Source organism: Microbacterium sp. TS-1 (genome assembly GCF_000509385.1).
In the GTDB taxonomy this organism is placed as follows: domain Bacteria; phylum Actinomycetota; class Actinomycetes; order Actinomycetales; family Microbacteriaceae; genus Microbacterium; species Microbacterium arborescens.
In genome coordinates, this window is record NZ_BASQ01000001.1 from 1 (window position 1) to 115,343 (window position 115,343).

Annotated in this window: 91 protein-coding genes, 1 tRNA gene and 1 pseudogene; 54 read left to right on the forward strand and 39 right to left on the reverse strand. The window is 70.9% G+C overall.

Features of this window, described 5'->3' with window-relative positions; all coding sequences use genetic code 11:
- Positions 1 to 90 precede the first annotated feature (90 nt).
- Positions 91 to 747: a GntR family transcriptional regulator gene (locus MTS1_RS00005; RefSeq protein ID WP_023950219.1), complete on the forward strand. Its 657-nt coding sequence runs from the start codon at positions 91 to 93 to the stop codon at positions 745 to 747.
- A 25-nt stretch (positions 748 to 772) separates the two neighbouring features.
- Positions 773 to 1,795: a 1-aminocyclopropane-1-carboxylate deaminase gene (locus tag MTS1_RS00010; RefSeq protein WP_023950221.1), complete on the forward strand. Its 1,023-nt coding sequence runs from the start codon at positions 773 to 775 to the stop codon at positions 1,793 to 1,795.
- Positions 1,796 to 1,801: 6 nt separating this feature from the next.
- On the opposite strand, the gene MTS1_RS00015 is transcribed toward MTS1_RS00010, so the two are convergent.
- Positions 1,802 to 2,926, reverse strand: a complete 1,125-nt coding sequence (locus MTS1_RS00015; protein WP_023950223.1) for a class I SAM-dependent methyltransferase — start codon at positions 2,924 to 2,926, stop codon at positions 1,802 to 1,804.
- A 68-nt stretch (positions 2,927 to 2,994) separates the two neighbouring features.
- Here MTS1_RS00015 and MTS1_RS00020 point away from each other — a divergent pair, with 68 nt between their 5' ends.
- The gene (locus tag MTS1_RS00020) at positions 2,995 to 3,390 is read left to right on the forward strand and encodes a membrane protein (RefSeq protein ID WP_036304552.1); all 396 of its coding nucleotides are present in this window, start codon (positions 2,995 to 2,997) and stop codon (positions 3,388 to 3,390) included.
- On the opposite strand, the gene MTS1_RS00025 is transcribed toward MTS1_RS00020, so the two are convergent.
- The gene (locus tag MTS1_RS00025; protein WP_023950227.1) at positions 3,369 to 4,022 is read right to left on the reverse strand and encodes a response regulator; all 654 of its coding nucleotides are present in this window, start codon (positions 4,020 to 4,022) and stop codon (positions 3,369 to 3,371) included. The genes MTS1_RS00020 and MTS1_RS00025 overlap by 22 nt on opposite strands.
- Entirely contained in the window at positions 4,019 to 5,677 is a 1,659-nt protein-coding gene (locus tag MTS1_RS00030; RefSeq protein WP_023950229.1) for a sensor histidine kinase, read from the reverse strand. Before MTS1_RS00030 ends, MTS1_RS00025 begins: the two co-directional genes overlap by 4 nt.
- Positions 5,678 to 5,830: 153 nt before the next feature.
- Between MTS1_RS00030 and MTS1_RS00035 the strand changes: the two genes are divergently transcribed.
- On the forward strand, positions 5,831 to 7,360 hold the full coding sequence (locus MTS1_RS00035) for a CitMHS family transporter (RefSeq protein ID WP_023950231.1): 1,530 nt from the start codon (positions 5,831 to 5,833) through the stop codon (positions 7,358 to 7,360).
- A 6-nt stretch (positions 7,361 to 7,366) separates the two neighbouring features.
- Here MTS1_RS00035 and MTS1_RS00040 read toward each other — a convergent pair whose 3' ends face one another.
- Positions 7,367 to 8,380, reverse strand: a complete 1,014-nt coding sequence (locus MTS1_RS00040; protein WP_052007532.1) for a Gfo/Idh/MocA family protein — start codon at positions 8,378 to 8,380, stop codon at positions 7,367 to 7,369.
- Positions 8,381 to 8,431: 51 nt separating this feature from the next.
- On the opposite strand from MTS1_RS00040, the gene MTS1_RS00045 reads away from it, so the two are divergent.
- Complete coding sequence (locus tag MTS1_RS00045) at positions 8,432 to 9,763, forward strand: M20/M25/M40 family metallo-hydrolase (RefSeq protein ID WP_023950234.1); 1,332 nt, start codon at positions 8,432 to 8,434, stop codon at positions 9,761 to 9,763.
- Here MTS1_RS00045 and MTS1_RS00050 read toward each other — a convergent pair.
- Positions 9,756 to 10,265, reverse strand: a complete 510-nt coding sequence (locus tag MTS1_RS00050; RefSeq protein ID WP_023950237.1) for a hypothetical protein — start codon at positions 10,263 to 10,265, stop codon at positions 9,756 to 9,758. The genes MTS1_RS00045 and MTS1_RS00050 overlap by 8 nt on opposite strands.
- A gap of 187 nt (positions 10,266 to 10,452) precedes the next feature.
- Here MTS1_RS00050 and MTS1_RS00055 point away from each other — a divergent pair, with 187 nt between their 5' ends.
- The 5 genes from MTS1_RS00055 (at position 10,453) to mmsB (ending at position 16,407) form a co-directional block, all read left to right on the forward strand.
- Complete coding sequence (locus MTS1_RS00055; protein WP_023950239.1) at positions 10,453 to 11,460, forward strand: LacI family DNA-binding transcriptional regulator; 1,008 nt, start codon at positions 10,453 to 10,455, stop codon at positions 11,458 to 11,460.
- 156 nt (positions 11,461 to 11,616) lie between these two features.
- Positions 11,617 to 12,333, forward strand: coding sequence for an L-ribulose-5-phosphate 4-epimerase (locus tag MTS1_RS00060; protein ID WP_036304802.1), 717 nt, complete (start codon positions 11,617 to 11,619; stop codon positions 12,331 to 12,333).
- Between the two features lie 63 nt (positions 12,334 to 12,396).
- Positions 12,397 to 13,524 (forward strand): multiple monosaccharide ABC transporter substrate-binding protein, encoded by a 1,128-nt coding sequence (gene chvE, locus MTS1_RS00065; protein WP_023950243.1) that lies wholly within the window; start codon positions 12,397 to 12,399, stop codon positions 13,522 to 13,524.
- 97 nt (positions 13,525 to 13,621) lie between these two features.
- Positions 13,622 to 15,151 (forward strand): multiple monosaccharide ABC transporter ATP-binding protein, encoded by a 1,530-nt coding sequence (mmsA, locus tag MTS1_RS00070; RefSeq protein ID WP_023950245.1) that lies wholly within the window; start codon positions 13,622 to 13,624, stop codon positions 15,149 to 15,151.
- 23 nt (positions 15,152 to 15,174) lie between these two features.
- A complete protein-coding gene (gene mmsB / locus MTS1_RS00075; protein WP_023950246.1) occupies positions 15,175 to 16,407 on the forward strand; it encodes a multiple monosaccharide ABC transporter permease in 1,233 nt (410 codons plus the stop codon).
- A gap of 106 nt (positions 16,408 to 16,513) precedes the next feature.
- Here mmsB and MTS1_RS00080 read toward each other — a convergent pair whose 3' ends face one another.
- The 13 genes from MTS1_RS00080 to MTS1_RS00140 all read right to left on the reverse strand — a co-directional run bounded on the left by MTS1_RS00080 (position 16,514) and on the right by MTS1_RS00140 (position 40,594).
- On the reverse strand, positions 16,514 to 17,455 hold the full coding sequence (locus MTS1_RS00080; protein ID WP_023950248.1) for an NADP-dependent oxidoreductase: 942 nt from the start codon (positions 17,453 to 17,455) through the stop codon (positions 16,514 to 16,516).
- 20 nt (positions 17,456 to 17,475) lie between these two features.
- On the reverse strand, positions 17,476 to 21,447 hold the full coding sequence (hrpA, locus tag MTS1_RS00085; RefSeq protein ID WP_023950250.1) for an ATP-dependent RNA helicase HrpA: 3,972 nt from the start codon (positions 21,445 to 21,447) through the stop codon (positions 17,476 to 17,478).
- 31 nt (positions 21,448 to 21,478) lie between these two features.
- The gene (locus MTS1_RS00090; RefSeq protein ID WP_036304804.1) at positions 21,479 to 22,195 is read right to left on the reverse strand and encodes a hypothetical protein; all 717 of its coding nucleotides are present in this window, start codon (positions 22,193 to 22,195) and stop codon (positions 21,479 to 21,481) included.
- 62 nt (positions 22,196 to 22,257) lie between these two features.
- Positions 22,258 to 23,709: a protein kinase gene (locus tag MTS1_RS00095; protein ID WP_023950254.1), complete on the reverse strand. Its 1,452-nt coding sequence runs from the start codon at positions 23,707 to 23,709 to the stop codon at positions 22,258 to 22,260.
- Positions 23,702 to 24,556 carry a PP2C family serine/threonine-protein phosphatase gene (locus tag MTS1_RS00100; protein WP_023950256.1) on the reverse strand — a complete coding sequence of 285 codons (855 nt, stop codon included), beginning with the start codon at positions 24,554 to 24,556 and terminating at the stop codon, positions 23,702 to 23,704. The genes MTS1_RS00095 and MTS1_RS00100 overlap by 8 nt, the downstream gene beginning before the upstream one ends.
- On the reverse strand, positions 24,556 to 25,830 hold the full coding sequence (locus MTS1_RS15925) for a DUF5684 domain-containing protein (RefSeq protein WP_023950258.1): 1,275 nt from the start codon (positions 25,828 to 25,830) through the stop codon (positions 24,556 to 24,558). The genes MTS1_RS00100 and MTS1_RS15925 overlap by 1 nt, the downstream gene beginning before the upstream one ends.
- A 51-nt stretch (positions 25,831 to 25,881) precedes the next feature.
- Positions 25,882 to 28,386 carry a transglutaminase domain-containing protein gene (locus tag MTS1_RS00110; RefSeq protein ID WP_023950260.1) on the reverse strand — a complete coding sequence of 835 codons (2,505 nt, stop codon included), beginning with the start codon at positions 28,384 to 28,386 and terminating at the stop codon, positions 25,882 to 25,884.
- Positions 28,383 to 29,738, reverse strand: coding sequence for a DUF58 domain-containing protein (locus tag MTS1_RS00115; RefSeq protein WP_023950262.1), 1,356 nt, complete (start codon positions 29,736 to 29,738; stop codon positions 28,383 to 28,385). The genes MTS1_RS00110 and MTS1_RS00115 overlap by 4 nt, the downstream gene beginning before the upstream one ends.
- Positions 29,735 to 30,700 (reverse strand): MoxR family ATPase, encoded by a 966-nt coding sequence (locus tag MTS1_RS00120; protein WP_023950264.1) that lies wholly within the window; start codon positions 30,698 to 30,700, stop codon positions 29,735 to 29,737. Before MTS1_RS00120 ends, MTS1_RS00115 begins: the two co-directional genes overlap by 4 nt.
- Before the next feature lie 31 nt (positions 30,701 to 30,731).
- On the reverse strand, positions 30,732 to 36,671 hold the full coding sequence (locus MTS1_RS00125) for an Ig-like domain-containing protein (protein WP_023950266.1): 5,940 nt from the start codon (positions 36,669 to 36,671) through the stop codon (positions 30,732 to 30,734).
- Position 36,672: 1 nt separating this feature from the next.
- A complete protein-coding gene (locus MTS1_RS00130) occupies positions 36,673 to 37,818 on the reverse strand; it encodes a serine/threonine-protein kinase (protein WP_023950268.1) in 1,146 nt (381 codons plus the stop codon).
- A gap of 110 nt (positions 37,819 to 37,928) precedes the next feature.
- On the reverse strand, positions 37,929 to 38,966 hold the full coding sequence (locus MTS1_RS00135; RefSeq protein WP_023950269.1) for an FHA domain-containing protein: 1,038 nt from the start codon (positions 38,964 to 38,966) through the stop codon (positions 37,929 to 37,931).
- Between the two features lie 32 nt (positions 38,967 to 38,998).
- Positions 38,999 to 40,594 carry a dolichyl-phosphate-mannose--protein mannosyltransferase gene (locus MTS1_RS00140; protein ID WP_023950270.1) on the reverse strand — a complete coding sequence of 532 codons (1,596 nt, stop codon included), beginning with the start codon at positions 40,592 to 40,594 and terminating at the stop codon, positions 38,999 to 39,001.
- A 22-nt stretch (positions 40,595 to 40,616) separates the two neighbouring features.
- On the opposite strand from MTS1_RS00140, the gene rsmI reads away from it, so the two are divergent.
- Positions 40,617 to 41,441 (forward strand): 16S rRNA (cytidine(1402)-2'-O)-methyltransferase, encoded by an 825-nt coding sequence (rsmI, locus tag MTS1_RS00145; protein WP_023950271.1) that lies wholly within the window; start codon positions 40,617 to 40,619, stop codon positions 41,439 to 41,441.
- A 90-nt stretch (positions 41,442 to 41,531) separates the two neighbouring features.
- Here the strand turns inward: rsmI and MTS1_RS00150 are convergent, their stop codons facing one another.
- The 5 genes from MTS1_RS00150 to MTS1_RS00170 all read right to left on the reverse strand — a co-directional run bounded on the left by MTS1_RS00150 (position 41,532) and on the right by MTS1_RS00170 (position 49,967).
- Entirely contained in the window at positions 41,532 to 43,877 is a 2,346-nt protein-coding gene (locus MTS1_RS00150; protein WP_023950272.1) for a glycosyl hydrolase 53 family protein, read from the reverse strand.
- Positions 43,878 to 43,982: 105 nt separating this feature from the next.
- Positions 43,983 to 44,876 (reverse strand): sugar ABC transporter permease, encoded by an 894-nt coding sequence (locus MTS1_RS00155; RefSeq protein ID WP_023950273.1) that lies wholly within the window; start codon positions 44,874 to 44,876, stop codon positions 43,983 to 43,985.
- Entirely contained in the window at positions 44,876 to 46,504 is a 1,629-nt protein-coding gene (locus tag MTS1_RS00160; protein WP_023950274.1) for an ABC transporter permease subunit, read from the reverse strand. Before MTS1_RS00160 ends, MTS1_RS00155 begins: the two co-directional genes overlap by 1 nt.
- A 61-nt stretch (positions 46,505 to 46,565) precedes the next feature.
- Positions 46,566 to 47,798, reverse strand: coding sequence for an extracellular solute-binding protein (locus MTS1_RS00165; protein WP_023950275.1), 1,233 nt, complete (start codon positions 47,796 to 47,798; stop codon positions 46,566 to 46,568).
- 147 nt (positions 47,799 to 47,945) lie between these two features.
- The gene (locus tag MTS1_RS00170; RefSeq protein ID WP_023950276.1) at positions 47,946 to 49,967 is read right to left on the reverse strand and encodes a beta-galactosidase; all 2,022 of its coding nucleotides are present in this window, start codon (positions 49,965 to 49,967) and stop codon (positions 47,946 to 47,948) included.
- A 198-nt stretch (positions 49,968 to 50,165) separates the two neighbouring features.
- Between MTS1_RS00170 and MTS1_RS00175 the strand changes: the two genes are divergently transcribed.
- From MTS1_RS00175 to MTS1_RS00185, 3 genes are read left to right on the forward strand one after another with little or no spacing between them, the layout of a single operon-like run.
- Positions 50,166 to 51,182: a LacI family DNA-binding transcriptional regulator gene (locus MTS1_RS00175; RefSeq protein ID WP_036304553.1), complete on the forward strand. Its 1,017-nt coding sequence runs from the start codon at positions 50,166 to 50,168 to the stop codon at positions 51,180 to 51,182.
- Between the two features lie 59 nt (positions 51,183 to 51,241).
- The gene (metG, locus tag MTS1_RS00180) at positions 51,242 to 52,810 is read left to right on the forward strand and encodes a methionine--tRNA ligase (RefSeq protein ID WP_023950279.1); all 1,569 of its coding nucleotides are present in this window, start codon (positions 51,242 to 51,244) and stop codon (positions 52,808 to 52,810) included.
- Positions 52,811 to 52,812: 2 nt separating this feature from the next.
- Positions 52,813 to 53,751 (forward strand): TatD family hydrolase, encoded by a 939-nt coding sequence (locus tag MTS1_RS00185; RefSeq protein WP_023950281.1) that lies wholly within the window; start codon positions 52,813 to 52,815, stop codon positions 53,749 to 53,751.
- Between the two features lie 4 nt (positions 53,752 to 53,755).
- Here MTS1_RS00185 and MTS1_RS00190 read toward each other — a convergent pair whose 3' ends face one another.
- Both MTS1_RS00190 and MTS1_RS00195 read right to left on the reverse strand, forming a co-directional pair.
- A complete protein-coding gene (locus MTS1_RS00190; RefSeq protein ID WP_023950283.1) occupies positions 53,756 to 54,733 on the reverse strand; it encodes a LacI family DNA-binding transcriptional regulator in 978 nt (325 codons plus the stop codon).
- Positions 54,730 to 56,046: a glutamyl-tRNA reductase gene (locus MTS1_RS00195; protein WP_023950285.1), complete on the reverse strand. Its 1,317-nt coding sequence runs from the start codon at positions 56,044 to 56,046 to the stop codon at positions 54,730 to 54,732. The genes MTS1_RS00190 and MTS1_RS00195 overlap by 4 nt, the downstream gene beginning before the upstream one ends.
- Positions 56,047 to 56,162: 116 nt before the next feature.
- On the opposite strand from MTS1_RS00195, the gene hemE reads away from it, so the two are divergent.
- The 10 genes from hemE (at position 56,163) to MTS1_RS00245 (ending at position 66,512) form a co-directional block, all read left to right on the forward strand.
- Positions 56,163 to 57,233 carry a uroporphyrinogen decarboxylase gene (gene hemE / locus MTS1_RS00200; protein ID WP_267879193.1) on the forward strand — a complete coding sequence of 357 codons (1,071 nt, stop codon included), beginning with the start codon at positions 56,163 to 56,165 and terminating at the stop codon, positions 57,231 to 57,233.
- Positions 57,230 to 58,633 (forward strand): NAD(P)/FAD-dependent oxidoreductase, encoded by a 1,404-nt coding sequence (locus MTS1_RS00205; RefSeq protein ID WP_023950289.1) that lies wholly within the window; start codon positions 57,230 to 57,232, stop codon positions 58,631 to 58,633. The genes hemE and MTS1_RS00205 overlap by 4 nt, the downstream gene beginning before the upstream one ends.
- On the forward strand, positions 58,633 to 59,322 hold the full coding sequence (gene hemQ / locus MTS1_RS00210; RefSeq protein WP_023950291.1) for a hydrogen peroxide-dependent heme synthase: 690 nt from the start codon (positions 58,633 to 58,635) through the stop codon (positions 59,320 to 59,322). The genes MTS1_RS00205 and hemQ overlap by 1 nt, the downstream gene beginning before the upstream one ends.
- Complete coding sequence (locus MTS1_RS00215) at positions 59,322 to 60,536, forward strand: ferrochelatase (RefSeq protein WP_023950294.1); 1,215 nt, start codon at positions 59,322 to 59,324, stop codon at positions 60,534 to 60,536. The genes hemQ and MTS1_RS00215 overlap by 1 nt, the downstream gene beginning before the upstream one ends.
- Positions 60,533 to 61,513 carry a hydroxymethylbilane synthase gene (gene hemC / locus MTS1_RS00220; protein ID WP_023950296.1) on the forward strand — a complete coding sequence of 327 codons (981 nt, stop codon included), beginning with the start codon at positions 60,533 to 60,535 and terminating at the stop codon, positions 61,511 to 61,513. Before MTS1_RS00215 ends, hemC begins: the two co-directional genes overlap by 4 nt.
- Entirely contained in the window at positions 61,510 to 62,280 is a 771-nt protein-coding gene (locus MTS1_RS00225; protein WP_023950298.1) for a uroporphyrinogen-III synthase, read from the forward strand. The genes hemC and MTS1_RS00225 overlap by 4 nt, the downstream gene beginning before the upstream one ends.
- Positions 62,277 to 63,272 (forward strand): porphobilinogen synthase, encoded by a 996-nt coding sequence (gene hemB / locus MTS1_RS00230; protein ID WP_023950300.1) that lies wholly within the window; start codon positions 62,277 to 62,279, stop codon positions 63,270 to 63,272. The genes MTS1_RS00225 and hemB overlap by 4 nt, the downstream gene beginning before the upstream one ends.
- Positions 63,269 to 64,588: a glutamate-1-semialdehyde 2,1-aminomutase gene (gene hemL / locus MTS1_RS00235; protein WP_023950302.1), complete on the forward strand. Its 1,320-nt coding sequence runs from the start codon at positions 63,269 to 63,271 to the stop codon at positions 64,586 to 64,588. Before hemB ends, hemL begins: the two co-directional genes overlap by 4 nt.
- A gap of 57 nt (positions 64,589 to 64,645) precedes the next feature.
- The gene (gene rsmA, locus MTS1_RS00240) at positions 64,646 to 65,491 is read left to right on the forward strand and encodes a 16S rRNA (adenine(1518)-N(6)/adenine(1519)-N(6))-dimethyltransferase RsmA (RefSeq protein WP_023950304.1); all 846 of its coding nucleotides are present in this window, start codon (positions 64,646 to 64,648) and stop codon (positions 65,489 to 65,491) included.
- Positions 65,492 to 65,591: 100 nt separating this feature from the next.
- A complete protein-coding gene (locus MTS1_RS00245; RefSeq protein WP_023950306.1) occupies positions 65,592 to 66,512 on the forward strand; it encodes a phosphodiesterase in 921 nt (306 codons plus the stop codon).
- Here MTS1_RS00245 and MTS1_RS00250 read toward each other — a convergent pair.
- The gene (locus MTS1_RS00250; RefSeq protein WP_023950308.1) at positions 66,457 to 68,091 is read right to left on the reverse strand and encodes a stealth conserved region 3 domain-containing protein; all 1,635 of its coding nucleotides are present in this window, start codon (positions 68,089 to 68,091) and stop codon (positions 66,457 to 66,459) included. The genes MTS1_RS00245 and MTS1_RS00250 overlap by 56 nt on opposite strands.
- 86 nt (positions 68,092 to 68,177) lie before the next feature.
- Here MTS1_RS00250 and MTS1_RS00255 point away from each other — a divergent pair, with 86 nt between their 5' ends.
- The 9 genes from MTS1_RS00255 (at position 68,178) to MTS1_RS00290 (ending at position 75,092) form a co-directional block, all read left to right on the forward strand.
- The gene (locus tag MTS1_RS00255) at positions 68,178 to 69,248 is read left to right on the forward strand and encodes an aldo/keto reductase (protein WP_023950310.1); all 1,071 of its coding nucleotides are present in this window, start codon (positions 68,178 to 68,180) and stop codon (positions 69,246 to 69,248) included.
- Positions 69,245 to 70,189 carry a 4-(cytidine 5'-diphospho)-2-C-methyl-D-erythritol kinase gene (locus MTS1_RS00260; protein ID WP_023950313.1) on the forward strand — a complete coding sequence of 315 codons (945 nt, stop codon included), beginning with the start codon at positions 69,245 to 69,247 and terminating at the stop codon, positions 70,187 to 70,189. The genes MTS1_RS00255 and MTS1_RS00260 overlap by 4 nt, the downstream gene beginning before the upstream one ends.
- Complete coding sequence (locus MTS1_RS15930) at positions 70,186 to 70,788, forward strand: GNAT family N-acetyltransferase (protein ID WP_023950314.1); 603 nt, start codon at positions 70,186 to 70,188, stop codon at positions 70,786 to 70,788. Before MTS1_RS00260 ends, MTS1_RS15930 begins: the two co-directional genes overlap by 4 nt.
- Positions 70,789 to 70,821: 33 nt before the next feature.
- Positions 70,822 to 71,499: a sterol carrier protein domain-containing protein gene (locus tag MTS1_RS15935; protein ID WP_267879194.1), complete on the forward strand. Its 678-nt coding sequence runs from the start codon at positions 70,822 to 70,824 to the stop codon at positions 71,497 to 71,499.
- Between the two features lie 109 nt (positions 71,500 to 71,608).
- Entirely contained in the window at positions 71,609 to 71,899 is a 291-nt protein-coding gene (locus MTS1_RS00270; RefSeq protein ID WP_023950318.1) for a DUF427 domain-containing protein, read from the forward strand.
- A 4-nt stretch (positions 71,900 to 71,903) separates the two neighbouring features.
- Positions 71,904 to 72,725: an ABC transporter ATP-binding protein gene (locus MTS1_RS00275; RefSeq protein ID WP_023950321.1), complete on the forward strand. Its 822-nt coding sequence runs from the start codon at positions 71,904 to 71,906 to the stop codon at positions 72,723 to 72,725.
- A gap of 1 nt (position 72,726) precedes the next feature.
- Positions 72,727 to 73,410, forward strand: a complete 684-nt coding sequence (locus tag MTS1_RS00280; protein WP_023950323.1) for an ABC transporter permease — start codon at positions 72,727 to 72,729, stop codon at positions 73,408 to 73,410.
- On the forward strand, positions 73,407 to 74,120 hold the full coding sequence (locus tag MTS1_RS00285; protein ID WP_023950325.1) for an ABC transporter permease: 714 nt from the start codon (positions 73,407 to 73,409) through the stop codon (positions 74,118 to 74,120). Before MTS1_RS00280 ends, MTS1_RS00285 begins: the two co-directional genes overlap by 4 nt.
- A 54-nt stretch (positions 74,121 to 74,174) precedes the next feature.
- Positions 74,175 to 75,092, forward strand: a complete 918-nt coding sequence (locus MTS1_RS00290; RefSeq protein WP_023950327.1) for an ABC transporter substrate-binding protein — start codon at positions 74,175 to 74,177, stop codon at positions 75,090 to 75,092.
- 57 nt (positions 75,093 to 75,149) lie between these two features.
- Here the strand turns inward: MTS1_RS00290 and MTS1_RS00295 are convergent, their stop codons facing one another.
- Both MTS1_RS00295 and MTS1_RS00300 read right to left on the reverse strand, forming a co-directional pair.
- A complete protein-coding gene (locus MTS1_RS00295; RefSeq protein WP_023950329.1) occupies positions 75,150 to 76,973 on the reverse strand; it encodes an ABC-F family ATP-binding cassette domain-containing protein in 1,824 nt (607 codons plus the stop codon).
- Positions 76,974 to 77,032: 59 nt separating this feature from the next.
- Positions 77,033 to 77,551 carry a MarR family winged helix-turn-helix transcriptional regulator gene (locus tag MTS1_RS00300; RefSeq protein ID WP_023950331.1) on the reverse strand — a complete coding sequence of 173 codons (519 nt, stop codon included), beginning with the start codon at positions 77,549 to 77,551 and terminating at the stop codon, positions 77,033 to 77,035.
- A 98-nt stretch (positions 77,552 to 77,649) separates the two neighbouring features.
- Between MTS1_RS00300 and MTS1_RS00305 the strand changes: the two genes are divergently transcribed.
- The 7 genes from MTS1_RS00305 (at position 77,650) to MTS1_RS00335 (ending at position 86,033) form a co-directional block, all read left to right on the forward strand.
- Positions 77,650 to 77,721 (forward strand) — tRNA-Gln (locus MTS1_RS00305).
- 1 nt (position 77,722) lies between these two features.
- Complete coding sequence (gene glmU, locus MTS1_RS00310) at positions 77,723 to 79,195, forward strand: bifunctional UDP-N-acetylglucosamine diphosphorylase/glucosamine-1-phosphate N-acetyltransferase GlmU (protein WP_023950333.1); 1,473 nt, start codon at positions 77,723 to 77,725, stop codon at positions 79,193 to 79,195.
- Positions 79,170 to 80,204 (forward strand): ribose-phosphate diphosphokinase, encoded by a 1,035-nt coding sequence (locus tag MTS1_RS00315; protein WP_023950335.1) that lies wholly within the window; start codon positions 79,170 to 79,172, stop codon positions 80,202 to 80,204. Before glmU ends, MTS1_RS00315 begins: the two co-directional genes overlap by 26 nt.
- 127 nt (positions 80,205 to 80,331) lie before the next feature.
- Complete coding sequence (locus MTS1_RS00320; protein WP_023950337.1) at positions 80,332 to 83,037, forward strand: HAD-IC family P-type ATPase; 2,706 nt, start codon at positions 80,332 to 80,334, stop codon at positions 83,035 to 83,037.
- A gap of 88 nt (positions 83,038 to 83,125) precedes the next feature.
- Positions 83,126 to 83,620 (forward strand): FMN-binding protein, encoded by a 495-nt coding sequence (locus tag MTS1_RS00325; protein WP_023950339.1) that lies wholly within the window; start codon positions 83,126 to 83,128, stop codon positions 83,618 to 83,620.
- Positions 83,617 to 84,489: an FAD:protein FMN transferase gene (locus MTS1_RS00330; protein ID WP_023950341.1), complete on the forward strand. Its 873-nt coding sequence runs from the start codon at positions 83,617 to 83,619 to the stop codon at positions 84,487 to 84,489. The genes MTS1_RS00325 and MTS1_RS00330 overlap by 4 nt, the downstream gene beginning before the upstream one ends.
- Complete coding sequence (locus MTS1_RS00335) at positions 84,486 to 86,033, forward strand: FAD-dependent oxidoreductase (RefSeq protein ID WP_023950343.1); 1,548 nt, start codon at positions 84,486 to 84,488, stop codon at positions 86,031 to 86,033. The genes MTS1_RS00330 and MTS1_RS00335 overlap by 4 nt, the downstream gene beginning before the upstream one ends.
- Before the next feature lie 107 nt (positions 86,034 to 86,140).
- Here MTS1_RS00335 and MTS1_RS00340 read toward each other — a convergent pair whose 3' ends face one another.
- From MTS1_RS00340 to MTS1_RS00355, 4 genes are all read right to left on the reverse strand, one after another.
- A complete protein-coding gene (locus MTS1_RS00340; RefSeq protein ID WP_023950345.1) occupies positions 86,141 to 87,529 on the reverse strand; it encodes an HNH endonuclease signature motif containing protein in 1,389 nt (462 codons plus the stop codon).
- Between the two features lie 96 nt (positions 87,530 to 87,625).
- A complete protein-coding gene (locus tag MTS1_RS00345; protein WP_023950347.1) occupies positions 87,626 to 88,045 on the reverse strand; it encodes a hypothetical protein in 420 nt (139 codons plus the stop codon).
- Complete coding sequence (locus tag MTS1_RS00350) at positions 88,042 to 89,604, reverse strand: cell wall metabolism sensor histidine kinase WalK (protein ID WP_081731797.1); 1,563 nt, start codon at positions 89,602 to 89,604, stop codon at positions 88,042 to 88,044. The genes MTS1_RS00345 and MTS1_RS00350 overlap by 4 nt, the downstream gene beginning before the upstream one ends.
- 80 nt (positions 89,605 to 89,684) lie before the next feature.
- The gene (locus MTS1_RS00355) at positions 89,685 to 90,416 is read right to left on the reverse strand and encodes a response regulator transcription factor (RefSeq protein ID WP_023950351.1); all 732 of its coding nucleotides are present in this window, start codon (positions 90,414 to 90,416) and stop codon (positions 89,685 to 89,687) included.
- 88 nt (positions 90,417 to 90,504) lie between these two features.
- Here MTS1_RS00355 and MTS1_RS00360 point away from each other — a divergent pair, with 88 nt between their 5' ends.
- On the forward strand, positions 90,505 to 91,518 hold the full coding sequence (locus tag MTS1_RS00360) for a magnesium and cobalt transport protein CorA (protein ID WP_036304822.1): 1,014 nt from the start codon (positions 90,505 to 90,507) through the stop codon (positions 91,516 to 91,518).
- 78 nt (positions 91,519 to 91,596) lie between these two features.
- On the opposite strand, the gene gndA is transcribed toward MTS1_RS00360, so the two are convergent.
- Positions 91,597 to 93,189 (reverse strand): NADP-dependent phosphogluconate dehydrogenase, encoded by a 1,593-nt coding sequence (gene gndA, locus MTS1_RS00365; protein WP_023950356.1) that lies wholly within the window; start codon positions 93,187 to 93,189, stop codon positions 91,597 to 91,599.
- 68 nt (positions 93,190 to 93,257) lie between these two features.
- Positions 93,258 to 93,920: a bifunctional 4-hydroxy-2-oxoglutarate aldolase/2-dehydro-3-deoxy-phosphogluconate aldolase gene (gene eda / locus MTS1_RS00370; RefSeq protein ID WP_023950358.1), complete on the reverse strand. Its 663-nt coding sequence runs from the start codon at positions 93,918 to 93,920 to the stop codon at positions 93,258 to 93,260.
- Between the two features lie 96 nt (positions 93,921 to 94,016).
- Between eda and MTS1_RS00375 the strand changes: the two genes are divergently transcribed.
- On the forward strand, positions 94,017 to 95,459 hold the full coding sequence (locus MTS1_RS00375) for a gluconokinase (RefSeq protein ID WP_023950360.1): 1,443 nt from the start codon (positions 94,017 to 94,019) through the stop codon (positions 95,457 to 95,459).
- Entirely contained in the window at positions 95,456 to 96,424 is a 969-nt protein-coding gene (locus MTS1_RS00380) for a phosphoglycerate dehydrogenase (protein ID WP_023950362.1), read from the forward strand. The genes MTS1_RS00375 and MTS1_RS00380 overlap by 4 nt, the downstream gene beginning before the upstream one ends.
- Here MTS1_RS00380 and MTS1_RS00385 read toward each other — a convergent pair.
- A complete protein-coding gene (locus tag MTS1_RS00385) occupies positions 96,399 to 97,094 on the reverse strand; it encodes a FadR/GntR family transcriptional regulator (RefSeq protein WP_023950364.1) in 696 nt (231 codons plus the stop codon). The genes MTS1_RS00380 and MTS1_RS00385 overlap by 26 nt on opposite strands.
- A 163-nt stretch (positions 97,095 to 97,257) precedes the next feature.
- Here MTS1_RS00385 and MTS1_RS00390 point away from each other — a divergent pair, with 163 nt between their 5' ends.
- Genes MTS1_RS00390 through MTS1_RS00400 form a run of 3 tightly spaced genes read left to right on the forward strand, consistent with a single transcriptional unit; the run spans position 97,258 to position 100,471 of the window.
- A complete protein-coding gene (locus MTS1_RS00390; protein ID WP_023950365.1) occupies positions 97,258 to 98,646 on the forward strand; it encodes a GntP family permease in 1,389 nt (462 codons plus the stop codon).
- 28 nt (positions 98,647 to 98,674) lie between these two features.
- Entirely contained in the window at positions 98,675 to 99,442 is a 768-nt protein-coding gene (locus MTS1_RS00395; RefSeq protein ID WP_023950366.1) for a glucose 1-dehydrogenase, read from the forward strand.
- Positions 99,443 to 99,457: 15 nt separating this feature from the next.
- Positions 99,458 to 100,471, forward strand: coding sequence for a zinc-binding dehydrogenase (locus tag MTS1_RS00400; protein WP_023950367.1), 1,014 nt, complete (start codon positions 99,458 to 99,460; stop codon positions 100,469 to 100,471).
- A 92-nt stretch (positions 100,472 to 100,563) separates the two neighbouring features.
- Here MTS1_RS00400 and MTS1_RS16860 read toward each other — a convergent pair whose 3' ends face one another.
- Positions 100,564 to 100,686: a hypothetical protein gene (locus MTS1_RS16860; protein WP_023950368.1), complete on the reverse strand. Its 123-nt coding sequence runs from the start codon at positions 100,684 to 100,686 to the stop codon at positions 100,564 to 100,566.
- 213 nt (positions 100,687 to 100,899) lie between these two features.
- Between MTS1_RS16860 and MTS1_RS00405 the strand changes: the two genes are divergently transcribed.
- The 3 genes from MTS1_RS00405 to mfd all read left to right on the forward strand — a co-directional run bounded on the left by MTS1_RS00405 (position 100,900) and on the right by mfd (position 105,840).
- Entirely contained in the window at positions 100,900 to 101,538 is a 639-nt protein-coding gene (locus tag MTS1_RS00405) for a 50S ribosomal protein L25/general stress protein Ctc (protein WP_023950369.1), read from the forward strand.
- Positions 101,539 to 101,603: 65 nt separating this feature from the next.
- Positions 101,604 to 102,185, forward strand: a complete 582-nt coding sequence (gene pth, locus MTS1_RS00410; RefSeq protein ID WP_023950370.1) for an aminoacyl-tRNA hydrolase — start codon at positions 101,604 to 101,606, stop codon at positions 102,183 to 102,185.
- A gap of 58 nt (positions 102,186 to 102,243) precedes the next feature.
- Positions 102,244 to 105,840, forward strand: a complete 3,597-nt coding sequence (gene mfd, locus MTS1_RS00415; protein ID WP_181405509.1) for a transcription-repair coupling factor — start codon at positions 102,244 to 102,246, stop codon at positions 105,838 to 105,840.
- 15 nt (positions 105,841 to 105,855) lie between these two features.
- Here mfd and MTS1_RS00420 read toward each other — a convergent pair whose 3' ends face one another.
- The 3 genes from MTS1_RS00420 to MTS1_RS00430 form a co-directional block, all read right to left on the reverse strand.
- Positions 105,856 to 107,247, reverse strand: coding sequence for a basic amino acid/polyamine antiporter (locus tag MTS1_RS00420; protein WP_036304826.1), 1,392 nt, complete (start codon positions 107,245 to 107,247; stop codon positions 105,856 to 105,858).
- Between the two features lie 121 nt (positions 107,248 to 107,368).
- Entirely contained in the window at positions 107,369 to 108,724 is a 1,356-nt protein-coding gene (gene gdhA, locus MTS1_RS00425; RefSeq protein ID WP_023950373.1) for an NADP-specific glutamate dehydrogenase, read from the reverse strand.
- A gap of 128 nt (positions 108,725 to 108,852) precedes the next feature.
- Entirely contained in the window at positions 108,853 to 111,525 is a 2,673-nt protein-coding gene (locus tag MTS1_RS00430; protein WP_023950374.1) for a phosphoenolpyruvate carboxylase, read from the reverse strand.
- Positions 111,526 to 111,641: 116 nt separating this feature from the next.
- Between MTS1_RS00430 and MTS1_RS00435 the strand changes: the two genes are divergently transcribed.
- The 5 genes and pseudogenes from MTS1_RS00435 to MTS1_RS16755 form a co-directional block, all read left to right on the forward strand.
- Entirely contained in the window at positions 111,642 to 112,301 is a 660-nt protein-coding gene (locus MTS1_RS00435; RefSeq protein ID WP_023950375.1) for a MazG family protein, read from the forward strand.
- Between the two features lie 31 nt (positions 112,302 to 112,332).
- Positions 112,333 to 113,589 carry a histidine--tRNA ligase gene (gene hisS / locus MTS1_RS00440; protein ID WP_036304829.1) on the forward strand — a complete coding sequence of 419 codons (1,257 nt, stop codon included), beginning with the start codon at positions 112,333 to 112,335 and terminating at the stop codon, positions 113,587 to 113,589.
- 62 nt (positions 113,590 to 113,651) lie between these two features.
- Positions 113,652 to 113,903, forward strand: a complete 252-nt coding sequence (locus MTS1_RS00445; RefSeq protein WP_023950378.1) for a hypothetical protein — start codon at positions 113,652 to 113,654, stop codon at positions 113,901 to 113,903.
- A complete protein-coding gene (locus tag MTS1_RS00450; RefSeq protein WP_023950380.1) occupies positions 113,900 to 114,487 on the forward strand; it encodes a hypothetical protein in 588 nt (195 codons plus the stop codon). Before MTS1_RS00445 ends, MTS1_RS00450 begins: the two co-directional genes overlap by 4 nt.
- Positions 114,488 to 114,766: 279 nt before the next feature.
- Positions 114,767 to 115,306: pseudogene (locus MTS1_RS16755) on the forward strand (SGNH/GDSL hydrolase family protein); the annotation flags it as partial.
- Positions 115,307 to 115,343 lie beyond the last annotated feature (37 nt).

The following is a 115,343-nucleotide window of genomic DNA, read 5'->3' on the forward strand; positions in this document are numbered from 1 at the left end:
AAGAGGGCCACCCAATGTTGGGTGGCCCTTTTTCGTGCCCGTGTGACCGCAGAGTTGACTCTCGCGGCTGTGTGGTGTGCAATATATTGCATGTCGCTGGCCCCCGTCTCCCGTCCGGCGTCGCTGCGCGACCACGCGTACACGGCGTTGCGCGACGCGATCGTGAGCGGACGGCTCGAGCCCGGGGCGCGTCTGCGGGACAGCGAGTTGGAGGAGTGGCTCGGCGTGAGCCGCACGCCCATCCGCGAGGCGATCGCCCGCCTTGAACTGGCGGGCCTGGTACGCACACGTCGCGCGAAGGCGACGGAAGTCGCGCCTCTCGACGAGCGCGAGGCTCTGGCTGCGCAACGCATCGCGGCGTCGCTGCACGAGCTGGCCATCCGAGAGGCCGTGCCTCAGCTGACGGCGTCGGGGATCGATGCGATGCGCGCCGCCAACGATCGCTTCGCGCTCGCGCTGCGGGACGCCGACGTCGACTCGGCGGTGGCGGCGGACGACGACTTCCACGGCGTCGCCGTGACGGCGAGTGCGAACCCTCTGCTCGGCACGTTGCTCGAGCAGGTGACCCCGCTCCTGCGACGCCTCGAACGTGCGCGATTCTCGAGCCTCGCGGGGCGAGACTCCGTGTCGGCTCACGAGCGCATCATCGAGCTCGCTGCCGACGGCGACGTCGACGGAGCGGCAGCCGCGACGCGCGAGAACTGGCTGACCCTCGAGCGCCTTCTGACCCATCCCGATCCCGCCTGAGCTCCACCCGACTCCAGGAGAACCCATGACCCTCGCCGACTTCCCGCGCCACCCGTTGACCTTCGGGCCGAGCCCCGTTCATCCTCTCGATCGTCTGTCGGCGCATCTCGGGGGTGCGCGGATCTGGGCCAAGCGGGAGGACGTCTCGAGCGGACTCGCCTACGGCGGCAACAAGACCCGCAAGCTCGAGTACATCGTTCCCGACGCGCTCGCGCAGGGTGCGGATACGCTCGTGTCGATCGGCGGCATCCAGTCGAACCACACGCGTCAGGTCGCTGCGGTCGCCGCCCACCTCGGACTCCGCGCTGTCGTCGTTCAGGAGAACTGGGTCGACTGGCCGGATGCCGTCAACGACCGTGTCGGCAACATCCTCCTGTCCCGCCTGATGGGCGCCGACGTGCGTCTCTCGCCCGCAGGGTTCGACATCGGCTTCCGGGACTCGTGGAAGGAAGCCATTGCGGATGTCGAGGCCGCAGGCGGCAAGCCCTACGCGATTCCCGCGGGGGCGAGCGATCACCGCCTCGGTGGCCTCGGGTTCGCCAACTGGGCGCACGAGGTGCGGCAGCAGGAGGAGCAGCTCGGGGTGTTCTTCGACACCATCGTGGTCTGCACGGTGACGGGGTCGACCCACGCGGGAATGGTGGCCGGATTCGCCGACCTCGCGGCCAACTTCGGCGACCGGCCGCGACGCGTCCTCGGGATCGATGCATCGGCGACGATCGAGAAGACCCGCGCCCAGGTCGAGCGCATCGCGCGCCGCACGGCCGAGTTGATCGGCGTCGGCCGCGAGCTTCGTGATGACGAGATTCAGGTGCTGGAGGGCTGGGCGGGAGACAAATACGGCATTCCTGTCGCTTCCACGGACGAGGCGATCCATCTCACGGGGCGGCTCGAGGGGGTCATCCTCGACCCTGTCTACGAGGGAAAGTCCATGGCGGGTCTGATCGACCTGGTCTCCACCCGCGACATCCCCGCCGATTCGAACGTGCTCTACGCGCACCTGGGCGGCCAGCCGGCGATCAACGCCTACAGCGGCCGCTACCACTGAGCGGCGTCAGCGGCGCGTCGAGGCCGTCACGGTGAACTTGGGGTCACGAGCGATCTGACGCGTCGGTCCGATGATCCGCTCGAGCTCGGGGCGGTACCGCAGGGCGGAGTTCCACACGCACCAGAGCTCGCCGCCGGGGCGCAGCACCCGAGCGGCGTCTCGGAACAGGCGCGGTGCGACGCGGTCGCTCACGGCGGCCCCGGAGTGGAACGGCGGGTTCAGCGCGATCAGAGACGCGCTCGCGTCCGGTCGGCGAGACAGCAGGTCGTCGCGAGCGACCTCGACGCGGTCGGAGACTCCGTTGGCGCGCATGGTGGCGTTCGCAGAGGCGACAGCCACGGCCGACTGGTCGGAGGCGTAGACCCGAGCGCCGGGATGGCGGCGCGCCCACGTCGCCGCGACGACGCCCGTACCGCACGCGAAATCGATCCACGGGTCCTCTGCGGTGCCGCCCGCGGGGGAGGACGGAAGGTTGGCGAGCAGCAGTCGCGTGCCGATATCGATGCGAGCGCCGGCGAAGGCGCCTCCGAAGGCGCGGATCTCCAGTCCATCGATCCGGGCCGCCCGCGCCTCGGGAGGCGGGACCGCACCAGGTGTCCGCGCGATGAGCACCCGGGACTTCGCTCGCGCGTGCGTCACATCGACCCGCTCGAAGGCGCCACGGAGGACGTCGTTCATCGCGGTGGTCATGTGCTTGACACGGCCGCCGGCGTAGACGACGACATCGGGGGATGCCGCTGCCGCGACGGTCGCCGCGATGTCGGCGAGGGCCTCGAGCGAGCGGGGCAGGCGGAGGAGCACGACGCGGGCGCCGGAGACGAGCGCCGCGTCGAGCGGAAGTGAGGCGAAGGTCGCCTGCGGCATGAGACGCCTCGCGTTGGCAGCGAGAGCGGCTTCGCCGCTCAGGGGATCCTGGTGGACCCGGATGCCTTCGGCTCCCGCGGCCGCGGCGCCCAGGGTGAGCGCTCCGTAGCCGTCTCCGATGACCGTCAGCTCGCCCGGCCCGAGCGCGGCACGGGCCCCGCCGGATTCGTCGAGGATCAGGCGGTCGGCGGCATCCGCGGCGACCAGGCCGGGTGCCTCGACATCGGGCCAACGGCGGAGATGCGAGAGATCGAGCGCGCCGGACACCCGGGTAAGCCTAGTGCGAGCGAATGCAAGGGTTAGCCGGGCGGCGGCGGAGCGCGCAGACTGAACGCATGAGAACCATGCTTCGCTGGCTGCTCGCCGGCGCCATGATCTTCGCCGGTCTGAGCCACCTGTTCTGGGCGCGACGTGATTTCCAGGCGCAGGTGCCCGATGCGATCGTCGACAGACTTCCGATCGACCGTGACGGCGTGGTCGTCGCCTCGGGCGCCGTCGAGGCTCTGTTCGGGGTGGCGCTTCTCGCCCTGCCGCGCGAGCGCTCACGCATCGGCGCTCTGCTCGCGGCGTTCTTCATCGCGGTCTTCCCCGGCAACGTCGACCAATGGCGGAAGGGACGCAGCGCGTTCGGGCTCGACACCGACCGGCGTCGCTTCGTCCGGCTCTTCTTCCAGCCGGTGCTCGTCGTGTGGGCGTGGTGGTCGACCCGTCAGCCGCGCGACACCGCATAACGGTGTTCCGGCCGGCCGGTCGACCCGTAACGCAGCCGCACCTCGACGACACCTCGACCGGCCATCGTGGCGAGATGACGCTGCGCCGTCGCGCGTGAGATGCCGCACTCGGCCGCGATCTCGCCCGCCGACGCCTCTCGGCTCCCGAGCGTCGTGAGGATCATCTGCTCGGTCGCCGAGCGCGTCGTCGTCGCGGGACCCCCGTGGACGATCGACAGTGCCCGGTCGACGTCGTCCTGCTCGAGCTCGACGGCATCGAGGACGTTGCGGTAGCGGGCGTACCGCTCGAGGCGCTCGCGCAGCGCACGCGCCTCGAAGGGCTTGATCAGGTAGCCGACGGCACCTGCGCGCAGGGCACGGCGCACCGTCTCGGCGTCGGCGGCGGCCGAGAGCACGATGGCATCGACGTCGATGGAGCGCACGAGCTCGACGCCCTCGCCGTCGGGCAGGTAGTTGTCGACGAGAACGAGGTCGGGTCGCCGCTCCGCGATCGCGGACCGGGCAGCGGCGACCGACCGCGCCGGCTCGAGTGCCCGGAAACCGGGCACCGCGTCGACCGCGTCGCGGTGGAGGCCTGCGACGCGGAAGTCGTCGTCGACGACGAGCACGCGCAGCGGGTCAGTCGTGGTCATGAGTCGTCCTCCTCGGATCGGGATGCAGTGGCATCGCGGGTTGCAGCGGTGCGGAGCACCCCGGGCAGGCGTGCGGCGAAGACGGCTCCGGATGCCGCGGGGCCGTGGCCGCCGGGATCGATCAGCCACACGTCTCCGCCCAGACGGCGTGCGAGCTCACGCGACAACGGCAGGCCGATCCCTCGCCCTCGGACACGGTCGTCGCTCGGTCCGCTCGACGGCGCGAACACATCGCGGCCGGCCGGGACGCCCGGCCCCGAATCGGCGACGGTGGTCACGAGAGCATCGCCGTCGCCGAGGAAGGTGACTTCGACCCAGCGGGGCTCGGTTCCGCGCCCGGCCGCCGTCACCGCGTTGTCGATGAGGTTGCCGACGACGGCCGCGGCATCCTCGACACGCGCCAGCTCGCCGAGCACGAGGGTGTCCTCGCCGACCACGATGCTCACGCCGCTCGCGGCCGCGTCGCCCGCCTTCGCTGCCAGCAGGGCCTGCAAGAACAGGTCGTCGACTCGCTCGATGCGTGCGACGGCCGTCGGCACGCTGCCCCGCTCGAGCAGCTCGTCGAGGAAGGCCCGGGCGTCGGCGACCCGCTCGGCGTCGATCAGGCCAGCCGCGACGTGCAGACGATTCGAGAACTCGTGCCGCTGCACCCGGAGAGCGCCGGTGACGGTCTGTACCGAAGAGAGCTGCTCGCCGAGCTCGGCGACATCCGTCCGGTCTCGGACGATGACGACGTCGCCGAGCTCTCGCCCGCCGCGCCGCACCGGATGGACGTCGACGGCGACCACCCGCGGGCCCACCACGACGTCGTGCAGGGGGAGCCCCCTCGCGATCGCCGACACGACGGCCTCCGGCAGGGGCAGCTCGCTGAGCGGCCTGCCCACCGAGCCCTCGATCCCGAGCAGCCGTTCCGCCGCCTCCGACGCGACGCGGACGATGCCGTTCTCATCGAGGGCGAGCACGCCGTCGCCGATGCCGTCGAGCACGGCGCTCTGCTGCTGCACGAGCGCCGTCAGCTCCTCCGGCTGCAGTCCCAGGGTCGTCTTCTCCCAGCGGCGACGCAGGACGGAGCCCGCCGCGACGCCGACGCCGAGCGCGAGCAGCGCGGCGACCCCGATCGCGAGCAGGACCGTCGGCAGGTCATCGAGCACGCTGCCCTCTTCGAAGCCCACGCTCACCTCGCCGACCGGCTCACCGCCGCCGGGTGCCAGGACGGGCACCTTCGCTCGGGCCGACCGGCCGAGGGTTCCGACCTCCCAGTCGACGACCTCCTCGCCGGCCAGGACACGGTCGAACGGGGTCGACACGGTCTCGCCGAGCCGCTGCGGGCTGGGATGCGCGAGCCGGATGCCGTGGTCGTCCGTGATCACGACGAAGAGCGCGTCCGTCCGCTCGGCGACGGCCGTGGCGGTGCGCTGCAGCGGCCCGTCGACGAGATCGGCGGCGGCCGGGGTGCCGGGGTCGGCCGACCACCGGGCGACGGCCGCTCGCACCTCGGGCGCCGCGGCGACCGAGCGAGCGATGTTGAGGGCGTTCTCCTCCGCGGCGGTGCGCACCTGCGTCACCGCGATCACCGCGAACGCGGCCGTGCACACGAGCAGCACGGTGGCGACGACGGCCAGCTGCACGAGGAAGAGCCGCGTGGTGAACCGCATCCGACCTCTCCTCGTCCGCGCGCAGAATGCGCAGAACACACGCTACGCGCTCAAGTCGCCGGAATGCGCCCAAGCGCGCGACTCGGGCGCGACGCGGCCTAGGTTCGACGGATCGCACCGCTGGCCTGTGCGCCCGCCGACGAAGGAGTCGACATGACCCACCCCGCCATCCTCACTGCTGCTGCTGCCGCAGACGAGGGCTACGACCTCGCCTTCATCCCGCCCGAGGGCGTTCTCGTCGCACTCGGGTTCACGATGGTGCTCACCTTCATGGCGCTCATCATGACCCGCCGGCTCACGCCGATGGTCGCCCTCATCCTCGTGCCGACGGCGTTCGGCCTGTTCGCCGGTGCCGGCCTGGGCCTCGGCGACATGATCATCGACGCCATCACGAGCATGGCGCCGACGGCGGCACTGCTCATGTTCGCCATCATGTACTTCGGCATCATGATCGACGTGGGCCTGTTCGACCCGCTCATCCGGGTGATCACGCGCGTGCTGAAGGACGACCCCGCGAAGGTCGTGCTCGGCACCGCCGTGCTCGCAGCGGTCGTCTCGCTCGACGGCGACGGCTCGACGACCTTCATCATCACGACCTCGGCGATGCTGCCGATCTATCTGCGCCTGGGCATGAGCCCGGTCGTGCTCACCTGCGTCGCGGGCCTGATGAACGGCACGATGAACATCGTTCCGTGGGGCGGTCCGACCGTGCGCGCCGCGTCGGCGCTCGGTCTGCAGCCGACCGACGTGTTCGTGCCGATGCTGCCATCGCTCGCGGCCGGCATCGTCGTCTCGCTGACCTTCGCCTGGTTCCTCGGGCTGTCCGAGCGTCGACGGCTCGCCGGCAGCATCGACACGTCCCGTCTCGGCGGGGGAGACGGCGTGCTCGGCGGCCCCAAGCTCTTCCGCGGCGCCGATCCCCGCCCGGGTGCTCTCGCGACGCTGCGCACCGGCAACGTCGTGACCGTGCGCGGGCGCAAGCCCGTGCCGGCGGCGCAGTGGGTCGAGGAGCGCGACACCGCTATGGCCGACACCATGCTCGACCCGAACCGCGCGACGCTGCGCCCCCGCCTGGTGTGGGTGAACCTCGCCCTCACGCTCGTGGTGATGGTGCTGCTCGTCCTCGACCTGTTCCCGCTCGCCTACGTGTTCATGGTCGGCGCGGCACTCGCGCTCGTCATCAACTTCCCGAAGCTCAAGCAGCAGGCCGATGAGATCGTCGCCCACGCGCCGTCGATCGTCGGGGTCGTCTCGATGGTGCTCGCCGCGGGCGTGCTCGTGGGTGTGTTGAACGGCACCGGGATGGTGGCGGCGATGGCCGCGTGGGTCACCGAGGTGATCCCGTCGCAGCTCGGACCGCACCTCGCGGTGATCACGGGCGTCCTGTCGATCCCGTTCACGTTCTTCATGTCGAACGACGCCTTCTACTTCGGCATCCTCCCGATCCTCGCCGAGAGCGCCGCGACCTACGGCATCGAGCCGGTCGAGATGGCGCGCACATCCATCACGGGGCAGCCGGTCCATCTGCAGAGCCCGCTCGTTCCCGCGATCCTGCTGCTGGTGTCGCTCGCGAACGTCAACCTCGGCGACCACCACAAGAAGGTGCTGTGGCGCGCGTCGATCGTCTCGCTCGTCATGCTCGCCGTCGCCGTGCTCGTCGGAGTGGTGCCCTTCGCGGCGTGAGGGCGCTCAGCTCTCCTGCGGGTAGCGCACGCCGATCTGAGCGCGGACGTCGTCGAGGACACCCATGATCGCGACGGTCTCGGCGATCGGCAGGATGTCGCCGTCGGTCCGCCCGGCGGCGATGAGCGCCTCGGCCTCGAGCGCCTGGAACTGCATGCCGCGGCCCTGGATCTCGGACCGGTACTCCTCGAGGACGGCGCCGTCATGCGAGAGGACCCGGAAGTCGGTGGCGGCGTACCAGACGCCCGAGATCTCGATGCGGGCCTCGGTTCCGACGATGTGGGCCGTGTTGGGCCCCGCGCCGCGCGAGGACGACACCGTGGTCGAAATCGCGCCCGAGGGATGCGTCATGACCGTGGCGACCTCGGCATCGGCGCCGGTCTCCATCAGCCGGGCCACCGCGCGGGTCTGCGTCGGCAGTCCCAGCAGGTCGCACACGAACGACACCGGGTAGATGCCGAGGTCGAGCAGCGCCCCGCCGCCGAGCGACAGGTCGTTGAGCCGGTGGGCGGGATCGTCCGAGATCCGCTGCGTGTGGTCGGCGAACACCGTGCGGATCTCTCCCAGGGTCCCGGCGGCCACGATCTCGCGCAGCCGCACCATGTGCGGGAGGTACCGGGTCCACATCGCCTCCATGACGAGGACGCCCGCGTCGGCCGCGAGGTCGCGCAGCGCGACGGCCTCGTCGCGGTTGAGCGTGAACGGCTTCTCGACCAGGACATGCTTGCCGTGCTGGATCGCCAGCGCGGCGGCATCGCGGTGCCCGGGGTGGGGCGTGGCGATGTAGATGATGTCGACCTCGGGATCGGTCGCGAGCTGCTCGTACGAGGCGTGGGCATGAGGGATGCCGTACTCGGCTGCGAAGCGGTCGGCGGACTCCTGCGTCCGCGAACCGACCGCCACGACCTCGCGGCCCGCCGTCTGCAGGTCGCGGGTGAATGCGTGGGCGATCCCGCCGGTCGCCAGGATGCCCCACCGCAGGCCGGCGTGCGAGGCGCCGGACGTCATCTGATTCGTCATACCGCGAGCCTAGCCAGGGGTGCGACCACGCGCGCGGCGTAGGCTCGCAGGGTGGACACCGCCGCCGTCGAACGCTTCCGCGAGCTGCTGCGGATTCCGACCGTCTCGCACACCGACCCGGCTGCGTCCGACGCGGCCCCGTTCGCCCGCTTCCGCGACGCGCTCCGCCGGCTCTACCCGCTTCTTCATGCCGAGCTCGAGGGCGAGCTCGTGGGCGAGCACGCCATGCTCTACCGCTGGCGCGGCCACGCGCCCGATGCACCGCTCGTGCTCATGGCGCACTACGACGTCGTCCCCGTCGTGCCCGACGAATGGACGCATCCGCCCTTCGATGCCGTCCTGACCGGCGAGGGGGAGGAGGCGACGATCCACGCGCGTGGAGCGATCGACGACAAGGGGTCGCTCGTCGCGATCCTCGAAGCCGTCGAGGCCCTCGTCGGCGAAGGGTGGCGGCCGGCCCGCGACGTGTACCTCGCGTTCGGTCACGACGAGGAGGTCGCCGGGCTCGGCGCCCCCGCGATCGTCGACCTTCTGCGCGAGCGAGGCGTCCGGCCGGCCCTCGTGCTCGACGAGGGCGGTGCGGTCGTCTCGGGCGCTGTGCCGGGCGTCGACAGCGAGACCGCGATGATCGGCGTCGCCGAGCGCGGGGTGATGACCCTGGGCCTCACGGCCCGAGAAGCGGGAGGCCACGCATCCACGCCGCCGCCTCTTCCCGCCACTGCGAGACTCGCGCGCGCGATCGACCGGCTGCAGCGGCATCCCGCTCCGGTGCGGCTCGTGCCGCCCGTTCGGGCGATGTTCCGCACCCTCGCACCGTTCGCCCGTGAGCCCTTCCGCTCCGTCTTCCTGAACCTCGCGGTCACCGGCGGGCTGCTCGCGCGGGTGCTGCCCCGCTTCGGCGCCGAGACGAACGCGCTCGTGCGGACGACCGCCGTCGTGACGGAGCTCAGCGGCGCGGACGGCGAGAACGTCCTCGCGACGACGGCTCGCGCGGCGGTCAACATCCGTCTGCTCACGGGCGATTCCGTCCGCGAGGCTACCGAGCGAGCACGCCGAGCGATAGCCGACCCGCTGATCGAGATCGACGTCCGCCACGGCTCGGATCCCTCACCCGTGTCGCCCTGGCGCGGTGAGGGGTGGCGCCGGATCGCGACGGCAGTCGGCTCGGCTCTCGGTACCGATGTCGTCCCGACGCCGTACCTGCAGCTCGGTGCGAGCGACAGCAGATGGTTCACAGCGATCTGCGAGAACGTCTACCGCTTCGCGCCCTTCCGGCTCACCGCATCCGAGCGCGAAGCCCTCCACGCGCACGACGAGCGCATCAGGGTCGACGTGTGGCTGCGCGGGATCGGCTTCTACCGCGACCTGCTGCGTCTCAGCTGATCCGCGTCCGCCGCGGCGGGGTATCGGACACGCCCGTGAGGAACGCCACGATGTCGTCGGCGCTCGCCGAGATCTCGGGACCGCGTCCGAACGTCCAGCCCGCATCGGTCGCGCGGACGGTGTGCCCCGCGATCGCCGCGCGTCGCGCGAACGGCGCTTTCGCCCCGGCCGCGAGCGCGACCGCGCCGGCGATGTCGAAGGGGAGCGGCGGTCGGTCGCCCGGCAAGCCGAGGTAGGCGCGGGTGACCGCGGTCAGTTCGCGGATGCTGCGCCGTCGCCCCTGCGCGATCTCGTCGGCGACCTCACCGAGGGCCGCGCCGCCGCCGATGTCGCGCGACAGCCCCGCCTCGTCGAGGAAGGCGCGTCGGCGGTCGGTGGAGGCGGCGTCGAACACCGGCGCGGCGAGAGCGAGGAGCGCGGCGATCTGAGCGCGCCGGTCGGGCGTTGTCACGTCGTCCGGGGAACGGTGACTCAGGGGCAGGAAGCGCGCCACGTCGGACATGCGGTCAGCATACGGCGACGGCGAGGGTTCGGCCTCGCGAGTCGACGGTGTGACGACGGGGACCGCCGTCACACGCGCGCGGCTCCTCCCGTGTGACTGTCACATTCCCCCGGCGCGTGTTTTCGAAACTTGCCGGTGCATAATGGGCTCGAGCCGATGTGAACGTGCGCATCGGGCCGGAGGAAGCATGAGCGAAGACGCTGCGGGCCGTCGCCCGAGCATTCGCGATGTCGCGCGGCTGGCCGGCGTATCGCACCAGACGGTGTCGCGCGTCCTGAACAACCATCCGAGCATCCGCCCCGAGACCAAGGAGCGCGTGCTCGCCGTGATGGCCGAGCTCGACTACAGCCCCAATCGTGCCGCCCGCGCACTCGTGACGAGCAGGTCGCACACCATCGGCGTGCTGACCTCGTCCGCGACGCAGTACGGCCCCGCATCCTCCATCGCGGCCATCGAGTCGGCTGCGCGCGAGCGCGGTTACTGGGTCTCGACCGCCAACGTCGACGCCCGGGATCCGAGTTCGATCCAGGCGGGGCTCGCCCACCTGGTGGCGCAGGCGGTCGAGGGGCTCGTCGTGATCGCGCCGCAAGTGCGCGTGTTCCGTGCTCTCGCCGCCCAGCCGATCGGCATTCCGTACGTGACCCTGCAGTCGACCGAGGTGGACCCGGGCCACGCGCTGTCGGTCGACCAGATCGCCGGCGCCCGGCTGGCCACGCGCCATCTCATCGAGCTCGGCCACCGGTCGATCTACCACATCGCCGGCCCGCAGGACTGGATCGAGGCCGAGGCGCGGATGCGCGGATTCCTCGAGGAGATGAGCGACTCGGACATCCCGACGACGGCGCCCGTGCTGGGGGACTGGACTGCGGAGTTCGGGTACTACGCCGGTCGTGAGCTGCTGCGCGTCCGGGACTTCACCGCGATCTTCTCGTCGAACGACCAGATGGCGCTCGGGCTTCTGCACGCGATTCGCGATGAGGGGCTGGACTGCCCCCGCGACATCAGCATCATCGGATTCGACGACATTCCCGAGGCGGCGCACTTCTGGCCGCCGCTGTCGACCGTGCGCCAGGACTTCGCCGAGCTGGGGCGTCGCTGCGTGGATCTGCTGCTCGGCCAGGGATCGGGCGAGGTGGACCCGGCCGTGCTCGTGCCCGAGCTGGTCGTGCGGTCCTCGACCGGCGCGCGCCGCTGAGCCGTCGTTATCGATCCGAGACACGCCGGGAGTTGACACCCCCGTTCCGACCGTGGCTATAGTGTCGCAATGTGAACGGTCACATTGATCGTCACACGATCGAGACCCGCCGACGGTGGCGGAAGAAGGAGCACTCGAGTGGCACGCAACGCAGCGATCAGCAGCGAGTATGTCGACGGCGTCAAGGTCGAAGTCGCGGTGGCGCGGGTTCGGGCCGAGGTGGCGTCGTTGCACGCGGAGCTGGTGCGTTACGGGCTGGTCGTGTGGACCGGCGGCAACGTGTCGGGGCGGGTTCCGGGGGCTGATCTGTTCGTGATCAAGCCGTCGGGGGTGTCGTATGACGAGTTGGCGCCGGAGAACATGATCGTGTGCGATCTGGACGGCAATGTGGTGCCGGGGACGCCGGGCAGTGATCGGTCGCCGTCGAGTGACACGGCCGCTCATGCGTATGTGTATCGGAACATGCCCGAGGTGGGTGGTGTGGTGCACACGCATTCGACGTATGCGGTGGCGTGGGCGGCGCGGGGTGAGGAGATCCCGTGTGTGATCACGGCGATGGCCGATGAGTTCGGGGGTCCGATTCCGGCGGGGCCGTTCGCGATCATCGGTGATGACTCGATCGGTCGGGGGATCGTGCAGACGCTTCGGGGGCATCGTTCTCGGGCGGTGCTGATGCAGAACCATGGGCCGTTCACGATCGGGTCGAGTGCGAAGGATGCGGTCAAGGCTGCGGTGATGGTGGAGGACGTGGCTCGCACGGTTCACATCGCCCGGCAGGCGGGGGAGCTGCTCCCGATCCCGCAGGATGCGATCGATGCGTTGTACGACCGGTATCAGAACGTTTACGGACAGACCACCGACGACCGCCGGTAGCCCCGCACCGGGGCGCGGTCACCATTTCCCGCAAGACAGTGAAGTCACTGGAAAGGACACACAGTGAACAAGAAGTTCCTGTTCGCAGCAGCGACGCTCGCCGTCGGCGCCCTGGCGCTCTCGGCCTGCTCCAACAGCGGCGGCGGCGCCGGCGGCGGTGAGGGCGGCGGCGACGGCGGCCTCATCGGCGTCGCGATGCCCACCAAGAGCTCGGAGCGCTGGATCCAGGACGGCGACGCCGTCAAGAAGGCACTGGAGGACCAGGGCTACCAGGTCGACCTCCAGTACGCCGAGGACGACATCCCCACCCAGGTCTCGCAGATCGAGAACATGATCACCAAGGGCGCCGAGGCGCTCATCGTGGCCTCGATCGACGGCACCACGCTGACCGAGGCGCTGCAGAACGCCGCGGACGCCGACATCCCCGTCATCGCCTACGACCGACTCATCAAGGGCACCGAGAACGTCGACTACTACGCCACGTTCGACAACGCGCTCGTCGGCCGTCAGCAGGCATGGACCGTCCTGAACGGACTCGGTCTGACCGACCTCGAGGGCAACCCGCTCGACGGCGCCCCCGCGGGCCCCTTCAACATCGAGTTGTTCGCCGGCTCGCTCGACGACAACAACGCGTTCTTCTTCTGGGACGGCGCGATGGAGGTCCTCGAGCCCCTCATCGAGGACGGCACACTCGTGGTGAAGTCGGGCCAGACCGACATCGAGCAGGCCGCGACGCTGCGCTGGGACGGCGAGACCGCTCAGAGCCGCATGGAGGACATCCTCACGGCCAACTACTCCGACGGCACGCAGGTCGACGCGGTGCTCTCGCCCTACGACGGCATCTCGCGCGGCATCATCTCCGCGCTCGAGGGCGCGGGATACTCGCTCGGCGCCGAGTGGCCCATCATCTCGGGCCAGGACGCCGAGGTCGACTCGGTCAAGGCGATCCTCGCCGGTGAGCAGTACGCCACCATCTTCAAGGACACCCGCGAGCTCGCCAAGGTCGCTGCCGACATGGCCGCCGCTGCCCTGAAGGGCGAGGAGCCCGAGGTCAACGACACCGAGACATACGACAACGACGTCAAGGTGGTCCCCTCGTTCCTGCTGGCCCCGGTCCCCGTCGTGAAGGACAACGTCGAGTCCGCTCTCGTCGAGACCGGTTACTGGACCGCCGAAGAGCTCGGTCTCTGAGCCGCGGCATCCGCCCATCCTCGGAACGGCGGCGGGAGCTTCCCTGCTCCCGCCGCCGCACCCGAGAAACCATCCACCCCACAAGGAAGTCGGAGACGTGAGCGAAACCATCCTCGAGATGCGCGGGATCACCAAGACCTTCCCCGGCGTCAAGGCGCTCTCGAATGTCAATCTCGCCGTCCAGCGCGGCGAGATCCATGCGATCTGCGGTGAGAACGGCGCGGGGAAGTCGACCCTCATGAAGGTGCTGTCGGGGGTCTACCCGCACGGCACCTACGACGGCGAGATCGTCTACGCGGGCGACACCGTCGAGTTCAAGAATCTGCGCGACAGCGAGGCGCGCGGCATCGTCATCATCCACCAGGAGCTGGCGCTCAGCCCGTACCTCTCGATCGCCGAGAACATCTTCCTCAACAACGAACGGAAGGGCGTCGGCGGCCTCATCGACTGGAACAAGACCAACTTCGCCGCCGCCGAGCTGCTGCGTCGCGTCGGGCTCAAGGAGAACCCGACGACGAAGGTCAACCAGATCGGTGTCGGCAAGCAGCAGCTGGTCGAGATCGCAAAGGCCCTGTCGAAGGAGGTCAAGCTCCTCATCCTCGACGAGCCGACCGCCGCGCTCAACGACGAGGACTCCGACCACCTGCTCGACCTGATCCTGAGCCTGCGCGAGCAGGGCATCACGTCGATCATCATCAGCCACAAGCTGAACGAGATCAAGAAGGTCGCCGACACCGTCACCGTCATCCGCGACGGCAAGACCATCGAGACGATCTCGAAGAACGACGTCACCGAGGACCGCATCATCAAAGACATGGTGGGCCGCGACCTCGAGCACCGCTACCCCGACCACGAGCCTCAGATCGGCGACGAGCTGCTGCGGGTCGAGAACTGGACCGCGCACCACCCGCAGGACCCGACCCGCGTCGTCGTCGACGACGTGTCGGTGACCGTCCGTGCGGGCGAGATCGTCGGCATCGCCGGGCTCATGGGCGCCGGGCGCACCGAGTTCGCGATGAGCCTGTTCGGTCACAGCTACGGCACCCGCATCTCGGGCAAGGTGTTCATGCGCGGCAAGGAGATCCGCACGCGCACCGTCTCCGAGGCCATCGCCAACGGGCTCGCGTACGCCACCGAGGATCGCAAGACGTACGGCCTGAACCTCATCGAGGACATCAAGCGCAACATCTCGATGGCGTCGCTGAAGAAGCTCGAGAAGGCCGGTCTGGTCGACGACAACGAGGAGTTCTCGGTCGCCAACCAGTACCGCAAGAGCATGAACATCAAGGCGCCGACCGTCCTGGCCAAGACCGGCAAGCTCTCCGGCGGCAACCAGCAGAAGGTCGTGCTGTCGAAGTGGATCTACTCCGATCCCGAGGTGCTCATTCTCGACGAGCCCACCCGCGGCATCGACGTGGGGGCGAAGTACGAGATCTACACGATCATCAACAAGCTCGCCGCAGCGGGGAAGGGGATCATCGTGATCTCGTCCGAGCTGCCCGAGCTGCTCGGCATCTCCGACCGCGTGTACGCCCTCTCCGAGGGGCGCATCACCGGTGAGCTGCCCATCGCCGACGCGACCCCCGAGTCGGTCCTCAAACTCATGACCATGGAGAAGCCCCGCTGAGCGGGGCCGCAGGAGATCCTCGAATGTCTCAGAACCTGAACGCTCCCGAGACCGCCGCCGGCGGCGGGATCAACCCGAACGAGAACCGCTTCACGCGGTGGCTCGGACACATCCTCGCCGACCTCGGCAAGAACGGCATCTTCATCGCGCTGATCGCGGTGGTCGCCCTCTTCGCCATCCTCACCAACGGCATCCTGCTGCGCCCGCAGAACCTGTCGAACCTGGTGGTGCAGAACGGCTACATCCTGGTGCTGGCCATCGGCATGGTGATGATCATCATCGCCGGCCACATCGACCTCTCCGTCGGATCCGTCGCCGCGTTCATCGGTGCCGTCTCCGGTGTGTTCGCGGTCAAGATGGGCATGCCGTGGTGGCTCGCCATCGTCCTGTCGCTTCTGATCGGCGCGCTCGTGGGGGCCTGGCAGGGCTTCTGGGTCGCCTACGTCGGCATACCCGCGTTCATCGTGACATTGGCGGGCATGCTCATCTTCCGAGGTCTCGCACTCGTCGTGCTGGGCAACGCGAACATCGGTTCGTTCCCCACCGAGTACCGAGCGCTCGGCAACGGCTTCCTGGCGGGCATCTTCGGTGAATCCGATCCCGACCTGTTCACTCTCGTCATCGGCGCGCTCGGTATCGTCGCCCTGATCGTGCAGCAGTGGCGCACCCGCGCCGGACGCCAGAAGTACTCGCAGGACGTCGAGCCGCTGGTCTGGTTCGTCGCGAAGCTCGCCCTCATCGCCGTCGTCATCGGATGGTTCACGTGGGCGCTCGCCTCATACAAGGGCATCCCCGTCACCCTGATCGTGCTCGCGGTGCTGGTGCTGGTGTACGGCATCGTCATGAACCGCACGGTGTTCGGCCGCCACATCTACGCGATCGGCGGCAACCGCCACGCGGCCGAGCTCTCGGGCATCAAGACGCGCCGCGCGGACTTCTGGCTGTTCGTCAACATGGGCGTGCTCGCCGCTCTCGCCGGACTCATCTTCACCGCGCGACTGAACCTCGCCGGCCCCAAGGCCGGTGACGGCTTCGAACTCGAGGCGATCTCGGCGGCCTTCATCGGCGGCGCGGCGGTGCAGGGTGGCGTCGGCACCATCGGCGGTGCGATCATCGGTGGCCTCATCATCGGTGTGCTCAACAACGGCATGTCGATCATGGGCATCGGCATCGAGTGGCAGCAGGCCGTAAAGGGTCTGGTGCTGCTGCTCGCGGTCGCCTTCGACGTCTACAACAAGCGGCGCTCGGGCAACTGATCCCGGCGCGCACACGAAGCGGCGCCCGCGCCGGCATCCTTCCGAGGATCGCCGGTGCGGGCGCCGCTTCGCTGTGCTCCGGAGCCACCGCCGGGCCGTCAGGCGGTCAGGGCACGAGGGTGATCTTGCCCGGCGTGTGGGCCGCGACGAGACGGTGGGCCTCGGCGGCTTCGGCGAGGGGCAGCTCGGGCCCCAGCTCGACGCGGAAGGCGCCGGCGGCGAGCAGCGCCGCCACCACCGGGATCGCCTCGGCCCGCCACGCGACCTGCTGCTCGGTGAGCGGTTCGGGGCTTCCGCCGGAGAACGCGCGGATGCCGAGCCCTGCGGCATCCGCTCCGCGTACGATCGTCGCGATGCGCGACCGGTCGGCGACGAGCTCGAGCGAGACCTCGAGCGCTTCGTCGGTGCCGGCGCAGTCGAGCGCCACGGTCACGCCCTGCGGCGCGGCCGCCCGGACGCGGTCGGCGAGTCCGTCGCCGTATCCGACGGGCGTCGCGCCGAGCTCGCGGACGCGGTCCGCGCGGGCGTCGCTCGCCGTGGCGACGACGGACGCTCCGCGGAGCCGGGCGAACTGGATGGCGGCCTGACCGACCGACCCGCTGCCGCCGTGGATCAGCAGGGTGTCGGCCGGGCCGACGTCGAGGGACCGCAGCGCCTGGTACGCCGTCGCCACCGGGATGCCGAGCGCCGCGCCGACGGCGGGGGAGACGCCGGCGGGGAGAGGCGTGAGCTTGTCGGGCGTGACGACGATGTCGGTCGCGTAGACGCCGCTCGCCCCGAACACCACGACGTCGTCGCCGACGCGGAAACCGTCGACATCGGCGCCGACCTCGGTGACGACGCCGGCGCCGTCGTTGCCGACGCGCCGGGGCTTCGAGATCGTGGCGGAGGGCCGCAGACCCGCCCGGAGCTTGTGATCGATCGGGTTGACCCCGGCCGCGGTCACGCGCACCCGCACCTGACCGGGGCCCGTCGCGGGCACCTCGATCTCGCTGAGGGTGAGGACCTCGGGTCCGCCGAACTCGGAATACGTCACTGCATGGGCCATGGGGCCACGCTACCGACTGATCAGCCCGTGCCGGCGAGCGTCTTGGTGATCCGCTGGATCGATACCGGCTCGGCGGTGCCCAGGCGCTGGGCGAACAGGCTCACACGGTACTCCTCGAGCAGCCATCGGGCATGCCGGAGGTTCGCGGGAGCGTCGTCGGCCGGCGGGATCGTCCCGCCCGCCTCGGCGAAGAGCGCCGCGGCGCGCTCGAACTCCGTGAGGCGCTGCCGGTCGCGTCCGGGATTGTCGCTCAGGGTCGACACGCGATCGAGGGCGCCCTGGAGGTAGCGGGGCAGGTGCGCGAGACGGGCGGTTCCCGTCCGCGAGAGGAACCCGGGGAACACCAGCCCGGCGAGCTGCTGCTTCACATCGCCGAGAGCGGCGAGCAGGACCATCGAGTTCTCCTTGCGGATCGCCCGCTCGACGTCGCGCTGAAGGGTGAGGATGCGTGCGCTGAGCGAGACGGTCTGGAACAGCTCGTCGACGACAGCCGCCGAGAAGGCGTCGCGCACCGCCTGGAACTGCGCCGGCGTGCGGACGGATGCCGCGGTGCGGTCGATGACGGCATCGGCCACGGCGACGCGCGCGTCTTCGATGAGCGCCTTGGCCGACGGGTACGGGGAGGCCGCGAGCGCGAGCTTCTCGGGCGCCGTGAGGTGATCGAGGACATAGGTCGCCGGAGACGGGACGGACAGCAGGACGAGCCGCCGGACGCCCGCGCGGGTCAGGCGGCGGGCCCGCTCCGGGGTCGCCTCGATGCGCAGGGCGACGGAGGCTCCCTCGTCGACGAGGGCGGGGTATCCGCGCACGACGCCGCCGGCGACCCTCGTGTCGACGAGCTCGGGAAGGTCGCCGAAAGTCCAGTCGGTCAGGCCGGTCTGCTCGGCGATGCCCGACCGCTGGTCGCCCGCCGGCCCCGCGGCCGTCGCCCCGGCGGGAGATCCTGCGGCGGGTGACGCTGCGGCGGGCTGGGCTCCAGGACGCGGGGCGGCCTTCGCGAGCGAACGCGCGACGGAGGCGCGGCTGCGGCTGGCGAGCCGTTGCTGCAGCTCGGCGAGGTCGCGCGACGAGCCGAGCGGGCGCCCGCGCTCGTCGACAGCGCGGAACGACATCGACAGGTGGGCGGGCACGCGCTCGAGGTCGAAGTCGGCCGCCGTGACGGGCTGGTTCGCGACGCGCTGGATGCGAGCGGCGAGCGCGTCGCGCAGGGTGCGTGCGGGAAGGCCGTCGTGTGACTCGGGACCATCGCCGGCCAGCTCCTCGGCGAACCGCGATGCCCAGTCGGCGGCGGGGACGACATGCCGACGGATCGCCTTGGGGAGTGCGCGCAGGAGCCCCGCGATCAGCTCGTCGCGCAGCCCCGGCACCTGCCAGTCGAAGCCGTCGGGGCGGAGGGAGGCGAGGAGCGCGAGCGGTACGACGACGCTGACGCCGTCATCGGGGGCGCCCGGTTCGAAGCGGTAGGCGAGCGACAGCACCTGATCGCCTTGTCGCCAGCGCGCGGGGAAGGCGCGTTCGTCGCTGCCAGCGGCATCCCCGGCCAGGTCGCCCTCGGTCATGTCGAGCAGGCGCGGCGTGCGTGCTGCGGCATCGCGCCACCACGCCTCGAACGACCGCACGTCGAACACGTCGCGCGGGATGCGTGCGTCGTAGAAGGCGAAGACCGCCTCGTCGCCGACGAGGATGTCGCGGCGCCGCTCGCGCTCCTCGATCTTCTCGAGGCGTCGCCGCAGTTCGAGGTTGCGTCGCTCGAACGCGGTCAGGCGCTTGTCGAGGTGCGCGGAGTTCCAGTCGCCCTCGACGAGCGCGTGGCGCAGGAACAGTTCGCGTGCGAGCTCGCGGTCGCGTCCGGCGAGCTGCACGCGGCGGCGTGGGACGATCTCGACACCGAAGAGGGTGACCTTCTCGGCGGCGACGGCGGCCCCGGCATCCTTCGACCAGTGCGGGTCGCTCATCGACCGGTGGGCGAGATCTCCGGCGAGCTCCTCGGCCCAGGCGGGATCGATCGCGGCCACCGTGCGCGCATACAGTCGCGACGTCTCGACGAGCTCGGCGGCCATCACCGCGTCGGGCGAGGCCTTGCGCAAGCCCGACCCGGGGAAGATCGCGAACTTCGCGCCGCGCGCGCCGCGGTACTCGGCGCGCGGACGCGTCGGCTTGCCCCCGCCGCTTCGGCCGGTCGCGGCGCGGGCGGTCGCGGTGCTCCGGGTGTCGAGCACACCGATCTGCGAGAGGAGACCGGCGAGGACCGCCCGGTGGACGCGGTCGGGATGCGCCGCGCCCGTTCCGTCCGAGGAGGGCTCGTCGCGTCCGCGCTTTCCGCGGTCGCGATCGCCGCGGGCGAGCGTGCTGAGCTGGCGGTGGACGTCGAACCACTCCCGGACGCGTACGTAGTTCAGGTGCTCCGCCCGGCAGGTGCGGCGGAACGCGCTGGAGCCGAGCTCGCGCTGCTGATCCTGGAGGTGGTTCCACAGGTTCAGCAGCGTCAGGAAGTCGCTCGTCGGGTCGGTGAACCGCGCGTGCAGCCGGTCGGCTTCCTCGCGTCGCTCCTCCGGGCGCTCGCGGACATCCTGGATCGACATGCCCGCCACGATCGCGAGGACGTCGCGGGTCACGCCGAGGGTGCGCGCCTCGACCAGCATGCGCGCGAATCGCGGATCGATCGGCAGACGCGAGATCTCGCGGCCGGTGTCGGTCAGCCGCCAGGCGCCCTTCTCATCGCGGCGCACCGCCCGCAGCTCCACGAGCAGATCGAAGGCGGCCTTCACGCCGCGGGAGTCCGGCGGGGTCAGGAACGGGAAGTCCGCGATGTCGCCGAATCCGAGCGCGAGCATCTGAAGGACCACCGACGCGAGGGAGGTGCGGAGGATCTCCGGCTCGGTGAACTCCGGACGCGAGGTGAAGTCATCCTCGGCGTAGAGCCGGATGGCGATACCCGCCGACGTTCGGCCGGCTCGACCGGCGCGCTGCTGCGCCGATGCCTGCGACACGGCCTCGATCGGCAACCGCTGGATCTTCGACCGGTTGCTGTAGCGCGAGATGCGTGCCGTGCCCGCGTCGACGACATAGCGGATGCCGGGAACGGTCAGGCTCGTCTCGGCGACGTTGGTGGCGAGGATGACCCGGCGCCGCACCCCCGCGACCCGCGAGGGCTCGAAGACGCGGTGCTGCTCCGCGGCGGAGAGCCGCCCGTAGAGCGGCAGCACCTCGGTCGGGCGGGCATCCTTCGCATATGCCGAGCGCACGGCGTCCATAGCGTCGCGGATCTCGGCTTCGCCGGGGAGGAAGACGAGCACGTCGCCGTCGGCTTCGCGGTCGAGCTCGCGCAGAGCCGCGACGAGCCCGTCGACGTCGTCCGTGGCCGTCTCGTCATCGCCGGAGTCGTCGTGCGGCCGGTACCGCACCTCGACAGGGTAGGTGCGACCCGAGACCTCGATGATCGGCGCGGGGGCGCCCTGGGCGTCGGCGAAGTGCGCGGCGAAGCTCTCGGGGTCGATCGTCGCCGAGGTGACGATGACCTTCAGGTCGGGGCGGCGGGGGAGGATGCGGCGCAGGTAGCCGAGGAGGAAGTCGATGTTGAGCGAGCGCTCGTGCGCCTCGTCGATGATGATCGTGTCGTACCGGCGCAGCATCCGGTCGCGGTGGATCTCGTTCAGCAGGATGCCGTCGGTGACCAGCGCGACCTGAGTCTCGGCCGAGACCTGGTCGGTGAAGCGGACCTTGTAGCCGACGGCCCCGCCGAGCGGGACCTCCATCTCGGCGGCGATGCGCTCGGCGACCGTGCGCGCGGCGATCCGGCGCGGCTGCGTGTGCGCGATGCTCGTGCGCCCGAGCTCGAGGCAGATCTTCGGCAGCTGCGTCGTCTTGCCCGAGCCGGTGGCACCCGCGACGATCACGACCTGGTGATCGCGGATGGCGCGCGCGATCTCGTCCCGTGCCGCGCTGACGGGCAGCTCGGGCGGGAAGGAGATCACAGGGGCGGGCGTGGACACAGCCCTCCATCGTACGGCGCTGCGGCGCGTTTCAGGCTTGTTCGTCGCGGATCTCGTCGAGGAGCGGCAGGTCGGCGGCGGTCACGAGGCGTGAGAGAACGGCGTGCTCGACCAGACGCGCGCGGCGATTGGTGGCGAGCTTGCCCACGCCGCCGCGGAGGCCGCGCACGCCCTCGCGGTCGAGCTTGTCGCAGACGTTGTCGAGCTTGCGGTTGAACGTCGTCAGCGGCCAGCCCAGTCGCTCCGCCGCGGCTGCCGACGTGGGCACCTGGCTCGAGCCCACCATGCCGCCGCGCAGGATCGGCTCGCACATGGCCAGGAGCAGCAGTCGCTGGCTGGAGGTCAGCGCGACCGCACCGACGGTCGTCGTGCCGACGTGCTCGTCCGCGGTGCGGGGGAAGCTGTCTCGGACGGTGAAGCGCGACCCGTCGGTGTGCACCGTCAGCTCGTACGTGTAGGCGCCCGCCGTGAACATCACCACGAGAGCGGGGAACACCAGCGGAACGCGAGCGCCGGGGCCCAGCACCGCCTGGTAGGCACCGTCGGGCGTGGCGAGACTCACCGAGATCGACTGGCCGATGTTCGACAGCCACCACAGGCCGTGCTCGGCGTCGATCGCGAGCAGCCGTCGGTGCAGGTACGGGTTCGTGTCGATGACGAGGTCGGCGTCTCGCCCGATCGCGTAGGTGGTTCCCGCGACGGGGCGGAACCACTCGCCGCAGAACTCGATTGCGACGCTCTCGGCGATCTCGCCCGCGGCGGCGCCCACCTCCTCGCGGTCGTGCTCGTCGGTGTCGTTGTCGATGGCTGTCATGCTCCTCCTCCGATCATCATCACGACGGCTGTCGCGGCGGCGCCCAGGACGATCGCCCCGATCCCGATGACCGCGATGACCGTTGCCGTGCCACGACGTCGCGACGCGGTCGTCGGCGCGGTCTGTCGAACCGGCGCCTCCACGCGGACCCGGGACACCTCGGCGAGCCGGGGCGTCGCCCGGACCCGGTAGCGCTCGCCGTTGTCGTCCGGTCCCATCGCCAGACGTTCGGTGTCGACGCGGCCGCGGACGAGGTCGTCGCGCCGCTCACGGCGCACGAACGCCGTCGGCTCGCTGTCGGGATCTGCCGCGGGCGCCTCGTCGCGTGCAGGGACATCGGTCGCGGCGGGGATCGACCGGGACACCAGACGCGTCCGGTCGTCGTCCGGTCCGGTGTTCCGGACGGACAGCACGGTTCGATCGTCGTCGGAGACGGACGTGCGAGCCGAGAGGACGGTGCGCTCGTCGGAATCCTGGTCGACCGGACCGTCGTCCCCGGGGCTGCGGCGGCGATGGGCGATGACGGTGCGGTCGACACCATCGGGCTCGGGGTCGACATCGTCGCCGGCCCGGCGCCGGCCGGCCAGCACGGTGTGGTCGTCCGCGGGGGCATGCCGGGTCGACAACACGGTGTGGTCGTCACCGTCGGAAGCGTCAGCGCTCGGCTCCCGAGCGTCGAGGTGCGTGATCGGGAGGTGCCGGTCCGCCTCGATGCGCTGCAGCGCCAGACCGAACTCGGCGGCGGTCGGACCGCCGCCCGCCTCTCCCGCCCCGAGAGTCGTGAGCACGAGCGTCTCCAACTCGGCGGGCACCGAATCGGCGCCCTCGAGGGGTGAGGCCGTCTCGGCGATGGGCCGTCCCGTCAGCAGCTCGGTCGCCGCGACGGCCAGGCCGTGCACATCCGCGGCCCGCGCCGCCGGGGTCGCGTTGCGCTCGCCGCGGCGGAGCAGGGCATCGGTGTCGAAGCCGATCAGCGCCGGCCACCCGTAGTCCGTCGTCAGGACGTTCTCGATGCGGATCCGCCCGTGGGCGAGCCCGTGCCGGTGCGCGGTCTCGACGGCGCCGCACAGGCGGACCAGCAGTCGGAGCGCCTCGGGCACGCTCATCGGTCGGCGCGACGCCGTCTCGGCCAGGTCGGCGCGCGAGCAGTACTCCATCACGAGGTACGGGCGACCGTCGTCGGTGGTGCCGGCGGAGTGGATCGTCGCGACGCTGGGATGAGCGGACAGGGCGACGAGTCGAGCGGAGGCCGCCGTGAAGACCGAACGCTCATCATCGTCGAGCGGGTCACGGAGGACCTTCACCGCCGCGGGGTTCCGGCCCGCAGCATCCCGGTACAGGTGCACGTCGGCGCGATCGCTCGACGCCAGGATCCGCTCGGGCCGGCGGCCGTCGATGTCGCCCGGAGCCGGCAGGGGCTGTCGCGACCGCCGGCGCAGCTCAGCCATGGTCCGCTCGGCGGCGTCGAGAGCGCGCCGTGGCGACCTCGACCGTCGCGGTGACCGATTCGCTGTTCATGATGCCCCCGGTCGTGTCCTCGAGGCGGGGACTGATGCCGCCCGCGACGACGTCCAGCACGATCGTGCTGATGTTGTCGCGGCCGCCGTGGGCCAGGGCCTGGGCGACGAGGGACTCCGCCGTCTGGGCGGGGGAGCCGCCCATCATCAGGCCGGCACGGAGCGCCTCGTCGGAGAGTTCCCCGGTCAGCCCGTCGGAGCACACGACGATGCGCTCACCGGTGACGATCGGGATGAGCCAGAAGTCGGCGCGGCTGCGCTCGCCGCCGATGGCGCGGGTGATGACGTTCCGGCCTTCGTACGTCGCCATCTGCTCGCGCGTGAGCTGACCGGCGTCGACCAGCTCCTGTGCCACCGAATGGTCGATCGTCAGCTGCTCCAGCCGCTCGGCGAGCAGTCGGTAGACCCGCGAGTCGCCGACGTTGACGATGAGCCAGCGCCGCACACCGCCCTGCTGAACGGCGACGACTCCCGACAGGGTGGAGCCGGCTCCGCGGGAGGTTCCGGCAGCGACGACGGCGACCGCCGAATGAGCACGCTCGACGGCGTCCGCGACCTCCTCTGGCCGCAGGTCGTCGCGACCGACCAGCGGCCGGAAGACCTCGATGACCGCGGCCGAGGCACGGTCGCCCGCGTCGTGTCCGCCCATGCCGTCGGCCACGACGAACACGGGATACTCGGCCAGCAGCGCATCCTCGTTCACGGATCGACGGCGCCCGGTGTCGGTCCGGCTGCCGCTGGTCACGTGGACATCGATCGGAGGCGTCGCGGTGGTCATCAGGCCTCGGTGAGCTCGAGCTCGGCGTCTCCGAGGTGGAAGACCCCCGAAACGGGCGTCGGTCCCGAGGCCTCGACGTCGTCGGGGCCGACGAACACGCCGTTGGTGGAGGCCAGGTCGGTGATCGTCCAGCCCGAGCCGGTGTGCTGGAGCAGGGCGTGCGTCTTCGAGACCGTGCGGGTGACGTCGTCGATCGCGATCGCCTGCGCATCCGGCGCCTGATCGGGCGCGAGCGGGTTGCGTCCGAGCACGACGGCGGTGGCCGACAGCGCAACCGACGACCCGTTCGGCAGCCGGAGACTGGTCTGCGGACCGCGTCGTGCGGCGAGGACGGTGCGTTCGTCGACGTCCCCCTCGTCGGCCGCGAGAGCCGGAGCGGGAGCCGCAGCGGGAGCCGGCGAGGGTACCGCAGCGGCCGCCGGGGCGGGGGCGGACCACGACTGCGGAGTCGGATCGGCCGGTGCCGCCTCGGCGGGCGGGGGCGGCGGGGCCCACGGGCTCGCGCTGATGGGCTCGGATGCCGCGGGCGCGGCGGGCGGAGCGGGTACGCCGGGTGCAGGGCTCGGCGGCGCGAAGAGCGGCGGCGCGGGCACCGCGGCGGGTGCCGGTGTCGCGAGCGACGCGGCGACGGGCGATGTCGGCACCGCCGCACCCGCGGCCGGGGCCGCGGACGTACGGAACGGCCCGGGCTCGGCCGGTGCTTCACGGCCGAGCCACCGCGCCGAGCCCCAGCCGACGACGCTCGCCCACACCGGGAACAGCAGGGCGCCCAGCACGACGAACCCGGTGCCCAGTCCGAACCCGCGGCACAGGGCGCGCAGCATCCGAACGTGGATGACCAGGGCGAATGCGATGAAGGCGAGCCAGATGAGCGATGGCACGATCGCTGCGGCGGCGAGCGCGCCGGCCGCGCTGCCGGCGTCACCGCCGAAGCCCGCGTTGAGCGCGATCCCGGCGAAGATGCCGGCGACGACGCCGGAGATGATGGTCACGAGGACGGCGCCACCGGCGAGCACGGCTGCCCACCACCCGCGCATGCCGGCCAGGACGAAGAGCTCCCAGATGTTCAGCACCGGCACCCAGGCGCGCCACGGATCGATGCCCGTCTTGCGGAACACCGCGGTGAGTGCGAACGCCGTCCAGACGTAGATCCCGATGCCGACCACGACCTGGACGATCCCGAGGGCCGCGAAGGCGCCCGTGGGGCCGCCGTTCGAGCCGCCGAGCGCGATGACCGCCGTTGCGTGGTCGATCGTGAAGCCCTGTGCCTTCACCTGTTCTCCTGCCCTCGAGCGCGGAACCTTCCGCGCGTGCCGCGTGCCACCTTATCGATCCCGCCGTCCGCGCGGCAGCCGTTGCGCTCGGCCGACGCGACGCTCCCGTCGCACCAGCGAGCGGAGCGACACCCGCGCGCGGAGCCGGGCCCAGAAGCCCAGGCCCTCATCGAGCCGCGAACGTTCGGACTCGACGATCCGCCAGAAACGCTCCGCCTCGTCCTCGTCGGGCGGTGCGGCGTCGAACACCGACCGGTCGGCGAGCGTCGCCAGTTCGGTCGCCCCGACCGATCCGCCGTACGCGACCACGAGCTCCTGCCGTGTCAGCGAGCCGGGCCCGGGGAGCCCGTGGTCCACCGCGGAATCGACGAATTCCTGCCAGCCGCCGGTGAACCGCTCCACGGGGTCGGTGCTGGCGCGGCGGCCGCGGCGTCGCACGAGCTTGGCCAGCACGATGAGAGCGAAGGGCCCGACGAGCAGAAGCAGCACGAGGAGCGAGATCCCGCCGATGCGGAGAGCCGTCCACAGCGCGGTGAGGTCGCGCGACGTCGCCGTGTCGTCGCTGGGGCTGCGGCCGCCGTCGCTGGGATTCGCCTCGGCGGGCTGAACCGTCTCGGCCTGTTCCTGCCTCACATCGGTCGGGATCTTCGGATCCTGCCGCTGCTGCGTGTCGGGGGAGGGGAACACCGCGTGCTGCGGCGTGACGTCGACGGCGACCCAGTCGGGACCGAGACCGCGCACCTCGAGCCACGCGGAGATGTCTCCGGCCGTGCACAGCCCGTCGTCGCAGGTCGCGAGCGTATCGTCGGTCGACTGCAGCCGCATGCCCACGACGATCCGGGCGTCGAAGCCGAGCCGGTCGGCAATCATCATCGCGGCCACGGCGAACTGCTCGTCGTCGCCGATGGCCGCGACCAGTGCCGCGTCGTCCTCACCGCCGACCTCGTCCTCGCGAGCCAGAAGATCCCCGAAGAGCTGGTCGATGCGGTCGGTGGAGTGCCCGGCCCGGCTCGGCTGGAACGCGTAGTCGCCGAGATCGGTGATCCACGCCGGTGGTGCTGCCGTGTCGATCGTGAGGGCGTGGCTGAGGAATCCGCGTGCGCGGAGCAGGTCGATGAGGTGCTCCAGTCCCGCCCCGCCGGAGCCGTTCGCGTGCTCATCCATCCATCGCACGAGATTCTCGGGCACGACGTCGTCGCCGAGCGTGGGCGTGCCCCGTGCGGGCTCCAGCGAACCGAGGGCGGGTACGGCCTCGGGACGAGCGGTGCCCTGCCGGTACTCGGCGCCGGGCTGCAGGCCCGGGTCCGCCAGCTGCACACCCGCGGACGTCTCGGCGTTGTAGTAGAAACCGTCGGCCAGGGTCGCGGCATCCGCGCCGTCGAAGTCGACGGAGGTGACGGCGTCGACCGTCGGCATCCAGACGCCGTCCCAGCCCTCGATCGCGATGCGCGCGGATCCTGTGACCGATCCGGCGCCGGCGGGGAGCGCCGAGGGGACCCGGGTGAAGGACGAGCGCGGGTCACCGGCCGGCGCGGCGGGGTCGACGACCCGCGCGACCCGGCCGTCGTAGAACGGCAGCGTCGCGAGCCTCACCCGGTCGACGCCCTCGGGCGCCGTGACGCGGAACATGGGCTGGTCGAAGCGGTCGTCGGAGAACCAGGTGCGGTACTGCCCGAGCGGGCTCAGTTCGGCGGCGAGCTCGAGCCGCGGGTCGACGTCGGCCCGGAGCACGTCGCGGGGCGCCCCCGCGAGCGCCCACGGCGCGACGATCGTCGCGCCGACCAGGCCGACCGCGACCATCCCCGCGGCCGTGGCGATCCGCCCGGCGAGCCCGCGGATGGGCCTGCTGCCGCTGCGGACGCCTGTCGCGGCCGTCGCCGTCGCGATCGCGCGCCGCCGGTCTGCCGTGGTGCGCCACACGATCGCGATGAGCGCCGCCACCAGGGCGGCCATCCCCACGAGTGCTTCGCGGCTGAGCGCCACCGGCCCGACCGCCGGGCCGGGCATGGGGGCCGTGGATCCGAACGCGACGCCGAACACCGTGGGGACGAGCGCCGTGACGACGGCGAGCGGCCACCATCGTCCGCCGCGCCACGCGACCGACAGCGCGAGCACCGTGGCGCCGAGGAAGACCAGCAGCGCGGGAGCGAGCGTGGCCTGATAGCTGCCGAGCGGCAGCTCGAGGGTCAGGAGGTCCTTCCACCCGGTGACCGGGGCCGTCACAACGCCCCGCAGGCCCTGGAGCGCCTGCGGGAGCGAGCCGAGCGAGCCGGGGGCCGCGAGCGGGAGACCCAGGACGACGTACGTCGCGATCGCGGCGAGCGCGATCCACCAGCCGTTCAGACGCCAGCGCAGTCCGGCCGCCGCGATGGCCGTCCCCGCCACCAGCGCCGCGGCGACGACGATGACGAACGCCGCACTGCGGTAGATGGGCCACGCGGCGAACGCGCCCACGGCGAGCACGAGCAACAGCACGACCGCCTGCAGGACGAAGAAGCGCCAGGGGGTCCGGGGGGTGCGTCGGGCGCGCAGGTCGCGCCGTGCGGGCGCGCTCACGACTGCGCCGCCCGCGACAGCAGCTGACGGAGGTCGTCGAGGAGTCCGATGGAGAGCACCGACATGCTCCCGAGCGCGCGGAGGCCCGGCTCGGCCTCGGGCGAGCAGGTCACCGCGATGACGCCGACGTCGGCGGGGAAGGCGAGGGCAGCGGACTGCAGCTGGGCAGCGGTGAGCGCTGAGCCGCAGACGAGGAACCCGATCGAGACGTCGGGGTGACTCTCCGCGGCGAGCGACGCCGCATCGCGCAGCGGGCTGACGTGCTCGAGGCGGTCGAGCCCGGCGAGGTCGTCGAGCAGAGTGCGGGTCGTGATGGTCGTGAGCTCGCGGATGGTGCGGATGCGACGGCGGGCGAACTCCGGCACCTCTCCGCCGACCACGACGTCGACGTCGCGTCCGTCGCGGATGCCGCGGATGCCGAGCGAGGCTGCGGCGCTGACGGCGAGCTCGAACTCGTCGTCGGAGGCGTACTCGTCGGCACCGACCGCGAGGGCGATGACCATGCGGCTGCGCCGCGTCTCCTCGTACTGCCGGACCATGAGGGTGCCGGTCTTCGCGGTCGACTTCCAGTGGATCTGGCGCTGCGAGTCGCCGGCGACGTAGGGGCGGATCGCGTGGAACGAGAAGTCCGCGTCGACGACCGTGCGCGACGCGCTGCCCTCGAGATCGCGGATGTAACCGGTTGTCGTGCTGCGGAGCGCCGTGGTGACGGGATGGATGTAGAGCGTGTGCACGTCGTCCCACGTGCCCTCGCGCTTGAGGATGCCGAGGGGGTCGCCTCGCACGGTGCGAGCGGGACCGACCGTGATGATGCCGCGCCGGTGGGTGGGCACCACGACCTGTTCGGTGTGGGTGTGCCCGTGGCGCAGCAGAGGAACGTGCACGTCGACGATGCCGTCTCCCACGGGGACGTCGATGCGACCGGGGAGGGCGGGCGCCGCGCCGACGTTGGTCACGACGAGCGTTCCTTCCACCTGGGTGCCGGCGACGACCCGGTCGTGCTCGAGACGCAGATCGACCTGGTAGGCGCGGGCGCTGAAGAGGAAGGGCACCGACAGCACGAGGAGCACGAGGGCGACGACGCCGGCGGCCGTGAACTCCATGAGACCGAGGGGCAGGCCGATGCCCAGCCCGAGGACAGCGGCGACCACCATCAGCCACCCGGCGACCGTGACCGTCTCGGCGATCCATCGCGCCGTCGCCGTGGCGGCCCGCCGCAGACGTCGCCACGACTGCACGCCACGCACCGCGAGCACGGTCGTGCGGCCGGTGGTGCCGAACCGCGTGCGCGCGAAACCCGTGCCCTCCGAGACGGAGGTCCGGGTCAGGCGGGACTCGGTGTCGAAGCTCACACGGTCTCTCTCTGGCTGGGCGGCACGGTGTCGAGCAGAACCTGCCCGATGACCGCCCCGGCCGTCACGCCGTCGAACTCCGCCTCGGGGTCGAGGATCAGACGGTGCGCGAGCACGGGCTCGGCGAGGGCCTTCACATCGTCGGGCGTGACGTAGCTGCGGCCGTGCGCGATGGCCCAGGTCTTCGCGGCCTTCGTCAGCGCGATCGCCCCGCGGACGCTCACGCCGAGGCGCACCTCGGTCGCGAGCCGCGTCGCCTCGACGAGGCGGGCGATGTAGTCGAGGACGAGGGCGTCGAGGTAGACCCCGCGTGCGATGTCGGCCATGCTCACCACGCCCTGGGGCGTGATGACGGGGGAGACCTCGCGGCGCGTCTCGGCGGCCCCCTCGAGGATGCGCACGGTCGCGGCGTGATCGGGGTAGCCGAGCGTCGTCTTCATCAGGAAGCGGTCGAGCTGCGCTTCGGGCAGACGGTAGGTGCCCGCCTGCTCGACGGGGTTCTGCGTCGCGACGACGAGGAAGGGCACGCCCACCCGGCGGCTCACACCATCGACCGTGACCTGGCCCTCCTCCATGACCTCCAGCAGCGCCGACTGCGTCTTCGGCGAGGCGCGGTTGATCTCGTCGGCGAGGACGACGTTGGCGAAGATCGGGCCCTGATGGAACTCGAACTCGCCGCGGCTCTGGTCGTAGACCGTGATACCGGTGACGTCACCGGGAAGCAGGTCGGGCGTGAACTGGATGCGGCTGCTCGTGCCCTGCACGGTCTGCCCCATGGCGCGGGCGAGTGAGGTCTTGCCGGTTCCCGGGTAGTCCTCGAGCAGGAGGTGACCCTCGGAGACCATCGCGGTGAAGGCGAGCTCGATGACGTGGCGCTTGCCGAGCACGACCTTCTCGACGTTGTCGACGAGCGTCGCGAACGTCTCCTGGAACCAGGCGGTCTGCTCCGGTGTGATGCTCATGGGGTCCTCTCGGTTCGCCATGCGGCGGCTGTCAGGGGGCGGTGTTGCCGGTGCCATCGGCGGATGGCTCGGTGGGTGTCGGCTGCGGGGCGGCTATCTGCTCGCAGGACCGCTCCAGGGTGAGCTTCTGCAAGCCGGACAACGGCCCCGTCCACGTCACCGTGTAACGGTTGCTCCGTGCCGTGCCCGTGCCGCCGACGGCCTCGGAAGCGACCGAATACGTGCCCGACGGGAGGCCCGGAGGACTCCACGCGGGGACGGATGTCTGGTCCGATCGGCACGACGGCAACGAGTTCGCGGAGACCTGAACCGGGAAGGATGCGTTTGCGGAAGCCGGTTCGATCGGAGAGGCGTCCGAGCAGTTGGCGTCGAAGCCGAGGAACGTGTCGCACCAGCGTCCGGACCAGCCGGTCACGGGAGCGTTGTAGCCCGGGGTGAAGTCGGCGACCGTCGTGCGGCCGTTCAGGAGCCTGAACTGGGCGTCCTCGAACGGAGGATCGGTCGGACGGTTGAGCTGTGCGCCGTAGGTGTAGGTCGTGCCATCGCTGCTCGGCTGCGTGCTCACCGAGAAGGTGATCCCCTCGGGCGCCTCGACGTTGCCGACCGGACGCGCCGAGATCTCGGCGCCCGTGACGCCGAAGCCGCGCTTTCCGTTGAAGGTGTGCTCGGCGCACGCCCAGACCGTCTTGCGCTTGAACGCCTGCGCCTCGAACTGCTGGCTCGTCGCCGACCCGGTGGGAACGCAGGCCTCGGCCGACACGTCGCTGAAACCGATGAGGGTCTGCGTGCCATCGCCGTTGGGGGTGACCGACGCGGTCACGCGCATGGAGTTCGAGGTGTTGGTCTCCGACAGAGTCAGGCCCGGGGCGCCGACGCCGTGCGCCGTGACGGCACGCGACTGCCCTTCGCTCGAGCCGGCCGCGATGGGCGGCAGGTCGAAGGTCGTCAGCGGCGTCGCCGTGAGAGTGATCGCGGAGTTCGATCCGACGTCGTAGTTGGGGAACGTCGCGGTGCCGCCGACCACGGGGCGCGTGTCCGATCCCGCGCGCCCGCCGCTCAGTCGCACGCTGCCGGTCGTGGCATCCAGTCCGGTCACGGTGATGGTAGCGCGTCCCCCGTCGCGTCCGTTGGGCGTCGGCTCGAACGACGATCCCGCGGGCTGTGCCGGCGGGCGGTAAGCCCACGCCTGGGTGCGCACGGTCGAGCGCGACTCACCGACGGAACTGTAGGCCCGCGCCTCGTACGTGATCTTCTCGCCGACGGGCGCGGAGATCGGGGAGCACGACCCGGATGCCGGGCAGGTGGCGACCTCGCGGCCACCCGCGGTGATCCGGTAGCCCTGGACAGCGGGGTAGGAACCGCTGTCGGAGCTCACGCGCAGGGTCACCGAGTCACCGGTGTACGCCGTCCACTCCACGCGCGCGGGATTGGCCGGAAGGCCCTGCAGGTCGAGGATCACCTGCCCGTTGCGGGCCCCGCTGGACTGACGCCCCTGCGCGTCCTCGACGGTGAAGCTGCCGGTGCAATCGGCGGCGCCCGGCGCATCCGCGCTCCACGTCGCTCGTACGGCGGTGTCGCTCGCGCGCGAGAACGACACGCCCGTGCAGTTGCCGGGGCCGCTGGCGCCCACGAGCCGCAGCGGCGTGCCGGGCAGCGGGTTCACTTCGCCGGCCCCGCCGATCACCTCGATCGTGCACGAGGTCGCGCCGCCCGACTGCGAGCACGTCTGCACCGCCGACCCGCCCTTGGGCAGCGTCGAGGGTGCAGGACCGACCGTCAGGAGGAGATTGGCGGGCGCGGCGTCGGAGTGGCTCGGGAGCGAGATCGCGACCGGTTCCTGACGCCCGGGACGCGCGGCATCCGCTGCCGTGACCGTCGCGGTGCTGCCCTCGACGGTCACGGTGAACTGGTCGCCGCCGTACGCGCCCGCATAGCGGACGGAGTCCCAATCGGCGCGACCGGCCCACTGGACCATCTGCCCCAGGTCGTAGGTCTGCGTCGAGCCGGGGCTGACGGTGAGCGACGCGCTGCGCAGGGTCGGCTGGGGAATCTCGGCTTCGATCGTCACCCGGAGCGTCAGGAAGGTGGCGACGTCCTGCGTGCTCAGTCGCGCGGGGACGATGCAGCTGTCGGTCCACGGGGCGCCGGCACCGGCGGAGTATCGGATCGTGGTGCCCGACACGACGCTGCACACGGCCTCGCCGCGAGCGCCGCCCGCGCGGATGCCGTCGTCGATCACCAGCGTCGCGCCGCGGGGGACGCGCACGGCGTCAGCGAGGTCGACATCGACGCTCTCCTTCTCGCGCACCTGCAGGGGCGGGAAGCCCTCGCGCAGCGCGAGGCGGACGTCGGCCTCGCCGGGCACGCGGAGGAATCCGTACGAAGTGACTTCGGTGCCGTCGAACGCGGTGCCGGTGACCTCGAAGGGGATGAGGCGCGAGCGCTCGGGCAGCTCGCCCGAGATCTTCCAGCCGTCGACGGCGAGATCGGTCGGCTCGCCCCACAGCGAGAGACGGAGGCCCGAGACGTCACCGGTGTTCCACGACACCTGCCCGTCGAGCACATCGATGCCTCGGGGGAAGTCCTCGCGGTTCTCCAGCGTCAGCACGGTGTCGCGCACGACCGGGTAGTCGGGCACCGGCTCGCGGACGGTCTTGACGACGATGAGTCCGATGGCGGTGTCGCCCCGCTCGTTGCGGACGGTGTAGGTGTACGAGAAGGTGCCGAGCACGTCGCCCGCGCGAAGAGTCACGGCGCCGTTCTCGATCGGTCCGATCAGGCCCCGCAGGGTGTCGTACTCGCTCGAGCCCTCCTGCGCGTTCGGTGCGACGTCGATCAGCTCGAGATCGGTCCCCGCGGGGTCGATGTCGTTGTCGGTGGGGCGCACGACCACCGTGCTCTCCGCGCCGACCTGCACCTGCAGGTAATCGCTGTAGGTCACCGGACTCGGGTCGGTCTGCGTGTCGATGACTCCGACGCGCACGTCCGCCGTCCCGGTCGCTCCGCTGGGGTCGCGCACGGCGTACCGGAACCTGACCTGCCCGCTGAAGCCGTCGGGGCTCGTGTAGACGATCGCCGAGCCGTCGGCCGAGATCGTCGCCGAGCCCTGGTCGGGCTGTGCGACGATGCGGTCGAGCACGACGGGGTCGCCGTCGGGATCGACGGCGTAGGCGTCGAGCGGGATGCTGACCGATTGGCCGCTGAGGACCCGCCCGACCAGCGTCCGCGGGAGGGGTGCCTGGTTCGACTCGTCACCCACGACGGTCACGGTCACGCGTGCTGTGTCTCTGACCTCGGGGAATCCGAGCCGGAAGATCGTGTACGTCAGGGCGTACGTCCCGGGCTCCTCGGGCGCGAGGTAGCGCACCAGCCGGCTCGTCGCGAAAGCGAGCCCGCCGCCGGTCTCGTTCACGATCGACGAGGGATCGATGGCGATCGGGGCGCCCGACGGAGCGGTGTCGTTCTCGAGCACCGGGATGTCGATCTGCGTGCCCGCGCGCACGGTCACGGCGTCATCGACCGCGATCGGCGGTTCCGCGGTCGCGGCCGGGAGCAGGACGACGGTCAGCTCGCCCTGCGCCGTCGCGGCTGCGCTGCCGGTACCGTCCGACACGGTGTATCGCACGACGCCGAGGCGGCCGGGTTCACCCGAGTCGGTCATGCCGCTCACCCGGAGCAGGCTCTGGCCGACCAGGTCGACGCCGAGCGAGGCGAAGGGGTCGCTCTCGGGCCGGATGTCGCTGAGCAGCAGCACCGAGCCGGCCGGATTCGACACGGCGGCGGCGACGTCGATCGTCGCGTCCTCGTTCGGCCGGACGAATGCGGTGAGGGGCGGAGTGGTGATGCTGGCCGTCTCGGGCGCGAGCATCGTGACCCGTACGGTCGCCGTGGCCTCGGCCAGAGAGTCGCGCACGGTGTACTGCACGAGATAGGAGCCCGGGGCCGAGGCGGTGACGACCATGCTCAGCGCGGCAGGGTTCGCCGCCGCCGTCGACTGGGCCTCGTCGAGCGGCACGACGCCGGTGAGGGACACCGGCCCGGCGGCGCCGGTGACGTACGGCGCGACGGACACGTCGAGCGGCTCGCCGACGACGCCGGTGACCGCGAACGACTCGGCGGTCAGCTCCGGCGTGGGGGTGACGGTGATCGTGAGCGGCTGGGTCGCGGCCGCGCCGCGCGCATCGGAGACCGTGACCGTGATCGTCACGGTCAGGCCCTCCGTGGCGTTCGGATCGGGATGCTGGTAGGTCAGCGTTCCCGTGGGGGTGGTGGTGACCGTTCCGACGCCGGTGTCGTTCGTCGCGCCGGCGAGGAAGACCGGGTCGCCCTCGGGGTCGACCCACCCCTCGAGCAGCTCGGCCGAGACCGTTCCGCCGGGAGCCACGGTGAGCGACGGCCAGGTGGCGAGGCATCCCTCGACGCCGCACCATACGGGCGCGGTGTTCTGCTCGTCGTCCACGACCGTGAGTGTCACCGTAGCGAACTCGGAGAGCAGGCCGTCGGCGGTCGTGCCGTCGGTCACCCGGTAGCGGAGGGTCGCGGTGCCCGCGGCATCCGGAGACACGGCGACCGTCAGCTGCTGCTGCGCGCCGGTGATCGACGCGGTTCCGAACGACGGGTCGAGGTTCTCCAGCGAGCCCGGGTCGATGCTGAGCACGTCCTCGTTCGGGTCGTGGTCGTTCAGCAGCACCGGGAGGAGGGCCACCGAACCGGCTCGGACCCCGAAGGCGTCGTCGACGGCGACGGGCGGCTTCGGATCGACGACACGTTCGGAGGTGGCATCATCCTGCTGCTCGATCTCGACCTGACGGTCGAGATCCCACTGCTGCGACGACGCGACGAGCTCCCCGTCGGGGACGTTCCAGACCCAGCCCGAGCGGCGATCGTTCAGCGCGAGCCTCGTGCCGTTGCCGATGAAGGCGGGATCGACATTGTCGCCGATGTCGGCGCCGCGGTAGTCCAGCGGCGTGACGGTGCCGGGGTCATCGCTCGACCACAGTGAACCGGCCGACTCGCCATCGCCGAGCCACGCGGCGTAGACCGTCGAGCCGAGCACCGCGGGCCTGGCGGCGGTGCCGGCGCCGGGGCGGTCGAGCGCGCGGCTCGCGCCGGCACCGGTGAGGTCCACGGCGACGACGCCCTCCGCGTCGGCGATGTAGGCGCGATCGCCGTCGCCTGCGGCGTCCTGCAGTCTGGCGCCTCCGGCGAGACCGGTCGTGATCGCCTCGTCGCGCCCCCGCACCCACACGTCGCCGCTCGCGTCGTCGAGCAGGACCCAGCGCGAGCCGACGACGCTCAGCTGCGCCGCGTCGAGATCGCTCGGTGCCGCGTCCTCTCCGAGGATGCGGCCGGTGCGCGAGTCGGCGCGGACGACCCGACTCTCCGCGGCCGAGAAGGCGTAGACGACGCCGTCCGTGCCGACGGCGATGGAGGTGGCCACGAAGCGCGGCCGCTCCTCGCCCTCGGGCACCTCGGCATCCGCATAGGGGTCGATCGGGATCCCTTCGCCACCGCCCGACAGGCTCGAGCCGAACACGGCCCCCGCCTCGGTGCGGTAGGCGATGGTGTCGCCAGTCACGGCGATGTCTGCGGTCCCGGGAGGCGTCGGGGTGAAGACATCCTGGGCGTCCTCGGTGAGGTCGGCCGGCCGGCCCATGTCGACGTCGGAGAACTGCGATGAGCCGTTGCTGTAGACGAACAGGCGGTCCGTGGTCTGCGCCAGCGCGCTGCCGTTGTCGACGCGCTTGACGGTGTCGATCTCGCCGAGCTCGAGGTTCACGCGGGCGTATCCGCTGCCGGCGCCGTTCTGCAGCGCCCAGACCGTCGGATCGTCCGGAGGCGTCGACTGCGCGTCGTACCCCGGCCAGACGACGGCGAGCGTCGCGGTGACCGCGAGCACCGCCGTCACCGCACCCGCGGCGATCCAGGTCGTCCGGCGAACGCGGGGACGCGCGCTCTCGCGCCGCGCCATCTCAGAAGCCCCCGCCGACGATGAGCAACGTCGTGACGGCACCGGCCCCGGCGACCAGCAGCGCGCCGCCGGCGATCAGGGCGACCCGGGCTGCGGTTCCGAGGCGGCGGACCGGCTCGGCGCCCGCGAGGATCGTGCCTTCGTCGGGACGGCGATCCACCACACGCGCAGCCCGCGCCGGACGGCGGGACTCGTACGCCACCGAGGGGCGGACGGGTCCGCGTGCGCGGTCGTCGGCGAAGTCGACGGTGGCCCCCGCTGCGGCCCACTCGTCGACCGCCACCTCCATCGGCGTGTGCGGGAGCCCGAGCTCGTGCTGCACGAGCTGGAGGTCGTGCGCGAGATCGGCCGCCGTGGCGTGCCGTGCACCCGGGTCGCGACTCATCGCGCGCGCGAGGACCTGCTCGAGGCGCTCGGGCACGTCGGCCCGGCCGATCGGCGTATACGCGGCCTTCCGGATGCGCGACTTGAGCTGCTCGCGGCTGTTCTGACCGCTGCCTGCGCGCTCGAACGGGCTGCGCCCGGCGAGAAGGGAGTACAGCGTCGCACCGAGCCCCCAGACCTCGGCCGCGACCGACCCGGAGACGCGCTCGTCGATGATCTCCGGCGCACTCCAGGGCACCGACATCGCGAATACCTCGTCGCCGTCGGAGCGTCCGGAGATGGCGGCGGCGATGCCGAAATCCGACAGCACCGGGGTGCCGAAGGTGGTGATGAGGATGTTGGAGGGCTTGATATCGCGGTGGAGGAGGCCCGAACGGTGCGCGGTCTCGAGGGCCGAGCCGATCTTCACTCCGAGCTGCAGCACCTCGCCGACCGGGATGACCTCGCGCCGGTAACGATTGGTGAGCGAGGTGGGGCAGTACTCCATGACGATGTAGGGCCGGCCGTCGGAGGAGATCGACGCTTCGTAGATCGTCAGGATGGAGGGATGCGAGCTGAGGCGCGCCATGACGTCGGCTTCGGCGTTGAACATGCGCAGCAAGCTGTCGTCGATTATGTCCTCGAGAAGGACCTTCACCGCGACGGGGCGGCGAGGCAGGTTCTGCTCGAAGAGGAAGACGTCGGCGAACCCGCCCGTACCGAGGGGACGGACGTAGGTGAATCCCGCAAGACCGGGCGGCGCGGAGGGCAGTCTCGACGCCACGAGTCATGCACCCCCTGTCAACGGGGGCGCGATGACGTCCCCCGGAATCCGAATCCGGTGAGATTTTTCTAACACACCGACCACAGGCCGGGAAATCGCTTGACCGGACGTCACGAGAGCGGCTCGAAAGATGCGAGCACGCCGTCGCCGAGATCGAGCACAGCACCCGGCGCGACCCGAGCGGTCGCCCCGCTCCGCAGCAGCTCGGCGTCGCCCGACGCGTCGCGCACGATCGTGCCGTTGGTCGACCCCAGGTCGCGCACGACGAGCATGTCGGCGTCGAGGCTGACCTCGACGTGCGTGCCCGAGACCTCCTTGCGGGGCGAGGGCACCGAGACGATGCGGGCGCCCGGATGCTGCGCTGCGCGCGGCGCCCGCCCGAGCACGATGGGGTGGTCGAGGGGGTAGGTCCCGCCCGGCTCGAGGCGCAGGACGTACCGGCGCGGTTGCGCACCGACGGGTGCGGCGGGTGTGCGGCGCGAGCCGAGAACGGTGCTGTCATCGATCTCGGGCCGCGGCTCGGGGTCGGATGCCAGCTCGGGCTCGGGGCCGGGTTGGGTGCGGCGCCGGGGGCCGAAGGACTCGGTCAGCGTTCGACGATCGACCGCGACGGTCTCGAGCGGGTCGAGGTCTTCGAGCGCCGCGACGGGAGGTGCAGCCGCGACGACGGTTGCAGCGACAGCGGGCGAGGCGACAGGCGCGGTCGAACCCCATTCCAGGGCGTCGGTGCGCACGACGCCGCGACCGATGGGGAGGAGCGAGGGTCCGGTCGCGGCGCCGATCCCGAGGGAGATGCCCGCGACGTGCTGGGCCGAGCCCTCGACCCACGTGCCGATGCCCGTACCGGCGTAGCTGCTGCGCTGAGGACCGTGCAGATCGATCGTCGCCGCGCCGCGGACGGCGACGGAGACGGCGCTGGAGCCCGCATCGACGAGCTCGACCAGGGCGAAATCGGGCAGCGCACCGATGCCGACGGTCGCGATGACCGAGAGGACATCCTCGAACGCGGCATCCCGCGCCGTCATCGCCTCCCACACGGCCCCGGCCAGCGCTTCGCCGGCGCTCGGGCCGAGAAGCAGCGCGAACCGATCGGTGACCATCGCGAACCCCGAGCCGCGGGCGTCGTCGGGCGTCGGGTAGCGGAACACGCGCCTAGCCTACGGGGCCGCCACCGCGGGCGTCAGACCCAGCCGGGAAGCCAGTTGTGCAGACGATAGAACTCGTAGGGGACCGAGATCCCCGACCACAGCGGGAACCAGAACGCGGCGAGGATCAGCACGACACCCAGGAAGACCAGCACGACCCGTTCGACGCCCCGTGTGCTGCCGCGGTCGCGACGGGCGGACCTGACCGCGGAGCGGATGACGAACACCAGCGCGAGCAGCAGGAACGGCTGGATCAGGACGGTATAGAACTGGAAGATCGTGCGCTCGGGGAAGAGCAGCCACGGCGCGTAGGTCGCGAGGACGCCGGTCAGGACGATGCCGTAGGCGCCGTCGCGGGTGCGGAAGAACAGGTAGACGAGGTACAGCACGCTCGCGACGCCGGCCCACCAGACGATCGGGTTCGGCATGCTGTAGAGGATCTCCCAGCATCCGTTCGGATCGGTGCACGATCCGGTGCCGCCGGGCGTGCTGCCCGCGTACATCGAGGTCGGGCGCAGCAGGAGCGGCCACTGCGCGGCCGGACTCGCATAGGCGTGCGGTGTCGACATCCCGGCCGTCGAGCCGTACATCGACTCGTGATAGCGCCACAGGCTCTGCAGCGGCAGGGGCACCCATGACCACAAGCCCGTCGCCGGGTTCGCATCCGCCGCGTGCCGGTCGTAACCGCCGTCGGTGACGAACCATCCGGTCCACGACGCCAGATACACCACGAACGCCACCGGAACCAGGAGCACGAACGAGACCGCCCCCTGGCGAACCGTCGCGTCGGCGGGCCAGTACAGGATGCCGGCGCTGCGGCGCGTCAGCGCGTCGCTGACGACGAGATAGATGCCGATCGCCGCCAGCACCCAGACGCCCGACCATTTCACGGCGGTCGCCGCGCCCGCCGCGGCCCCCGCGGCGATCACCCAGGGCCGGTTCCACAGCACCGGGCCCCAGGCCGGAGCGCCGATGTCGTCCCACCGCGCCGCGATGCGCTCGGCGAGCATGACGCGCGTGCGGTTGCGATCGAGGACGACGAACCAGAACGCCAGCAGCGTGAACATCGTCAGGAAGATGTCGAGCAGCGCGACCCGGCTCATCACGATCCCGAGGCCGTCGATCGCGAGCAGACCGGATGCCAGCGACGCGAAGACGACCGAGCCGGTGAGACTGCGCGCCAGAAGGTATAGCACGAGCACGCACGCCGTGCCGGCGAGGGCAGTGCCCAGGCGCCAGGCGAAGGTCGAGTCGGCTCCGAACAGGGCCATCGGCAGCCCGATGAGGTACTTGCCGAGCGGGGGATGCACGACGAAGCTGCCCGTCGTGGTGAAGATGTCGGTCTCGCCCGCGAGAAAACGCTCGTCGGCGCCGTCGGGCCAGGTCGCGGCGTACCCGAGCACCCACTGGCTCCAGGCGTCCTTGACGTAATAGGTCTCGTCGAAGACCACGGCGTGGGGGTGGGCGAGGTTCCACATCCGCAGGACGGCCGCGATCAGAGTGATCACGAGCGGGGCGATCCACGCCACCCGCCGGGCGAAGGCCGGGTCGCCGCCGAATCGGGCGTGCCACCGGTCGAGAAGGCTCGTTCGACGTGTCTCGGGGAGCAGCGGCTCAGCGGTCGTCGTCACGCCGCCAGCCTATGCTGGGGCGGTGATCATCCTCGCCGCGACGCCCATCGGCAACCTCGGCGACGCCACGACGCGGCTCGTGACCGCGCTCGAGGAGGCGACGACGATCGCGGCCGAGGACACGCGCACGACCCAGCGCCTGCTCCAGGCCCTCGGGGTGACGAATCGTCCCCGTCTGATCGCTCTTCACGATCACAACGAGAAGCAGCGGGCCGAGGAACTCGTCGAGCGCGCGCGGACCGAGGACGTCCTCGTCCTCAGCGACGCCGGGATGCCCACCGTCAGCGACCCGGGGTTCGGGCTCGTCGCCGCGGCCGCCGCGGCGGGGGTCCGCGTGACCGTCCTGCCCGGGCCGAGCGCGGTGCTCGCGGCGCTCGCCGTGTCGGGGCTTCCCACCGACCGGTTCGCGTTCGAGGGCTTCCCGCCGCGCAAACCGGGCGAGCGACGCCGACTGTTCGACCAGCTGGCGGGCGAGCAGCGCACGCTCGTGTTCTTCGAGGCGCCCTCCCGGATCGCGGAGGTGCTCCGGGCCATGGCCGACGCCTTCGGAGGCGATCGGCGTGCGGCCGTCTGCCGCGAGCTGACGAAGCTGCACGAGGAGGTGGCCCGGGGAACGCTCGACGAACTCGCCGCGTGGGCCGCCGAGGGCATCCGCGGCGAGATCGTCATCGTGGTCGACGGCGCCGGTGCGCGCGAGACCGACCCCGCCGATGCGCTCGCGCAGGTGCAGCGGCTCGTGGCCGACGGCATCCGTCTCAAGGACGCCGCCGCCGAGGTCGCCGCCGCCACCGGCCTATCGTCACGCGATCTCTATCAGGCCGCCCTGGCTGCTCGCGCCCGCCCCTGACGCGGCCCGCCCCTGACACGAGAACGCACCATCCCCGCGAGAACGCACCATCTTGGGCACGTTTTCGCGGGGACGGTGCGTTCTCGGGGGTCAGCCGCGTCGCGCGACGAGGGGGAGCCCGGCGAGGACCAGCAGCGCGGCGACGGCCAGCGCGGCGAGGGGGAGGGTGCTGCCGGAAGCGGCCAGCGAGCCGGTCGCTGTGGTCGTGGTGGCACCGGGGTCCGTGCCGGGCTGCCCGGGTGCGGGTGCGGGTGCGGGTTCGGATGCGGCGGGGGCGGGCGCTCGGGCGACGAGCGCATCGACGGCGGTGGTGAGGGCCGAGGTCGCGGCATCCACCTCCGCCTGAGGCGTCGCCGGAGCGGACAGGACCGAGCGGGCTGAGGCGAGCGCATCATCGAGCGAGGCCAGGGATGCCGCGGTGTAGGACGTCCGGTCGATCGCTTCGGCTCGGACCACAGCGGCCGTCAGCGCCGAGAAGTCCGCGGCAGGCGCGGCGCTGACCAGAGCGACGTCGTCGATCGTTCCCCAGGCGCCGGCGGGCAGCTCGCCCGCGATCCGCACGGTGAGCGTGTCGCCGGCGGACGCGAACACACCGTCCGTGACGGGGGTCGACCACACGCGCCAGCCGCCGAGGGCGAAGCCGGTCTCCTCCGGCAGCGCGCGGGCAGCAGCCGCTTTGTTGGACAGGCTCAGCCGAAGGCGTCCGTCGGTGCCGGCAGCCCCGCCCTGGGCTGCGGCGGACGCGGTGTACCAGCCCGCCTGCGCCACGACGACGTCCTGCTCGAGTGAGAACTGGTATGCGGCGTCGGACCAGAAGTGCGCCGAGCGCGTTCCCGAGCGGGGATCGTCGGTCGCCCGCAGGGTGAGGCCGCGCCCCTCTGCGCGCCACATCGAGACATCGGGGTCTTCGAAGCCGCCGTTTCGGAGCAGATTGCGCCCGATCACCGTGACGGTCGCCGACGTGGCGAGGCCGGCTGAGGTGGTGCCCGAGAACGTGTACACGCCGACACCGTCGACGGTGTCCGACCCCGGTGTCCAGGTGACGCTCTGCGCTTCGCTCGTGCCATCGGTGTACGACACGGTGACGGTCTCGGGCAGATCGATCGGGTCGCCGTCCTCCACCGTCAGCGCGACGCGCTGCACGTCGGTGACGCTGCGCGGCGCGACCGCGCCCGTGCGCACGTACGAGAAGACGTTCAGCGAGGCCAGCGGATTGCCGTCGTGGTCGAAGAGCGCCTGGTTGTCCCACGCCGATCCGCCGAACCACAGTCCCGCGTCATGGGGCTCGTAGCCGCCGGCGTAGCTCGACGCCCAGCCGGATCCGTCGCGCTCCCAGAGCACGCGATTGGACTCGAGCTGCTCCGGCGGTCCGACCGGCAGCCACGCGGGCTCCCAGTAGAAGACGCCGAGGCCCGCCTCGCCCACATCCGCCACGGCTTGCACGACGTCGCGGACGGCGGTGGCCTGGCCCTGCACACTCACGGGGTAGCGGGTCGCGTCCTCGGGCGTCTTCACGACGTTCGGGTGCCCGTCGCCGTCGTCGAGCGTGTACGCCCACGAGGTCTCGGCCACCAGGACCTTCTTGTCGTACGTCGTGGCAATCTGCGACAGCACCGCCGTGAGGTTCTCCGGCGTGCCGTGCCAGAACGGGTAGTACGACGACGCGAACACGTCGTAGTCGACATCCCGCGCGTCCAGCTCGTGCGCGACGTTCGCGTAGAAGCCCTCGCGCTCCGGGTTGGTGAAGTGCAGCACGACGCCGGCCGCGGGCAGGACATCGCGGATGGCTGCCGACCCGGCGCTGAAGATCCTCGCCATGTCGTCCCACCCGGTCACTCCGGCGATGCCCCCGTTGGTCTCGTTTCCGACCTGCACCATCGTCACGTCGACGCCGGCGTCGCGGAACTGCGTGAGCGCGTCGCGGGTGAAGGTTCCCGCTGCGGCGGCCTTCTCATCGACGGTCATCCCCGCCCAGGCCTTCGGCGCCTGCTGCTTGGCGGGATCGGCCCAGAAATCGGAGTAGTGGAAATCGACCAGGACTCCGAGACCCGCCGCCGTCGCCCGACGGCCGATCTCGACGGCCCGGGTGACATCGACGTCGCCACCCCCGTATCCGTTGCCGTCGGCATCGAAAGGGTCGTTCCAGACGCGCACGCGGATGTCGCTCACCCCGGCATCCCGGAGGATCACGAACAGATCGCCGGGATTGCCGTCCGCGTCGCGGAACACGACGTCCGACTCTTCGAGCGACAGCACCGATGACACGTCGACGCCGCCGATGAAGTCCGCCGGGAGATTCTCGACCCGTGGCACGGTGATCGTGCTCGGGACCGGTGCCGGATCGTCGGCCGCCGCCGCCGCCGGGAGCGCGAGCGCCCCGACCGCCAGGGCCGCCGCCGTGATGGCCGCAGCCAGCCGCGGGATGGTTCGTTGCATGGGCCTCTCCTTCGAGGTCGGTGCGCGCGGGCGCGCGACAGGGTACGTTCCCGGCGAACGTGTACCGGGGACGGTGTGGTCTCGGCGCGAGGGTGCGTTCTCGCGTCAGCCCTTGACGGAGCCCGCCGTCAGCCCGCCGATGATGTACCGCTGGAGGCCGAGGAACAGAGCCAGCACGGGGATCGACGCGAGCACAGCACCCGCCGCGAAGAGGCCCCAGTTGCTCGCGAGCTGATTCGAGACCCACTGGAACATCCCGACGGCGAGGGTCCAGTTGTCCTGCGACACCAGCACGATCTTCGAGATGATGTAGTCGCCGAACGAGGCGATGAACGCCAGCAGCGCCACGACCGCGAGGATCGGCGTCACGAGCGGCATGATGATGCGCCAGAACACCTGAGCGTGTGTCGCGCCGTCGATCTTCGCCGACTCGTCGAGCTCCATCGGGATCGTGTTGAAGAACCCGTACATGAGGAACGTGTTCACACCCAGCGCGCCGCCGAGGTAGACGCAGATGAGCGCGAGCTTCGAGTTCAGACCGAGGGCGGGGAACACCTCGCCGAGGGCGAGGAGCATCAGGAAGATCGCGACGAACGCCAGCGCCTGCGGGAACATCTGGATGATGAGCAGCGACGTCAGGCCCGCGCGGCGACCGCGGAAGCGGAACCGCGAGAAGGCGTACGCCGCCGCGGCTCCCATCAGCACGGCCCCGACGGCCGATGCGCCGCTCACGATCAGCGTGTTGCCGTACCAGGTCCAGTACGACGTGCTGCCGAGCGAAGCGAAGTTCGCGAGGTCGAAGACGCCGAACAGCTGATTGCTCGCGGCCAGACTGCCCCGCGGGTTCAGGGCCGCCGAAACGACGTAGAGGAGCGGGAACATCGCGTAGAAGAGGATGACGAGCGCGACGAGGTACTTCCAGCCCACCTCGAGCACCCACCGGCGACGGCGAGCGCCGGCGCGGCTGGGCGGGGTGGCGACGGTGGTTGTTGCAGACATCACTGGTACTCCTCCAGCTTGCGGGTCTGGCGGAACGCCAGGGCGGAGATCACGCCGATCACGATGAACACGAGGATCGACAGGGCGCTGGCCAGGCCGTAGTCGGCAGCACCGCCCGAGACTCCCGAGATCCGCCAGATCGCGGAGATCAGGATGTCGGTGGAGCCGAGCGCGTAGGGGGCGCCGGGGATCGCCGGCCCGCCGCTGTTGAACATGTAGATGACGGTGAAGTTGTTGAAGCTGAAGGCGAACGACGAGATCAGCAGAGGAGCCGTCGACACCAGCACGAGCGGCAGGACGATCGCCCGGAACTGCCGGAACCTGCCGGCGCCGTCGATCGATGCGGCCTCGAGACTGTCGGACGGCAACGCCTGCAGGGCACCCGTGCACACCAGGAAGTAGTACGGATACGTCAGCCAGACGTTCACGAACAGCACGGCGATGCGGGCGAGCCACGGGTCACCGAGCCAGTCGATGTTCGCGCCGCCGAAGAAGAACTCGTTGATGACCCCGAACTCGGCGTTGAACATGCCGCGGAACAGCAGGGCCGACATGAACGCCGGGAAGGCGTACGGGAGGATGAACAGCGTCCGGAGGATCTTCCGGCCCTTCACCCGCGGGTCGTTGAAGATGAGCGCCACGACGAGCCCCATCGCGAACGGGATGATGACCGAGAGCGCGGCCCACACGAACGTCCAGAGCGTCACCAGCGCGAGCGGCTCGAGGAGGCCCGGGTCGGTGACCAGCCGCAGGAAGTTGTCGAATCCGACGTTCACGACCCACCCGGTCGGGAGGGCCGCGCCGTCGGCGGAGACGAACTGGCCGTCGTCGGTCGCGTTGTAGACGACGCCGGATGCCGTATCGGTGATGGTCTGCGCGTCGGCATCCCACGTCAGCGTCGAGAGGTAGACGGCTCCCGTCGAGCCGTCGCGCGTGCGGATCGAGCCGTCGTTCGGGTCGTCCGAGACCGGGACGCGCAGCTCGACGATCTGCTCCTGGAGGGCGGGGTCGCCGAGGAACGTGCCACGGGGGACCACGTTCCAGCCGGGAACGTCGGTGGGTGCGCCCGAGCCGGATGCGTCACCGACGACTTCGAGCGGACGATCGGTGGCCCCGGCCTTGATCTCGCCGTCGTCGACGATCGCGAAGCCGTACTCGCCGCCCTGCTCGACGACCGCCAGCGGGTACGACGGTGAGGTGTCGATGCGCCGCTCGCCCTGGGCGAGGGCCGCGGCCACCGCCTGGTCCTGCGAGCCGACGTGCCCGGCACCGTAGTTCGTGAAGGCGATGTACGCCGTGTAGCCGAAGATGAAGACCTGGAAGACCAGCAGGAACGCCAGTCCCGGCAGCAGGTACTTCAGCGGCAGAGCGCGCTTGGTGAAGTAGACGATGTCGGCGGCGATGAGCAGGACGGCCGCAGCGGTCGCGATGATCCACGACTCGGCTTGGACGGCGGCGAACACGCCCATGAGGCCGAAGGCGTTGACGATCGCCAGCAGCACGAGCTTCACGACGAAGCCCCAGCCGATGCCGGACCAGCGCCGCCCGTGCGGCTCGGACTGCTGCGACCGTTCGGGGGAGCGGCGCGGCGGTGCGCTCTCGCTCACGGTTCCCTGGGGGACCGACATGTGCATCTCCTTCACGAGAGGGGTCCGGGGGCGGAGCTGTGCGCTCCGCCCCCGGAGGGGATCAGCCGATCGCGGCCTGGACGTCGGTCACCATGGTGTTCCAGGTGCTGACGGGGTCGCCGCCCTTGATGATCTGCACCTGTGCGGCGTTCCACAGGTCCCAGACCGAACCCATCTCGGGGATCGAGGGCTGGGGCACGCCGTTCGCGGCGGAGGCGAGGAATCCGGCGACGATGGGGTCGGACGAGACCTCGGCGGCGAGGGTCTTCCACGCAGGCAGGCGCGGGTCGGCCTCGTAGAGGGCGCGCTGCGCGTCGTCGGTCGCGAGGTAGGTGGTCAGGAACTCCTGGGCGAGCAGTTTGTTCGCGCTCTCCGAGCTGATGTAGAAGCCCTGGACGCCCACGAACGGCGCTGCGGTCTCGCCGCCGGCCGAGGGGATCGGGTTGACCTTGACGTTCACGCCGTTGGCCGTGAGCGTCTCGATGGCCCACGGGCCCTGCACCGTGTACGCGGCGGTGCCGGCGGCGAACAGCTCGTTGTTGGTGTCGTAGTCGATCGTGGTCGAGATCTCGCCCGAACCGGCCTCGCCGTGAGCGCCGAGCCACGTGGCGAATGCCTCGCCGCCCGCGCCGCCCATGCCGACCTCGTTCGTGTAGGAGCCCGAGGCGTCCTGCACGAAGACGGGCGCGCCGAACGACGTCTGGAAGCCGTACATCGTGTAGGCGTCGCCCTTCTGGCCCGCCGTGTTGATGACGAACGGACGCTCGGCGCCCGCAGCCTGGGCGCGGGCGATCATGTCGTCGAACGATGACGGTGCCTCTTCGCCCACGAGATCGGTGTTCTGCACGAGCGCGATCGTCTCGAGCGCGTACGGGAAGCCGTACAGCTGGCCGTCGTAGGTGAATGCGTCGACCGCGACCTTCTCGATCTGGTCGGCCTTGTCGCCGAGATCGATGGTGTCGACGACACCGGCCGAGACGAAGGAGCCGAGGAAGTCGTGGGCGCCCACGGTGATGTCGGGGCCCTCGCCCGTGGGCACCTGGTTGATGAAGTCGTTGCGGATGTCCTCGAAGTTCTTCTGGACCAGCTCGATCTTGGTGCCGGTCTCCTCTTCGAACGCCTTCGCCGCGGCCTCGATGGCCGGCGCGCGGTTGGCGTCGGTCCAGACGACGAGCGAGCCGCCGGAGCCTTCGGCGGCGTTGCCGCTCTCGCTGGGGGTGCTGCCGCCGGAGCAACCGGCGAGCAGGACGGTGGTCGCCGCGATGGCGACGATTCCGGTCCCGATCTTGCGCATGGATCTTCCTTCCGAAGTGGTCGATCGGAAGGGCCTCTCGCGAGGTCGCTCCGTCACGACCGGTGTGGATGCCGCCGCCGGGTGGCGTCGGCTTTCTCTCTCAGTGCCTGCCGCGAGACGTCGACTGTCTCTCGGTCGTGGGCGCGGTCATCGGCCGCTCCCGTGTGCTGTGCGCGGAGTGCGGATGACGGCGACGTCGCCCGCACTCACCTCCAGCGTGCCCCGGGCGGCGCGACCTGTCACCAGGTCGACGCCCTCCAGGGCGAGCTCAGCGTCCGTCGCCGCGTGGTTGATCGCGATGACGTAGTCGTCGGCGTCGCCGGTACGGCGGACGATCTCGAGGCCGGCCGGCGCGTCGAGCGGGGCGACGCCCGCGTCGGCGTACACCTCGGCCATGATGGCCGCGAGGCCCGCGGCATCCGGTCGCGTGCTCACGTACCAGCCGGTGCCGGCGCCGTGCCGCTTGCGCGTCACCGCGGGCATCCCCGCGCCCGGTCCGTCGACATAGGTCGCGCGGACCTCCGCCTCGGAGACGACGAGGTGCTCGTGCCAGATGTCGGCGGTGTGCGACGCGCCGCCGACATCGATCGTCGTGGTCACTCCGGCGCGCAGCGGCAGGTGCTCTTCGACGCGGATGCCGAGCGCCGGCTCGAGCGGAGCGGCGAAGCCCCCCGGGTGCACGGCGTCGTTCTCGTCGACGACGCCCGAGAAGAACGAGACGACCAGCGTGCCGCCGGCTTCGACATACCGGTTGAGGTTGTCGGCGTCGGCCTGGCGCAGAAGGTACTGCGCGGGCGCGATGACGAGCTTGTAGCCCGACAGGTCGTGACCCGGCAGGGCGAAGTCGACCGTGATGTTGTCGCGCCACAGGCGCTCGTAGAACGCGCGGATGCGCTCGTCGTGCGACACGTCCTCCGACGGGCGCCATTCCAGATCCTGCGCCCAGAACGACTCGAAGTCCCACAGGATCGCGACGTCGGCGTGCACGCGCGAGCCGCGCACCTCGGCGAGCCGGTTCAGCTTCGCGCCGAGATCGACCACCTCGCGGAACACCCGCGACTCGGTGCCGGCGTGCGGGAGCATCGCCGAGTGGAACTTCTCGGCGCCCGACCGTCCGGCCCGCCACTGGAAGAAGAGGATGCCGTCTGCGCCGCGTCCGAGGTGCGACAGCGAGTTGCGCGCCATCTCGCCCGGTCGCTTGGCGATGTTCCGCGGCTGCCAGTTGACCGCCGAGGTCGAGTGCTCCATGAGGATCCAGGGTTTGCCGCCCCCGACCGAGCGGGAGAGGTCCGCGGCGATGGCCAGACCGATCTCGCCCTCGACGTCGGCGGCCCACAGGTAGTGGTCGTCCGAGACGATGTCGACCTCGCGCGCCCAGGCCCAGAGGTCGCAGCCGTGGTGCTGGTTGGCCATGAAGTTCGTCGTGACCGGGAGAGACGAGAAGCGCCGGATGGCGTCGCGCTCGGCGACGAAGCACGCGCGCAGCTGGGCGTCGGTGAACCGGGCGAAGTCGAGCCGCTGCGCCGGGTTCACGACCGACGGCGCTGCGGCCGGGACGCCCACGTGCTCCCACACGCCGTAGTGCTGGCCCCAGAACGCGGTGCCCCACGCCGCGTTGAGCGCGTCGAGCGAGCCGTACTTCTCCTGCAGCCAGGTGCGCCAGGCGCGCTGCGCGTGGGGGGAGTAGTCCTCGCCGACGGGAACGCCGTACTCGTTGTGCACGTGCCACATGACGACGGCCGGGTGGTCGGCGTACCGCTCGGCGAGCGTCGAGGCGATGCGGATGGCGGCCTCACGGTAAGCGGGTGCGGAGTGCGACGCCATGCCGCGCGAGCCGAAGCCCATCACCACGCCGTCGCGGTTGACCGCACGCGCATCGGGGTGCTCGGCGAAGAACCAGGCGGGCGGGGATGCCGTGGGGGTGCCGAGGTCGACGGCGATGCCGTTCTCGTGGAGCAGGCCGATGATCTCGTCGAGCCAGTCGAAGTCGAACACGCCTGCGCTGGTCTCGATGAGCGCCCACGAGAAGATGCCGACGCTGACCAGGTTCACCCCGGCCTCGCGCATGAGGCGGACGTCCTCGCGCCAGACCTCGCGGGGCCACTGCTCCGGGTTGTAGTCGCCGCCGTAGGCGATCCCGTCGATGGCCGGCCAAACGCTCGCAGGCATGAAACGCGTCCTCGTGTCTCTCGAATGCGCCGGTCGTACTGTGACCGGTCACAGGGTGTGCGACAACTGTAAGCGAGCCCGTCATCCGGAACACGCGTCGTTACCGAACTGTGACCGGTCCCAGGTCGCCTGCCACGCTCGGCTCCTCCTGGCGGCGCGTGCCGACCGGGCAGTGCTGTGCGGAGTAGGCTCACCGACGTGAACGGCTCCACCGGCGCGTCGCGCAAACCGACCATCCGCGACGTCGCGGCAGCGGCCGGCGTTTCGCACGGCACCGTGTCGCGCGTGATCAACGGCGGGCACTGGGTCTCGCCCGAGGCCCGCGACGCCGTCGACCGAGCGATCCGCGAGACCGGCTACACCGCCAACCATGCCGCCCGCAGTCTGGCGACCGGGCGATCGAACTCACTTGCCTTCCTGCTTACCGAGCCTCAGCACCTGCTCTTCGCCGACCCGACCTTCGCGCTGCTCCTGCGCGGAGCCACCGAGGCGCTTGCGCAGCGCTCGATGACCCTCGTGCTCATGATCGCCGACACCGCCGCGGAGCGGGCGAACGTCGAGCGCTACGTGCGTGCGGGGCACGTCGACGGCGTGCTCCTCATCTCGTCGCACGAGTCGAACCCGCTGCTCGCCTCCCTCATCGCCGCGGGGGTCCCCACCGTCTGCACCGGCGTGCCGCTCGGCGACCGCGCCCACGTCCCCACCGTGTCGGTGGACGAGCAGGAGTCGGCGCGGACTATGACGCGCCACCTGCTCTCGCGCGGCCACCGCCGGATCGCCGTGATCACCGGCCCCGACGACACCCCGGGCGGCCGGTACCGCCTGCAGGGCTTCCGCGAGGAGATGGGCGACCTGTTCGACCCCGAGCTCGTCGAGCAGGACGTCTACTCGAGCGACGCCGGTTCGGCGGCGATGACGCGACTGCTCGAGCGCGCGCCCGACATCGACGCCGTCTTCGCGGCATCCGATGTCATGGCGGTCGGCGCGATCGCCGCCATCCGCCGCAGCGGACGACGGGTCCCCGACGACATCGCCGTCGCCGGCTTCGACGACTCGGGCCTCGCGGCGACGCACGATCCGCCGCTGACCACGATGCGGCAGCCGTGGAACGAGATCAGCTCGGCCATGGTCGACATGGTGCTGCAGGTGATCGCCGGCGGCGACCCGGAGCCGCTCGTGCTCCCGACATCCCTCATCGTGCGCGAGACCGCGTGACGCTCCGTCGCCGCGACACACGGCACCGGCGGTCCGCGCACTCGAACTAGAATCTCGGGGTGAGCAACGGCCGCAGTTTCTACATCACCACGCCGATCTACTACCCGAGCGACCTGCCCCACATCGGGCACGGCTACACGACGGTGGCGGTGGACACGCTCGCGCGCTGGCACCGCCAGGCGGGCGACGACACGTGGATGCTGACGGGGACCGACGAGCACGGCCAGAAGATGCTCCGCGCCGCGGCGGCGAACAACGTCACCGCTCAGGAGTGGGTCGACAAGCTCGTCGAGGAGTCGTGGTTCCCGCTGCTGCGCACCCTCGACGTGGCGAACGACGACTTCATCCGCACGACGCAGGAGCGTCACGAGGAGCGTGTGAAGGTCTTCGTGCAGACGCTGTTCGACCGCGGGTACATCTACGCGGGCGAGTACGCGGCGCTGTACTGCGTCGGCTGCGAGGAGTTCAAGCCCGAGGCCGAGATCGTGAACGGCACCGGCGCCTTCGAGGGACTCAAGGTCTGCGCGATCCACTCGAAGCCGCTCGAGCTGCTGCAGGAGAAGAACTACTTCTTCAAGCTCAGCGAGTTCCAGGACCGCCTGCTCGAGCTGTACAAGACCGTCCCCGACTTCGTGCGTCCCGAGTCGGCGCGCAACGAGGTCGTCTCGTTCGTGAAGTCGGGGCTGAAGGACCTCTCGATCTCGCGGTCGGCGTTCGACTGGGGGATCACGGTTCCCTGGGACCCGTCGCACGTCATCTACGTGTGGGTCGACGCGCTGCTCAACTACGCCACCGCGATCGGGTACGGCACCGACCCCGACGAGTTCGCGCGCCGCTGGCCCGCGTATCACGTCGTCGGCAAGGACATCCTGCGGTTCCACGCGGTGATCTGGCCCGCCATGCTGATGGCGGCCGGTCTCGACGTGCCCCGCGGCGTCTTCGCGCACGGCTGGCTGCTCGTCGGCGGCGAGAAGATGTCGAAGTCCAAGCTCACCGGCATCGCCCCGACCGAGATCACCGACGTGTTCGGCTCGGACGCCTACCGCTTCTACTTCCTCTCCGCGATCGCGTTCGGCCAGGACGGGTCCTTCTCGTGGGAGGACCTCTCCGCGCGCTACCAGGCCGAGCTCGCCAACGGGTTCGGCAACCTCGCGTCGCGGACGATCGCGATGATCGAGCGCTACTTCGAGGGCATCGTTCCGCCGCCGGCCGAGTACTCCGAGGGCGACCTCGCGATCCAGCGCGTCGTGGCCGAGGCCGCCGATGCCGCGGATGCCGCCATGGAGCGGTTCCGGCCCGATGAGGCGATCGGAGCCATCTGGGCGATCGTCGATGCGCTCAACGGCTACATCACCGAGAACGAGCCGTGGGCTCTCGCGAAGGACGACGCCCAGCGTGCGCGACTCGGCACCGTGCTGTACACGGCCGCGGAGGGGCTGCGCGCCCTCGCGGTGCTGCTGTCTCCCGTGATGCCCGAGTCGACCGGCAAGCTCTGGGTGGCGCTCGGCATCGACGCACGGCTCGAGGACCAGCCGCTGCGGGAGGCGGGCAGCTGGGGTGTGCTCCCCGCTGGGACGACGGTCAACGGCCTCGCCCCGCTGTTCCCCCGAGTCGAGCAGCCCGCCTGAGCATGGTCGACTCGCCGAAGAACGCGGATCCGGCCGACTCGACACCGTCGCTTCGTGGCGAGTCGACGGATGACGTGTCGCAGTATGTGCGGCAGCGATCCCAGGCGGCGAGGGATGTGCGCTGGCCGGAGGCGCCGGAACCGCTGACGGTGCCGGTGTACGACAACCACACGCACCTCGAGATCGAGGATGGCGACGAGCCCCGCTCGCTGGACGAGCAGCTCGAGCTCGCTGCATCCGTCGGGGTGATCGGCGTCGTCCAAGCCGGCGGCGACATCGAGTCGTCGCGGTGGTCGGCGTGGGCGGCGGCATCCCACCCGCGCGTGCTCGCCGCCGTCGCCATCCATCCGAACGAGGCGCCCTTGTACGCCGAGGCCGGCCGCCTCGACGAGGCCGTCGCCGTCATCGACGAGCTGGCGGCGCAGCCCCGCGTGCGGGCGATCGGCGAGACGGGCCTCGACTTCTTCCGCACCGAGAAGGACGGGCTGCCCGCCCAGTTCGAGAGCTTCGAGGCGCACATCGAGCTCGCGAAGAAGCACGGCATCGCGATGCAGATCCACGACCGCGACGCGCACGATGCGGTCCTCGAGACCCTCGAGCGCGTCGGTGCTCCCGCGCGCACCGTCTTCCATTGCTTCTCGGGCGACGCCGACATGGCGCGGATCGCCGCCGACCGCGGCTACTGGCTGAGCTTCGCCGGGAACGTGACCTTCAAGAACGCGCAGAACCTGCGCGACGCCCTCGCGGTCACGCCGCGCGAGCGGATCCTGGTCGAGACCGACGCGCCGTTCCTGACGCCGACCCCGCACCGGGGGCGGCCCAACGCGCCGTACCTGATCCCCGTGACGCTTCGCTTCATCGCGGCCGAGCTGGGAATCGACGTCGACGAGCTGTCGGCTCAGATCGCCGCGAACACGCTCGAGGTCTACGGCGAGTTCTGAAGCCTCAGCGCGTCGACGAGCCGCGCACGATTTCCCAGGGCAGATCGATGACATCGGGTGCCCCGGCGTCGCGGATGCTGCTGAGGGCCTGGAACATCGCGGCGGGAGCGAGCTCCGGGTGCACGCAGACGTGCGTGACACCGAGCCGCGTGTTGACGGCGCAATCGCTCGTGCAGAGGGCGACGAACTGCATGTCGCGCGGGATGACGAAGTCCATCTCCTCGAGCTGCAGGTAGATGGCCGGGCCTTCCTCGGCGAACGAGAAGATCGCGTCGGCGCCCGCGTCGCGCAGCTCGCCGACCCGGCGGGGGAGCGCGCCGTGCTCGGCATCGAGGTAAGCCACGAGCGGGTCGCGACCGCGCACGGTGCTCCACGCGCGGTACGCGGTCTCGCCGATCTCGTCGCGGGGCGAGCCCGCATCGTCGACGAGGAACCCGATACGCCGCGCCCCGCCGGCCTCAAGCAGGGCGAGGGCGGCGCGCACCGCTTCGTCGTAGCCGGTGCGGACGGTGATCGACAGCTCGGTGTCGACGTAGAGGTCGTTCGTGGCGACGGGGATGCCGCGGGCGATGGCCTCGCGCAGCAGCAGATCGTCGGCGGCCACCTCGGCGAAGTAGACGACGTCGATCTGCGCGCCGCGCAGCAGGTCGGGCCGCGCGGCGGGCAGCATCGTGACCGTGAAGCCCTGATCGGCTGCAGCGCTGACGAGCGCGCCGATGTGCCGGCTGCGATGCAGTGCACCGCGCTTGGACAGGTCGAGCTCGGCATCCTGGGGAACGACGAAGCCCACCGACATCGTGCGGCCGCTCCGCAGCGCCGCGGCGTACTTGTTGGGCTGGTATCCGAGCTCGGCCGCGATCGCCTTGATGCGCTCGCGCGTCTCGGGACGCAGGCTCCCGCGATCGTTGAGGGCCTGACTGATGGCGGCCGTGGAGACACCCGCGCGCAGCGCGATGTCTTTCAGGGTCACCTGCCGCGTCATGACCGGCCGACTCCGGCTTGCGCGCCACCCGGGGCGCGCTCGGTCGGAACGGCGCCGGTGGTCGTGGACGCCTCGGCCGCAGCCGGGAACACGGTCGCCACCGCATCGGCCCAGGCCGCACCCGAGCCGGAGGACGCGAGGGTGTGACCCTGGGCGATGAGACGGTGCAGCAGCACACCCGAGAAGTGGCGCAGTGCGGCCTCGACCTGGGGGGACTCGCCGCGCAGCCGTGCACGCTCGAGCTCGTCGTCGAGGATGCCCGTGATGTATCCGCGCATCGCCACGACCGACGGCGCGACCTCGTGCACGCGCCGCGCCGCCGCGTGGCGGGCCGCAGCGCCGGCGACGATCTCGCGTGCCTCGTCGAGCGTGGCGAACTCGTCGATCGGGGCGTGGATGCGGATGGTCTCGAGATCGAGCAGCTCGATGTCGGCGACGTCGCGGAGGGCGGGGTCGACATTGCGGGGCAGCCCGAGGTCGATGATGAGCTGCGTGCGATCGGCGCCGGCCCGGCGGGCGGCGTGCTCGGCGGCGGTGAGCGCGTAGGTGTCGGTGGTCGTCGTGCAGGTCACGATGACGTCGGCAGCGGCCGCCTCTTCGGCGTAGTGCTCGGCGTCGACGGCGACGAGGTGCTCACGCTGGGCGAAGCGGCTGCGGCCCGAGCGAGAGTGCACGCGGACGTCGACGGCGCCCTTGTCGCGCAGCGCGGCGAGGGATGCCGCGGCGTAGCGGCCGGTGCCCACCAGCAGCACGCGCGCCGCGGACCAGTCCGCCACGCGCGAGGACGCGAGCTCGAGGGCGAGTCGCACGAGCGAACGGCCCGACTCCCCGATGCGCGTGCTGTTCTTCACGGCGCGTGAGGTCTCGGTGGCCCGCTGGAAGAGGTGCTCGAGGGGAGCGGTGGTCAGCCCGCCCCGTCGCGCGTCGTCGAGCGCGCGACGCACTTGGCCGGCGATCTCGTCCTCGCCGACGGCGACCGAGTCGAGGCCGGACGCCACGGAGAAGAGGTGATGAGCGACCTTGTTGCCGTGGGCGAAGTCGACCGTCTCGCGGACGGTTCGGTACGGCAGATCGCTCAGCTTCGCGATCTCTTCCATCGCGGCGTCCATCGCCGGGATCGTCGAGGGGAAGTCGGCGTCGTCGCGCAGGTCGAAGTACGCCTCGAAGCGGTTGCAGGTCGCCAGGACGACAGCACCCTGGATGGCGTCATGGGCCTCTGTCAACCGGGTGCCGACTTCGTCTCCGATGACGGAGAGTCGCTCGAGTGAAGCGAGCGGCGTGGAGCGCTGATGCGCGGTGAGAGCGACGAGCACGTGCGGAAGAACCCCCTGGAATCGTGACTAGTATATCGATTAACTCATTCGAGGAGATCATCATTCCGGCATCCGCCCACCCTCTCGTCACGCACGCCACCGGCTCGAGCCGGCTCGTGCGCACCCTGCTCGGCGAACGCGTCGAGAAAACCCCCGTCTGGTTCATGCGCCAGGCCGGCCGGTCGCTGCCCGAATACCGTGCGCTGCGCTCGCAGGGCACGATGCTCGACGCCTGCCTGACGCCCGAGCTCGCCAGCGAGATCACGCTCCAGCCCGTGCGCCGCCACGGCGTCGACGCGGCGATCTTCTTCAGCGACATCATCGTGCCGTTGGCGATCCTCGGCATCGAGGTCGAGATCGCGGCCGGGCGCGGCCCCGTCTTCGCCCAGCCGCTGCGCACGGCGGCCGACATCGCCCGCGCGGTCGAGATCGATCCCGCTCTCGTGCGAGAGCGCGGCGAGGCGATCGCCCGCGCCGTGGAGCTGACGACCGGGATGCTGGCCGAGGAGTCCGAGTCGCGCGGCGAGCCGCTGCCGCTCATCGGCTTCGCCGGTGCCCCGTTCACCCTCGCCGCCTACCTCGTCGAGGGAGGGCCGTCGAAGGATCATCTGGCCGCCCGCCGCCTGATCCACGAAGACCCGGCTGCCTGGCGAGCGCTGACGGAGTGGCTCGCCCGCGTGACGGGGGAGTTCCTCGCGCTGCAGGTCGAGTCCGGCGCCAGTGCCGCGCAGCTGTTCGACTCGTGGGCGGGGGGCCTGCCGCCCGAGGACTACCGTGTGGCGGCGCTGCCGGCATCCGCGGCCTCTTTCGAAGCCGTGCGCGCGCTCCCGGTCCCCGCCGGCGCGGGCATCGATCACATCCCGCTCGTGCACTTCGGTGTCGGGACGGGCGAGATCCTGCGTGACATGGCCTCGATCGGCATCGACGCCCTTGGAGTCGACTACCGCGTGCCCCTCGACGAGGCCGCTCGTCGGGTCGGCGGCGACCTGACGCTGCAGGGCAACCTCGACCCCGCCTTGCTCTTCGCTCCGGCCGAGGTCCGCGACGCGGCGATCGCGCGCATCCTCGAGGCCGGGCGCGCGGCACGCGCACACGTGTTCAACCTGGGTCACGGAGTGCCCATGGAGGCGGATCCCGACGCCATCAGCTCCGTCGTGCGCACCGTCCACGCGTGGCGGTCGGCATGACCGTCGAGACCGACGTCGTCATCGTCGGGGCCGGCATCGCCGGGCTCGTCGTCGCGCTCGAGGCCGTGACCGCGGGAGCGCGCGCGACTGTCGTCGAATCCGACGATCAGATCGGCGGGATGCTGCGCCGCGGGCGCATCGCGGGGGTCGACATCGACCTGGGGGCGGAGTCCTTCGCGAAGCGCACCGACGCGGTGCCGCGACTCATCGCCGACTTCGCCCTGCCGCTCGAGGTCGTCGCACCGCGGTCGGGGCCCGCGCACCTGGTATCGCAGCACGGCGTCGGCCTGCCCGGCGCCCGGTGGAGCCGGCTGCCCCTGCCGAGACGGACGGTCATCGGCATCCCGGCCGACCCGCTGGCACCCGACGTCGTCGCGATCGTCGGCGACCGCGCCGCCGAGCGAGCTGCCGCCGAGGTTCTGGACGCGCCCGTCGATCCCACCGCTTCGCTCGCCGACGTCGTCGAAGAGCGCCTCGGCGAAGGGCTCCTCCGCGACCTCGTGGATCCGCTCTGCCGCAGCATCTACTCGCAGCCCGCCGCGGCCGTTCCGCTCCCGCGTCTTCACCCGAAGATGTGGGAGGCGTTCGAGCGCACGGGCTCGTTGCTGGCGGCAGCTGCGGAGGTCGCCCCGAACGCTCCGGGCGGAACCGCCGTCGGGGGAATCGCCGGAGGAATGTGGCGGCTCGCCGACGCCGTCGCACGCCTCGCCGCCGAACGCGGCGCGGTGATCCGCACCGGCACCGCGGTCGGCCGGGTCGACCCGGCGCCCGGATCCGGCGTCGCGGTGACGCTCGCGGACGGCGAGACGATCCGCGCTGATCACGTCGTCATCGCAACCGGCCCGCGGGGTGCCGCGAATCTGCTCGGGCGAGACAGCCGCGCCATCGATGCGGGGGCGACAGCACCGATCCAGCCCGCGGTCCGCCTGCTCACCGCGGCGGTCACCTCCGACGACCTGTCTGCGGAGCCCGTCGGATCGGGCGTCATCGTCGCTCCGGGTGCGCGTACCGCGGCCAAGGCCCTGACCCACATCGACGCGAAGTGGGCCTGGGCGCGAGAAGCGCTGCCGGAGGGGACGCACCTCGTTCGCCTCTCGGCGCGCGCCGACGACACCGCGGGCCTCGACTCCGCCGAGGCCGTGGCGCGCGAGATCTCCCACCTCACGGGCGCTCGCGTCGATCGCGGTGACATCGGGGAGGTCATCACCACCCGGTGGCGCGACGCCGTCGTGCCGGCCGAGTCCGACTCCTGGACGGCGACGGTGATGGATGCCGCGGCCCGCGGCATCCACGTCACCGGAGCCGTCGCGGCCGGTACCGGGCTCGCCTCGGTCATTCCGCACGCCCGCGCGCTGGCCCATGAGCTCTTCGCTGTTCCCTCCGTTCGAAAGGAGTCCTGATGACCGAACAGATCCCGCTCGGTTACACCCTCTTCGCGATCCTCGCCGGTCCGCGACCGCGTCACCAAGCGCCCACCGACGCCGACCTCGCCGAGCTCGAGCGCGTCGTCGCCGGTCTGCCCGAGGCCGGCGTCACCGTGCGCGGACTGTACGACGTCACCGGCATGCGCGCGGGCGCCGACCTGATGGTGTGGCTGCACACGGCTTCCGGCTCGGACGACGATCCGGCGGCTCTGCAGCGCGCGCTGCGCGAACTGCGCCGCACGGCGGCCCTCGCCGCCTTCGACCTCGAATGGAGCGCCATGGGCGTTCATCGCGAGGCGGAGTTCAACAAGCGGCACGTTCCCGGCTACCTCCGCGGCGAGCCCGCCCGCGACTGGCTGTGCCTCTACCCGTTCGTGCGCAGCTACGAGTGGTACCTGCTGCCCGAGGAGGAGCGTTCGGCGATGCTCGCCCAGCACGGCCGCCGCGGTGCGAAGTTCTCGGACGTCATCGCCAACACCGTCTCGACCTTCGCCCTGAGCGACTACGAGTGGCTGCTGCCGCTCGAGAGCGACGAGCTGATCAGCCTCGTCGACCTCATGCGCGACCTGCGCGCCACCGATGCGCGGCGTCACGTCCGCGAAGAGGTGCCCTTCTACACCGGACGACGCGTCGAGGTGTCCGAGCTGGCGGAGGTGCTGTCCTGATGAGCGCGAACGAGTTCCGTCCCAAGCCCCCGCGTGCCCAGAGCGCCCCGCCGTGTGCGCCCGGCTGCGCGGTTCCCGCCGCCGGTCCCGCGTCGTGCGGGGGAGCACCCCACGTGAGCGAGCCCACGTCGTACGACGCGCTCCTCCTTCTCGGCTTCGGCGGCCCCGAGGGCCAGGACGACGTCCTGCCGTTCCTGCGCAACGTCACGGCTGGTCGCGGCATCCCCGACGAGCGCCTCGAAGAGGTCGCCCACCACTACCGTCACTTCGGCGGGGTGTCTCCCATCAATCAGCACAACCGCGAGCTGAAGGCCGCCCTCGAGACGGAGATCGCCGCGCGCGGCCTCGGCCTGCCGGTCTACTGGGGCAACCGCAACTGGATGCCGTACGTCGACGACGCGCTGCGCGAGCTGCACGCCGATGGGCACCGTCGCGTCATCGCGATCGCCACCAGCGCCTACAGCTCGTACTCCTCGTGCCGCCAGTATCGCGAAGACCTGGCCGACGCCATGGAAGCGACGGGACTGGCGGGCGAGGTCGAGATCGACAAGGTCCGGCAATTCTTCGACCACCCCGGGTTCGTCGCCCCCTTCGTCGACGGCATCCGCGACGGACTCGCGAAGGTGCGCGAGCGCGGCATCGCCGACGAGGACATCGAGATCCTCTTCTCGACGCACTCGATCCCGAACTCCGACGCCGACCGTTCCGGCCCGCCCGAGCGCGGCTTCGGCCCCGGTGGCGCGTACGTCGCCCAGCACACCGCGGTCGCCGAGGCGATCGTCGCCGAGCTCGGCACGACGAGCCCCTGGCAGCTGGTGTTCCAGAGCCGGTCGGGCCCGCCGTCCGTGCCGTGGCTCGAGCCCGACATCAATGACGCGATCTCCGAGCTTCCCGTCGCGGGGCGCAAGGCGGTGCTGATCGTGCCGCTCGGGTTCGTCAGCGACCACATGGAGGTGCTCTGGGACCTCGACACCGAAGCGATGGAGACGGCCGAGGAGCACGGACTGTTCGCGGTGCGCACCGCGTCGCCCAGCACGCACCCGGCCTACGTGGCGGGTCTGGTCGACCTCGTCGAGGAGCGGCTCAAGGGCACACCCGCCGACGAGCGCCCCGCCGTGACCTCGCTGGGGCCCTGGTACGACGTATGCCGACCGGGATGCTGCGAGAACAAGCGTCTGGGCTTCCAGCCGGCGCTCGCGGGGGTGGCGCCGTGACAGCCGGCACTCACGCCGCCGACGCGACCGACGTCCCCGTCCTGCGTCTCGGGACCCGCGCGAGCCTGCTCGCCACGACCCAGTCGCGCCATGTCGCCGACGCGATCACCGATGCGACCGGCATCCCCGTCGAGCTCGTCGAGATCACGACGGACGGTGATGTGCTGACCGGCTCGCTCGCGCAGATGGGCGGTACCGGTGTGTTCGCCACCGCCCTGCGCGAGGCTCTGCTGCGGGGCGACTGCGACCTCGTCGTGCACTCGATGAAGGACCTTCCCACCGCGCCCTACCCCGGACTGACCATCGGGGCGGTGCCGCCACGGGCCCCGCAGCGCGACGTGCTCTGCGGGCCGACCGCCCAGACGACCCTCGACGGACTGCCCGAGGGGGCCGTCATCGGCACCGGGTCGCCGCGCCGCGTCGCCCAGGTGCTGCGCCGCCGACCCGACCTGCGCGTGCGCGACATCCGCGGGAACATCGACACGCGTCTGCGGAAGATGCGCGACGGCGACTACGACGCCATCGTCCTCGCCGAGGCGGGACTGCGGCGCATCGAGCGCGACGGCGCCATCGGCGAGGTCTTCGGGCTCGACCGGTGGCCGACGTCGGCCGGGCAGGGAGCGCTCGCGGTGGAGATCCGCACGGTCGACCTCGACGGGCCCATCGGCCGCGCGGTCGCGCTGATCGACGACGCCGAGTCGTCCTCGCGCGCCCTCCTCGAGCGCGCGGTCCTCCGCCGACTCGAGGCCGGATGCGCCGCGCCGGTCGGGATCTCGGTCACCGGGCTCGCAGCCGAGTCCGTCTTCGTCGCCGAGGTGTACGCGCCCGGGGGCGACCGCACGGTGCGCGCCCAGCGTGCCCTGCGCGCCGACCTGACCTCCGAGGGCGAGCGTGAGTCGGTCGCCGCCGACGTCGTCGCCGAGCTGCTGGACGGCGGTGCTGCGGACATCGCCGATCTGCCGGGGACGAGCCGATGACGGGCGGTCTCAGCGGGCGCCGCATCCTGATCCCCCGCGGGGGAGCCTGGGGTGAGCGCGTGCGCGCCGAGGTCGAGCGCCGCGGCGCGACGGGTGTGATCGCACCCCTCATCGAGTCGCGGCCCCCACGCGACCTCGCGGCCCGCGACGCGGCCTTCGCCGCTCTGGCGGCGGGGGAGTACGCCTGGGTCTTCATCACGAGCGCGGCCACCGTCGAGCAGCTCGTCGCGCAGCGCGTGAGCATCCCGATCGGAACACGCATCGCCGCCGTCGGGCGGCCGACCGCGCGCGCCGTCGCCGACGCGGGCTTCGAGGTCGAGTTCGTGCCGGTGGGCACCTCGTCCGCGACGAACATGATCGCCCAGTGGTGCGCCGGTCGCTCACCGCGATCGACGGGGCGCTGTCTCGTGCTCCGCTCGGATCTCGCGATGGCCGTCATCAGCGACGAGCTCGAGCTCCAGGGCTACGAGGTCGACGTCTGCATCGCGTACCGGACGGTGGGGGTCGATCTGACCCCCGAGATCGCCGACGAGGTGCGCACCGGGAGGATCGACACCGTCCTGCTCACGTCGCTGAGCGTCGGGCGCGAGCTCCGCCGCCAGGTCGGCATCCCCGGGCGCGAGGTGTTCATCGCCTCGATCGGCCCCGGCACCACGCGCGACGCCGAGAAGCTCGGCTACACCGTGCACCACACCGCACATTCGCAGAGCGTCGACGCCCTCATCGCAGAGCTCGACGCGCGACCCGCACCAGAGGATTCCCCATGAGCACCTTCCCCGAGCGGCGCCTGCGCCGCACGCGTCGCACCCCCGCGATGCGCCGCCTCTCGACCGAGCACCACCTCGTCGCCGCGCAGCTCGTGCTGCCGGTCTTCGTGAAGGAGGGCATCGACCAGGCCTTGCCGATCGCCAGCATGCCGGGCGTCATGCAGCATCCGATCGAGGCCATCGCGAGCGTCGTGACGGATGCCGCGGACGCGGGCGTCGGCGGCATCATGCTGTTCGGCGTGCCCGCCGTCCGAGACGCCGAGGGCTCGGGGGCGGTCGCTGAGGACGGCATCCTCAACCGTGCGATCCGTGTGGCGCGCGACGCGGCGCAGGGACGCATCACGGTGCAGGCCGACCTGTGCCTCGACGAGTTCACCGATCACGGGCACTGCGGCCTGCTCGCCGCCGACGGCTCGGTCGACAACGACGCGACTCTCGAGGTCTATGCCCGGATGGCGCTCGCCCAGGCCCGGGCCGGCGCCGAAGTGCTGGGGCTGTCGGGGATGATGGACGGCCAGGTGGCCGTCATCCGAGCCGCGCTCGACGAGGCCGGACACAGCGACGTCGCGCTGCTGGCCTACTCCGCGAAGTACGCCTCGGCCTACTACGGGCCGTTCCGCGACGCCGTCGAGTCGACCCTGCAGGGCGACCGTCGCACCTACCAGCTCGATCCCGCCAACGGGCGAGAGGGCGTGGCCGAGGCGATGCAGGACATCGCCGAGGGTGCCGACTACGTCATGGTCAAGCCCGCCGGCCCCTACCTCGACGTGCTCGCTCGTGTCGCCGATGCCGCGACGGTGCCCGTGTGGGCGTACCAGGTGTCGGGGGAGTACGCGATGATCGAGCTCGCTGCCCGCGCCGGTGCGATCGACCGCGAGCGCACGATCGCCGAGTCGCTCGTAGGCATCCGGCGCGCCGGCGCCGACGTCATCCTCACCTACTGGGCCCGCGAGGTGGCCGATTGGCTCCGCGCCGGAAAGGACTTCGCATGACCCGCAACGACGAACTGTTCGACCGTGCCCGGGCGGTCATCCCCGGCGGCGTGAACTCGCCGGTCCGCGCTTTCGGATCGGTGGGCGGCACGCCCCGTTTCTACGTGTCGGCGACCGGCCCCTATGTCACCGACGCGGAGGGGCGTGATTACGTCGACCTCGTCGCCAGCTGGGGCCCGGCGCTGGTCGGTCACGCGCATCCCGAGGTCATCGACGCCGTCGTCGACGCCGCTCGACGCGGTCTGTCGTTCGGCGCATCGACACCCGCCGAGACCGAGCTGGCGGAGGAGATCCGTCGCCGGGTGCCGATCGCCGAGAAGATCCGCCTCGTCTCGACGGGCACGGAGGCGACCATGACCGCCATCCGTCTCGCGCGCGGGGCGACCGGGCGCGATCTGCTCGTGAAGTTCTCGGGTCACTACCACGGCCACTCCGACGGCCTGCTGGCGCAGGCCGGCTCCGGGCTCGCGACCCTCGCACTGCCGGGATCCGCGGGCGTCCCCGCCCCCATCGCCGCGCAGACCCTCGTGGTGCCCTACAACGACCGTGCCGCTCTCGAAGCCGTCTTCGCCGAGCACGGCGCGAACATCGCCGCGGTGATCACCGAGGCCGCCGGCGCGAACATGGGCGTCGTCCCGCCCGCGCCGGGCTTCACGACCTTCCTCCGCGAGCTGACGAACCGCCACGGCGCGCTGCTCATCAGCGACGAGGTCCTGACCGGGTTCCGCTCGGGGCCGTCGGGATACTGGGGAGTCCTGCGCGAGGCGGGGGAGGACGTCGCGCCCGATCTGCTGACCTTCGGCAAGGTCGTCGGCGGCGGCCTCCCCGTCGCCGCGCTGGCGGGACGCGCCGAGATCATGGATCTGCTGGCGCCCCTCGGGCCGGTGTACCAGGCCGGCACGCTCTCGGGCAATCCCGTCGCTGTCGCCGCGGGGCTCGCGACGCTCCGCCTGGCCGACTCGGACGTCTACGCCCGCATCTCGCGAGCGGCCGACACGGTCTCGGTCGCGGCCTCGGCCGCGCTCGATGCCGCCGGTGTGCCGCACGTCGTCCAGCGGGCCGGGACGCTCTTCAGCGTCTTCTTCGGCTCGGCGGTCGTCGCGGGCGTCCCCGACTACGAGACGGCGACGCGTCAGGATGCCGGGGCTTATGCGGCCTTCTTCCACGCCATGCTCGAGGCGGGGGTGTCGCTTCCCCCCTCGGCGTTCGAGGCGTGGTTCCTCACGGCAGCGCACGACGACGTCGCCCTCGGCCGCATCCTCGAGGCGCTGCCCGGCGCCGCGCGGGCTGCCGCCGCCGCATCCGCCGACGCATGAGCCGCGCGTCGCGTCGTCCGCGGGGCGGCGCGGCGCGGCGCAACTAGGCTGGTCCTCATGCCTGTGACCCTGCTCGGTGCCGCCGAGATCCGCGCCCTCGCGGCCGAACTCGACGTGACTCCGACCAAGAAGCTCGGGCAGAACTTCGTCGTCGACGCCAACACCGTCCGCAAGATCGTGCACGCGGCGCGCGTCCAGCCGGGCGAGCGCGTCGTCGAGATCGGCCCGGGGCTGGGCTCGCTGACGCTCGCGATCCTCGAAGCGGGTGCGCGTGTCACGGCCGTCGAGATCGACCACCGCCTCGCCGCGCACCTGCCGGTCACCGCGGCTCGGCACGGCGTCGACGCCGATGCGCTGACGGTCGTCGACGCCGATGCGCTCCGGGTCACCGAGCTGCCGGGTGAGCCGTCGGTGCTCGTGGCGAACCTGCCCTACAACGTCAGCGTGCCCGTGCTGCTGCACTTCCTCGAGACCTTTCCGTACCTGCAGCGCGGTGTCGTGATGGTCCAGGCCGAGGTCGCGGAACGGCTCGCCGCCGCGCCCGGCTCGAAGATCTACGGCTCGCCGAGCGCGAAGGCCGCGTGGTACGGATCGTGGCGCCTCGCCGGGACGGTGTCGCGGCAGGTGTTCTGGCCCGTTCCCAACGTCGACAGCCTGCTGGTCGCCTTCGAGCGGGACGCCGAGCCCCGCGGCGACGAAGACCTCCGCCGCCGCACCTTCCAGATCATCGACGCCGCGTTCGGACAGCGCCGCAAGATGCTCCGTCAGGCGGTCTCACCGCTGTTCGGCGGCACCGCGGCGACGGCGTCCGCCGCTCTCGAGGCCGTCGGCATCGACCCGACCCTGCGCGGCGAGCAGCTCACGATCGACGATTTCGTACGGCTGGCGGCATCCGTTCACTGAATGATCATCAGCGCGTCATCGGGTTCTCCCGAAACATGCCGGTAACATTCGGGGCGAGCCGCGAGCGTCGCGGCGAGCATCACCCGACCCGGAAGAGACGATGCGAAGCGCCGAGTACCCGGCACCCGAGAGGGTGCTGCTGCACCTGAGCGACACCCACTTGCGAGCCGCCGGCTCGCAGCTCTTCGACCGCGTCGACGCGGCCGCGCACCTGCGCCGCGCCCTCGACGCGATCGAGGCGGCGGCCCTCCGTCCCGACGGGATCGTCTTCACCGGCGACCTCGTCGACCTCGGCGAGCGCGGCGCCTATGCCGAGCTGCGCGACCTGGTCGAGCCGTTCGCCGAGCGCCTCGAGACGCGCGTGTTCTGGGTGATGGGCAATCACGACGACCGTGCCGGCTTCCGCGAGACGCTGTGGCGCGAGTCCGGCACCGCTGAGGCGGCCGACCGGGTCGACGAGATCGACGGGCTCCGGCTCATCACGCTCGACACGAGCGTTCCCGGCTCACACCACGGCGAAGTGCGCCCCGCGCAGCTCGCGTGGCTGCGCGAGGTGCTCTCGACGCCCGCGCCGCTCGGATCGATCCTCGCGATGCACCACCCGCCGGTGCCCAGCGTGCTGCCGCTGGCCGCGAGCGTCGAGCTGCGCGACCAGCGCTCGCTCGCCGCCGTCCTGGCCGGATCCGACGTCCGCGCCATCATCGCCGGGCACCTGCACTACTCGACCTTCGCGACCTTCGCCGGTATCCCGGTCTCGGTGGCTTCGTCGACCTGCTACGCGCAGGACCTCACGGTCCCGGTGGGCGGTACCCGCCCGCAGGACGGCGCCCAGTCGTTCAACTTCGTGCACGTCTACGACGACACGGTCGTGCACTCGGTGGTGCCGATCGACGCGCCGACGACGCTGGAGTACACCGACGCCGGCGAGGCCCAGCGGCGACTGGCCGAGGCCGGGATCGCTCCCGTCAGCGCTTCACGCCGGAGCGCGCCGCCGACGCGTCCCGTACCCGTCCTTCGCTGACGGCCGGGATCTCCCACGGCGCCCGGATCGGGAACATCCGCTCCAGCACGTCGCGCAGCGACGCCACGCGGATCTCTTCGGGTACCTCGGTCTCGCCGCCGTCGTTCAGGCAGAACATGTCGATGTCGCGGCGCTTCGCGAGACGCTCCATCCCGGCGAGCGAACGCGCGAGCGTGGTCTGCACGTACCGTGTGCGCGGCACCGACGTCGGCAGTGCACGCCCGGTGAACATCGCGTAGTAGTGGTACAGCGAGTTCGTCACCGAGATGTCGGTCGCGGCGCGGAAGCGGGATGCCGCGGTGCGGCGGAAGTCCTCGGGGAAGGTCTCCTCGAGCTCCTGCATCACACTGCGGCGCAGCGGAGCGGCGCAGTGCTCCAGGTCGCGGACGATGACGCGGCCGAACCGCTCCTGCAGGAGGGCACGGTTGACGCGCAGGCCGTTGTCGTGACCCGACCGCTCGAGCCGCGGGTCGCCCGAGCCGATGCGAACGTCGCATTCGACGAACGACGAGACGCCGCCGGGCGAGAAGAACAGCTCGGGGTGCACCGGGCGACCGAAGAACATGTCGTCGTTCGAGTACAGGAAGTGCTCCGCGAGCCCCTCGATGCGGTGCAGCTGCGCTTCGACGGCGTGGGAGTTGTGCGTCGGGAGCGTAGACGGATCGGCGAAGAACTCCTCGCTGCGAACGATCGTCACCTTCGGGTGGTCGGCGAGCCATGCGGGGGCGGGGGAGTCGGTCGCGATGAAGATGCGGCGGACCCAGGGCGCGTACATGTGGACGCTGCGCAGCGCGTAGCGCAGCTCGTCGACGTGGCGGTACCGGGCCGGGCCGTCGTCGCCCTCGCCGACGACGTACTCCGACAACTGCGCCGCGCGCTGCCGCTGGAACTCGCTCGCCGAGCCGTCGACCCACGAGAACACCATGTCGACGTCGTGGGTGATCTCGCGGGGGTGGGGGTCGAGCATGCCCGCGACGGTCTGCCACTCGCGGCCGTACCGGGTCGCCGTGACGATGTCCACGTCCTGAGCGGGCGTGATGCGCCGCATGAGCGCGTTGGCCTGCGGGGCCTCCACGGAGGTCTCGCCGAAACGCCAGAACTCCACCCGCACGCCGTACTCGTGGTCGTAGCGCCGGCCTCCCGTCGCGGTCACGCGCGGACGGTACGCGCGGAGGGCGTGCGGCGCGGAGTCGGGGATGACGGCGTCGGCAGCGAACACCGGAGCCGTTCCCTTCGCCTTCAGATACAGCGGCTCGCGCCGACCGAGAGTGCGCAGTGCCGTCGCCGTCCGCTCCGCGTCCGCGAGGTCGATCGCGAGCGCGGGGGTGTGGAGATCGTGACGGATCATCAGCACGCGGATGCCGGCGGCGTCGAACGCCTCCGCGAGCAGCAGCAGATCCGCGGTGCGGGCGGCTTCGGGCGTCGTCGTGTCGTGGACCAGGCGCAGAACGCCCTCGTCGAAGACGACGTCGTCGCGTTGCGCGGGCAGATCGATCCAGGGGTTCTCGCGGCGGGGCAGAGCGGAAAGGGCCAGGGTTTCCTCCTCGGGGAAAGATGTCTTCTTAGGCAGAGTAGACATTCTCCGTTACATCGGTGTTTCCGTGCACCTCGGATATCCCTGCGGGGGCGGGGCTCGGCCCGACGAGCTGTCGATAGGCTCGGATCGTGACCGCCTCGCCCCGCTTCCCCGCTTCGCGCGGCGGAGACCTGCACCGTCCCTACACCGCAGCACCCGATCGCTACGAGAGCAGCGGGTACCGCCAGGTCGGCTCGTCCGGACTGTTCCTGCCCCCGATCTCGCTCGGGCTGTGGTGGAACTTCGGCGACAACATCCCCTTCGACCGCCAGCGCGAGGTGCTGCGTCACGCCTTCGACCGCGGCATCACGCATTTCGACCTCGCGAACAACTACGGGCCGCCCTACGGCTCGGCGGAGACGAACTTCGGCCGCATGATGCGCGAGGATCTCGCCCCCTACCGCGACGAGCTCATCATCTCGTCGAAAGCGGGATACGACATGTGGGACGGCCCGTACGGCAACCACGGGTCGCGGAAGTACCTCATCGCGAGCGCCGAGCAGTCGCTGAAGCGGATGAGCGTCGACTACGTCGACATCTTCTACTCCCACCGCGAGGACGACACGACCCCGATCGAGGAGACGGTCGGCGCGCTCGACGCGCTCGTGCGTCAGGGCAAGGCGCTCTACGTCGGGATCTCGTCGTACTCGGCGGAGAGGTCCGCGCGCGCCGCCGCGGTGGCACGCGACCTCGGCACGCCGCTGGTGATCCACCAGCCCTCCTACTCGATTCTCAACCGCTGGATCGAGGACGGCCTCACCGACCAGTTGCGGACCGACGGGATGGGTGCCATCGGCTTCATGCCGCTGCAGCAGGGACTCCTGACGGGGCGATACCTCGATGACGGCACGTCGGAGCGGTCCATGCAGCGCTTCTCGCTGCCGGACGACGGGCGGCTGTCGGCATCGGCGCTGGCAGGGCTGCGCGAGCTGGGCGACCTCGCCCGCGAGCGCGGGCAGACCCTCGCGCAGCTCGCCATCCGGTGGACGCTGCGCGACCCCGTGGTCGCGTCGGCTCTCATCGGCGCATCGCGCACGGCTCAGCTCGACGAGAACCTCGCCGCCCTCGATGGTCCCGACCTGACCGACGACGAGCTGCGGCGCATCGACGACATCGCGGCTCGCATCGGCTCGATCTGGGACGGGCCGGACGGGTCATGAGCCTCAGTGCCGTCCCCGACCGCGTGCGTGTGCGGGCACCCGGCAAGATCAACCTGTTCCTCGACGTCGGATCGGTGCAGGACGACGGGTACCACGACGTCGCCTCCGTCTATCAGGCCGTCTCGCTCTACGAGGACCTGGTGGCCACCCCGGCGGACGACTTCACCGTGAGCGTCCGCGACGAGACCGGCGCGCCCGTGCCCGGCGTTCCGCTCGACGATCGGAACCTCGCCCTGCGTGCTGCCCGCATGGTGGCGCGCGAGGTCGGCTATCTCGGCGGCGTGCACCTCGACATCCGCAAGGCCGTCCCGGTGGCTGGAGGGATGGGCGGGGGCTCGGCGGACGCCGCGGCCGCACTGGTGGCGTGCGACGCCCTGTGGGGGGCGGGGCTGACCTCGCCCGCTCTGCAGGAGATGGCGTCGCGCCTGGGTGCGGACGTCCCCTTCTCGCTCATGGGCGGCAGCGCCGTCGGCACGGGACGCGGGGATCGACTGAGCCCGGCGCTGGGGCGAGCGCGCTTCGACTGGGTCCTCGTCATCGCCGACGGCGGCGGGCTCTCGACCCCCGAGGTCTACGCCGAGCTCGATCGGCTGCGCGCCGATCGCCGTCCCGACATCGCGCCGCGTCCCGAACCGCCGGAGGTCGACCCTGTCGTGCTGCAGGCCCTGCGGTCCGGCTCTCCCGACCTGCTCGCGACGGCCCTGCGCAACGACCTGCAGGAAGCGGCATGCGAGCTGCGTCCCGACCTGCGTGAGCTGCTCGATCGCGCCGGCGAGTTCGGCGCCCTCGCGGGTCTCGTGTCCGGTTCCGGGCCCACCCTCGCCTTCCTGGCGGCCGATGCCACCGCCGCGCAGAGCATCGAGCACGACCTGTCCGCGATGGGCCACCGGGCCCGTCATGTCTCCGGCCCGGTGACGGGCGCGAAAGTGATGACACGATGACCGAAACCCCGAACCCCCTCCTGCATCGCGACGTCGACGAGGCGTCCCGTCGTTCCCTCGCCGAGCGCGGCCTGACCTATCGGACCGTGCCCCCGCACGAGCCGGCCTTCGAGGGGTGGATCCAGGCGGTCTCGCGCGGCTTCCAGGACGGCGAGCGCTCGGCCGAGCAGATCGCGGGCGCGCGCGGTCGCAACAGCGCGCGACGCTTGACGGGCGTGTTCGACGAGAGCGGTCCGATGCCCGAGGTCGCCGTCGGCACGATCGCGTCGTGGCCGTCCGAACTCACGGTGCCGGGCGGGACGATCCCCGCGGGCGCCATCAGCGCCGTCACGGTCGCGCAGACGCACCGCCGCCGCGGCATCGCTCGCGCCCTCCTGGAGGGCGAGGTCCGCACCGTCGCAGCGGCCGGGCTGCCGATCGCGATGCTCACGGTGACCGAGTCCACGCTCTACGGCCGCTACGGTTTCGCGTCGGCGGCATCGGCCGCGATCCTCGACATCGACACCCGTCGGGTGCGCTGGGCGGGTCCCACGCCCGACGGTCGTCTCGACTTCATCGACCGGACCTCCGCGCGCGACGTCGTCGCAACGCTCCACTAGCGCACGCGTCGCCGCACCCCGGGCGACATCGCGCTGCCGCCGGGACACGGCGATCGCTTCACCGGCACCGACCCCGATGCCAAGGACGGCGGCGACATCCGGTGCGTGCAGTACCGTGACGCGGCGGGCGAGGTGCGCGGCATCCTCACCTACACGCTCGCGCCGCACGAGCGCGACATCGTCAAGGGCACCGCGAAGGTCACGATTCTCATCGTCGAGACCGACGACGCCTACGCCGCGCTCTGGCGGTTCCTGCTCGAGCTCGATCTGGTGGCCCACGTCCGCGCGGAGCTGTGCTCGGTCGATGAGCCGGTGCTGTGGATGATCGGGGACCGGCGGGCGGCGTCGGTCTCGGTCTTCGACCACCAGTACCTGCGCATCGTGGATGTGCCTGCCGCCCTCCGTGCGCGCACCTATGGTGCCGCGGGTCGCCTGCTGCTGCGAGTGAGCGATCCGCTCGGGATCGCTACGGGGGAGTACCTCCTGACGATCGATGACGGCGGCGCGGGCACGGTGTCGACGGCGGCGGATGCCGATACGACCGGCGCCGATGTGCTCGACCTGTCGGTCGTCGAGCTCGCCGCCGTCTATCTCGGTGGTGTGTCGCCCGAGACTCTCGGGCGGGCCGGCCGACTGACGGGCACCGACCTCGCGGCATCCACGCGGATGTTCGCGTCGACGACGGTGCCGCGCGTCGGTCTCTGGTACTGACCGCCGGGTCGGGATGCGCTGCTTTAGTCCATTTCGCGACATGACGCAACACGGCCCGGGTGTCGGCTCCGAACGCTAGCGTGAGAGACCACAACGGGAGGGCGGCGCCATGCGTGCACGACTGGGCGACACGATCATCGCCGAAGCCGACGAGAGCGATCTCGTCCGGATCGAGGGCAACTGGTACTTCCCGCCGCGGAGCGTCGCGCCGGGAGTCCTGACCGAGAGCGACACGCCCTATACGTGCGCCTGGAAGGGTGACGCCCAGTACTTCGATGTCGCCGGCTCGCCCGACAAGGCATGGTCGTACCCGACGCCCTATCCGACCGCGATCGAGCGCGTGGGCACCGACTTCTCGGGATACGTCGCGTTCGACCGCTCGGTCGTCATCGAGAGCTGAGCGCGTGATCGAGTTCCGCGACGTCGTCAAGGAGTTCCCCGACGGCACCCGGGCGGTGCAGGACTTCTCGCTCGTCATCCCCTCGCACAAGACGACCGTCTTCGTCGGATCGTCCGGGTGCGGCAAGACGACGCTCCTGCGCATGATCAACCGGATGGTCGAGCCGACCTCCGGTGCCATCGAGATCGACGGCGAGAGCGTCGCGACCGGATCGCCGGTGCAGCTGCGCCGCCGTATCGGCTACGTCATGCAGAACTCGGGTCTGCTGCCGCACTTCACCGTCGCGGACAACATCGCCACGGTGCCCGTTCTCACCGGCACGAGTCGGCGCGATGCGCGTCGCCGGGCGCTCGAGCTCATGGAGACGGTCGGCCTCGACACGCGCATGGCCGACCGCTATCCGAGCCAGCTGTCGGGCGGTCAGCAGCAGCGCGTGGGGGTGGCCCGGGGCCTCGCCAACGACCCCAACATCCTCCTCATGGACGAGCCGTTCGGGGCGGTCGACCCCATCGTGCGAGACGAGCTGCAGCAGGAGCTGCTGCGTCTGCAGCGCGAGCTCGGCAAGACCGTCGTCTTCGTCACCCACGACATCGACGAGGCTTTCCTCCTCGGCGACCAGGTCGTGATCCTCGCGGCCGGTGCCCACAAGCTCCAGGTCGGCTCGCCCAGCGAGATCATCCGCGACCCGGCAGACGAGTTCGTCGCGAGCTTCATCGGCGTCGACCGGGGCAAGCGCGCCCTGCACGTCGAGCGGACGGCCAACGGTGCGGTGCTCGTCGACTCCGAGGGGCGCACGCAGGGCGCCCTGGTCGAAGGAGACGCCTGAGGTGTCGTGGATCTGGTCGAACCTCGACCTCATCTTCTCGCTCGCCCTCGATCACATCCGGCAGAGCGTCATCGCGATCGTGCTGGGACTCGTGCTCTCCGTGCCGCTCGGCTGGGTCGCGTGGCGCTACCGCCTGCTGCGCGGGTGGGTGATCACCCTCACGGGACTGCTCTACACGATCCCCTCTCTCGCCCTGCTGGTGCTGCTTCCCAGTGCACTCGGATACGGCATCCGTACCGAGACGAACCTCATCGTCGGCCTGACGATCTACGCGATCGCGATCCAGACCCGTTCGGTGGCCGACGGGTTCGACTCGGTCGACCCGGGCGTCCGGCAGGCGGCGACGGCCATGGGATACGGCGGATTCCGCCGGTTCTGGGCGGTCGACCTGCCGCTGTCGGGCCCGGTGCTGCTCGCGGGCCTGCGGGTCATGGCCGTCTCGACCGTGTCGCTGGCGACCGTCGGCATCCTCGTCGGCGTCACGAACCTCGGGTATCTCTTCACCAACGGCATCCAGCGCCGTCTGCTCGAGGAGGTGTTCGCGGGCATCCTCGCCGTCGCGATCATCGCTCTCGTCATCGACGCGCTGCTCGTCGTCATCGGACGCGTCGTCATGCCGTGGGCGCACGCCGGATCGGTCCGACGCGACCGCCGCGCGCGCCGCCGACGGGAGGCGACCGCATGAACGTCTTCGTCGACGCGATCGCCTGGGTGCTCGACCCCGCTCAGTACACCGGCAGCAACTCGGTGCCGTTCCTGATCGGCCAGCAGCTGTTCTACACCTTCGTCTCAGTCGTGATCGCCGCGCTCATCGCGGTGCCGATCGGCTGGGCCATCGGTCATACGGGCAAGGGACGCGAGTTCGCCGTCGCCGTGTCGGGAGCAGCCCGCGCCATCCCGTCGTTCGGACTGCTGATCCTGCTGATCCTGCTGCTCGGCGTCACCCAGAAGACCGAGGCGGCGTTCATCACCTTCGTCGTGCTCGCGATCCCGCCGCTCCTCGCGGGCGCGTACAGCGGGCTTCAGGCGATCGATCGACGCACGATCGACGCGGCTCGCGCGGTCGGCATGACCGAGTGGCAGATCCTCTGGCGTGTCGAGGTGCCCCTCGGCCTGCCGCTGCTGATCGGCGGGCTGCGCTCGGCCGTGCTGCAGGTCGTGGCGACCGTCACGATCGCCGGGTACACCGACCTCGGCGGGCTCGGCTTCCGCATCATCCAGGGCATCGACCTCCGCGCGATCGACCAGGTGCTCGGCGCCGCCCTGATCCTCGCGCTGCTCGCCCTCCTGCTCGACGCCGTCTTCGCCCTCCTCCAACGCCTCAGCGTGCCGCGTGGCGTCCGTGCCGCCGACGCCCCGCAGCGCCGCCGCCGGCCCGTCGCCGCGACCGCCTGACCGACCATCCCGACCCACAGCACCGAACCTTCGCATCACCGAAAAGAGGAACCCATGTCCCGCTTCACCACCCGCCGCCTGTTGACGGCCGGTGTCGGCGTGCTCGCCGCCACCACCCTGTTCGCCGGATGCGCGAGCTCCGACCCGCTCGCGGAGGGCGGCGGCGAGTCGGCGGCCCCGGCCGACGGCACCATCGTCATCGGCTCCCAGGACTACTACTCCAACGAGATCATCGCCGAGATCTACGCGCAGGCCCTCGAGGGTGCTGGCAAGACCGTCGACCGTCAGTTCACGACCGGTCAGCGCGAGGCGTACCTGCCCGAGCTCGAGAGCGGGTCGCTGACGCTGTTCCCCGAGTACACCGGCAACCTGCTGCAGTACTTCGACGAGGACACCACCGCCCGCACCTCCGAGGACGTGTACGCCGCTCTCGCCGACGCGCTCCCCGAGAACCTCACGGTGCTCGACCAGGCGACCGCGAGCGACCAGGACTCGTACACCGTGACGGCGGCGTTCGCCGAGCAGTGGAACCTGACCACGATCGCCGACCTCGCGAACGTCACCGAGCCGCTGACCCTCGGCGGTCCTGCCGAGCTCGAGCAGCGTCCCTACGGTCCGACGGGCCTTGCCGACACCTACGGCATCGAGGTCGGCTTCCAGGCCACCGGCGAGACCACGGTCGACGACCTCGTCGCCGGCACGGTCAACGTCGCGAACGTCTTCACGGCCGACCCGCGCATCCAGACCGACGACCTCGTCGTGCTCGAAGACCCCGAGGGGCTCTTCCTCGCGTCCAACGTCGTCCCGGTCGTCAACAAGGATCTCGCGGGCGAGGTCGAGGACACCATCAACGCCGTCAGCGCGAAGCTCACCCCCGAGGCCCTGGTCGCCTTGAACGTCCAGAGCACGGTCGACAAGCTCGAGCCGGCCGCGATCGCGAAGAAGTTCCTCGAGGACAACGGACTCGTCTGATCCGCAACGAAGCCCCCGGTGCGCATCGCGCCGGGGGCTTCGTCGTGCCGTGCGCAGTCAGCCGTCGATGGCCTCGCCGAGCTCGAGCCACCGCTCCTCGAGCGTGGTCGTCTCGGTGACGAGCTCGTCGCGTCGTCGCTGCAGCCCCATGATCCGCTCGAAGTCGTCGTGTGCATCGGCGAGCTGCGCATCGACGGCCGCGATCTCGCCCTGGATCTTCTCCAGTCGGCGATCGATGGCGGAGATCTCCTTCTCGGCGGCGCGGCGCTCGGCTCCGCTCAGCGTCGGAGCCGCCGGGCTCGTCGATCCTGTGCCCGAACCCGAGGAGGGGGCCGAGGTCGCAGCGTTCGCGCCGGTGCGCTGAGGCTGCTCGCGTCGCAGACGCAGGTACTCGTCGACGCCGCCGGGAAGGTGTCGCAGCCGTCCGCCGAGGATGGCGTACTGCTGGTCGGTCACGCGCTCGAGGAAGTACCGGTCGTGAGAGACGACGATGAGCGTGCCCGCCCACGAGTCGAGGAGGTCTTCGATCGCCGCGAGCATGTCGGTGTCGAGGTCGTTGGTCGGCTCGTCGAGGATCAGCACATTGGGCTGGTCGAGCAGGATGAGCAGCAGCTGCAGACGCCGCTTCTGTCCGCCCGAGAGGTCTTTGACAGGCGTCGACAGCTGCGCCGAGCTGAAGCCCATCCGCTCCAGCAGCTGCCCCGGCGTCAGCTCCTGCGCCTTCGACCCCGATCCGATCGTGTAGCTGGTGCGGAGGTTCGAGATGACGACGCGGACGGGCTCGTCGAGATGCTCGTCGAGCTCGCTCATGCGCTGCGAGAGGGTCGCCACCTTGACGGTCTTGCCGTGCTTGACGCGTCCCGCGGTCGGCTCGACGGTGCCGGAGATGAGCCCCAGGAGGGTCGATTTGCCGGCGCCGTTCACGCCGAGGATGCCGGTGCGCTCGCCCGGCGCGATGCGCCACTCGACCTTCTCGAGCACGACCCGGTCGCCGTAGCTGACACCGGCGTCGAGGACGTCGACGACATCCTTGCCCAGTCGCGACACCGCGAGCGACTGCAGCGCGACCCGATCGCGGATCTCGGGGACGTCGGCGATCAGCTCGTTCGCGGCGTCGATGCGGAACTTCGGCTTCGACGTGCGGGCGGGGGCGCCGCGGCGCAGCCAGGCCAGTTCCTTTCGGGCGAGGTTCTGCCGCCGGGCCTCGATGGCGGCTGCCTGCCGGTCGCGCTCGACCCGCTGCAGGATGTACGCCGCGTAGCCGCCCTCGAACGGTTCGACGATCCGGTCGTGGACCTCCCACGTCGCGGTGCAGATCTCGTCGAGGAACCAGCGGTCGTGCGTCACGACCAGGAGCGCACCGGAACCCGCCGACCACCGGCGCTTGAGGTGCTCTGCGAGCCACGAGATGCCCTCGACGTCGAGGTGGTTCGTCGGCTCGTCCAGGAAGATGACGTCGTGATCGCCCGCGAGGAGCGCGGCGAGGGAGACCCGGCGACGCTGACCGCCCGAGAGACCACGGATCGGGCCCTCCCAGTCGAGATCGCCGAGAAGCCCCGCGATGACGTCGCGCACCCGGGCGTCGCCCGCCCACTCGTGATCGGCCAGGTCACCGACGACGGCGTCGCGCACCCGGAGGTCGTCGTCGAGGTCGTCGGCCTGCGCCAGGACCCCCACGCGGATGCCACCGCGGACGGTCACCCGGCCGGAGTCGGGCTCGACGAGCCCCGCGAGCATGCGCAGAAGGCTCGACTTGCCGTCGCCGTTGCGGCCCACGATGCCGATGCGGTCGCCCTCGTCGACACCGAGGGAGACCCCGTCGAACACCACTTTGGTCGGATACTCGAGGCGAAGGCCCTCGGCTCCCAGAAGATGCGCCATATTGCTTCCAGGCTAGGCCACCCCTGCCGGGCGCACGCTGTCAGCGAGGCTCGGACACCTCAGGCGGACGGTGGCGGGGGAGTGCCGTCGAAGCCCAGCGACAGCTTGCGCAGGAGCGAGGCGAGGCGGTCGCGGTCGCTCTTCGACAGACCGGCCAGGAGCACCGCCTCCGCGTCGACGAGGCGCGTGATCGCGGCATCCACGCGGATGCGTCCGTCATCGGTCAGGGTGACCAGGACGCTGCGCCCGTCACCCGGGTCGGACTCGCGCCGCACGAGCCGGCGGGCGACGAGCCGGTCGATGCGATTGGTCATCGTGCCGCTCGAGACCAGGGTCTGCTGGAGGAGCTGCTTAGGGCTCAATTGGTAGGGCTCGCCGGCGCGGCGGAGGGCCGACAGGACGTCCCATTCCCAGGGCTCGAGATCACTGCGGCGGAACGCTTCGCGACGCGCGCGGTCGAGATGGCGCGACAGTCGATCGACGCGCGAGAGCACTTCGAGCGGCGAGAAGTCCAGGTCGGGACGCTGCAGCGACCACGCACCGACGATGCGGTCCACCTCGTCGGTCTCGTGTGCCATGGCCCCATTATCGCGAACCGGGCGCGCGACACAGGCGCCGCGGAGACGGGGCGCCGTGCGCTCTGGCAGACTTGTCGGGCTGCACCTCGGTGCGGCGGTCCGCCGTGGTGTAATGGCAGCACGACAGCCTTTGGAGCTGTGAGGTCTAGGTTCGAGTCCTGGCGGCGGAGCATGAGCGACACCCAACTCGATCCCCGTCTCGCCGTCGTGATCCTCGCCGCGGGCCAGGGGACGCGGATGAAGTCGTCCCTCCCGAAGGTGCTGCATCGCATCGGGGGCCGTCCGCTCGTCGGTCATGTGCTCGACACGGCCCGCGACCTCGCCCCCGCCCATGTGCTCGTCGTCGTCCGCCACGAGCGCGACCGCGTCGCGGAGGCCGTGCTCGGCGTCTCTCCCGAGGTCGTCGTCGTCGACCAGGACGAGATCCCCGGCACGGGACGGGCTGTCGAGGTCGCGCTCGACCAGCTCCCGGAGTTCGCGGGCGACGTGCTGGTGCTCAGCGCCGACGTGCCTCTCCTCGACGACGGCACGCTCCGCGACCTGCTGCGCACGCACCGCTCGACCGGCGCCGCGGCCACGATGCTGAGCGCACGGTTGTCCGACCCCACCGGCTACGGCCGCGTCATCCGCGATACCGCCGGCGGCGTCGACCGGATCGTCGAGCACAAGGACGCGACGGACGCCGAGCGAGCCGTCGACGAGGTCAACGCCGGGGTCTACGCGTTCCAGGCGGGGCCGCTGCGCGAACGTCTCGGCCGGATCAGCACGGCCAACGTCCAGGCCGAGAAGTACCTCACCGATGTCGTGGGGATGCTGCGCGCCGACGCCCTCGCCGTCGCCGCACAGCCGGTGGTCGACCCGACCCTCATCGTCGGCGTCAACGACCGCGTGCAGCTGGCCGAGGCCGGACGCCTCCTGAACGCGCGCACGGTGCGCCGCTGGCAGCTCGAAGGGGTCACCGTGCAGGACCCCGCCACGACGTGGATCGACGTCACGGCTACGCTCGCCCCCGATGTCACCGTCCTGCCGAACACGCACATCCTGCGGGCCACCGCGATCGCGGAGGGTGCCACGGTCGGCCCCGACACGACACTGACCGACTGCGAGGTCGGCGCGGGCGCCTCGGTCACCCGGAGCGACGCGACGCTCGCCGTCATCGGGGCGGGGGCGACCGTGGGGCCCTTCTCGTACATCCGGCCGGGCACGCAGCTGGGAGAGCGCGGCAAGATCGGCACGTTCGTCGAGACGAAGAATGCCGTCATCGGCGAGGGCAGCAAGGTTCCGCACCTGTCGTACGTCGGCGACGCCGAGATCGGTCGCGGCGTGAACCTGGGCGCGGGCGCGATCACCGCGAACTACGACGACCTGGCCAAGCACCGCACCGTCATCGGCGACGAGGTCCACGCCGGCTCGCACAACGTCTTCGTCGCGCCCGTTAAGATCGGTGAGGGCGCCAAGACCGGCGCCGGAGCGGTCATCCGCAAGGACGTGCCGGCCGGTGCTCTCGCGCTCAGCGTCGCCCCCCAGCGCAATGTCGCAGGGTGGGTCGAGAAGAACAGACCCGGTACTGCAGCCGCCGCAGCAGCGGCACGCGTGCGGTCTTCACAGGAAGCGGACGATGGCTCGCAAGAAGAACACGGTTGACCTCGACGTCTCGCGGGGTATCGCCCCGGGACTGGTCGCCAAGACCAAGAAGCGTCTCGTCGTGGCATCCGGTGGCTCGCACCCCGCGCTGTCGGCCGATGTAGCCACCCAGCTCGGCACGGAGCTCGTTCCCACCGAGCACCGCACATTCGCGTCGGGCGAGATCCTCACCCGCTTCGAGGTGTCGATCCGCGGCTGCGACTTCTTTCTCGTCCAGTCGTTCGGTCCGCCGGTCAACGAATGGCTGATGGAGACGCTCATCATGCTGGATGCGGCGAAGCGCGCATCCGCGAAGCGCATCACCGTCGTCGCGCCCTACTACCCGTATTCGCGTCAGGACAAGAAGGGCCGCGGACGCGAGCCCATCAGCGCCCGCCTCGTCGCGGACCTGTTCAAGACCGCCGGCGCCGACCGCGTGATGAGCGTCGATCTGCACGCCGCGCAGATCCAGGGCTTCTTCGACGGCCCCGTCGACCACCTGTTCGCCAAGCCGGTCCTGCTCGAGCACTTCGAGCGCACGCTCAGCCCGGAAGACCGCGACAAGCTCACCGTCGTGTCACCCGACACCGGTCGCGTTCGCGTCGCGGACACGTGGTCCGACAGCCTCGGCGCCCCGCTGGCCATCATCCACAAGCGTCGCGACCCGAACGTCGCCAACCAGGTCACCGTCAACGAGATCGTCGGCGACGTGCGCGGACGTGTCTGCCTGCTGGTCGACGACATGATCGACACCGGCGGCACCATCGTCAAGGCCGCGCAGGCCCTGAAGAACAACGGCGCCGAGCGGGTCATCGTCGCGGCCACGCACGCGGTCTTCAGCCACCCGGCGGTCGAGCGACTCCAAGACGCCGCGATCGACGAGGTCGTCGTCACCGACACGATCCCGCTCGGTGAAGACAAGCGGTTCCCCGGCCTCACCATCCTCCCGATCGCCCCGCTTCTGGCGCGCGCGATCAAGGAGGTCTTCGAGGACGGATCGGTCACCAGCATGTTCGACGGCGCCGCCTGACTCGACCTGACCCCGGCAGGGTGACCCCGGCGCTGCATCGAGCGTCGGGTTCGGGACGCGGCCGCACCGGGATCTTCTCCGGCGGCCTCCGGTGTACCGCAAAGCCGCACGCCGTAGGATCGGCCCCATGGCTGCCCCTGTCTCCGAGGCGGATCTCGAGTCGCCTCGCTCGTACGCCCGTCCCGTCGACGAGGTCGCCGCGGTGCTCAGAACCAGCGCCGACGGCCTGAGCTCGGATGAAGCAGGGCGGCGCCTCGACGCAGTGGGGCCGAACGTCCTTCCCGAGGCCAAGCGCACGCCCGCGTGGCTGCGGTTCCTCTCGCACTTCAACGACACGCTGATCTACATCCTGCTGGCCGCCGCCGCGATCAAGGCGGTCATGGCGGACTGGCTCGACGTGTGGGTCATCCTCGCCGTCGCCATCATCAACGCGGTGATCGGGTATGCCCAGGAGGGGCGCGCCGAGAAGGCTCTCGCGGGCATCCGCGGCATGCTGTCGTCGGATGCGAGCGTGCGCCGAGACGGCTCGTGGCGGAGTGTGCCCGCCGCCGAGCTCGTGCCCGGCGATGTCGTGCGCCTGTCACCGGGCGACAAGGTTCCGGCCGACCTCCGGCTCGTCCAGGCGAGCCAGCTGCGCATCGACGAGGCGGCGCTGACCGGCGAGTCGGTACCGGCATCGAAGCACACCGATCCGGTCGACGCGGATGCCGGCGTCGGCGACCGGGCGTCGATGGCGTTCTCCGGCACGATCGTGTCGGCGGGACAGGCCCGCGGAATCGTCACGGGCACGGGCGCTCGTACCGAGATCGGCAAGATCCAGGAGCTCGTCGGGGGCGCCGGAGCCCTGACGACGCCTCTCACGAAGCAGCTGGACGCGTTCGGGCGGGTCCTGACCCTCGTCATCCTCGGGATGGCGGCCGCCATGATGCTCATCGGCCGATTCGTGCACGGGATGCCGTTCGGCGAGCTCGTCTCGGCCACGATCGGTTTCGCGGTGGCGGCGATCCCGGAAGGGCTGCCGGCGCTCGTGACGATCACTCTGGCGATCGGTGTCCAGCAGATGGCCCGGCGTCGCGCCATCACGCGGAAGCTTCCCGCTGTCGAGACGCTGGGCTCGGTGACGACCGTCTGTTCCGACAAGACGGGCACGCTGACGAAGAACGAGATGACGGTGCGGCGGATCGTCACCCCGGTCGCGCGCTACGACGTCTCGGGGCTGGGCTACGAACCGGCGGGCGAGATCGAGCGGACCGACGGGGACGGGCGTTCCGGCGGTGATCTGTCGGCCGTCCTCGCCGTAGCGGACCTCTGCAACGACGCGAACGTCGTCTCGGATGACGACGGTTGGAAGCTCGTCGGTGAGCCGACCGAGGGTGCGCTGCGCGTCGTCGCGATGAAGGGCGGACACGACGGTGAGGCAGAGGGCGTCCGGCGCGTGGACGTGCTCCCGTTCGACTCGGAGAACAAGTTCATGGCGACCCTGAACGAGGGCGCCGACGGGTCGCGCGCTCTCCTCGTCAAGGGCGCGCCCGACCGGCTGCTCGACCGCTCGATGCGCCAGCGCGGGGCCGCGGGGCCGGAGGAACTAGACCGCGAGTTCTGGGATGCGGTCATCGCCGAGCTGAGCGCCGAGGGCCTGCGCGTGCTCGCCGCCGCGCGCAAGCCGTCGCGCCTCGACGAGGTCGGGATCGACGACGTCGATGAGCTGGAGTTCCTCGGCCTCTGGGGCATCCTCGACCCCCCGCGCCCCGAGGCCGTCGAGGCGATCGCCGACTGCCACCGGGCCGGCATCCGCGTGAAGATGATCACGGGCGACCATGCGGGAACGGCCGTCGCGATCAGCCGTGAGATGGGGCTGGTGTCGGATGACGAACCCCGCGTGCTCACCGGCGGCGAGCTCGAGTCGCTCAGCCAGGAGAAGCTGAAGGATGTCGTCCGCGACGTCGACGTCTACGCGCGGACGAGTCCCGAGCACAAGATCCGTATCGTCCGAGCGCTCCAGTCGCACGGCGAGGTGGTCGCGATGACCGGTGATGGCGTCAACGACGCCCCCGCGCTCACCCGCGCGAACGTGGGAGTCGCGATGGGGATCAAGGGCACCGAGGCGACGAAAGAAGCCGCCGAGATCGTGCTCGCTGACGACAACTTCGCCACCATCCGTTCCGCGATCCGCGAGGGGCGCCGGATCTACGACAACCTGCGCAAGTCGATCGTGTTCCTGCTGCCCACCAACGGGGCCCAGTCGCTCGTGATCCTCGTCGCCGTCGTCTTCGGGTTGGCGCTGCCGTTGTCTCCCGTGCAGGTGCTGTGGGTGAACATGGTCACGGCGGTGACGCTCTCGCTCGCCCTCGCGTACGAGCCGGCCGAGCCGGGGATCATGTCGCGACCGCCCCGGTCGAGCGGCGGGTCGATCATCTCGCTGCGCGAACTTCTGTTCGTCCTCATCGTGTCGGTGATGATCGGGGGAGCGACGCTCGCGGCGTTCGCGATCGTTCGAGCAACGGGCGCCGAGCTGGATGTCGCCCGGACGGTCTCGGTCTCCGTACTCGCGCTCGGCCAGCTGGCGTTCCTGTTGAACTGCCGGTTCTTGCGCCGTTCGAGCCTGACCCGGGATGTCCTGCGCGGCAACCGGGTGATCTGGTGGTCGGCTGCAGCCCTCATCGGCTTGCAGCTCATCTACACGTACGTGCCGTTCATGAACGCACTGTTCGAATCGCGGCCGCTCTCGGCGCAGGCCTGGCTGCTTCCGCTGGGGTTCGCCGTGGCGATCTTCTTCGCGGTCGAAGGGCTGAAAGCGCTGTGGCGCGCGCCGGAACTCGATGCAAACGCATAGGAACGACAAAGGGGAGCCATGGCGACGGGCCGCTAGCGTGAGATCAGCCCACCTCCCCCCGGAGGGGCACGACACAGGAGGACCCATCATGATCCGCGCCACTGCCGTACCCCGTTCGCTCCGCGTGACCGCCGCCGCGGCGTCCGTCGCCGGCCTTGCGCTCCTCGCCGGCTGCGCGGGCCAAGCCGAAGGCGAGCAGCCCGCATCGGGCACGGCGCCCTCCGCCGACGCGACGACCGAGACCGGTTCGGGCAGCTCGAGCGGTTCGTCGGGGGCGACCGGCGGCACTTACACCGACGGCACGTACACGGCCGAGGGGACCTATCAGACCCCCGAGGGCCCCGAGACGATCACCGTGACGCTCACGGTCGAATCCGATGCCGTGACCGCGGTCGAGGTCACCGGTGAGCCGACCCGCCGCGAGAGCAAGCAGTACCAGTCGCAGTTCATCGGCGGCATCTCGGATGCCGTCGTCGGCAAGAGCCTCGACGACGTGAAGGTCGACCGCGTGGCGGGCTCGTCGCTCACGAGCGGTGGTTTCAACGCGGCGGTCGAGGAGATCCGCACCGACGCGGCAGCATGATCATCGCGACTGCCGGCTTCGGGCGGTGGGAGTTCGGCGCCATCGGAACTGCGTGGTGCGTCGACAGCGAGGTGCCGCTGCGTGACGGCGATCGGTCAGCGGTGATGTCGCTCGTGGAGTCGTTCGACCGGGACTGGTCGAGATTCCGCGCGGACTCGACCGTGAGCCGGCTGGCGTCGGGCGGATCGGTCGCGGCGCCTCCCGACGCCGCGGCCATGCTGGCGCTGTACGGCGACCTGGCCGACGTCACGGACGGCGCGGTGAACCCGCTCGTCGGTGACGCACTCGCCCGGCGCGGTTACGACGGCTCGTACTCCCTCCGCGATCGCGGGGCGATGGCCGCGCCGGACCTGTGGCGCGATGTCGTCGAGCTGGCGGACGATCGACTCACGCTTCACAGCCCGGCGACGATCGATGTGGGCGCGGTGGGCAAGGGTCGCCTCGTCGATCTCGTGATGTCGGAGTTGCGGCGGCGCACGGCCGGCTGGCTCGTCGTCGATGCGAGCGGCGACCTCGCGATCGACGGGGTGCAGCAGCGTGTCGCGCTCGAGCACCCGTATGACGGGTCCCGGGCCGTCGGAGTCTGGACGCTTGACGCCGGGGCGCTGTGCGCCTCCGCGACCAACCGTCGAGCGTGGGGCGATGGTCTGCATCACGTTCTCGACGCGCGCACGGGCGAACCGGTTCGGGAGTACGCGGCGACGTGGGCGGTCGCTTCGGACGCCATGACGGCGGATGCCGTCGCCACAGCCCTCTTCTTCGACGGCGGCCCTCGCTTCGCGGAGCGCAGTGAGGCCTCGTGGGTGCGGATGCGCACCGACGGTTCCGTCGAATGGTCACCCCACTGCGAAGCGGAGTTGTTCGTATGACATCCCTGACGGCCCTTCGAAACCGAGCCGTCGGCGCGCTCGGACGCGTGTCGATGTACCGATTCGTTCTCATGGCCCTCTCCCTGCTCGCGGTCATCGCCTTCGTGCTGACCGTCGCCGGTCAGATCGCGGGCGATCCGCTGGCTCTCCCGGTGTCGCTCGTCGTCCTGGCCGCCGCGATCATCGTGGTGGATGCTGTAGCGCAGCGGCTGCTCGGCCGAACGTGGCGCATCGAATCGGCGGTCATCACCGCGCTCATCCTGCTGTTCGTGCTGCGTCCGACGCTCGATCCGGCGGGGATCGCGGGGCTCGCGGTCGCCGGGGTGGTCGCCTCCGCATCGAAGTACCTGCTGGCCTGGCGTGGGCGACACATCTTCAATCCCGCCGCGGCCGGAGCAACGGTGCTCACTGTGCTCAGCATCCCGTTCCCCGACCTGGGCGCGTCGGCGTGGTGGGTGGGGTCGCCCGTTCTCGCGGTGCCCGTCATCCTTCTCGGCGGTCTTGTGCTCGTGCGCACGGAGAAGGTGCGGGTGGTCGCGGTCTTCCTGGTCGTCGCGGTCGCTGTCGCGCTCGTGCGGACGTTCGTGCAGTACGCCCAGGTCTCGCTCCCCGTCGATGCGACCGTCATCGGGCAGGTGCTGTGGTCGTCGCCGTTCCTCTTCCTCGGTGCGTTCATGCTGTCTGAGCCGTTGACCCTTCCGCCGCGTCGGAGGCAGCAGTACGCGGTCGCTGCGCTGGTGGGCGCGCTGGCGGGCTGGCCGATCCTCATCGGTGACGTCAGTCTCGGACAGGAGCGCGCGCTGCTCATCGGCAACCTGCTCGCGTTCTTCTTCGCCTACCGCGCCGCGGTGCGCCTGACGTTCGTCGAACGCACAGCGCTGACCCCCTCCGTGCGGGAGCTGACGTTCCGCGCTCATCGCGGCTTCCGATTCCGTCCCGGACAGTACCTCGAACTCGAGGTGCCGCACCGTCGCCCCGATGCGCGGGGGACGCGGCGCGAATTCTCGATCGTTTCGGCGCCCGCGGAGCTGCCGGAGGTGCGGATCGCCATCCGCGAGGGGTCGCAGTCGAGCTACAAGAAGGCGCTCGCGCTGGTCGAGCCCGGTCGCGATCTTCCCGTCACCGGCGTGTGGGGCGATTTCGTGCTCCCCGCACGGACCGATGCCAAGGTGTTGCTCGTCGCGGCCGGTATCGGGGTGACGCCCTTCGTCTCGCAGTTGCGCGAGATGCGTATGGCGGGGGAGCGGCGGGATGTGGTCATGGTCTATGTGGCGTCGGATGCCGAGGAACTGGCCTTCCGCGATGACATCATCGCCGCGGGCATCCCGGTGATGGTGGTGACGCGGGATGAGCCGCGGAGTCTTCCCGACCACTGGACGTGGACCGGCGGGGCGCGGCTGACCGCAGCATCCCTCGCCACGCTCGTGCCGGACCTCACCGAGCGGCACGCCTTCATCTCCGGCCCGCCTCGGCTCATCGCCGACCTCGCTCCCGCCCTCTCGAGGGCGCGGTCGCTCACCACCGACGCGTTCGCCGGGTATTAGTCTGGCGGCCGGCCCGGATCGAACGTGCGGCTGGGCGCTCGTCGATTCCGTCAGCTCGGTTCGGTTTTCGTCGCTCTTCGCGGCCCGCATCCAGATCGCTCGATTCCTCAGAACGGTGTCGGTCCATCGGGCGGAGGTGGCCCGCCGGCTCCGTCCACCGGTGGCGGGTTCGCGGTTTCGCTGGTGAAGCAGACTGCCGGTATGGGTACGTCTTCGCGGTAGACCCGCCCGAGGGGTGAGGTCCATTCGAGGACCCCGCCACCGAGCTGCCGGACTTCCCACGTGGTGAATTGCTTCATGGAGTGGTGCCGCTGGCAGAGGTGGGCGAGGTTGAAGATGTGGGTGTGCCCACCCAGGGCGTGATCGACGGTGTGGTCGATCTCGCAGCGGATCGCGGCCCTGCGGCATCCCGGGAACCGGCAGTGCTGATCCCGGGCCACCAGCAATTTCTTCATCGACGCGGTGGGCCGGTAGGTGTCGATCTCGACCGGCGTCCGGGTGACGGGGTCGATGAAGAGCCGGTCCCACTCGCTGACCTGCCCGGCGAGCTGCCGGACCGTGACGGCGTCGATCAGCCCGGCGCCCACCGCCTCGGCGGGGTTCTTGTCCTTGCCCATCAGCGTCTCCGCCGCGACGGCAACCTGCACGCGTGCCCGGATCGCGCCGAGTCCACCGGGCCGGTCGGTCACGTAGGTCGGGTCGACCACCGGTGCTCCGCCGAGGACGAGGTCGCCGAGGATGTCGGCCCGCAGCTGGTCCATCGTCCGGGTATCAGCCGCCTCGTGTGCGCTCGCGGCATCCGGCCCAGCAGCCGCCCCAGCGCCCACCCCCGCGCCCGCGACCCGGGCGTCCTTCACGGACTGTCCCATCTGCGTGAGCCGGTCGAGCATCCCTACTGCGATCACGGTCGGGACAGTCGCGGTGACATCCGACATCCCGTCCGCGCCGTGTGAGACCCGCACGCACCGTCCTGCCGTGGCGTCGCGGTGCCGGTCGGTGAACGTGCGCTCGTGCAGCCTCTCAGCCAGGGCCCGCAGGGCCGGTTTCACCCGCGTCGCGATGTCGCGCTCGCACACCGCGATCGCGGCGATCTCGAACTCGCCCCGCACCTCGTCGGGCAGCCCGGTTCCCGCTTGAACGACCACGTCGACGTGGTCGCGGGTGATCCGCCGCCCCTCCCACGCCGCGAACACGGTCGGGTAGTCGTCGACGACCGTCAGCGCATGGTCGATGTCGGCCTGCAGGCGCCGGTCGGTCCGCCGGGCCAGGCCCGCCGCTTCGGCCGCGACCGACCGCAGCTCCATGTCCGACGCCAGCCCCCGCACACCATCACGGTGCGCCTCACGCAACGCCGACCGGCCCAGCGCGGCCAGAGCCCGCACCGACGCGACATCCGCGTCATGCACCAGCGCGAGCGCCTCGCCGTACGCCGCGATCGCGGGACCGTGCGGCGAGACCACGCCGCCGTCCGGACCACCAGCGCCGTTCGCTGTCATGTTCCCATTGTGGCAGCAGGGTCAGACATTGCATTAGAACAAAGCTTCTATAGGCGGGATCGACCAAGCATCGCCCCTGGGGAGGAACAGACGACCTCAGCCGTTTGCCCGACCGCGTCGGGCTATCTCAGAACGCTGGTATTCGACGGCGCGTGCGATGTCGTCCACCGCGCGCCACAGCGCCGTCGATACATCCGTCGGTGACGGGTGGGCATCCCCACGGAGACGGCGCTTGAGGAGACCCTTCGCTTCAGCGCGTTCGATGTCGGCGGGAAGCTCGAAGGCGAGAACGTCGAAGTCGCGCTCCGCGTATCCATCGACGGTCGCGCGCACTCTTCCCAGCTGCGCATCGTCGCTCTCGAGGTGCAGGTGAGTGCGAAGCACGGGGTCGTACGGTGTCGCACCGACGTAGGCGATGTCGCCCGTCGCCCCGTCGACCCAGACATAGATCCATGAGCCGGACGGCTGCACGCGCCCGTGGCGCACCGCGACGACCCGCGGCTGGCGGAGCGTCATGCTGTGTCCTCGGCTCCGCCCGCGTGCTCAGGCGCGATCGGGCCCGGCCCGGCACCCGCCCCGGCGCCCGGCCCGGCACCCGACCCCGTCCCGGCATCCGACTCCGCGTCGGTCTCCGCGATCGTACCCGCCGATCCGGGATCGGCCGGTCGCGCCGTCAGCCGCAGCTCGAACGTGGTCGATCCGGGTTCGCTCTGCACCGTGAGCGAGCCGCCGTGCGCCGCGACGATGGCGCGGGCGATCGAGAGGCCGAGGCCCGTGCCACCCGTCTGCCGCGCTCGCGAGCTGTCGCCTCGCGAGAAGCGCTCGAAGATCTCGTCGACGACGGCGGGGTCGATCCCCGGGCCGTCATCGTGCACCGACAGGATCGCCGTTCCGTCGGCGACGCGCACCGCGGTGGTGACGGTCGTCCCGGCGGGAGTATGGACGCGGGCATTGGCCAAGAGGTTCGCGACGACCTGCGTGATGCGTGTCGCGTCCGCCGCGACGACGACCGGTTCGTCGCCGACGTCCAGCCGCCACTCGTGGTCCTGTCCCGCTGCGCGCGCATCGGCCACGGCGTCGATGGCGAGTGCGGTCAGGTCGACGGTTCCGTAGACCAGCTCCTGCCCTTCGTCGAGACGTGCGAGGAGCAGCAGGTCCTCGACGAGGCTCGTCATGCGCAGCGACTGCGCCTGAATGCGCTCGAGAGCGGCGGTCGTGGTCTCCTCGACTCCGGGCACGCCCTGGCGCATCGCTCGGAGCGAGAGCTCCGAGTACCCGCGGATCGAGGCGAGCGGGGTGCGCAGCTCGTGGCTCGCGTCCGCGACGAACGACCGCATGCGCTCCTCGTTGCGCTGTCGTGCGACGAGGGACTCATCGACGTGGTCGAGCAGCGTGTTGAGGGCAGCGCCGACGCGGCCGATCTCGTCGTGGTCGTCGGTCTCCTCCGCGGGAACCCGCTCGGTGATCGAGACGGCGCCCTGCGACAGGGGGAGCGATGCCACCCGGGTCGCGGTGTCGGCGACGACGCGCAGCGGCCGCAGCGAACGCTGGATGACGACCGCGATCGCTGCGCTGAGCAGCAGCAGGCCCCCGATCGTGACGATCGCGATCGTCGTGACGACGGTCGCCACGCTCTTGTCGACCTGGGCGAGCGGCAGGGCACCCAGCCCCGTGATGTCGCCCGCTTCGAATGAAACGACGCGGAACGCGCCGAGATCACCGATCTCGATCGTGGCGGGAAGGGCGCTGAGGTCTGTCGAGGCCAGATCGTTCACCTCGGCGGCGGTGAGGCTGCGCACTCCCTCCTCGCCGTCGAAGGTCGCGCCGGTGACCGGACCGCGCGGATCCTGCACGAGAAGCGTGTAGCCGTAGGGGAGTCCCGGTGTGCCCGCGATCGTCTCTTCCGCCGACCGCGCTCGCACGACGTAGCCGCTGCTGTCGAACAGCTTGAGGCTGCGGGTGAGCGACTCGGTGTTCGTGTCGACGGTGGCGACCAGAACGGTCCCGATGGTGGTGGCGAGTCCGACCGCGCTCGCGATCAGCGTCAACGCGACGACGCTGACCACCGTCAGCATGAGCCGCGTCTGCAACGTCCAGCGCTTGCGGGGCTGCCTATCGGTGCGCCCGCGCGCGCCGGCGCCATGCGGGGAGGGCGTCACTGCGGAGCTTTGATCATGTAGCCCACACCCCGGACGGTGTGGATGAGCGGCTCGCGACCGGCGTCGATCTTCTTGCGCAGGTACGAGATGTACAGCTCGACGACCGAGGAGCGGCCGCCGAAGTCGTAGTTCCAGACGCGATCGAGGATCTGCGCCTTCGACACCACGCGCCGCTGGTTGCGCATGAGGTAGCGCAGGAGCTCGAACTCGGTGGCGGTGAGCTCGATGCTCGTCCCGGCGCGCTCGATCTCGTGCGAGTCCTCGTTGAGCGTCAGGTCGCCGACGCGCAGCACGGGGTCGGCGCCGCCGGCGGTCGCGGTTCCGGCGCGCCGCATGAGGCCCCGCAGCCGCGCGACGACCTCCTCGAGGCTGAAGGGCTTCGTGACGTAGTCGTCGCCGCCCGCCGTAAGCCCCGCGACGCGGTCGCCCACGGAATCCTTCGCGGTGAGGAACAGCACGGGAACATCGTCACCCGACTGGCGGAGGCGCTGCAGCACCGACATCCCGTCGAGGTCGGGCATCATGATGTCGAGCACCATCGCGTCGGGTTCGAACTCCCGCGCCATCGCGAGGGCCTCGAAACCGGATGCCGCCGAGCGGACCTCCCACCCTTCCATCTTGAGCGCCATCGAGAGCAGATCGGTGAGCATCTGCTCGTCGTCGACGACGAGGACGCGCAGCGGAGAGCCGTCGGGACGCTGCAGGGTGGCGGGTGCTGGGGTGGTCATGATGCCATTGTGAGGCGTTCTCTATGGAGAAGCTATGGGCGACGCTATGTCTGAGCTGTGAGCATCCGAGGTGGCATACGGTGACCTCATGACGAACGTTGAGACCGCGGTCTACGTCGACGGTGCGGTGGCGGGTGACGGTCTCCCGCCGGGAGAAGCGGCCGCGCTCGCACGAGAGCGGGGCGGGTTCGCGTGGATCGCGCTGATCGACGTCGACGCCGCGCAGATCGAGAGCCGCGCGGACGAACTCGGCCTGCCCCCGATCGCCGTCAAGGAAGCCCTCCGGCCGCACCAGCGGTCGATCTTCGAGCGCACCGGGGATCACGCGTTCGTGGTGCTGCAGCCCGCGCACTACGACGACGCGTCCGAGACGGTCCGGTGCGATGAGATCGACGTCTTCCTCGCACCTCACCTCATCGTGACCGTCACGCGGTCGGATCGCATCGACCTCAGCGAACTCCGCGGCCGTCTCGACGGCCACCGCGACCTGCTCCGCCGCGGCCCGGCATCCGTCATGTGGGTGCTCGCGGAACTCGTCACGACCGGGTACCGCGCGGTGCTCGACGGCGTCGAGAACGACATCGACGAGATCGAGGACCAGCTGTTCGGCGACGACCCCGGAGTGTCGCGGCGCATCTTCGACCTGCAGCGGGAGGTGATCGACCTCGCTCACGCCACGACGCCCCTGCCGGACGTCCTGACGCGGCTCGGGACGACCCTCACGGACGCCGCCGCGGGCGCTGAACCGGCCGGGTGGGACGATGTCCGGGGCCGTGCGCAGTACGTGGCCGAGCGCGTGCAGTCGATGCGCCACACGCTCGACGATGCGTTGACGATCCACGCGACGCTCGTCAATCAGCGGCTGGACGAGAAGATGGCCGACCTCACCGTCGTGCAGGTGCGCCAGAACGAACAGGTCAAGAAGATCTCGTCGTGGGCGGCGATCGGGTTCGCCCCGACGTTCGTCGCCAGCGTCTACGGCATGAACTTCAGATTCATGCCCGAGCTCGCACAGCCGTGGGGCTACCCGATGGCGCTCGGGCTGATGGTGCTCCTCAGCGCCGGCCTCTACGGGATCTTCAAGCGCAACGACTGGCTCTGACGTCCCCTCGTCGCGAACAGCGAAGGCCCCGCCGAGCGGAGATGCTCGGCGGGGCCTTCGTCGACCCGGAAGTCGGGGTCAGTGCGTGTCTTCGGCCTCGACCTCGGAACGGTCGCCCGACCACAGCGTGTGGAAGGTGCCGTCCTTGTCGATGCGCTTGTAGGTGTGCGCTCCGAAGAAGTCGCGCTGGCCCTGGATGAGGGCCGCGGGCAGGCGCTCCGCACGCAGGCCGTCGTAGTACGACAGCGACGAGCTGAAGGCGGGAGCGGGGATGCCGGCGCCGGCAGCGGCCTGCACGACGTGACGCCAGGCGTCCTGAGCGCGGCCGAGCGCCTCGACGAAGTACGGCGCGGTCAGGAGGACGGGCAGCTCGTCGCCCGTCGCGTACGCATCGGCGATGCGGTTGAGGAACTGCGCGCGGATGATGCAGCCACCGCGCCAGATCTTCGACACTGCACCGAGGTCGATGTTCCAGCCGTACTGCGCGGCACCGGCACGGATCTCGTCGAAGCCCTGCGAGTACGCGACGATCTTCGAGGCGTAGAGCGCGAGACGCACCTGCTCGATGAAGGTATCGGGGTCCTCGACGGTGAACGACGCGTCGTCGGGCCCGGGCAGCGAGCCCGAGACGTCGCGCTGCTCGCGATGGCTCGAGAGCGAACGCGCGAACACGGCCTCCGCGATGCCCGAGACGGGAACACCGAGGTCGAGCGCCGTCTGCACGGTCCACGCACCGGTTCCCTTGGCGCCGGCCTGGTCGACGATCACGTCGACGAGCGGCTGGCCGGTGGCGGCATCCGTCTGGCGCAGCACCTCGGCGGTGATCTCGATCAGGTACGACTCGAGCTCGCCGCGGTTCCACTCGGCGAAGATGTCGGCGATCTCGGCGGGCGACTTGCCCGTGCCGCGGCGGATGAGGTCGTAGGCCTCGGCGATGAGCTGCATGTCGGCGTACTCGATGCCGTTGTGCACCATCTTCACGAAGTGGCCGGCGCCGTCGTGGCCGACGTGCGTCACGCACGGCTCGCCCTCGGCGACCGCAGCGATCGACTTCAGGATCGGGCCGAGCGTCACCCACGACTCGTCGGGGCCGCCGGGCATGAGGGACGGGCCCAGGAGGGCGCCCTCCTCGCCGCCGGAGACTCCCATGCCGACGAAGTTGAAGCCGGCCTCGCGGACAGCCTTCTCTCGGCGAATGGTGTCGGTGAACAGTGAGTTGCCGCCGTCGACGATGATGTCGCCCGGCTCGAACACCCGCATCAGCTCGTCGATGACGGCGTCGGTGGGGCGACCGGCCTTGACCATGATGATCGCGGTGCGCGGCTTCTGCAGGTTGGCCGCGAACTCCTCGTACGAGAAGGCGGGGATGAAGCCCGCCTCGGGGTGCGCCTCGATGAGCTCGTCGGTCTTCGACCGCGACCGGTTGAACACGGCGACGGTGTTGCCCTCGCGGCTGGCGAGGTTACGGGCGAGGTTCGAGCCCATGACGGCGAGTCCGACCACGCCGATGTTGGCGGCGCCGGAACCGGCCTCCGCGGGAGCAGCGCTCTCGTCGGGGGTCGGGCGGTCGACCTCCTCGGGACGCGGAGCGCCCTCGTGAGCAGTGGCCGCTTCGTGCGGCGCCTGATCCTGATCGGTCGAGGGTCCTGTCGGTGAGGGGGTCGACGCCATGCGTAGCTCCAGGTTCGCGTGCGGGTGGAATGGCAGGGACTGCGAGAGAGCCCGGCTCTCTCGCCACTTTATCCGTTCGGCAGACCGGCCGGAGCGGCTTGCGACGAGGCCGCGACGCGTGCGACGGCGTCGGATGTCGCCCGCACGATGGGCGCCGCGTCACGTGCCTCGACGGCGTCGCGCGGCAGCATCCACGAACCGCCGACGGCCATCACCCGGGGGTGGGCGAGGTAGGAGTCGAGGTTCGTGGCGTCGATGCCCCCGGTGGGCACGAAGCGCACGTCGCCGAAGGGGGCCGCGAGGGCGCGGAGGGCGGGGAGGCCGCCGGAGGTCTCGGCGGGGAAGAATTTCACGGTCGTGATGCCGGCGGCCAGCGCTGCCGTGATCTCCGAGGCGCTGATGGCTCCGGGGATGAGGGGAACCCCGCGCTCCGCGGCGCGATCGGCGACCGCCGGGTGGAAGCCGGGGGAGACGAGGAAGCGCGCTCCCGCGTCGACGGCGGTATCGACCTGCGCGGGCGACACGATCGTGCCGGCACCGACGAGGATGTCACCCCGTGCCGCGATCGCCGCGATCGCGTCGGGTGCTGCGGCGGTGCGGAAGGTGATCTCGGCCACCGGGAGCCCGCCTTCGGCGAGGGCATCGACGATGAAGGAACCCTCGGCGACGGAATCGGCCACGACGACCGGAACGAGTCGGTACCGGGCGATCTGATCGAGAACAGCGGCCATGATGTTTCTCCTCGGGGTGTTCATCTTCGACCGAATGATCATATCATTGGGTCTCGGCGACGCTGCTGCCCGCCGGACACCCGACGATGGGCCCTCATGAAGATCCTCGCTCTCGAAGCCAGCACCACCTCGGCGAAGACCATGCTCTTCGACACGGACACCGGCGCGGTCGCCGTCCGCAGCCGGAGGTTCGAAGTCGACGGACCCGATTCCGCGGTCCGGGACGCCGATGCGATCTACATCCAGCTCATGGCCCTCGGTCGCGAGGCCGCGGCCGGCCAGCGGATCGACCTCATCGTCCTGAGCGGCACGTGGCACGGCCTGACCCTCCGCTCCGACGACCTTTCGGCAGTGACCCCGGTGATGGAGTGGCCCTACACCGGGGCGCAGGACCTCAGCGCCGCGTTGCGCGCGGACGACGACTTCACGTGGTGGTTCTACGAACGCACCGGTTGCATGGTCAACGCCATCTACCCCGTGTTCAAGCTCCAGTACCTCCGCTCGCAGGGGCTCGACATCGACGGACTCCTCGCCCTCGACCAGGCGAGCCTCATCTTCGCCCGGATGACGGGTGAGGTCTGGACGAACGATTCCCTGGCCTCCGGCAGCGGGCTGCTCTCGGCCACCGATGCCACATGGGACCGCGAGGTCATCGACCGGTTCGACCTCGGCCGGGTGCGGCTGCCCGAGCTGCACGAGACGACGGCGACAGCGCCGCTGTCGGCCGAGGCGGCGGTGCTCCTGGGGCTCGCGGCGGGCACCCCGGTGCTGACACCCGGTCCGGACGGGGGTCTCAACCAGGTCGGCGACCTCGCGACCGAACCGGGAGAGATGACCTTCTCGATGGGGACGAGCGGCGCGCTCCGGGTCGCCTCGCGCCACCCGGCGTTCTCACCCACCCTCAGCACCTGGTCGTACCGCTCGCCCCTCGGAGCGCTCAGCGGCGCCGCCACCTCGGGATGCGGCAACTGCGTCGACTGGGCGCGCGATCGCCTCTTCGGCGCGTCGACGGACTACCTCGACATCGAGCCGTCGCTGTCGACCGACCGTGTCGACCTCCCGGTCTTCCTGCCTTTCCTGTTCGGCGAGCGGAGCCCCGGCTGGCAGGACCAGCGTCGCGGCGGCTTCGTCGATCTCGCGCCGGCGCACTCGCGTGTGGACATGTACCAGTCGGTGCTCGAGGGCATCGTCTATTCGCTCTACCACTGCTACAAGGAGCTCACGGCGCTCGGCGGCACGCCACGACGGATCATCCTCTCGGGCGGCGTCCTCTCCTCGCCGTTCTGGACGCAGCTGACCGCCGACGTCTTCGGGGTCGAGATGCAGGTCTCGGCGCAGCAGCACACCTCGATCGTCGGTGCGGTGCGGATGGGGATGCTCGCGAGCGGGCTCGACCTGCGGCATCCGGCCTTCGACGACGTGGAGGTGCGCACGATCGCACCCCGGACGGAGTACCGCGACCGCTACGACGAGGGCTTCGCCCGCTACCTCGACCAGTATCAGCGGACGGTGCCCGGGTCGCAGGGAGCGGCGCGATGAAGGTCCTCGTGACGCCGACCTCGCTGTGCCGTGATCCGCAGGGCGCGTCGCTCCGCAGGCTCCGCGACGCGGTCGGCGAGGTCGTCCTCAATCCCCACGGACGCCCGCTCACCGCGGCCGAGCTCGTCCCGCTCGTCGCTGACGTCGACGGCATCATCGCCGGCCTCGACGAATACGACGAGGCCGTCCTCGCCGCCGCGCCCCGGTTGCGCGTCCTCGCGCGGTACGGCGTGGGCGTGGACCGGGTGGACCTGGATGCCGCGGCGGCGCGGGGGGTCATCGTGACGCGAACCCCCGGTGCCAATGCGATCGCCGTCGCCGAGCTCGCGATCGGTCTCGTGCTCGCCGCGGCGCGGGCCATCCCCCGGCTCGACGAAGCGGTGCGAGCGGGGGAGTGGCCGCGCCTCGAGGGCAAGGAGCTCACGGGCGGCACCGCGGGGGTCGTCGGGTTCGGGGCGATCGGCCGCCTGGTCGCCGAGCGTGCGCGGGGTCTCGGGATGACGGCGATCGCCTACGACCCGATGCTGCCCGACGAGGCGTTCGCGCAGGCCGGGGTCGAGCGGGTCGAGATCGACGAGCTGTGCCGCCGCAGCGACGTCGTCAGCCTCCACGTCCCGCTGCTTCCCGAGACCCGTCATCTGCTCGACGAGCGCCGACTGGGGCTGCTGCCGCCGGGAGCGATCGTCGTCAACACCGCTCGCGGCGGCCTGCTCGACGAGGCCGCGGCGCGCCGTGCGCTCGACGAGGGGCGCCTTCACGGCGTCGCGGTCGATGTCTACGAGACCGAGCCGCCCTCCAGCTCGCCGCTCGTCGGGCATCCGGGCGTGGTGGCGACACCGCATGCGGGAGGCCACACCGGCGGTGCCGTGCAGCGGATGACGGATCAGTCGATCGATGCGCTCGTCACGGCGCTCCGCGGCGGCCGGCCCGACGGGCTGGTCACACCAGCGCCCGCACCTCGCTGAGCACGGCGTCGACGTAGCCGCGGGTATGGCGCTCGGCTCCGTCGGCATCGCCGCGTGCGATCGCCGCGGCCGTCTGCACGTGGTTGTTCAGGGCCTCTTCGTAGGGGACCGCGGGCGTGAGACCCACATCGGAACGCCCCGCGATGACGGCGGCGATCGCGGCCTTGTTCGCGGCGAGCATGAGGTTGCCGCTCATGTCGAGGATGAGGTCGTGGAACTGGATATCGACCTCGAGGTACTCCGGCGACGCGCCGCGCCCGCTGTGGCCGAGCTCTTCGAGGCGTGCCGCGAGCCGCAGCAGCTCGGACCGCTGGACGTCGGTGCCGCGCTGCGCGGCCAGGCGCGCCGCGATCGGCTCGACCGCCGAGCGCAGCTCGTTGACCACGACGATCTGGTGATCGCGCCGGGGAGAGGCGAGCTGCCAGCCGATGAGGCGGGTGTCGAGCGCGCTCCACTCGCTCGTCGGCGTGACGGTCAGGCCGACCCGGCGGCGCGACGAGAGCATGCCCATGGCCTCGAGGACCCGGACCGCTTCGCGCACGACCGTCCGGGAAACGCCGAACTCGGCTTCGAGATCCGCGAGGGTGCACACCGATCCCGGTGCGAGCTCACCCGATGCGATACGGAGCCCGAGAGCGTCGAGCACGGATCCGTGGGATGCCTGCGCCATGACGCCTCCGAAAAATACGATCAGTGGTTGTAAAAGATACGATCATTGTGCGAGGATCGCTCTGCTCCGCTGCCGTGGCACGGGGCAGCTCGAATACTAACGCGGGACGATCCGCGGGGCTCGGCCCCCGGTCGTCCGCTTCCCGACATCAACGGAGATACCGATGGAAGACTGGACCCAGACCCTGGGTGCCGGACCGCTGCTGCTCATCGCAGTCGGCGCGATCGCCCTGATCCTGTTCCTGATCATCGTCTGCAAGGTGCACGCCTTCCTGACGCTGATCATCGTCTCGCTGCTCACCGCGTTCGTCGCGCAGGTGCCGGTCTCAGCGATCGCGAAGACCCTGACCGACGGCTTCGGCGGAACACTCGCCGGCGTCGCGCTCCTCGTCGCCCTCGGTGCGATGCTCGGCAGGCTCATCGAGCACTCCGGCGGCGCCAAGGCGCTCGCCGACAAGTTCGTCGAGGTCTTCGGCGAGAAGCGAGCGCCCTTCGCGCTCGGCATCGCCTCGCTCATCCTCGGCTTCCCGATGTTCTTCGACGCGGGCCTGGTGATGATGCTCCCGATCATCTTCGCGATCGCCCGCCGCGTCTCGAAGGCGAACGTCCTGCTCTTCGGCATCCCCGCCGCCGCGGCGTTCTCCGTCATGCACGTCTTCCTGCCGCCGCACCCCGGCCCCGTCACGGCGACCGAGGCATACGGAGCCAACCTCGGTCTCGTCCTGCTCCTCGGCCTCGTCATCGTCTTCCCCGTCTGGTACGTCTCCGGTTACCTCTGGGGCAAGTTCATCGCCGCACGCATCCCGCTGCCGGTGCCCGCTCTCTTCGGAGAGAAGGACGACGACCAGCCGGCGAACCCGCCGCGTCCGCGCACCGTGATCCTCCTGCTGCTCCTGCCGATGCTCCTCATCTTCATGAACACGGGGCTCACGACCCTCGCCTCTGCCGGTGCCGTGTCGACGGACGACCTGTGGGTCCAGGTCCTGGTGCTCCTCGGCAACTCCTTCGTGGCGCTGCTCATCACCGTCCTGGTCGCGACGTTCGTCCTCGGCACGCGTCGGGGCGAGAACGGCACGGCACTCGAGAAGGTCGTCGACTCGGCCCTCGGCCCGGTGTCGTCCGTCATCCTCATCACCGGCGCCGGTGGCATGTTCGGTGGCGTGCTGCGCGCCTCGGGCATCGGTGACGCGCTCGCCGACACGCTGTCCGACCTCGGGCTCCCGGTCATCGTCGCGGCGTACGTCATCGCGGTGATCATCCGTCTCGCGCAGGGCTCGGCCACCGTCGCCCTCGTGACCGCCGCAGGCCTCGCGGCTCCCGCAGTGGCCGCGGGTGACTTCAACCCGCTCCAGGTGGCCGCGATCGTCCTGGCCACCGCGGCCGGCTCCGTGTTCGCCGGACACGTCAACGATTCCGGCTTCTGGCTCGTGGGGCGCCTCATGGGCATGGACGTCAAGACGACGCTCAAGACCTGGACCGTGCAGCAGACGATCGAGTCGGTCCTGGCCTTCGTGCTCGTGCTCGGCGTCTTCGGCCTCGCGTCGCTGATCTGATCCGCCCTCTTCACGACAAGGAGATCCGATGTCCTCTCTGTTCGATGTGACCGGCCGCGTCGCCCTCGTGACGGGCTCGTCGCGCGGGCTCGGGCGATCCCTCGCGCTCGCCCTCGCCCGGGAGGGCGCACGTGTCGTCGTCCACGGCCGTGATGCCGAGGCGGTCGAGCGCACGCGGCGGGAGGTCGCTGAAGCCGGTTCGCCGGAACCGGTGGCGGCGGTCTTCGACGTCACGGATGCCGCTGCCGTCGAGGCGGGGGTCGCGGCGATCATCGCCGAGGTCGGAGTGCCCGACATCCTCGTGAACAACGCGGGGATCCAGCGGCGCGCGCCGTTCACGGAGTTCCCCGTGGCCGACTGGGACGAGATCGTCGCGGCGAACCTCAACGGCGTCTTCTACGTCGCACGGTTCGTCGCCCCCGGCATGGTGGAGCGCGGATCGGGCAAGATCGTCAACATCGCTTCGGTGCAGTCGGCGCTCGCGCGCCAGACGATCGCGCCCTACTCCGCGACCAAGGGCGCTGTGGCGCAGCTGACGAAGGGGATGGCGGCCGACCTCGCCCGGCACAACGTGCAGGTCAACGCACTGTCGCCCGGGTACTTCGCGACGGAGATGAACCGGGCGCTCGTCGACGACGCCGACTTCAGCGCGTGGCTCGCGCAGCGCACGCCGGCGCAGCGGTGGGGCGACTTCAGCGAGCTCGACGGAGCCCTGCTCTTCCTCTGCTCGGACGCCTCGAGCTTCGTGTCGGGGCAGAACATCTTCGTCGACGGCGGCATGACCGCCGTCGTCTGACCCGGAAGGACCGTCATGCGCGCAGCACACATCCACGGCAAGCAGCACATCGAGATCTCGGAGGTCGCCGAGCCCGAACCCCGTGACGGGGAGGTGCGGATCCGCGTCGACTACGTGGGCATCTGCGGGTCGGACCTGCACTACTACTACGAGGGCGCGAACGGGGCGTTCGTCGTGCGGGAGCCTCTCATCCCCGGGCACGAGCTGAGCGGCCGCATCGATCTCGACCCCACGGGGCACTGGGAGCCCGGTACACCGGTGACGCTTCACCCCGCCACCTTCGGGCGGAAGGTCGAGGCGATCGCCGACGACCCGCACCTCTGGCCCGGCGGAGCGTATCTGGGCAGCGCCTCGACGACTCCGCACACCCAGGGCGCCCTCGCCGAGCTCATCGTCGCCGATCGGTCCATGGTGCGACCCCTCCCGCCGACGCTGCCGGTCCGTCGCGCCGTGCTGGCCGAGCCGCTCGCCGTCGCCCTGCACGGGCTGAGCAAAGCAGGCGACGTCGCGGGTGCACGGGTCCTCGTGACCGGTGCCGGGCCGATCGGACTGCTCGCAGTGGCAGCGGCGACCGCCGCCGGGGCGGCGGAGGTGCACGCCACCGACGTGCTGGCCGGACCCCTCGACCGTGCGAGCCGACTCGGCGCGACCCGAACGTTCGACGTCACCACGGAGCAGCCTCCCGCTGACGCCTATGACATCGTGCTGGAGTGCTCGGGTGTCGCGGTCTCGGTGTCCGCGGCGCTGCGCGCGGCGCGGCCGGCCGGGCGCGTCGTGCAGGTGGGAATGGTCCCGAACGAGCCGCGACCGATCAACCTGGCGCCCTTCATCTCCAAGGAAGTCGTCTACGTCGGCACCTTCCGTTTCAAGGACGAGATCGACGAGGCGGTCCGGCTCCTCGACGAGCGCCCCGAGATCGAGCAGGTGATCACCCACGTCGTCGACGCCGATGACATCGTCGAGGCGTTCGCGACGGCCAAGGACTCGGAGGCCTCCGGCAAGGTCGTCGTCGCGGTCTGGCCCGCATGAGCTCGACGCGAAAGCGCGAGGCGCGCCCCCTCACCGGGTGGCGCGCCTCGCGCTTTCGTCGATCGGGGCGTCGCGTCGACGCCCGGGTCGGGTCAGCCCTTGCGGTAGCCCTGTCGTCCCATCGCGAACAGCGCGAGGCTGACCGAGACGATCGAGCCGAGCGTCATCGCACCGATGACCCACAGAAGCACGTGTGAGAACCAGCCGTAATCCATTTTTCCTCCGGGCGTAGACGACGTCTCAACCACCCTACCCAGCGCTGGTAGAGTGGGGGTGTACTTCGGCGAGGGATGCCGCGTGCCCGCTGTGCGGGAACCGGGATCCGTGATCGACGAGGGTGTGTGCAGGACGTTTCCTCTCCACGCGCTCGCGTTCGCGTCGAACCCGCATACCGCTGAGCCGGGCCTCGGGCCCACAAGGAGAAACGCATGTCCACGGAGACCGACACCAAGGTCGTTGCAGAGACGCGCACCAACTTCGGCAAGGGCTTCGCCCGCCGTCTGCGTGCCGCCGGTCAGATCCCCGCCGTCATCTACGGCCACGGCACCGACCCCGTGCACGTCGCCCTGCCGGGCCACCAGATGCTGCTGCTCGTCCGCCGCGCCAACGCCGTCATCGAGCTGTCGATCGACGGCAAGGAGCAGCTGGTGCTCGTCAAGGACGTCCAGCGCGACCCCGTGCGCCAGATCATCGAGCACATCGACCTCCTCGTCGTGAAGAAGGGCGAGAAGGTCCAGGTCGACGTTCCCGTCGTCGTCACGGGCGAGCCCTTCTCGGGCACCATCGCGACGCAGGACGCGTCGTCGATCACGCTCGAGGTGGAGGCGACCCACATCCCGACCAATGTCGAGGTCGACGTCGAGGGCCTCGAGGACGGCGCCCGCATCACGGCCGCCGACCTGACGCTGCCTCGCGGCGCCGCTCTGATCACCGACCCCGAGACGCTCGTCGTCGCCGTGTCGGTCCCCGCATCGACGCTGGCCGCCGCCGACGAGATCGAGGCCGCCGACGAGGCGACCGCCGCCGAGCAGGCCGACGAGGCCGAGGGCGACGAGAAGTCCGAGTAAGACTCATCCCCGCGGAGCCCGTTCTCACCTCGTGAGGACGGGCTCCGTCGTTCGAAAGGCGCGCCATGGCGGACACCTGGCTCATCATCGGTCTCGGCAACCCCGGGCCGCGTTACGAGGCGACTCGGCACAACATCGGCCAGATGGTCATCGACGAACTCGCGAGCCGGCGCGGTGAGACCCTTCGATCGCACAAGGCCAACGCCTGGGCAGCCGAGTCGTGGCTGCGCCCCGGTGCCGCCAAGATGGTGCTCGCCAAGCCGAAGACGTTCATGAACGTCTCGGGTGGCCCGGCCGCCGCGCTGGCCTCCTTCTACGGCGTCGACCCCGGCCGCGTCATCGTGGTCCACGACGAGCTCGACATTCCCTTCGACACCATCAAGCTCAAGACGGGTGGCGGCCACGGTGGACACAACGGCGTCCGTGACATCGCCAAAGCCCTCGGCACTCCCGACTTCGCCCGCGTCCGCGTCGGGATCGGACGTCCCCCGGGCGCGCAGGATCCGGCGGACTGGGTCCTCGACCCGTTCTCGTCGGCCGAACGGAAGACCCTCGGCATCCTCGTGTCGGATGCCGCTGACGCGGTCGAGACGGTCGTGGGCGAGGGGCTCCTCGCCGCGCAGCAGCGCTTCCACGCGCCGCGCTGAGCCCGCCGCGCAGTCCGACCCGGGCGCCCGTGTCGGCGGCCGGCGGTAGGCTTCTGTGGTGACAGTTCCCGGGATCGTGCGCGCCCTTTCGCAGGCTGACTCCTTCCGGGAGGCGGTGACATCCGGAGCCGTCGGCAGTCTCGACTACTCGCTGGTCGACGGGCTCGACGCCCCCCTCCTCGCGGCTCTGCTCGAGCAGCGTCGCCGCGACGGTCGACCCGCTGTCGTGCTCGCCGTCGCTCCCACCGGTCGCCGCGCCGAGACCCTCGGTGCCGCGCTGCAGTGCCTCGTCCCCGAGGCCGAGATCGTGCACTTCCCCGCCTGGGAGACCCTGCCGCACGAACGGCTGAGCCCGAGCCCCGAGACCGTCGGACGCCGTCTCGCCGTGCTTCGCCGTGCGGCCGCGCACGACGGCAGCACACCGCTGGTCATCACGGCCTCCGTCCGCGCGGCCCTGCAGCCGCTCGCGGCCGGTCTGACCGACGCCGACCCGGTGTCGCTGTCGGTCGGAGCGCGGGGGAGCGACCTCGAACAGGTGGTCCGGCGCCTCGTCGAACTCGCCTATCACCGGGTCGACATGGTCTCCCGTCGCGGCGAGTTCGCAGTTCGCGGCGGCATCCTCGATGTCTTCCCGGCCGCGGCCGACCACCCGCTGCGCATCGACTTCTTCGGCGACGAGGTCGACCAGATCCGCGCGTTCTCCATCGCCGACCAGCGATCACTGCCCGGCGAGGTCGGCGAGGCCGTGCTCCTGCCGGCGCGTGAGCTGCTGCTGACGCCGGCCGTCCGCGAGCGGGCTGCGGCGATGGCCCCCACCTTCCCGAGTCTGACGGGCATGCTCGAGAAGATGTCGCAGGGCATCCCCGTCGAGGGGATGGAGTCGCTGCTGCCCGCGCTCGCAGAGGGCATCGTGCCGCTCGTCGACTATCTGCCCCGCGGCTCGGCGATCGCTCTCGTCGACCCCGAGCGCTCGCGCACGCGGGCGCGCACCCTCGGTGAGACCAACCGCGAATTCCTCGAAGCGGCCTGGAGCGCGGCGACCGCCGGGGCTGACAGCCCCGTCGATCTCGGCGCGGGCGACTTCCTGACCCTCCCCGCTCTGCGCGACGCGATGCGCGAGCGATCCGGGGTGTGGTGGACCCTCAGCGCCTTCGACTCGGGAGCAGCGGATGCCGCCGGCGAGGGGCTGACCGAGACCGGCGACGACCTGCGTGTCGACGGCAGCGCGGTGCCCTCGTTCCAGGGCAACGTCGACGGTGCCACCGCCCACATCGGCGACCTGCTGGCGCGCGGCTGGCGCGTCGTCGTCTGCGCCTCGGGTCCCGGGCTCGTCGACCGGGCCCGCGACGTGATGGCCGAGCGCGGGATCGCCGCCCGCACGAGCGATTGCGTCGCCGAGCTCTCCGACGAGGCCGTCGCGGTCTGCGTCGTGGCATCGCTCGAGCGCGGTTTCGAGTCGGCCGAGGCGAAGCTCGCCGTCCTCACCGAGAGCGAGTTCTACGGCCGCACGATCGGCAGCGACGGCCGAGTGGTGAAGAAGCTCGCGACGCGGCGACGCAACGTCGTCGACCCGTTGCAGCTGAAGCCCGGCGATGTCGTCGTCCACTCGACCCACGGCATCGGCAAGTTCGTCGAGCTCGTTCAGCGCGAGGTGTCGAGTGGCGGCCGCAACGCGGTGAAGACGCAGCGCGAGTACCTCGTGCTCGAGTACGCGCCCGCCAAACGCGGCTATCCCGGTGACAAGCTCTTCGTGCCGACCGACCAGCTGGACCAGCTCTCGCGGTACGTCGGCGGCGAGGCCCCGGTGCTGTCGAAGATGGGCGGCAGCGACTGGGCAGCCGCGAAGGGCAAGGCGCGCAAGGCCGTCCGTGACATCGCCGTCGAGCTCGTCAAGCTGTACTCGGCGCGCATGGCGTCGAAGGGGCACGCGTTCGGCCCCGACACCCCGTGGCAGCGCGAGCTCGAAGAGGCGTTCCCCTTCGCGGAGACGCCCGACCAGCTGCAGACGATCGACGAGATCAAGGCCGACATGGAGAAGCCGATCCCGATGGATCGCCTGCTCTCGGGCGACGTCGGATTCGGCAAGACCGAGGTCGCCGTCCGCGCCGCGTTCAAGGCGATTCAGGAGGGGAAGCAGGTCGCGATGCTGGTCCCGACCACGCTTCTCGCGAAGCAGCATCTCGAGACGTTCACCGAGCGCTTCGCCGGATTCCCGGTGAAGGTGCGCCCCCTGTCGCGGTTCCAGACCGCGAAGCAGGCCCGCGAGACGGTCGACGGGCTCGCCGACGGCACCGTCGACATGGTCATCGGCACCCACCGCATCCTGACCGAGAAGGTCGCCTTCAAGGATCTCGGGCTCCTCATCATCGACGAGGAGCAGCGGTTCGGCGTCGAACACAAGGACTCGCTGAAGAAGCTGAAGACCGGCGTCGACATCCTCGCGATGAGCGCGACGCCGATCCCGCGCACGCTCGAGATGGCGGTGACCGGTATTCGGGAGATGTCGACCCTGGCGACCCCGCCCGAGGAGCGGCATCCCATCCTCACCTACGTCGGACCGCGCAGTGACAAGCAGATCGCGGCCGCCATCCGGCGCGAGCTGCTGCGCGAGGGCCAGGTGTTCTTCGTGCACAACCGGGTGCAGTCGATCCAGCGGGTCGCGGCGCAGCTCGGTGAGCTGGTGCCCGAGGCGCGCATCGCCGTCGCGCACGGCCAGATGGGGGAGCACCAGCTCGAGCAGGTCGTGGACGACTTCTGGGAGCGGCGTGCCGACGTCCTCGTCTCGACGACGATCGTCGAGACGGGGCTCGACATCTCCAACGCGAACACCATCATCATCGACCGTGCCGACAAGTACGGGCTGAGCCAGCTGCACCAGCTGCGCGGCCGGGTCGGGCGCGGGCGCGAGCGCGCGTACGCGTACTTCCTCTACGACGAGAACAAGCCCCTCAGCGAGACGGCCGCCGACCGCCTCGAGACGATCGCCGTCAACAACGACCTCGGCTCGGGCATGCAGGTCGCGCTGAAGGACCTCGAGCTGCGCGGCGCGGGTAATCTGCTGGGCGCCGAGCAGGCCGGCCACATCGCCGGGGTCGGGTTCGACCTCTATCTGCGGATGATCGGCGAGGCCGTCTCGACGTTCCGGGGCGAGGAGGTCGACGGGCCGGCCGAGCTGCGGCTCGAGCTGCCCGTGGCCGCGCGCATTCCCGAGGACTACATCGACAGCGAGCGCCTGCGCCTCGAGGCGTATCAGAAGCTCTCGGCGGCGGCAGCCGTCAGCGCCAAGGACGATGCGATCGACCTCGTGGTCGAAGAGCTCACCGACCGGTACGGGCGCCCGCCGGCCGAGGTGGAGGGTCTACTCGCGGTCGCCCGGCTGCGCCGCCGCGCAGCCCAGGCCGGGCTGACGGACGTCGTTGCGATGGGACCGAATCTTCGGGTCGCGCCGGCCCGGCTGCCCGAGTCGATGCGCATCCGGCTGCAGAGGCTGTACCCCAAGGCCAAACTGCTCGCCGGCGGCGAAGCCCTCGTGGTCCCGTTGCCGACCGCCGGCGGTGCCGCGCTCGGCGATGCCGACCTCATCGCGTGGACGGGTCAGCTGCTCGACCAGCTCTTCCCGGTCGCCACGACGGCGGCGTCGCCCGCCGCATCCTGAGGTTTGCGCGGCGGGTCAGATGCTGATCTGGCCCGTTGCCAGCAGCACGACGGCGCTCACCGCGCCCAGGACGGCGGCGGCGAACACCAGCCACTCCACTCTCGTGAAGACACGCGCACCCGCCTTCCTGCGCGCCACGGCGAACAGCGCGGTCCCGGGCACGATGATCAACAGCGACAGCAGAAGGTAGTGCGCGCCGGCCGCGATCAGGAGGAAGAGGGTGTAACCGGTCGCGATGACGGCGACGATCAGGTCGCGTGACCGTGCGCGGTCGCCCGGGCCGTACGTCTGGCCGGTGAGAGTGAGCTTGAGGGCGTAACCGGCCGAGAGGACGAAGGGGATCAGCACGAGCGCGCTCGTCAGATCGAGCGCCACCGAGAAGGCGTTCTCGGCGAACAGGACGACGACCAGCAGCACCTGCACGAGCGTCGTCGACAGCATGAGCGCACCCACCGGGGTGTCCTGGGCGTTGGTGCGCGAGAGGAACCGCGGCAAGTCTCCGGACCGCGAGGCCTCCAGCAGCACCTCGGCGGCCATGAGCGTCCACGAGAGGTACGCGCCGAGCACCGCCACGATGAGCGAGACACCGATGAACACTGCACCGGCCGGGCCCACGATCGTCTCCAGGACTCCGCCCAGCGATGGCTCGGGGAGCGAGGCGATCTGTTCGCGCGGCAGCACGCCGAACGAGACGATGGTCACCGAGGCGAAGACCGCGAGCACGCTGAGGAAGCCGAGGAGTGTCGCGCGCCCCACGTCACGGCGCGAGCGGGCGTGACGAGAGTTGACGCTCGCCCCCTCGAGGCCGATGAAGACGAAGACGGTGACGAGCATCGTGGCGCGGATCTGGTCCCACAGCGGCGCTCCCGACGGGCCCGCCCAGTTGGCGGCGAACACCGCGGGATCGAAGACCGTCGCGCAGAGCACGACGAACACCACGATCGGGAGCGTCTTGGCGATGCTGACGACGCGGTTCACCGCGGCCGCGGAGCGGACGCCCCGCCGGATGAGGATGAAGAACAGCCAGAGCCCCGCCGACGACACGGCGACGGCAGCGACGGTGTCGCCGGCTCCGAGCGCCGGGAACACCGCGCCCAGGGTCGAAGTGATGAACACCCAGTAGAAGACGTTGCCCGCGCACGCGCTGGCCCAATATCCGAACGCGGAGAAGTATCCGAGGTACCTCCCGAAACCGGCGCGTGCGTAGCTGTAGACGCCCGCGTCGAGGTCCGGCCTGCGGTTGGCGAGCAGCTGGAACGCGAAGGCGAGGGCGAGCATCCCGCCTCCCGCGACCGCCCACGCGACGAGCGTCCCGGCGACACCGGTCTCGGCGGCGAAGCCGGCGGGAAGGGAGAAGACCCCCGCGCCCACCATCGAGCCGATGACGAACGTCGAGAGGGTGAGCATCGACACGGTCGCGGGTCGGGTTCCCGGACGCGTGACACCAGACTCCGTGGGGGAGGAGGGATCGGAAGGCACGGGGTGAAAGCCTAACCCGGCTCGCGCTCCACCCGGCTCCCGGCCGGCGTCAGATGACTCCCTGCGCGAGCATCGCGCGCGCGACGCGCTCGAAACCGGCCGCGTTCGCCCCGACGACGTAGTCGCCCGGACGTCCGTAGCGCTCGGAGGCGGCGAAGGCCGCGTCGTGGACGTTCTTCATGATCTCGCGCAGCTTGTTCTCGCTGTCGGCGAAGCCCCAGCGCTGGCGCGACGCGTTCTGGCTCATCTCGAGCGCGGAGGTCGCGACGCCACCCGCGTTCGCCGCCTTGCCGGGGCCGAACAGCACCCCGGCGGCGCGGAACGCGTCGACCGCCTCTGGGGTCGAGGGCATGTTGGCACCTTCGACCACGACGCGTACGCCGCCGTCGACGAGAGCGCGCGCGTCGTCGCCGTCGAGCTCGTTCTGCGTCGCGGACGGAATGGCGACGTCGACCGCGGTGCGCCACGGACGGCCACCCTCGACGAACGTCGCGCCCGGCCGGTGATCCAGGTACGCCGAGATGCGGCGGCGGTCGATCTCCTTGACCTGTTTGAGTATGGCGAGGTCGATCCCGTCTTCGTCGACGATCGTGCCGGACGAGTCGGATGCCGTGACCGGCGTCGCACCGAGCTGGTACGCCTTCTCGATGGCGTATGTCGCCACGTTGCCCGAACCCGATACGGCGACGCGCTTGCCGTCGAGCGAGTCGCCCTCGACGGCGAGCATCTCCTGCGCGAAGAAGACCGCGCCGTAGCCCGTCGCCTCGGTGCGGACCTCGGCGCCACCCCACTGCACCCCCTTGCCGGTGAACATGCCCGACTCGTGACGGTTCGTGATCTTGCGGTACTGCCCGAAGAGGTAGCCGATCTCGCGCGCGCCGACGCCGATGTCGCCGGCGGGAACGTCGGTGTGCTCACCGAGATGGCGGTACAGCTCGTTCATGAACGACTGGCAGAAGCGCATGATCTCGGCATCCGACCGGCCGTGCGGGTCGAAGTCGCTGCCGCCCTTGGCGCCGCCGATCCCCTGACCGGTGAGCGCGTTCTTGAAGATCTGCTCGAAGCCGAGGAACTTCACGATCGACAGGTTCACCGTCGGGTGGAACCGCAGTCCGCCCTTGTACGGGCCGAGCACCGAGGAGAACTGCACACGGTAGCCGCGGTTGACCCGGACGGTGCCGGCGTCGTCGAGCCACGGCACGCGGAACATGATCTGCCGCTCCGGCTCGACCAGCCGCTCGAGGATGCCGTCGCGCGCGAGCTCGGGCTGCGCCTCGACGACCGGTGCGATCGCCTCGAGCACCTCGTGGACGGCCTGTTGGAACTCGGGCTCGTGCGGATTGCGCTGCAGGACGGTGGCGAACACCGACTGGACGGATGAGGGCAGGGGAGCGTGTTCGGTCATGGTGGAGCTTTCTGGCCGAGCGGGCGGGACCCGATTCACGCTAGCGGGCGCAGCGGCGCCTGCCCGGCCATATGACGATCGGGACGATGACGAGCGTCGGTCGGTGACCGCGATCACCGACCGACGCGTCATCCGGTGTTCTGCAGACCCGCCGCTACGCCGTTGACGGTGAGCAGCAGCAGGCGCTGCCACTCGGGCGGGGTCGGTGCGTCATGTTCGGTGGAGCGGAGCACCCGCAGCGCGCGCAGCTGCAGCAGCGACAGGGCATCCACGTAGGGGCTGCGCATCTTCACCGCGCGCTGGAGCACGGGCTTGTTGGCGAGCAGACCGTCACCGCCGGCGATGCGCACGACCCAGTCGCGGGTGAGCAGCATCTCGTCGACGACGAGCTGCGCGAGGTCGTCGCGGTCGGCCAGCGCGAGGTGACGACGCGCCATGCGCGGGTCGGCCTTCGCGAGGCTCATCGCCACGTTGTCGATGACCGTCCGCAGGAGCGGCCACTGCTCGTACGCCTCGCGCAGTAGGGCTTCGTCGCCGACCGCCTCGAGCGCGGTCCCGAGGCCGAACCAGCCCGCGAGGTTGATGCGCGCCTGCGTCCAGGCGAAGACCCACGGGATCGCGCGGAGGTCTTCGAGCGACTCGACGGACAGCCCCCGGCGCGCCGGGCGCGAGCCCAGGGCGAGGAGTCCGATCTCTTCCATCGGCGTGACGGCGGCGAACCACGGGGCGAAGCCCGGTGCCTTCACGAGCGAGAAGAAGCGCTCGCGCGAGGCGGCATCCATCGTCGCCGCGACGTCGGCGTACCGCTCCGCGGCGCGGCTGTTGCGCTCTTCGATCGATGGCGCCGACGCCAGCAGGATCGCCGCGGCGACCTGGTCGATGTGGCGCAGGGCGATGTCGGGGTCGCCGTAGCGGGCGAAGATGACCTCGCCCTGCTCGGTGAGCTTGAACCGGCCGTCGACGGAGTGCGGGGGCTGCGCGAGGATCGCAGAGTTCGCGGGGCCGCCGCCGCGGCCGAGCGCGCCGCCGCGCCCGTGGAACAGGGTCAGTTCGATGTGCTGCTCCTGCGCCCAGGCCGCGATGCGTGCCTGTGCCTCATAGAGAGCGAGGTTGGCCGCGACGGGTCCGACGTCCTTCGACGAGTCGGAGTAGCCGAGCATGACCTCCAGCCGCCGGCCGGTCGCGTCCAGGCGGGCGGCGAACGCCGGGTGGTCGACGATCTCCGCGAGGATCCCGGGCGCCGCCTGCAGATCGGCGAAGGTCTCGAACAGGGGGATGACGTCGAGCACGGGGGGCGTGCCGTCGGGGCCGACGGCGTGGCGCGCGAGGGCGTGCACGTTCGCGAGGTCGTCCGCCGACTGCGTGAACGACACGATGTATCGGCCGGCCGCTCGCGGACCGAAGCGCTTCTGCACCTGCGAGATGGTGCGGAAGACCTCCAGCACCTCGACCGCGAGATCGCTCAGCTCGCCGCCGGCCTCGCACTCGGCGAGCACCTTGGCGTGGACGGCAGAGTGCTGGCGGACCTCGAGCTCGGCGAGGTGGAAGCCGAAGGTCTCGACGGCCCAGATCAGCTGTTGCAGCGCACCGAACGCCTGACGCTTGGCCCCGGCCTCGTCGAGCGAGCTCTGCACGACGCGCAGGTCGGCGAGGAACTCCTCGGGGTCGCTGTAGGCGAGATCAGCGTTGCGCGCCCGGGTCGCGCGGATGCGCCGTGTGAGCAGCATCATGACGCGCTTGTGGTGCTCGCCGGGTGCACGCTTCACGGCGTCGGCCGCGCCTTCGTCGTCGGATGCCGCCAGGCGATCCCAGAGAGCCCGCAGTGCGCTGCTCGGCGGGGTGGTCTCTCCCGACATCGTCAGCCCGCGGCCGACCCGCTCGGTGCTGCGCTCGAGTCCGAGCAGGACGTGCTCGGCAGCGATGCCCGCCGCCTTCTTCGTGACCGAAGCGGTGACGAAGGGGTTGCCGTCGCGGTCGCCTCCGACCCACGTGCCGAGGCGAACGAACGGCGCCACGACCGGGGGCCGGCTGCCGGCGACCTCGCCCTGCAGCGCGTCGTCGAGGCGGCGGTATACCAGGGGGATCGTCGTGTAGAGCGTGTCGTCGAACACCGCCATGACGGCCCGCACCTCGTCGGTCGGCGTCGGCTTCTCCGCGCGCAGCGGCGAAGTGCGCCACAGGGTGTCGATCTCCTCGAGCATGCGCCGACGTGCGCGGCGGTGCTCGGCGCCTCCGGCAGCAGAGTTCTCGAGCGTCTCGAGCAGGTTCACCAGTCGTCGGATGCTCTGCGACACCGCGCGCCGCCGCGCCTCGGTCGGGTGAGCGGTGAAGACGGGGTGGAAACGCAGCTCGCGCAGACGCCGAGCGGCCTCGTCCTCGCCGACCTCGCTCGAGAGCTGGGCGTAGGCGGCGGGGATCGAGTCGCTCGCGCTGTCCTGGTCGGAGACGCCGGCGCGCTCGCGCAGGAGCCGGACGCGCTGGTGCTCCTCAGCGAGGTTGACGAGGTGGAAGTAGACCGTGAACGCGCGCGCGACCTCGTCGGCGCGGTCGACGCTGAACGATTCGGCGATCGCGGCAGCCCGTTCGAACGCCTCCGGGGAGTCGTCGGTGTAGGCCTGGATGGTGGCGCCCCGCAGCCGTTCGACGTCGTCGAAGAGACCGGGGGAGCCGCTCTCTCGCAGCACCTGTCCCAGCATCGAACCGAGCATGCGCACGTCGGAGCGCATCGCCTCGGGAATCTCCTGCTCGGCCTCGTATCGGCCGACGAGATCGATCGCTTCGGTTCGGGTCAGCTCGCGCATGCGTCCCAAATTACTGGCACCCGCGGGGTCTGATTGACACGGTCGTCATACACATGCCGCTCGGCCCCGCTGTGTTACGCCGGACTACCCTGGGACTCCCCGTCCGAAGGAGCCCGATGTCCGATCCGCTGCGCGCTGCCGCCGACACGATGCGCGCCGTCCGCGACCGATGCGTGTGGACGGCGCAGATCTCCCATCGCGACCTCGTCCCGTACCTGATCGAGGAGTCGGCGGAGGTCGTCGATGCCGTCGAGGCCGGTACCGCTGCGGATCTTCGCGAGGAGCTGGGCGACCTCCTCTGGCAGGTGTTGTTCCATGCCGAGATCGCGTCGCGCTCGGCATCCGACCCCTTCGACATCGACGACGTCGCCCGGGGCCTCACCGAGAAGATGGTGCGGCGGCATCCGCATGTCTTCGGCGACGAGACGGCGGAGACGCCGGAGCAGGTGCTCGTGCTGTGGAACGCGGCGAAGGCGGCCGAGAAGCGAACCCGCACGAGCGTGCTCGACGGCGTGTCCGTCCACATGCCGACGCTCGCTCTCGCGCAGAAGATGCTCGCCAAATCGGCTCCTGTCCTGTCGGCGGCGCCGCCGCTCCCCGCGGAGCCGCCCGCCGACGAGGCCGAGCTCGGCGAGGCGTTGCTCGGCCTCGTCGCGCACGCCCGCGCCCAGGGATGGGATGCCGAACGCGCGCTTCGCGAACGGCTGCGCATCCTCGACGTCGACATCCGCGCGGCCGAGGGCGCCGGTGACTCCGCCGCCGACCTGGAAGGATAGGACGGTGCCCACCGTGAACCCGCCGCGCGGCATGCGCGACTTCCTTCCCGCCGACAAGGCCCGCCGCGAGCGCGTTCTCGCCGTCGTCCGCGAGCGCTATCGCGCGCACGGCTTCGACGAGATCGAGACGCCGGTCATGGAGGAGTACGGACGTCTCCACGCCGGCATCGGCGGCGACAACGAGAAGCTCGCCTACAACGTCCTCGCGCGCGGACTCGACGCCGACGGCATCCGCGCCGCGGCCGACGACCCGGCCGCGCTGACGGACCTGGGGCTCCGCTACGACCTGACGGTGCCGCTCGCCCGCTTCTACGCCTCGCACCGTGCGGAGCTGCCGACGGTGTTCCGTGCGATCCAGATCGCGCCGGTGTGGCGCGCGGAGCGGCCGCAGAAGGGCCGTTACCGGCAGTTCGTGCAGTGCGACATCGACATCATCGGCGACGCGACCCCGCGGGCGGAGGCTGAGTTGATGGCGGCGAGCCTCGACGCGCTCGACGCGCTCGGACTAACCGGAGCCTCGGTCCGCGTCAACGACCGGCGCGTGCTCGACGAGATGCTCGCGACGTTCGGTTTCGCCGAGGCCGAGCGCCCGGGCGTGCTCATCACGATCGACAAGCTCGACAAGCTCGGCACCGACGGCGTCGTCGCCGAGCTGCGCGAGCGCGGCGCGACACCGGCCGCCGCTGATGCGTTCGAGGCGTTCCTTCGACGTCCGCAGGCGGATGCCGCGGGGTTCGACGCCGACGGCATCCGCTCGCGACTGCCCGAGGGCGTGGGCGACGACGTCATCGCCCACCTCGTCGGCATCGGTGAGGCCGTGCGCGCGGCGCGCGGCGGCTCGGCCGAGGTGCCGCTGGTCTTCGACCCGTTCCTCGTGCGCGGCATGGGCTACTACACCGGCACGATCTTCGAGCTCGCGCACCCGTCGGTGTCGTACTCACTCGGCGGGGGCGGTCGCTACGACGGCATGATCGGCCGGTTCCTCGGCTCGGACGTACCGGCCGTGGGCTTCTCGCTGGGATTCGAACGGCTCGTCGACCTGCTCGGCGCGTCCGCGGGCGATAATCGCAGCGGCATCGTGCTCGTCCACGATCGTGACGTGCCGCTTCCCGAGCTCCTCGCCGCGAAGTCGCACCTGGTCGGGACCGGCTCCCGGGTGCGGCTCGAGCAGCGCCCGAAGAACCTCAAGGCGTTCCTGGAGCGCGCCGCCGCCGACGGCTACGCCTCGTTCGTCACGCTGCGCGCGGGAGAGGATGTCCGCTCGGCCGAGCCGCGCTCCATCGACTGACGATGATACTCCTCGTCAACGGGAGGTTGACGTTCTTCCGTGTGTCAACCTAGTGTTGACGCATGGAAGAACGCACCTCACGTCGGCAGATCATCCGGTTCCGATGGGCGGCGGCCGTGGCCGCCATCGCGGGATCCGTCCTCTCGATCCTGGCCATCGGGTTCGACTTCTCGGGCTTCTGGGGTGGCTTCGTGCTGGGCGCAGGGGTCGGGTCGATCGTGCTCGCCGCCTACCTCTCGGGCCTCGTCACGGGGATGAGCCGCGCTCTATCGGCTCCGACGTGGCTCCCCGCTCGCGAGACCGGGTCGGTGTGAGCCCTCACCGCGTCAGCGCTCCCGTCGGCGGTGCCAGCACCGCTCCAGCGGGCATCGACAGCATCGGCGACGACATCGGTCGCATCGTCCTCGATGCCGCAGGGGTGCAGGAGGCGGAGGGAATAGACGCCGAGGGGCACGTGCAGCTCATCGCCGCCAGCGCCGCGGCCGAGCGGGCGGCGCGCACACTTCTGCATCGGTCGGTCGTGGCGGCGCGCGCCGGCGGAGCCAGCTGGTCGCGCATCGGTGCGGAGCTCGGGATGTCGCGTCAGGCTGCGCAGCAACGCTTCGGAGCTGATCCGTCGGCGGGGGAGGAGTCGGCGGAGGAGCGATGGCTCGGACCCGTCACCGCGTTCGACGAGCTGCCCGAACTCGAGGCAGCGGGGCGGCAGGGGTGGCGGACCGTGGGAGCCGGGATGCTCGCGCACCGGATGCGACGCACCGACACCCAATGGGAGCATCGCCGCATCCTGTGGCGGGTCTCGCTGGATCGGGAGCGTCAGGACGGCTGGGATGTCGGCTGCCGGGCGTTCCCCTGGATCTACCTGGTGCGGGATCTCGGCATCCCACCCGTCGCCGACTGACCCTCCCCGGCTCCGTTCGCGTGAGCGTCGGACGGTCTTCCGCGTTCGTTCACCCGGCGGTGTTGTGCTGGCGCCATGACCACACCTGCGGTGCGCATCGCCGCTGCCGTCGGCGGTGCCGTTCTCTCGGCCGGGGCCGTCGCGCTCACCTCGCGCGTCGTCCTCACCCGGCAGGCCGCGCTCGCGCGGGAGCGGATCGGCAAGCCCCTGGGCGAACTCGCACTCGACGCGGACCGGCTGTGGCGCCGCTCCTACGCCGGCGAGCCGGTGCGTCTGGTGATGCTCGGCGATTCGCTCGCCGCGGGGCTCGGGGCGGAGCGTCGGAAGGACACCCTCGGCGGACGGCTCGCCCGGGGACTGGCGAAGCGGGCGCGCCGCCCCGTGCGGCTTCGCACGGGCGCCGTCGTGGGCGCGGAGTCGGCGACGCTGCCGGACCAGATCGCAGCGCTCGGCGACGATGCCGCCGCGGACGTCGCCGTCATCGTCGTCGGAGGCAACGATGTGACGCACCGGATCCCGCCCGGCGACGCCGCCCGCAGCCTCGCCGATGCGGTCGAGGCGCTCCGCTCCCGAGGATGCGCCGTCGTCGTCGGCACCTGCCCCGACCTCGGCGCCCTCCGTCCGGTTCCGCAGCCGCTGCGGAGCTTCGCATCGCGGGCGTCGCGGGCGCTCGCCGACGCGCAGGAGACGGCGGCGCGGGCAGCCGGTGCACGGGTCGTCTCCCTCCGACGCGCCGTGGGGCCGGTGTTCGTCGACCGCCCGGACGAGATGTTCTCCCTCGACCGGTTCCACCCCAGCGCCCTCGGTTACCGGCGCACCGCCGACGCGCTGCTCCCGGCCGTGTTCGCGGCCCTCG

What these genes read in the sequence shown, in the direction of transcription:
- MTS1_RS00005 (WP_023950219.1), top strand. Translation starts at nt 91, where the DNA reads ATGTCGCTGGCCCCCGTCTCCCGTCCGGCGTCGCTGCGCGACCACGCG.
- MTS1_RS00010 (WP_023950221.1), top strand. Translation starts at nt 773, where the DNA reads ATGACCCTCGCCGACTTCCCGCGCCACCCGTTGACCTTCGGGCCGAGC.
- MTS1_RS00020 (WP_036304552.1), top strand. Translation starts at nt 2,995, where the DNA reads ATGAGAACCATGCTTCGCTGGCTGCTCGCCGGCGCCATGATCTTCGCC.
- MTS1_RS00025 (WP_023950227.1), bottom strand. Translation starts at nt 4,022, where the DNA reads ATGACCACGACTGACCCGCTGCGCGTGCTCGTCGTCGACGACGACTTC.
- MTS1_RS00030 (WP_023950229.1), bottom strand. Translation starts at nt 5,677, where the DNA reads ATGCGGTTCACCACGCGGCTCTTCCTCGTGCAGCTGGCCGTCGTCGCC.
- MTS1_RS00035 (WP_023950231.1), top strand. Translation starts at nt 5,831, where the DNA reads ATGACCCACCCCGCCATCCTCACTGCTGCTGCTGCCGCAGACGAGGGC.
- MTS1_RS00040 (WP_052007532.1), bottom strand. Translation starts at nt 8,380, where the DNA reads ATGACGAATCAGATGACGTCCGGCGCCTCGCACGCCGGCCTGCGGTGG.
- MTS1_RS00050 (WP_023950237.1), bottom strand. Translation starts at nt 10,265, where the DNA reads ATGTCCGACGTGGCGCGCTTCCTGCCCCTGAGTCACCGTTCCCCGGAC.
- MTS1_RS00055 (WP_023950239.1), top strand. Translation starts at nt 10,453, where the DNA reads ATGAGCGAAGACGCTGCGGGCCGTCGCCCGAGCATTCGCGATGTCGCG.
- mmsB (WP_023950246.1), top strand. Translation starts at nt 15,175, where the DNA reads ATGTCTCAGAACCTGAACGCTCCCGAGACCGCCGCCGGCGGCGGGATC.
- MTS1_RS00080 (WP_023950248.1), bottom strand. Translation starts at nt 17,455, where the DNA reads ATGGCCCATGCAGTGACGTATTCCGAGTTCGGCGGACCCGAGGTCCTC.
- MTS1_RS00095 (WP_023950254.1), bottom strand. Translation starts at nt 23,709, where the DNA reads ATGGCTGAGCTGCGCCGGCGGTCGCGACAGCCCCTGCCGGCTCCGGGC.
- MTS1_RS00100 (WP_023950256.1), bottom strand. Translation starts at nt 24,556, where the DNA reads ATGACCACCGCGACGCCTCCGATCGATGTCCACGTGACCAGCGGCAGC.
- MTS1_RS00120 (WP_023950264.1), bottom strand. Translation starts at nt 30,700, where the DNA reads ATGAGCATCACACCGGAGCAGACCGCCTGGTTCCAGGAGACGTTCGCG.
- MTS1_RS00125 (WP_023950266.1), bottom strand. Translation starts at nt 36,671, where the DNA reads ATGGCGCGGCGCGAGAGCGCGCGTCCCCGCGTTCGCCGGACGACCTGG.
- MTS1_RS00150 (WP_023950272.1), bottom strand. Translation starts at nt 43,877, where the DNA reads ATGCAACGAACCATCCCGCGGCTGGCTGCGGCCATCACGGCGGCGGCC.
- MTS1_RS00155 (WP_023950273.1), bottom strand. Translation starts at nt 44,876, where the DNA reads ATGTCTGCAACAACCACCGTCGCCACCCCGCCCAGCCGCGCCGGCGCT.
- MTS1_RS00160 (WP_023950274.1), bottom strand. Translation starts at nt 46,504, where the DNA reads ATGTCGGTCCCCCAGGGAACCGTGAGCGAGAGCGCACCGCCGCGCCGC.
- MTS1_RS00165 (WP_023950275.1), bottom strand. Translation starts at nt 47,798, where the DNA reads ATGCGCAAGATCGGGACCGGAATCGTCGCCATCGCGGCGACCACCGTC.
- MTS1_RS00170 (WP_023950276.1), bottom strand. Translation starts at nt 49,967, where the DNA reads ATGCCTGCGAGCGTTTGGCCGGCCATCGACGGGATCGCCTACGGCGGC.
- MTS1_RS00185 (WP_023950281.1), top strand. Translation starts at nt 52,813, where the DNA reads ATGGTCGACTCGCCGAAGAACGCGGATCCGGCCGACTCGACACCGTCG.
- MTS1_RS00190 (WP_023950283.1), bottom strand. Translation starts at nt 54,733, where the DNA reads ATGACGCGGCAGGTGACCCTGAAAGACATCGCGCTGCGCGCGGGTGTC.
- MTS1_RS00205 (WP_023950289.1), top strand. Translation starts at nt 57,230, where the DNA reads ATGACCGTCGAGACCGACGTCGTCATCGTCGGGGCCGGCATCGCCGGG.
- hemQ (WP_023950291.1), top strand. Translation starts at nt 58,633, where the DNA reads ATGACCGAACAGATCCCGCTCGGTTACACCCTCTTCGCGATCCTCGCC.
- MTS1_RS00215 (WP_023950294.1), top strand. Translation starts at nt 59,322, where the DNA reads ATGAGCGCGAACGAGTTCCGTCCCAAGCCCCCGCGTGCCCAGAGCGCC.
- MTS1_RS00225 (WP_023950298.1), top strand. Translation starts at nt 61,510, where the DNA reads ATGACGGGCGGTCTCAGCGGGCGCCGCATCCTGATCCCCCGCGGGGGA.
- hemB (WP_023950300.1), top strand. Translation starts at nt 62,277, where the DNA reads ATGAGCACCTTCCCCGAGCGGCGCCTGCGCCGCACGCGTCGCACCCCC.
- hemL (WP_023950302.1), top strand. Translation starts at nt 63,269, where the DNA reads ATGACCCGCAACGACGAACTGTTCGACCGTGCCCGGGCGGTCATCCCC.
- rsmA (WP_023950304.1), top strand. Translation starts at nt 64,646, where the DNA reads ATGCCTGTGACCCTGCTCGGTGCCGCCGAGATCCGCGCCCTCGCGGCC.
- MTS1_RS00245 (WP_023950306.1), top strand. Translation starts at nt 65,592, where the DNA reads ATGCGAAGCGCCGAGTACCCGGCACCCGAGAGGGTGCTGCTGCACCTG.
- MTS1_RS00250 (WP_023950308.1), bottom strand. Translation starts at nt 68,091, where the DNA reads ATGTCTACTCTGCCTAAGAAGACATCTTTCCCCGAGGAGGAAACCCTG.
- MTS1_RS00260 (WP_023950313.1), top strand. Translation starts at nt 69,245, where the DNA reads ATGAGCCTCAGTGCCGTCCCCGACCGCGTGCGTGTGCGGGCACCCGGC.
- MTS1_RS15930 (WP_023950314.1), top strand. Translation starts at nt 70,186, where the DNA reads ATGACCGAAACCCCGAACCCCCTCCTGCATCGCGACGTCGACGAGGCG.
- MTS1_RS00270 (WP_023950318.1), top strand. Translation starts at nt 71,609, where the DNA reads ATGCGTGCACGACTGGGCGACACGATCATCGCCGAAGCCGACGAGAGC.
- MTS1_RS00285 (WP_023950325.1), top strand. Translation starts at nt 73,407, where the DNA reads ATGAACGTCTTCGTCGACGCGATCGCCTGGGTGCTCGACCCCGCTCAG.
- MTS1_RS00290 (WP_023950327.1), top strand. Translation starts at nt 74,175, where the DNA reads ATGTCCCGCTTCACCACCCGCCGCCTGTTGACGGCCGGTGTCGGCGTG.
- MTS1_RS00295 (WP_023950329.1), bottom strand. Translation starts at nt 76,973, where the DNA reads ATGGCGCATCTTCTGGGAGCCGAGGGCCTTCGCCTCGAGTATCCGACC.
- MTS1_RS00300 (WP_023950331.1), bottom strand. Translation starts at nt 77,551, where the DNA reads ATGGCACACGAGACCGACGAGGTGGACCGCATCGTCGGTGCGTGGTCG.
- glmU (WP_023950333.1), top strand. Translation starts at nt 77,723, where the DNA reads ATGAGCGACACCCAACTCGATCCCCGTCTCGCCGTCGTGATCCTCGCC.
- MTS1_RS00315 (WP_023950335.1), top strand. Translation starts at nt 79,170, where the DNA reads ATGGCTCGCAAGAAGAACACGGTTGACCTCGACGTCTCGCGGGGTATC.
- MTS1_RS00320 (WP_023950337.1), top strand. Translation starts at nt 80,332, where the DNA reads ATGGCTGCCCCTGTCTCCGAGGCGGATCTCGAGTCGCCTCGCTCGTAC.
- MTS1_RS00325 (WP_023950339.1), top strand. Translation starts at nt 83,126, where the DNA reads ATGATCCGCGCCACTGCCGTACCCCGTTCGCTCCGCGTGACCGCCGCC.
- MTS1_RS00330 (WP_023950341.1), top strand. Translation starts at nt 83,617, where the DNA reads ATGATCATCGCGACTGCCGGCTTCGGGCGGTGGGAGTTCGGCGCCATC.
- MTS1_RS00335 (WP_023950343.1), top strand. Translation starts at nt 84,486, where the DNA reads ATGACATCCCTGACGGCCCTTCGAAACCGAGCCGTCGGCGCGCTCGGA.
- MTS1_RS00340 (WP_023950345.1), bottom strand. Translation starts at nt 87,529, where the DNA reads ATGACAGCGAACGGCGCTGGTGGTCCGGACGGCGGCGTGGTCTCGCCG.
- MTS1_RS00345 (WP_023950347.1), bottom strand. Translation starts at nt 88,045, where the DNA reads ATGACGCTCCGCCAGCCGCGGGTCGTCGCGGTGCGCCACGGGCGCGTG.
- MTS1_RS00350 (WP_081731797.1), bottom strand. Translation starts at nt 89,604, where the DNA reads ATGCTGACGGTGGTCAGCGTCGTCGCGTTGACGCTGATCGCGAGCGCG.
- MTS1_RS00355 (WP_023950351.1), bottom strand. Translation starts at nt 90,416, where the DNA reads ATGACCACCCCAGCACCCGCCACCCTGCAGCGTCCCGACGGCTCTCCG.
- MTS1_RS00360 (WP_036304822.1), top strand. Translation starts at nt 90,505, where the DNA reads ATGACGAACGTTGAGACCGCGGTCTACGTCGACGGTGCGGTGGCGGGT.
- gndA (WP_023950356.1), bottom strand. Translation starts at nt 93,189, where the DNA reads ATGGCGTCGACCCCCTCACCGACAGGACCCTCGACCGATCAGGATCAG.
- eda (WP_023950358.1), bottom strand. Translation starts at nt 93,920, where the DNA reads ATGGCCGCTGTTCTCGATCAGATCGCCCGGTACCGACTCGTTCCGGTC.
- MTS1_RS00375 (WP_023950360.1), top strand. Translation starts at nt 94,017, where the DNA reads ATGAAGATCCTCGCTCTCGAAGCCAGCACCACCTCGGCGAAGACCATG.
- MTS1_RS00380 (WP_023950362.1), top strand. Translation starts at nt 95,456, where the DNA reads ATGAAGGTCCTCGTGACGCCGACCTCGCTGTGCCGTGATCCGCAGGGC.
- MTS1_RS00385 (WP_023950364.1), bottom strand. Translation starts at nt 97,094, where the DNA reads ATGGCGCAGGCATCCCACGGATCCGTGCTCGACGCTCTCGGGCTCCGT.
- MTS1_RS00390 (WP_023950365.1), top strand. Translation starts at nt 97,258, where the DNA reads ATGGAAGACTGGACCCAGACCCTGGGTGCCGGACCGCTGCTGCTCATC.
- MTS1_RS00395 (WP_023950366.1), top strand. Translation starts at nt 98,675, where the DNA reads ATGTCCTCTCTGTTCGATGTGACCGGCCGCGTCGCCCTCGTGACGGGC.
- MTS1_RS00400 (WP_023950367.1), top strand. Translation starts at nt 99,458, where the DNA reads ATGCGCGCAGCACACATCCACGGCAAGCAGCACATCGAGATCTCGGAG.
- MTS1_RS16860 (WP_023950368.1), bottom strand. Translation starts at nt 100,686, where the DNA reads ATGGATTACGGCTGGTTCTCACACGTGCTTCTGTGGGTCATCGGTGCG.
- MTS1_RS00405 (WP_023950369.1), top strand. Translation starts at nt 100,900, where the DNA reads ATGTCCACGGAGACCGACACCAAGGTCGTTGCAGAGACGCGCACCAAC.
- pth (WP_023950370.1), top strand. Translation starts at nt 101,604, where the DNA reads ATGGCGGACACCTGGCTCATCATCGGTCTCGGCAACCCCGGGCCGCGT.
- MTS1_RS00420 (WP_036304826.1), bottom strand. Translation starts at nt 107,247, where the DNA reads ATGCTCACCCTCTCGACGTTCGTCATCGGCTCGATGGTGGGCGCGGGG.
- gdhA (WP_023950373.1), bottom strand. Translation starts at nt 108,724, where the DNA reads ATGACCGAACACGCTCCCCTGCCCTCATCCGTCCAGTCGGTGTTCGCC.
- MTS1_RS00430 (WP_023950374.1), bottom strand. Translation starts at nt 111,525, where the DNA reads ATGCGCGAGCTGACCCGAACCGAAGCGATCGATCTCGTCGGCCGATAC.
- MTS1_RS00435 (WP_023950375.1), top strand. Translation starts at nt 111,642, where the DNA reads ATGTCCGATCCGCTGCGCGCTGCCGCCGACACGATGCGCGCCGTCCGC.
- hisS (WP_036304829.1), top strand. Translation starts at nt 112,333, where the DNA reads ATGCGCGACTTCCTTCCCGCCGACAAGGCCCGCCGCGAGCGCGTTCTC.
- MTS1_RS00445 (WP_023950378.1), top strand. Translation starts at nt 113,652, where the DNA reads ATGGAAGAACGCACCTCACGTCGGCAGATCATCCGGTTCCGATGGGCG.